Genomic DNA, 109,873 nt, shown 5'->3' on the forward strand with positions numbered 1-109,873 from the left:
GGCGCCCTGGATCGTGGTTTTGAGTTCAGTGCTGATCATGGATAGTCGGGCGCAAAAAACGCTGGATAAATTTTCAGTGGTTCGGATCGGCCGCTATCATACCCCGCTAATTAATCCCGCGCAGAACGGAGTACCACAATGACCGCGTTTAGCCTCGCTTACACCCTGCATGTATTGGCCGCCCTGGTGTGGGTCGGCGGTATGTTTTTCGCCTGGATGATCCTGCGCCCCGCCGCAGTGGCGGCACTTGAGGGCCCTGCCCGGCTCAAACTGTGGGCGAATGTGTTTCAACGTTTTTTCGTGTGGGTGTGGGTGGCGGTGCTGGTTTTGCCGATCAGCGGTGTGGGCCTGCTGCAACTGCGTTTCAGCGGTTTTGAGACGGCGCCGCGTTATGTGCAGGTGATGATGGGTTTGTATCTTGTGATGACGGCGCTGTTTATCCGCATTCAGGCGTTGAAATTCCCGGAACTGCGCAAGGCGGTGGCGGCCGAAGATTGGCCGGCGGGTGCAGCTGCGTTGGGTCAGATTCGCAAGCTGGTGGGAATCAATCTGATCGTGGGGTTATTGGTGGTGGCAATTGCTTCGGCCCGGCCGATGTTCTGAGGCAACCAGTTAGTCCGCTATGGGGCAAGCCCCCTCCCACATTTGGAATGCATTCCAATGTGGGAGGGGGCTTGCTCCCGATAGCGCCAGGCCAGCCGATTTAGAGCCGCTGGATAGTCACAGTGCCCGCTGGCCCAGCAGGCCCCGGCTGCCCTTCCAACCCTGGGCGGCCTTTCTCGCCACCGTCGGCGCGGTACACCAGGCAGCCCTTGGACTCGCCGCCGCGACCCGGTTTACCCGCCGTGCCCGCCAGGCCACCGGGGCCACCGTCCACCCACACCTTGATCTGCTGCGCGGGGAAGTCCTGCGGCAACTCAACCCGCACCTGCGCACCGGCCGCGCCGGGCAAACCATCGCCGCCGTTATCACCATTGGCACCACGACCGGCCGAGCCCCACGTGCAACCCGGATCTTCGCCATTGGCGCCATCCAGACCGGCATAACCTTGGGCACCGGCACCGCCACGGGCGTCTACCGAGAGTTCTTCAGCGGCCAGGGAATTGATGCGCAAGGTCAGGTCACGCCCGGCCTTGGCAGGTTTTTCATGGGTACCGGGAGCGCCGCGTGAGGTGATCTGGCTGCCGTGGTCCAACTGCGCATGGCGCACCTGCAATTGCAGTGCGGTGTTGCCGGGCACAATGGCGATGCGGGCGTCGCGGCCCAAATGCAGCTCATCCACCGTGACCTGGCTGATGGTGGCCGGAATCAGCAAAGTGCCGTAGTCCGCCACGTCCAGGCGCTCCAGCTGCAACACACTGGTGCTGCTGGGCAGGCGCATCAGCGAGTTGGTTTCAACACTGACGCTCTGGGCCAGGGCAACGGGGCTGACCAACAGGGCCAACAGAAAAACCTTACGCATCATGGGGCTCCTGACTTATTTCTGATTTTTTCTTTGGACGCACAGTAACGACTTCCACGGGCGCTTTGCCAGTGAAGGATCAAAAAAGTTAATAAAGCGGGAGGATTGGCAGCAATGCCCCTGTGGATCCCACAGGGGCAAGGGCCGTCAGCGGTTGATCTGGATTTCCGTGCGGCGGTTCAAGGCGCGGCCTTCAGCGGTTTTGTTGTCGGCTACCGGATGGCTCTCGCCCGCGCCGGTCACCGAGACAAAGTTGCTGCGCGGCACGCCGGCGCCGATCAGGTAATCGGTGACCGAATGGGCGCGTTTTTCCGAGAGCCTTTGGTTATAGGCATCTTTGCCGACGCTGTCGGTGTGGCCACTGACCCGCAGTTGGGCGCCAGGGGCTTCCTGTTTCAAGCGCGTGGCGACGGTATCGAGCTTGGTTTTATCCGCCGCCGTCAACTGGGCCGAATCGAACTGGAAGTGCACATCACGAATCACGATGGTTTCCTCCTTGACCACCACGACTTCCTCAACCACCACCGGTGGCGGTGCGGGTGGGCAACCGTCGGCATCCACCTGCACACCTTTCGGCGTGCCCAGGCACTTATCGCGGCTGTCCGGCACGCCATCGCCGTCCTCGTCGCCATCGCCGTGCACCCAGCAATAGGCACCGGCCATGCCGCCGACCAGCAACGCGCCGTAGCCTGCGTAGGCCGAGCTTTCAGTGGCACCGATCGCCGCGCCGGTCACGCCGCCAACCGCGGCGCAGGTGGGCCAATCGGTTTTTTGCAAGCCTGCGCAACCTGTCAATACTCCGGTTAGCAGAACCAAGGGTAGAGCTGTCCGCATGATGCTCATCTGATTTCTCCTGAGGGGATCGGCGGGGGCCGATGGGTGGAGTAAAGACGGCTCTTTTCATCTGCGCCACTACGCCGCGGCCCCGTATTCATTGAGGCTCGTCGCTTTTGTCGGACTTTTCACTGCCACCCGCTCTAGGCCCACACGCTCAGCCGCGCTAGTCTCTACGGTCCTGATGTGAGGATCTCTGATGACCGCCGGTATTTCTGCCCGTACACCCCAGCAAGCCCTGGCCGCCTTGCTCGACTTGCACCAGCCCAAACGCCTGCTGCTGTTGGGCGCCAGCCAGTTCCCGGCGTTGGAGGCTTTTCAAGCGGCGCACCCCGACACCCAAGTAGCCCTCGCCCCACCCGGGCCACTGCCGGCGGAGCTGGCGGCGCAGCGTTTTGACCTGGCACTGGTGGTCGATTGCCTTGAGCACCTGTCAAAACCGCAAGGCCTGACCCTGCTGGGCGGCATCCGTAACCTCAACGCCAGCCGCATTGCGGTGCTGGTGGACCTGGGCGCCTGCGACTGGAAGGACACCGACTTCTTCTCCCTGGCCCTGCAGGCCGGCGAGCGTTTCCAGCGTGACGAGCAGGTTCTGACGCTGTTTACCTACGATCTGCTTGACTATAAACAGGTGCCGGACTGGCTCAACGCCCGCTTTTGGGCCAACCCGGAAAACTTTGGAAAGTATTGGTGGTAACCCGATGAGTACATCCATTTGCCCCTGCGGCAGTGGCAACCTGCTGGATGCCTGCTGCGGCCATTATCACGCCGGGCACCCGGCGCCCTGCGCCACCGCGTTGATGCGCTCGCGCTACAGCGCCTATGTGCTGGGCCTGGTCGACTATCTAGTGGCTACTACTTTGCCCGCGCAACAGGCGGGCCTGGACCGCCATGCCATCGGTGCCTGGAGTGCCCAGAGCACCTGGCTCGGCCTTGAGGTGGAAAGCTCTGAGGTGTTCGGCGGCCAGCCGGAACACGCGTTCGTGACCTTCACCGCGCGCTGGCATGACAGCACCGGTGAACATAGCCACCGCGAGCAGTCCTCTTTCGTACAGAATGACGGGCGCTGGTACTTCATCGACCCGACGGTGGAAGTGAAGGTCGGGCGCAATGATGCCTGCCTGTGCGGCAGTGGGCAGAAATTCAAGAAGTGCTGCTCCAGCTACCTCTAACCACGACAGGACTCACGCCATGCTTCGGATGTACAGCTTGATGCTGGCGTTAACCCTCACCCTCACCGGCTGCGCGTCGTGGTTCGAAGACGATTCGCCCCCTCCTCACGTCTCCTTGGTGAAAGTCGAGGTGGTGCGCGCCAAGCTGCTGGAGCAGAAGTTCAAGCTGTACTTTCGCGTGGACAACCGCGACGACGCCGACCTGACCGTGCGCGGCCTGATCTACAAGGTCACCCTGGGCGACTTCGTGCTCACCGAGGGCGAGTCCAACGAATGGTTGACCGTACCGCCGCGCAGTCATAAGTTTTTCCGGGTGTCGGTGCGCACTAACCTCTGGCCGCAGATCCGTGATGTGGTGCAGATGTTGAAAAAACCCGACCGGCCCGTGCCCTATCGCCTGGAGGGTGAGCTGAAAATCGGATTATTCATCGGTTATGACGTGCAGGTGAACCACAATGGCGAGATAATCCCCGGCGATTTTATTCCGGAGCGACATCGATGACTCAGCAACCCCATGTCCATGGTCCTGACTGCAACCACGATCACGATCACCATGATCACGACCACGGCCATGTCCACGGCCCGAACTGCGGCCACGCCCACCAGGAGCCGGTGCGCAATGCCTTGAAGGACGTTGGTCGCAACGATCCTTGCCCCTGCGGCAGCGAGAAGAAATTCAAGAAGTGCCACGGGGCTTAATGCCCTGACCCTGTAGGAGCGGGCTTCCTGTGGTGAGCGGGCTTGCCCCGCGCTGGGCTGCGCAGCAGCCCCAACACATTCAACGCGGTCTCTCAGACACAACCCAACCTCAGGTTTTAGGGCCGCTTCGCGCCCCAGCGCGGGGCAAGCCCGCTCACTACAGCAAGCCCGCTCGCCGCAAAAACAACCCCACTTCCCCCCCCACTAGCCGAACGTTCAGCCAGCAGTGCGCCGCCTTGCGCGCCGCCCCCAGGTGATGCTGCCGGACCCGGCGCTGTTTGCCGAGGTGTATGGCGTGCAGGTGCGTATCGAGCGGTGCTCGCAGCAGTCGCTGCAGGTGTTGGTGGATGGCGCCGTGTGATTGGCTTCTAAGGGTATGCGCAAATGTTTCATTGAATTTTCGCACACCCAACATTACCTATACCTACAGGCATCCGCTCAAGCATCACCACTTTTGGAGAGCTTCATGATCGACTTGTATTACTGGACCACCCCCAACGGCCACAAAGTATCGTTGTTCCTGGAAGAAGCCGGCCTGCCCTATAAGGTGCACCCGATCAATATTGGCCAGGGCGACCAGTTCAAGCCTGACTTCCTGAAGATCGCTCCCAACAACCGCATTCCCGCCATCGTCGATCAGAACCCGACCGACGGCGGCGCGCCGATTTCGCTGTTTGAATCCGGCGCGATCCTTTTGTACCTCGCGGAAAAAACCGGCCAGTTCATCCCAAAAGACCTGCGCGGTCGCCAGGAAGCGTTGCAATGGCTGTTCTGGCAAATGGGCGGCCTGGGGCCGATGGCGGGCCAGAATCATCACTTCAGCCAGTTCGCGCCGGAGAAAATTCCTTACGCGATCAAGCGCTATGTGGAGGAAACCGCGCGTCTTTACGGCGTGCTGGACCGGCGTCTGGCCGGTCGTGCGTTCGTGGCGGGTGAGGACTACAGCATTGCCGACATGGCGATCTACCCATGGATTGTTTCCCACAAGTGGCAGAGCCAGCGCCTGGAAGATTTCCCACACGTGCAGCGCTGGTTCAACAGCATCAAGGAACGGCCGGCGACGGTTCGGGCATATGAACTGGTGCAGAAAGTGAACCCGCCAAAGGCCTGATCAATTTTTACATTCCACTCGTTCAAATGTGGGAGGAGGCGTGCCCTCTCCCACATTGTTGTGTGTCCGTCTCAAGATCTCACGCAATTGCCAAAACTCCCGCTTGCGTCGTCCCGCCGCGCTCACTAACGTAGCGCCTTTACTGACGCTACCCCCGCAGGAGCTTTGCCATGGCCTCGCCAGCCCTCTCACATTTTCTTCCCCGGTTCGGCGTTGCCGCGGCAGTGGCCAGTGCATTAAGCCTGGCCGGTTGCCAGCTCCAGAGCACCCAGGACACCCTGCCCCCTGTTGCCGGCGTACAGCCGATCAAAGGCCTGGCGCAGAACGTATCGGTACGCCGCAATGCCCAAGGCATGCCGCTGATCGAAAGCAACACCTTCCATGACGCGCTGTTCAGCCTCGGTTACGTGCACGCCAGCGACCGCATCACCCAAATGGTCACCCTGCGCCTGTTGGCCCAGGGTCGCCTGGCGGAAATGTCCGGACCCGACGTACTGGATGTCGACCGCTTCATGCGGGCGGTCAACCTTAAGAAAAGCGCCGGCGAGCTGTATAACGCCTCCAGCCCACGCCTCAAGCGCTTTTTTGAAGTGTATGCGCGTGGCGTCAACGCCTACCTGTTCCGCTACCGCGACAAGCTGCCGCCGGACCTGGCCCAGACCGGCTACAAGCCCGAGTACTGGAAGCCGGAAGATTCGGCGCTGCTGTTCTGCCTGCTGAATTTCAGCGAGTCGGCCAACCTGCAGGAAGAAATTTCATCGCTGGTGCTGGCGCAGAAAGTCGGCGTCGACAAGCTGGCCTGGCTCACGCCAAGCGCGCCGGATGAAGCGATCCCGCTGGCCGAGGCCGAGAAACTCAAGGGCGTCAACCTGGGCCAGGTCACCGGGCTCGCCGGGCTGGACGCGGTTGGCCAGCAACTGAGCAGTCTCAATTCACTGGCGGTCACCACCTCGAGCAACTGGGCGATCGGCCCGCAACGCAGCCGCAGCGGTAAAAGCCTGCTGGCGGGCGACCTCGCCGCCCAGCCGCAAGCGCCGTCGCCCTGGAGCTACGTGCAGATCCGCGCACCCAAGTACCAGGCCGTGGGCGCCTCGATTGCCGGCCTGCCGACGCTGTTGTCCGGCTTCAACGGCAAAGTCGCGTGGAGCATGAGCACCGTCAAGGGCGACACCCAGGACCTGTTCCTGGAAAAAGTCAGACGCCAGGGCAGCGCGTTGTACTACGAGAACAACGGTAAATGGCTACCGGCGGGCGTGCGCAACGAAACCTTCTTCGTCAAAGGCCAACGCTCGATTCGCGAAGTGGTGTACGAAACCCGCCACGGTGCCCTGCTCAACAGCAGCCAAGCGCTGACCACTGGCCTGGGCCTGGCCCTGCAAACCGCCGACTTCAAGGACGACAAGAGCCTGGACGCGTTCTTCGACCTGTCCCGCGCACAAAACGCCGGTAAAGCCTCAGACGCGACCCGCGAGATTCGCGCCATCGCGCTGAACATGGTGTTCGCCGACGCCAGCAACATCGGCTGGCAAGTCACCGGCCGCTTCCCCAACCGCCGCGAAGGCGAAGGCCTGTTGCCGTCACCGGGCTGGGACACACGCTTCGACTGGGACGGTTACGCCGACGCGATGCTGCACCCCTATGACCAGGACCCGCCGCAAGGCTGGATCGGCACTGCCAACCAACGCACCGCGCCGCGCGGTTACGGCATGCAGTTATCCAACTCCTGGGACGCCCCGGAGCGCAGCGAGCGCCTGGCGCAACTGGCCAATGCCGGCAAGCATGACAGCCGTAGCATGATCGCCATGCAGTACGACCAGACCACCACGTTCGCCGCCAAGCTCAAGACTATGTTCCAGGCGCCCGGCATGGCCCAGCCGCTGAAACAGGCGATTGATGCGCTGCCAGCGGCCGAACAGGCCAAGGCCCGTGAAGCGCTGAGCCGCCTGATGGCTTTTGACGGTCGCCTGGTGGCCACTTCCGCCGACGCCGCGCTCTACGAACTGTTCCTGCAGGAAAGCACCAAGCAGATCTTCCTCGACGAACTCGGCCCGGAAAACAGCGCCAGCTGGAAGGCATTTGTCAGCAACGCCAGCCTGTCCTACGCCGCCCAGGCCGACCACTTGCTGGGCCGTGAAGACAGCCCATTCTGGGATGACGTGCGCACCCCACAGAAAGAAGACAAACCGGCCATTCTAGCCCGCAGCCTCGCCGCCGCGATCAGCGTCGGTGACAGCCAGTTGGGTGCCGATCACAAGGCCTGGCAATGGGGCAAACTGCACACCACCACCTGGAAAAACATCAATGGCCAGGTGATTCGCGGCCCACTGGCGTCCGGTGGTGACCACAACACCTTGAACCCGGCGCCCTACAGCTGGGGCCAGGACTTCACCACCACCCAAGTGCCGGCGCTGCGCATGATTGTCGACTTCGGCCAGGCGGAACCGATGATGGGCCAGGGCGGCATCGGCCAGTCCGGCAACCCGGCCAGCCCGAACTATGCCACTGGCATCGACCCGTCGCTCAAGGCGCAATACCTGAGCTTCCCGATGCAACCGCAGAATTTCGAGAAGGTGTATGGGAAGGCCAGGCTGACCCTGACGCCCGGTAAATAACCGGGTCAACGTGTGGGGTGGCTTGTTGTGGTGAGCGGGCTTGCCCCGCGCTGGGGCGCGAAGCGGCCCCAACCCAGTTACCACGTGTTTCCAGTCAGAAACAGGTCGCCTGGTTTTAGGGCTGCTTCGCAGCCCAGCGCGGGGCAAGCCCGCTCACCACACAAGCCCGCTCACCCCAAATAGTTAATCGAACTTCTCCTCCTCCGCCCGCCTCCTACCTGATAAGCCCACCTCCCCCGGTCACCCCATGGACCTCGTCATCGCCCGCCCCGAAGGCCTCTACTGCCCCGCCGGAGATTTCTACATCGACCCCTGGCGCCCGGTGGAACGCTCGGTCATCACCCACGCCCACGGCGACCATGCTCGCACCGGCAACCAGCACTATCTGGCGGCCGCTCCCGGCGAAGGCATCCTGCGTTCACGCCTGGGCCAGGACATCAACCTGCAGACCCTGGCCTATGGCGAAAAACTTCTACACCATGGCGTCACCCTAAGTTTCCACCCGGCCGGGCATGTGCTCGGCTCAGCCCAGGTGCGCCTGGAATACCAGGGTGAAGTCTGGGTCGCGTCCGGCGACTACAAGGTCGAGCCCGACGGTACCTGCGCGCCCTTCGAACCGGTGCGTTGCCACACGTTTATCACCGAATCCACCTTCGGCCTGCCGATCTACCGCTGGCAGCCCCAAGCGCAGATCTTCGCCGGGATCAACGACTGGTGGCAGGCGAACATCGCCGCCGGCAAAGCCAGCGTGTTGTTCTGTTACTCCTTCGGCAAGGCCCAGCGCATCCTGCATGGCATCGACGCCAGCATCGGCCCGATCCTCAGCCACGGCGCGGTCGAGCCGTTGAACCGGGTGTACCGCGAGGCTGGCATCTACATCCCTGAAACGCTTTACGCCGGTGACTTCAAGAAGACCGATCCGCTGTTACGCCAGGCCCTGATCATCGCCCCCCCGTCTGCGGGCGGCAGCAGTTGGATCAAGCGCTTCGGCGACTACAGCGACGCCTTCGCCAGCGGCTGGATGCGCTTGCGCGGCACCCGCCGACGACGCGGGGTCGACCGTGGTTTTGTGCTGTCGGACCACGCCGACTGGCCGGGCCTGTTGTGGGCCATCGAGCAAACCGGCGCGGAACGGGTGATGGTGACCCACGGTTCTGTCGGCGTATTGGTACGCCATCTGCGGGAAAAAGGCCTGGATGCCATGGGTTTCACCACTGAATACGGCGATGACGAAGAGGAGGCCAGCGCATGAAGGCCTTCGCCGAGCTGTACGCCAACCTCGACGCCACCACCTCGAGCAACGCCAAGCTGGCGGCGCTGCAGGCGTACTTTCGCCATGCCGCGCCGGAAGATGCAGCCTGGGCCGTGTACTTTCTGTCCGGCGGACGGCCGCGGCAATTGGTACCCACGCGTCTGTTGAGGGACATGGCCACCGAAGCGTCCGGCATCGAGCCGTGGCTGTTTGAAGAGAGCTACCAGTCGGTGGGCGACCTGGCGGAGACCATTTCCCTGCTGCTGCCGGAATCCCCCTACACCTCAGAAGACGGCCTGGCGGTGTGGCTGGAGGAAAAACTCTTGCCTCTGCGTGGCCTGCCTCCGCTGGACTTGGCAGCGCGGCTCCCTGCGTTATGGGCGCAACTGGATCAGCCGAGCCTGATGGTGTGCATCAAGTTGATCACCGGCAGTTTTCGTGTGGGCGTGTCGAAGTTGCTGGTCACCCGCGCCCTTGCCGCGATGGCCGAACTCGACAGCAAGCGCGTGGCCCAGCGGTTGGTGGGCTACACCGATCTGTCCAATCGCCCTACGCCTGAGGGCTACCTCAAGCTGATCGCCCCTGAATCGTCCGACGAACATGCGCAACGGGGCGGGCAGCCTTATCCGTTTTTTCTCGCTCACGGCTTGGCGCAACCGGTGGAGCAGTTCGACACCTTGCTGGGTTCTCCCGCCGATTGGCAGGTCGAGTGGAAGTGGGATGGCATCCGTGCGCAGTTGGTCAAGCGTGACGGCCGTCTGTGGATCTGGTCACGGGGTGAAGAGCTGGTGACCGAGCGCTTCCCCGAACTCCACAGCCTGGTGAGCGGCTTGCCCGACGGCACGGTGATCGACGGCGAGATCGTGGTGTGGAAAGACGCGGTGCAACCCTTCGCTCAGTTGCAACAGCGCATCGGCCGCAAAACCCTGAGCAAAAAGGTACTGGAGGATGCCCCGGTCGCGGTCCTGGCGTACGACCTGCTGGAACATCAGGGTGACGACTGGCGCAACCACACCCAGGCCGAGCGCCGCGCCCAGCTTGAGCAGGTGATTGCCGGGTGTAACCAGCCTGTATTGCTGGCGTCCCCTCTGCTGACGGCAAACAGTTGGCAGGACCTGGCAGAACAGCGCGAAGCCTCCCGCAGCCTCGGCGTGGAAGGCATGATGCTCAAGGCGCGTGATGGACTGTACGGCGTGGGCCGTACCAAGGACATGGGCGTGTGGTGGAAGTGGAAGGTCGACCCGTTCAGCGTCGACGCGGTGTTGATCTACGCCCAACGTGGCCACGGCCGACGCGCCAGTCTCTACAGCGACTACACCTTCGCGGTGTGGGACGGCCCGTCCGGCAGCGAACGTACGCTGGTGCCCTTTGCCAAGGCCTACTCAGGGCTGACCGACGAAGAGATGCGCAAGGTCGACGCGATTGTGCGCAAGACCACGGTGGAAAAGTTCGGCCCGGTGAGCAGCGTGACGCCGAGCATGGTGTTTGAATTGGGGTTTGAAGGAATTGCCCTGTCCAAGCGGCATAAGAGCGGGATTGCGGTGCGGTTTCCACGGATGTTGCGCTGGCGGCAGGATAAATCCGTGGAAGAAGCTGACAACCTCGCCACCCTGCAAGACCTCCTGACCTGACACCGACCAACATGACCTTAAATGATGCACTGAATTTTCAATGCCCATTTTCGGGCATCACCTACACTCAGAACGCCCTTGTCCCACCTTTTAAAACGATCATTCGGAACTACATTCGGAACTATGGTGCAGAAATTGCTACTTGTGATCCGTCTGACACCGTTCAGTAACAGTCCTAAACGCGCCACAAGCGCTTATCTTGGTTTCCAGGGATTACATAATGAAAAAAGCATTGCTGACCCTTTCTGCACTGGCTCTGTGCATGGCCGCCGGTTCCGCGCTGGCCAAGGAATACAAGGAATTGCGTTTTGGTGTCGATCCGTCTTACGCGCCGTTCGAATCCAAGGCCGCCGACGGCAGCCTGGTAGGCTTCGATATCGACCTGGGCAATGCGATCTGCGCTGAGCTGAAAGTGAAGTGCAAATGGGTCGAAAGCGATTTCGACGGCATGATTCCAGGCCTGAAAGCCAACAAGTTCGACGGCGTGATTTCGTCCATGACCGTGACCCCGGTGCGCGAAAAGGCTATCGACTTCTCCAACGAGCTGTTCTCCGGCCCGACGTCGCTGGTGTTCAAGAAAGGCGCTGGCTACTCGACGCCTGAGTCCCTCAAGGGCAAATCCGTGGGCTACGAGCAAGGCACCATCCAGGAAGCCTACGCCAAGGCCGTACTGGATAAAGCCGGTGTGACCACCAAGGCCTACGCCAACCAGGACCAGGTGTATGCCGACCTGACTTCCGGGCGCCTCGACGCTTCCGTGCAGGACATGCTGCAAGCCGAACTGGGCTTCCTGAAGTCGCCAGCCGGTGCTGGTTATGAAGTCAGCGCAGCCATCGACGACCCACTGCTGCCGTCGAAAACCGCCATCGGTATCAAAAAAGGTAACACTGAACTGAAGGCGCTTTTGGATAAAGGTATCAAAGCGTTACACGATGATGGCACCTACGCCACTATCCAGAAGAAACACTTTGGCGATCTGAACCTGTACAGCGGCAAATAATGCCTGGAGCGCCCTTCCATGGGAGGGGCGCTTTTTTATCGCCATAGGTCCTGATTTATGTTCGAAGAATTGTTGCAAACCCTCGGGTTGAGCGCGCTCAGCTTGAAGGGTTTCGGCCCGCTGTTGCTACAAGGCACCTGGATGACTATCAAGTTGTCGGTGCTGTCCCTGGCCGTCAGCGTGTTGCTGGGCCTGCTCGGCGCCAGCGCCAAACTGTCCAGCCTGCGCTTGCTGCGTATCCCCGCCCAGCTCTACACCACGTTGATCCGCGGCGTGCCCGACCTGGTGCTGATGCTGCTGATTTTCTACAGCCTGCAAACCTGGCTCACCGGCCTGACTGATTTCATGGAATGGGAATACATCGAGATTGACCCATTCAGCGCCGGGGTGATCACCCTGGGCTTTATCTACGGTGCGTACTTCACCGAGACCTTCCGTGGCGCCATCCTTGCCGTGCCGCGCGGCCAACTGGAAGCCGCCACGGCCTACGGCCTCAAGCGCGGGCAACGGTTTCGCTACGTGACCTTCCCGCAGATGATGCGCTTTGCCTTGCCGGGTATCGGCAATAACTGGATGGTGATGCTCAAGGCCACGGCACTGGTGTCGATCATCGGCCTGGCCGACCTGGTCAAGGCCGCCCAGGACGCGGGCAAGAGCACTTACCAACTGTTCTATTTCCTGGTGCTCGCTGCACTCATTTATTTGCTGATCACCAGCGCGTCCAACTTTGTCCTGCGCCGTCTTGAACGTCGCTACTCCGCAGGCTCCCGGGAGGCAGTGCGATGATTGAACTCTTGCAGGAATACTGGCGCCCCTTCCTTTATAGCGACGGCCAGCACATCACCGGCCTGGCCATGACGATGTGGTTGCTCACGGCCGCACTCGTCATCGGTTTCGTGGTGTCGATCCCGCTGTCCATCGCCCGGGTATCGCGCAACCCGCTGGTACGTTGGCCGGTGCAGTTCTACACCTACCTGTTCCGGGGCACGCCGCTCTATATCCAGTTGCTGATCTGCTACACCGGCATCTACAGCATCGCCGCCGTGCGGGCGCAACCGGTGTTGGATGCGTTCTTTCGCGATGCGATGAACTGCACCATCCTGGCGTTCGCCCTCAACACATGCGCCTACACCACCGAGATTTTCGCCGGTTCCATACGCAGCATGGCCCACGGTGAAGTCGAAGCGGCCAAGGCCTACGGCTTGAGCGGCTGGAAGTTGTACGCCTACGTGATCATGCCATCGGCGTTGCGCCGCTCGTTGCCGTACTACAGCAACGAAGTGATTCTGATGCTGCACTCGACCACGGTAGCCTTTACCGCGACGATTCCGGACATCCTGAAAGTGGCACGGGATGCCAACTCGGCTACCTTCATGACCTTTCAATCATTCGGTATCGCTGCGCTGATCTACCTGACCGTGACCTTTGCGCTGGTCGGTCTGTTTCGTCTGGCGGAACGCCGCTGGCTGGCTTTCCTCGGGCCGAGCCATTAAGGAGCATTCATGCGGCATCACGTCCATGAGCTGATTGCGCCGGTGCCAGGCACGGCGCGGCAGATTCACAGTTTTCACTTCGGCCCGGAGCAGGCCGAGGGCAAGATCTACATCCAGTCATCGCTGCATGCCGACGAGCTACCGGGCATGCTGGTGGCGTGGCACCTCAAGGTGCAGCTGGCGAAGCTGGCAGCGGCCGGCCGCCTGCGCAGCGAGATCGTGCTGGTGCCCATCGCCAATCCAGTGGGCCTGGAACAGGTGTTGATGGATATCCCGTTGGGTCGCTATGAGCTGGAGAGCGGGCAGAACTTCAATCGCCTGTTTGTCGACCTCAGTGAAGCCGTCGGCAACCAGATCGAAGACTTGCTCGGGGATGATCCCCGGCACAACATCGAACTGATCCGCGCGGCGCTGTCCACCGCGCTCGCCGCGCAAAGTGCCGACACCCAGTTGCAATCCCAGCGCCTGGTGCTGCAACGCCTGGCCTGCGACGCCGATATGGTGCTGGACCTGCATTGCGACTTCGAAGCCGTGGCGCACCTGTACACCACGCCCGAGGCGTGGCCGCAGGTGGAGCCGCTGGCGCGGTACATCGGTTCGGAAGCGAATTTGCTCGCGACCGATTCCGGTGGGCAGTCCTTCGATGAGTGTTTCACCTTGGTGTGGTGGCAGTTGCAGCAACGCTTCGGCAAGCGCTTCCCGATCCCCATGGGCAGCTTTTCGGTAACCGTCGAACTGCGCGGCCAGGGCGACGTCAACCACGGCTTGGCGGCGCTCGACTGCCAGGCGATCATCGACTACCTGATTCACTTCGGCGCCATTGCGGGCGATGCAGCACCGCTGCCCGACCTGCCCTACCCGGCCACGCCGCTGGCCGGCGTCGAACCGGTGGCAACGCCGGTGGGCGGCCTGCTGGTGTTCAGCGCCCTGCCCGGTGAATACCTGGAAGCCGGGCAACTGATCGCCGAAATCATCGACCCCATTTCCGACCGCGTAACGCCCGTGCACTGCCGACAGGCCGGCCTGCTTTACGCCCGTTCGCTACGCCGCATGGCCACTGCCGGGATGGTCATCGGCCATGTCGCAGGCGCCGAGGCCTACCGCAGCGGCTACCTACTTTCGCCTTGAGGATGCACGCCCCATGTACAAATTGACCGTTGAAGGCCTGCATAAAAGCTATGGCGACAATGAGGTGCTCAAAGGTGTTTCGCTCAAGGCCAAGACCGGCGACGTGATCAGCCTGATCGGCGCCAGCGGCTCGGGCAAAAGCACTTTTTTGCGCTGTATCAACTTCCTGGAAACCCCCAACGACGGCGCGATGACCCTCGACGGGCAGCCGATCCGCATGGTCAGCGACCGCCACGGCATGCGCGTGGCCGATGACGCCGAATTGCAGCGCCTGCGCACGCGGCTGGCAATGGTGTTCCAGCACTTCAACCTGTGGAGCCACATGAGCGTGCTGGAAAACATCACCATGGCCCCGCGCCGGGTATTGGGTTGCAGTAAGAAGGACGCCGAAGACCGCGCCCGTCGCTACTTGGACAAGGTGGGGTTGCCGGCGCGCGTGGCCGATCAATACCCGGCGTTCCTGTCCGGCGGCCAGCAGCAACGGGTGGCCATCGCCCGGGCGTTGGCGATGGAACCGGAGGTGATGCTGTTCGACGAACCCACGTCGGCCCTCGACCCGGAGTTGGTGGGCGAAGTGTTGAAGGTGATCCAGGGACTGGCCGAGGAAGGCCGCACCATGATCATGGTGACCCACGAGATGAGCTTTGCGCGCAAGGTGTCGAGCCAGGTGCTGTTCCTGCACAAGGGCCTGGTGGAAGAGCAAGGCGCGCCGGAAGACGTGCTGGGCAATCCGAAGAGCGAACGCCTGCAGCAGTTCCTGAGTGGCAACTTGAAGTAAACCTTTGCCCGCTCTGGAAGGTCTGTGGAATAGGCCTTCCAGAGTGTCAGCCGCCGTATGGCAAAACCCATCGACTTCGCCAAACAATGGTTTGCCGCCAAAGGCTGGAAGCCGTTCGCCTTTCAAAAAGACGTGTGGGCGGCGGTCAAGGACGGCCGGTCAGGATTGCTGCACGCCAGTACCGGCGCGGGTAAAACCTACGCGCTGTGGTTTGCGGCGCTTAATCGCTTCGCCCTCACTCGCCCGCCTGTGACGGGTAAGCGCAAACCACCCGCAGAACCGCTGACGGTGCTGTGGATCACACCCATGCGAGCCCTTGCGGCCGACACCGCGCGCGCCCTCGAAGCACCGCTTGAGGCTTTACAGATCCCCTGGAGCATCGGCCTGCGTACCGGCGATACCAGCAGCAGCGAGCGCGCCCGTCAGACCCGTCGCCAACCCACCGCACTGGTCACCACCCCGGAAAGCCTGACCTTGATGCTCGCCCGCGCCGACAGCGAAGCGAGCCTTGCGCACCTGCGCATGGTGGTCGTGGATGAATGGCATGAATTGATCGGCAACAAGCGCGGCGTGCAGTTGCAACTGGCGCTGGCGCGGCTGCGGCGTTGGCATCCGGAATTGATGGTGTGGGGCATTTCGGCGACCTTGGGCAACCAACCCCACGCCCTGGAAGTTTTGGTCCCACAAGGGGGTGGGATCAATGTGCAGGGGCAAACGGTCAAGCGGCTGGAAGTCGACACCTTGCTGCCGCCCGTCGCCGAGCGCTTTCCCTGGGCTGGGCATATCGGCTTGAAAATGCTGCCCCAAGTGGTGGCCGAGGTCGACGCCAGCCGCAGCTGCCTGGTGTTTACCAATACACGGGCGCAATCGGAAATCTGGTACCAGGCACTGCTGGACGCCCGCCCCGATTGGGCCGGGGTGATCGCCCTGCACCATGGCTCGCTGTCACGCGAGACCCGCGACTGGGTGGAGCGGGCGCTCAAAGACGGCCAGCTCAAGGCCGTGGTGTGTACGTCCAGCCTGGACCTGGGGGTGGATTTTCTGCCGGTGGAGCGGGTGCTGCAGATTGGCTCGGCCAAGGGTGTGGCGCGCCTGATGCAGCGTGCCGGACGTTCAGGGCATGCACCGGGACGGCCGTCGCGGGTGACGTTGGTGCCGACCCACAGCCTGGAACTGGTGGAAGCCGCCGCCGCCCAGGATGCGATTGCCCAGCGGCGTATCGAAGCACGGGAATCGCCTCACAAACCCTTGGATGTGCTCGTACAACATTTGGTGAGCATGGCCTTGGGCGGTGGCTTTACGCCGGATGCGCTGCTGACGGAAGTACGTGGCGCCTGGGCGTATCGCGAGCTGACGGATGCAGACTGGGCCTGGGCGCTGGGGTTTGTGCGCCATGGCGGTCTGTCGCTGACCGCTTACCCGGATTACCGCCGCGTAGAGCCGGACGAGCACGGCATCTGGCGCGTACCCGATGCGCGGCTGGCACGCCGTCATCGGATGAGCGTGGGCACTATCGTCAGTGACGCGAGTATCCATTTGAAATACTGGAGCAAGGGCGGTGGTGGCAAGAATCTGGGCAGTGTCGAGGAAGGGTTTATCGCCCGGCTCAAACCCGGCGACGGCTTCCTGTTTGCCGGACGTTTGCTGGAACTGGTGCGCGTGGAAAACATGACCGCTTATGTGCGGCGCAGCACCGCGAAAAAGGCCGCCGTACCGCGCTGGAATGGCGGGCGCATGCCCCTTTCCAATGAGCTGGCCCAGGCGGTGGTGGAACGTTTTGATGCGGCGGCGCATGGGCACTACGACGGCCCGGAGATGCAGGCGGTGCAACCCCTGTTGCAGACGCAGTTGCGCTGGTCCGGCTTGCCGACGCGCAAGCACTTGCTGGCCGAAGCCCTGAAATCGCGGGAGGGGTGGCACCTGTTTCTTTATCCGTTCGCCGGGCGCCAGGTGCACTTGGGGCTGGCGAGCCTGCTGGCGTGGCGGGTGAGCCAGCGGCAGCCTGTGACTTTCTCGATTGCGGTCAACGATTATGGGCTGGAGCTACTGAGTGCCACCGAGGTGGAGTGGCCGGAGTTGCTGGACCCGACACTGCTGGGGCCAGAACATCTGCTGCACGATGTGTCGGCCAGCCTGAATGCCGGAGAGCTGGCCCTGCGGCGTTTTCGTGAAATCGCACGGATCGCCGGGCTGGTGTTTGCCGGCTACCCCGGCGCGCCGAAAAGTACGCGACAGGTACAGGCCTCCAGCGGGTTGTTCTTCGAGGTATTCAAGCAATATGACCCACAGAACCTGCTGCTGACGCAGGCCGGGGAAGAAGTCTTGCGTGATGAACTGGATATTCGTCGGCTGGAGGAGACATTGCTGCACATGGCGGCGCTGCAATTGGACGTGCACGTGATCGAACGGCCTACGCCTTTGGCCTTTCCGCTGCTGGTTGAGCGGATGCGCGAAAGCATGAGCTCGGAAAAACTCTCGGAGCGTATTGCGCGAATGGTCAAGGATTTGGAAAAAATCGCGGATAACGGGAAGCGCTGATGGTGTGTTCGGTGAGGCTTGAGGGAGAAGAATTGTGGTTGCTGGCAGACAAGGCGGTGTATTGGCCGGCGCGCCGCTGCCTGTTGATTGCCGATGCGCATTTCGGCAAGGCGTCGGCGTATCGCAGCCTGGGCCAGCCGGTGCCGCAAGGCACCACGAGCGAGAACTTACAGCGTCTGGATCGATTGCTCTCGGCCCTACCGTGCGCGCAGGTGATCTTTCTCGGCGATTTCCTGCACGGCCCAGGGTCTCACGCCAGTGGCACGCTGAGCGCGCTGAGAGCCTGGCGAGCGCTTATCCCTGACCTGCCGATGACGTTGATTCGCGGCAATCACGATAAGCGCGCGGGTGACCCGCCTGTCGACTTGAGGATTGAGGTTGTCCCGGAGCCGCTGCTGATGGGCCCTTTCGCCCTGCAGCATGAACCGCATGCCCATCCCAGCCATCATGTCCTGGCGGGGCATGTGCATCCGGTGTATCGCTTGCGCGGCAAAGGCCGGCAGAGTTTGCGGCTGCCGTGCTTTCAGATCGGTACGCGGGTCAGCTTGCTGCCGGCGTTTGGGGCGTTTACAGGGGGGTATGCGGTGGAACAGCGAGAAGATCACCAACTCTTTGTGATCGGCGATCAGGAAGTATGGCCAGTACGCTGAGGGACTGACCATTTCCCAACCTGCTGCCTGGCATCAAGCAACGGGAGCGGGTGGCGGCTCGTCTGGAAGGGTTGGCACCCCTTGCTCGTCGGGCTGCTCGGGCTGGCCGGGCGCAGGGTCTGGATCCGGTTGTCCAGGGACGCCACCTTCAAATGCAGGGTTTGCCATCAAGGACCAGGCCAGAACGCCAATCTGGTTGGGTTCAAGCCGGGCAAGTTCTGCGCTGATTCGCGGGTCGATCTTCATAAGGTACTCCTCAAGCGTGGCTCGGTGCGTTTTACACGCACCGAGGCAGTACACCTAGATAGAGTCACTTTCCGCAGACTAATTCCCTTTACGCGTAAGACCTTTCGATCAAGCGCGTGGGAGGGTGACGCCGCGCTGGCCCTGGTACTTGCCTGCGCGGTCCTTATAGGACACTTCACAGGCCTCATCGGACTGCAGGAACAGCATCTGCGCCACACCTTCGTTGGCATAGATCTTCGCCGGCAAGGTGGTGGTGTTGGAGAACTCCAGGGTCACATGGCCTTCCCACTCGGGTTCAAGTGGCGTCACGTTGACGATGATGCCGCAACGCGCGTAGGTGCTCTTACCCAGGCAGATGGTCAGCACGTCACGGGGAATACGAAAGAACTCCACGGTGCGCGCCAGGGCGAAGGAGTTGGGCGGAATGATGCACACGTCGCTCTTAACGTCGACGAAGCTCTTCTCGTCGAAGTTCTTCGGATCGACGATCGCCGAGTTGATGTTGGTGAACACCTTGAATTCATCGGCGCAGCGTACGTCGTAGCCGTAGCTGGAAACCCCGTACGAAATCACACGTTCGTCGCCTTCGCCACGAATCTGCCGCTCAACGAACGGTTCGATCATGCCGTGCTCTTGCGCCATGCGGCGAATCCACTTGTCCGATTTGATGCTCATGGCGGGTGTCCTGAATAGCGAGGTGGAAAAATACTGTGGGGCATCTTACCGGGGCCGGCGTTGGGGTTCAAAGGTCACAAGGCTTTTCTTGATGAATGCGCCGGCGGCTATAAGCCGCAGCCAGCGGGGCCGGGGTTAATATTGCCGCGCAGGGCGACCGTGGATACCACCGTCAGTCACGAATTTAGAGAAACCTTCGGAAATACCATTGGCACGTTCCGGAAAAAGGGTTAAGGTGGCGCCACTGTGCTGCTTGTGTCACTGAGAATCTCTACACGATATGTTGAATTTCGATCCAACCATCTCCAAGAATTTTTCCTGCTCTTTGCACTCAGTCTCGGCCAGGGCTTTTCCTGAGTCGCAGTTAACTTTGTCCAAGGAGATACACCATGTCTAATCGCCAAACTGGTACCGTTAAGTGGTTCAACGATGAAAAAGGCTTCGGCTTCATCACTCCACAATCCGGTGACGACCTGTTCGTTCACTTCAAAGCTATCCAATCCGACGGCTTCAAAAGCCTGAAAGAAGGCCAACAGGTTTCTTTCATCGCTACCCGCGGTCAGAAAGGCATGCAAGCTGAAGAAGTTCAAGTTATCTAACTTGTACTGACTTAGTCGAAAAGACCCCGCCCTTAAAAGCGGGGTTTTTTTATGCCTGGGATTTGGTAATACCGGGCACAAAAAATGTGGGAGGGGGCTTGCTCCCGATGGCAATCGTTCAGTCACTGGATGTATCGACTGACCCACCGCCATCGGGAGCAAGCCCCCTCCCACATTCAAGCATTCAAGCTGCGTTGTTTACTGGAACAACGACTCACTCGACAAGCCATTCTTCTCCAGGATCTCACGCAAGCGCTTGAGCCCTTCCACCTGGATTTGTCGCACCCGCTCACGGGTCAGACCGATCTCCAGGCCTACGTCCTCCAGGGTGCTGCTCTCATGGCCACGCAGGCCGAAGCGGCGAATCACCACTTCACGCTGCTTGTCCGTAAGCTCCGACAGCCACTGATCAATGCTTTGGGAAAGATCATCGTCCTGCAACAGCTCGCAAGGATCTGTAGGGCGATCATCCGTCAGGGTGTCCAGCAGGGTTTTATCCGAATCCGGACCCAGCGAGACGTCAACCGAAGACACGCGCTCATTCAAGCCGAGCATGCGTTTCACCTCCGCTACCGGTTTCTCCAGCAGGTTGGCGATTTCTTCGGGCGAGGGTTCGTGATCGAGTTTTTGGGTCAGCTCACGTGCTGCCCGCAGGTAGACGTTAAGCTCTTTGACCACATGGATCGGCAACCGGATCGTACGGGTCTGATTCATGATCGCCCGTTCGATGGTCTGGCGGATCCACCAGGTCGCATAGGTTGAAAAGCGGAAGCCCCGCTCGGGGTCGAACTTCTCCACGGCCCGGATCAGGCCCAGGTTGCCTTCCTCGATCAAGTCCAACAGGGACAGCCCACGATTGACATAGCGTCGGGCGATTTTCACCACCAGGCGCAGGTTGCTTTCAATCATGCGCTTGCGCCCAGCCGGATCACCCTTTTGCGACAAGCGCGCAAAATGGACTTCTTCTTCGGGGGTCAGCAGAGGGGAAAAGCCGATTTCATTGAGGTACAGCTGGGTCGCATCGAGCGCCCGCGTGTAGTCAATGTACTTATGTTGCTTTAACGCGGTGGAGTTCTTGGATTTGGCGCGAACTGAAGGTACAGCAGGTCCCTCATTCGACATCGATTCCGTAGCGATGCCGGTCTCCATAAGGAGAACCTCATCGTCGATGTCAAACTCCGGCGCTTCTTTACTGAGAGCCATTGTTATAGTCCTTTGGTGAGTTCGACCTCAAGCTCAAGCGGCGCCTTTATCCTTGGCAACGCTGGAGCCTGTTCCTTCTACGCGAGGGAACAGGCTGTGCAACACATCAACGACGGGGTAGGAATTGCAGCGGATCTACAGGCTTTCCTTGACGGCGAATCTCAAAGTGCAGTTTCACCCGGTCTGTACCCGTTGACCCCATTTCGGCAATTGTCTGTCCGACTTTGACCTGCTGCCCCTCCCGAACCAACAGCCTACGGTTGTGACCGTAAGCACTGACGTAGGTATCGCTGTGTTTGATGATGACCAGCTCGCCGTAGCCCCGTAAACCACTCCCGGCGTACACCACCGTCCCATCAGACGCAGCTAAAACAGGCTGTCCCAAATCCCCGGCGATATCAATGCCTTTATTCAAACTACCGTTTGAAGAGAATTTTCCAATCAGCACTCCATTTGAAGGCCATCCCCAACCGGTCGGCGCGGGCCCGGCAGGCGGTAAAGGCGCAGGCGCGGGCTTGTTCGCAACCTTCGGCGCGGCGGTGCCGGCAGGCCGGGTAATGATGGTGGTCTTGCTCGAAGACGAGGGCGAAGATCCGGTATTTGTCACAACTGCCGTAGGCGCTGAACCGGTACGTCCATCGAAACGGATCGTCTGACCCGGATGTATCGTGTAGGGCACAGGAATATTGTTACGAGCTGCAAGCGCCTTGTAGTCCCAGCCATAACGGAAGGCGATCGAGAACATCGTATCGCCCTTGCGCACCACATACTGCCCGGTGGTTACCGTCGGCTTTTGCGGTGCGGCGTTATTACGGTCTACCACCCGCGCCCCGCTGCTTGGCGAGCTTGAGCACCCTACCAACACCGAACTGAAGACGAGGCCAAGCACCAGTCGATGAAAGCTTGTTTTACTCATACGCTGCGCAAGACCTGTGAGACTCACCCGCCGCTCCCTTTGTGGTGGCTGAACATGAATGCCTGTATCAGGCTTGAAATATGTCGCAAGTATAACTGGGCATTGAAGTTTTACCGGCACACGACTGAAACGAATCATTCAGCGTGTTTAAACGTCGTGCCAGTCATGTTGACTCAATAGACCCCGCCGTAAGACACATCCCCGCCAGCAGAATTCACCGCCGGCAAAAATTGATCACGCCAGCGGGCCATTGAGCAACGGCACAAAACGCACGGCCCCCAGCACATGCCGGGAAAAACCTTCGTCCTCACGAATAATGAGCATCAATTGTTGCACTTCACCGGAGCCTACCGGGATCACCAGGCGTCCGCCGGGAGCGAGTTGATCGAGCAATGCTTGCGGCACATCGGTGGCCACCGCAGTCACGATGATGCCGTTGTACGGTGCCAGCGCCGGCCAACCTTCCCAGCCATCGCCCCAGCGGAACACCACGTTGCGCAGGTTCAGTTCCACCAGGCGCTCCTTGGCGCGGTCTTGCAACACCTTGATGCGCTCCACCGAGAACACCCGCTCGACCAACTGCGCAAGCACGGCGGTCTGGTAGCCGGAGCCGGTGCCGATTTCGAGCACCTTGTCCAACGGCCCCGCCGCCAGCAGCAGCTCGCTCATGCGTGCCACCATGTACGGCTGGGAAATGGTCTGGTTATGGCCGATGGGCAGCGCCGTGTCTTCATAAGCGCGGTGGGCCAGGGCTTCATCGACAAACAAGTGCCGAGGCGTACGCCGGATCACTTCCAGCACTTGGGCGTTGGACAGACCCTCTTCGTACAAGCGCTGGATCAAGCGTTCACGGGTACGCTGGGACGTCATCCCGATACCCCGGCGCAGCAAGTCGTCTTGTTCACGGCCCATCAGCGCAGCCCCTCCAGCCAGCCATCGAGACCACTGAAGGCATCACTGAAGGTGCGATCAAATTGCAATGGAGTAATCGACACATAACCCTGCATCACCGCATGAAAGTCCGTGCCCTCCCCGCCATCTTCGGCATCACCCGCGGCGGCGATCCAATAGCCTTCCTTGCCACGCGGGTCGACTACCTTCAACGGCGCCGCCGCACGGGCACGATGACCCAGGCGCGTCAGCTGGATGCCGCGAATATGATCGAGGGGCAAATTGGGGATATTGACGTTGAGCACCGTGCGCGGCGGCAAGTCCAGGGTGGCATGGGCCTCCACCAGCTTGCGCGCGAAATACGCCGCAGTGGGCAGGTTATCCAGTTGGCGCGAAGCAAACGAAAAAGCGAATGCGGTACGCCCCAGGAAGCGCCCTTCAAGGGCCGCCGCCACGGTGCCGGAATACAGCACATCATCGCCCAGGTTGGCGCCCAGATTGATACCCGACACCACCAGGTCCGGCTCGTGATCCAGCAGGCTGTTGATGGCGAGGTGGACGCAATCGGTGGGGGTGCCGTTCACGCTGATAAAGCCATTGGCCAGGACCTTCGGGTGCAGCGGACGGTCGAGCGTCAGCGAACTGCTGGCGCCGCTCTTGTCCTGGTCGGGGGCGACCACCACGCACTCGGCATAATCTTCCAGCGCAGCATAGAGCGCGGCAAGACCGGGTGCGGTGGCACCGTCATCGTTTGATATCAGAATACGCATGGGTTGTCCGTCTGCCCCACCGGCACCAGATCAACAAGCTCGCGCACCAAGACAGTGGCGAAGCATCCGGCCGGCAGGACGAATTCCAATTGCAGAATGTCCAGCGAGGGATAATGCCACGTCAAACCGCCAATGGGCAGTCGCAGAATGCGACGTTCCTGGCTCATGCCGGCATTCACCAGCCAATCGCGCAGGTCGGCCTCACCGGCGGCAACGGCCTGTTCCAGCTCAAAGGTTGCACCACTGGCAGGTGAATCGCCTTCGCCCCACTGCGGACCGGTCGGGTGCAGGTCCAAAATCGCCAGGCGCGGGTCGCTGCATTCAGCCTCCCCCGCCGGAAAAAAACTGCGGCTGTCGGTAAACGCCAGCAAGTCGCCGACCTGGGCGCGCTGCCAGGATCCCTCGGCAACCCGCGCCGCCAGCACTTTGTTGAAGAGATAACTGCGCGCAGTCGACAACAAGCGCGAACGCACATTGCGCTGCTCCGGCAACGCCTTGCGCACGGCCCACTCGCGGGCGTCGACGACGTTGCCGCCGTTATGGCCAAAGCGCTGGGTGCCGAAGTAGTTCGGAATGCCATGCTGGGCGATCAGTTGCAACCGCGCGTCGATGGCGGCGGTATCGCCGACCAACTGCGTCAGGCGCAAGGTGAAACCATTCGCCGAATGCGCGCCGCGCTGCAGCTTGCGCTTGTGGCGGCCGGTCTTGAGGATCCTGAGCGTGTCGTTTTCTGCCGCGCTCATGTCCGGATCAGCCTTGCCCGGTAGCTGCACGCTGAACCATTGGCGGGTCAACGCTTGGCGATCCTTGAGCCCGGCATAGCTGACGGTGCGCAACGGCACACCGGCCGCCTTGGCGATCCGACGTGCTGCTTCCTCGGTATTGAGACCGCGCTTCTCGACCCATAACCACAGGTGCTCGCCTTCGCCGGTCAACGGAATATCCAACACTTCGTCGACCTGGAAGTCTTCAGCCGTGGCCTTCAGCACCGCGCTGCCCAACGCCTCGCCATACGCCCGTGGGCCCAGCAGTTCCAAGTCGTTCATGCGCGCAGCAACAAGGCAACGGAGTGCACAGCAATGCCCTCTTCACGACCGGTAAACCCGAGTTTTTCGGTAGTGGTGGCTTTCACGTTGACTTGATCCAGTTCAATTTGCAGGTCAGCGGCAATCAGTGCGCGCATCGATTCGATATGGGGCGCCATCTTCGGCGCCTGGGCCACGATGGTGTTGTCGACGTTACCGACTTTCCAGCCCTTGGCATGGATCAAGCCCACAACGTGGCGCAGCAATACACGGCTGTCCGCGCCTTTGAAGGTCGGGTCTGTGTCCGGAAAGTGCTTGCCGATATCGCCCAACGCCGCCGCGCCGAGCAAGGCATCGCTCAAGGCATGCAACACAACGTCGCCGTCGGAATGAGCCAGCAACCCATGGTGGTGCGCAATGCGCACGCCGCCCAGGGTGATGAAATCGCCTTCAGCGAAACGGTGCACATCGTAGCCGTGGCCAATACGCATAAAAAAACGCCCCGATTTAATTCAGGGCGTGATTCTACCTACTTTTGCCTCACATTAACCGAGCAAAGCACGGCCATGGTGTCGCAAATGATCTTCGATGAAGCTGGCGATAAAGAAGTAGCTGTGGTCGTAGCCGGGTTGCAGGCGCAGTTCCAACGGATGGTTGGCCGCCTTGGCCGCTTGCTGCAAGGCTTCAGGCTTGAGTTGCACGGCGAGGAAATCGTCGCGGTCACCCTGGTCCACCAGCAGCGGCAGCTTTTCGGACGCTTCGCTGATCAGCACGCAGGCGTCCCACTCACGCCATTTCGAACGCTCTTCACCCAGGTAACGGGAGAACGCTTTCTGGCCCCAAGGGCAATCCATCGGGTTGTTGATCGGCGAAAATGCCGACACCGATTGGTAACGCCCTGGGTTGCGCAATGCACACACCAACGCACCGTGGCCGCCCATGGAGTGGCCGCTGATGCCCCGTTTAGCCGAAGCCGGGAAATGCGCTTCAACCAATGCCGGCAATTCCTGCACCACGTAGTCATGCATCCGATAGTGCTTTGCCCAAGGTTGCTGGGTGGCATTCAGATAAAAACCGGCGCCGAGGCCGAAATCCCAGGCGTTATCCGGGTCACCCGGCACACCCGGCCCACGCGGGCTCGTGTCCGGTGCAACAATGATCAACCCCAGTTCGGCGGCCATGCGCTGGGCGCCGGCCTTCTGCATGAAGTTCTCATCGGTGCAGGTGAGACCGGACAACCAGTACAGCACCGGCAGCTTGCCGCCCTGCTCCGCTTGCGGCGGCAGGTAGACGGCAAACGTCATGTCGCAGTCGAGCACATCGGAATGATGCTTGTAGCGTTTATGCCAGCCGCCGAAGCTTTTCTGGCACGACAGGTTTTCCAGACTCATGGCCGACCTCAGAAGTGAATGACGGTACGAATGCTCTTGCCTTCATGCATCAGGTCAAACGCTTTGTTGATGTCCTCCAGGCCCATGGTGTGGGTGATGAAGGTGTCCAGCGGGATCTCGCCGGTCTGGGCCATTTCCACGTAGCTTGGCAGCTCGGTCCGGCCGCGCACGCCGCCGAATGCCGAACCGCGCCAGACGCGACCGGTCACCAGCTGGAATGGACGGGTGGCGATTTCCTGGCCGGCACCGGCCACGCCGATGATCACCGACTCGCCCCAACCTTTGTGGCAGCACTCGAGGGCAGCGCGCATCAGCTGCACGTTACCGATACATTCGAAGGAAAAGTCCACACCACCGTCAGTCAGGTCGACGATCACGTCCTGGATCGGGCGATCGTAGTCTTTCGGGTTGATGCAGTCAGTGGCGCCCAGTTGCTTGGCGATCTCGAACTTGGCCGGGTTGATATCGATGGCAATGATGCGGCCAGCCTTGGCTTTGACCGCGCCAATAATAGCCGACAGACCGATACCGCCGAGGCCGAAAATGGCCACGGTGTCGCCCGGCTTGACCTTGGCAGTGTTGATCACCGCACCGATGCCGGTGGTAACGCCACAGCCCAGCAGGCAGACTTTTTCCAGCGGCGCTTCTTTAGGAATCTTGGCCACGGAAATTTCCGGCAGCACGGTGTATTCGGAGAAGGTCGAGGTGCCCATGTAGTGGAAAATCGGCTGACCTTTGTAGGAAAAGCGTGTAGTGCCGTCCGGCATCAGGCCTTTGCCCTGCGTGGCGCGGATGGCCTGGCAGAGGTTGGTCTTGCCCGACAGACAGAATTTGCACTTGCCGCATTCCGGGGTGTACAGCGGAATTACATGATCGCCCACCGCAACGGAAGTCACACCCTCGCCGATGGCTTCAACCACGGCACCGCCTTCATGGCCGAGGATCGACGGGAAGATGCCTTCCGGGTCGGCACCCGACAGGGTGTAGGCGTCGGTATGGCACACACCGGACGCGACCACCCGCAACAGCACTTCGCCAGCCTTGGGCATGGCGACATCCACTTCTACGATCTCAAGGGGCTTCTTGGCTTCGAAGGCTACGGCAGCGCGGGACTTGATCATCCGGGTTTCTCCAGGGAGTTAAAAACTGAGACGTAGAGTGTAAAACATGGCCATCTGATTAATAATCCAGACAAAAGCAAAACTTTATTGCTGTACAGGGATAATTGCCATGCTGGAAAACCGCTGGGAAGGCATCGACGAGTTTGTCGCCGTGGCTGAATGCAGCCAATTTACGGCGGCGGCCGAGCGCTTAGGCGTGTCGTCGTCCCATATCAGCCGGCAGGTGGCACGCCTGGAAGAGCGGCTGCAAACACGCCTGCTGTATCGCAGTACGCGCAAAGTGACCCTGACCGAAGCTGGCCAGACCTTTCTGCAGCATTGCCAGCGCCTGCAGGATGGTCGCGAAGAAGCTCTGCGCGCGGTCGGCGACCTCACCAGCGAACCCAAAGGCATGTTACGCATGACCTGCGCCGTGGCGTACGGCGAGCGCTTTATCGTGCCGCTGGTGACACGGTTCATGGCGCTCTACCCCCAACTGCGGGTGGATATTGAGCTGAGCAACCGCCCATTGGACTTGGTGCACGAAGGCCTCGACCTCGCGATTCGCCTGGGGCGCCTGCAGGATTCGCGCATGGTTGCCAGCCGGCTGGCGCCGAGACGCATGTACCTGTGCGCGTCGCCGTCCTACCTGGCGCGGTATGGTCGGCCACATAGTTTGTCGGAGTTGAGTCGGCATAACTGCCTGATCGGCAGCTCGGATATCTGGCAACTGGCCCAGGACGGGCGGGAATTTTCCCAGCGTGTGCAGGGAAACTGGCGCTGCAACAGTGGTCAAGCGGTGCTGGATGCAGCGCTACAGGGCGTCGGGTTGTGCCAATTGCCGGACTATTATGTGCTGGAGCATCTGCACAGTGGCGCGCTGGTGTCGTTGCTGGAGGCACATCAACCGCCGAATACGGCGGTGTGGGCGCTGTATCCGCAGCAACGGCATTTGTCGCCGAAGGTCAGGAAGCTGGTGGATTTCTTGAAGGAGGGGCTGGCTGGGCGGCCGGAGTACAGCAGTTGACTGTATTGTTGTTTGGGCGGACCTCATCGGGGGCAAGCCCCCTCCCACCTTTGAATATGTTCACAGGTCAAAATGTGGGAGGGGGGCTTGCCCCCGATGAAGTCGACACGATACAGGCGACTACCTGCGATTCGCCCACCGCAGCCGTAACCATTCCAGATCTTCGGGCCGGGTCACCTTGATGTTGTCCGAGCGCCCTTCGATCAGGCGCGGTGCCTGTCCGGACCATTCCATGGCCGAGGCTTCGTCGGTAATCACCGCATCGGCTACCAGGCTATCGGCCAACGCGCGATGCAAGGCGCCGAGGCGGAACATCTGCGGGGTATAGGCCTGCCAGATCAGGCTGCGATCGACGGTTTCGATCACACGGCCATATTTGTCGACGCGCTTGAGGGTGTCGCGGGCCGGCACGGCCAGCAAGCCGCCGACCGGGTCGTCCGCCAGTTCGGCGAGCAACTTGTCCAGATCATCGCGACTCAGGTTCGGTCGTGCAGCATCGTGCACCAACACCCAGTCGTCATCGCCGGCACCCAGGGCATTGAGTTGCAGCAGTGCATTAAGTACTGAACCAGAGCGCTCAGAACCACCCTCCGCACGCTGGATACGCGGGTCGGCAGCACAGGCCAGGCTGGGCCAGTAGGGATCATCAGCAGCAAGACTGACCACCAGTCCCTTGAGCGATGGATGGTCGAGAAAACAGCCGAGGCTGTGTTCGAGAATAGTGCGCCCGCCCAATTGCAGGTACTGCTTGGGACGGTCCGCGGCCATACGGGCACCGACGCCCGCGGCAGGAATCACGGCCCAGAAGGCCGGCAAACGCTCACTCATTGGGCCAACTGGTAGAGGGTTTCGCCCTCCTTGACCATGCCCAGTTCATGACGAGCCCGCTCTTCAACGGTCTCCGTGCCTTTTTTCAGCTCAAGCACTTCGGCATCGAGGACGCGGTTGCGCTCCAGCAAGATCTCGTTTTCGGCGTGCTGTGCAGCAATTTGCTCGGTCAGGTCTTTCACCTGCGCAAAGCTGCCATTACCCACCCATAGGCGGTATTGCAGGCCAGCCAGCAACAAGAGCAAGACGAGGAACAACCAATTGGGACTGCGCATCGAATATCGGGTATCCAGTGAAAAAAAACAGCCATGCAAAACTTTTGCAGCAACTGATAGCACGAAGCCTGGAAGAACCAGGCTTGTGCTTGATAGCCATCAGATTAGCGTCGAAATACACACTGTCGTGAGTTTTCCGACGCAATCCGCCGACCTTTTACCATTTTTACCATGTAGCGATCAGCCGCGAAACTCGCCGCGACCGTTGTACTTGGCCTTGCCAGCCAGTTGCTCTTCGATACGCAGCAATTGGTTGTACTTGGAAACGCGATCGGAACGGCACAGGGAACCGGTCTTGATCTGGCCCGCCGAAGTGCCCACGGCCAGGTCGGCAATGGTCGAATCTTCGGTTTCGCCGGAGCGGTGCGAGATCACAGCCGTATAGCCCGCCGCCTTGGCCATCTGAATGGCTTCCAGGGTTTCGGTCAGGGTGCCGATCTGGTTGAACTTGATCAGGATCGAGTTGGCGATCTTTTTATCGATGCCTTCTTTCAGGATCTTGGTGTTGGTCACGAACAAGTCGTCGCCCACCAGTTGGATTTTCTCGCCGATCTTGTCGGTGAGGATTTTCCAGCCGTCCCAGTCGGACTCGTCCAGGCCATCTTCGATCGAGATGATCGGGTAGCGCTGGGTCAAGCCCTTCAGGTATTCAGCGAAACCTTCGGAGTTGAACACCTGGCCTTCGCCGGACAGGTTGTATTTACCGTCCTCGTAGAACTCGCTGGCCGCGCAGTCCAGGGCCAGGGTCACGTCGGTGCCCAGCTTGTAGCCTGCGTTGGCCACGGCTTCGGAGATCACTTTCAGTGCGTCTTCGTTGGACGCCAGGTTCGGAGCGAAACCACCTTCGTCACCCACCGCAGTGCTCAGGCCACGGGCCTTCAGAACAGCCTTGAGGTGGTGGAAAATCTCGGTGCCCATGCGCAGGCCTTCGGAGAAGGACTTGGCGCCCACCGGCTGCACCATGAATTCCTGGATGTCGACGTTGTTATCGGCGTGCTCGCCACCGTTGATGATGTTCATCATTGGCACCGGCATCGAGTAGACACCCGGGGTACCGTTCAGGTTGGCGATGTGAGCGTACAGCGGCAGGTCCTGGTCCTGAGCAGCGGCCTTGGCGGCGGCCAGGGACACGGCGAGGATAGCGTTGGCACCCAGGCTACCTTTGTTTTCGGTGCCGTCGAGCTTGATCATCGCGTGGTCCAGGGCTTTCTGGTCCAGCGGGTCCTTGCCCAGCAACAGGTCACGGATCGGGCCATTGATGTTGGCTACAGCCTTGAGAACACCCTTGCCCAGGTAACGGCTCTTGTCGCCATCACGCAGTTCCAGCGCTTCGCGCGAACCGGTGGAAGCACCGGACGGCGCGCAGGCGCTGCCGATGATGCCGTTATCGAGAAGCACGTCGGCTTCGACGGTGGGGTTGCCACGGGAGTCGAGAACTTCACGACCTTTGATGTCGACGATTTTTGCCATTGTTGTAAACACTCCAAAGTTGACGAAAACGACGCAGCTGAAGGAAATCTTTTGACCGACCGCAAGGGTGGAACAACGGGGCAGGCTTGCAGGCGACAAGGCCCAGGCCCGAGGGCCTGAGCTTTTAGCGTGGGATACTTTACCGGAGAAATGGCGCTTACGCGGTCTCTACCGTCGGAAAACTCTTGACCAGTTCGTCCAACTGCTTGAGCTGGGCCAGGAATGGCTCCAGTTTGTCCAGGCGCAGGGCGCATGGGCCGTCGCATTTGGCGTTGTCCGGGTCCGGGTGGGCTTCTAGGAACAAGCCCGCCAGGGACTGGCTGATGCCCGCCTTGGCCAGGTCCAGCACCTGGGCACGGCGCCCACCAGCGGAATCGGCTCGACCACCCGGCATTTGCAGCGCGTGGGTCACGTCGAAGAACACCGGGTACTCGAACTGTTTCATGATGCCGAAACCGAGCATGTCCACCACGAGGTTGTTGTAGCCGAAGCTCGAACCACGCTCGCAGAGAATCAACTGGTCGTTACCCGCTTCCACGCACTTGTTCAGGATGTGTTTCATCTCCTGGGGTGCGAGGAACTGGGCTTTCTTGATGTTGATCACAGCGCCGGTCTTGGCCATCGCGACGACCAGGTCAGTCTGGCGCGACAGGAAGGCCGGCAACTGGATGATGTCGCACACCTCGGCGACCACGGCAGCCTGTTCAGGCTCGTGGACGTCGGTGATGATCGGCACGCCGAAGGCTTGCTTGATGTCCTGGAAGATCCGCATGCCTTCTTCAAGACCCGGGCCGCGATAGGAGGTCACGGACGAACGGTTGGCCTTGTCGAAGCTGGCCTTGAACACGTAAGGGATACCGAGTTTCTCGGTGACCTTTACGTACTCTTCACAGACCTGCATCGCCATGTCACGGCTTTCCAGCACGTTCATGCCACCGAACAGCACCATGGGCTTGTCGTTGGCAATCTCGATGTCGCCTACGCGAATGATCTTCTGGGCCATCAGGGTTACGCCTTCTTCTGATGTTGCGTCAGTGCTGCTTTGACGAAGCCGCTGAACAACGGGTGACCGTCACGCGGCGTCGAGGTGAACTCAGGGTGGAACTGGCACGCGACGAACCATGGATGATCCGGCGCCTCGACCACTTCCACCAGCGCGCCATCACCGGAGCGACCGGAGATTTTCAGGCCAGCCTCTTTGATTTGCGGCAGCAGGTTGTTGTTCACTTCGTAGCGGTGGCGGTGACGCTCGACGATCACGTCCTTGCCGTAGCAATCGTGAACCAGCGAGCCTTGCTCCAGCAGGCAGTCCTGCGCGCCGAGGCGCATGGTGCCGCCCAGGTCGGAAGCTTCGGTACGGGTCTCGACGGCACCGGTGGCATCTTCCCACTCGGTGATCAGGCCGACGACCGGGTGGCCGCTCTTGCTGTCGAATTCAGTGGAGTTGGCGTCTTTCCAGCCCAGCACGTTACGGGCGAACTCGATAACGGCCACTTGCATGCCCAGGCAGATGCCCAGGTACGGCACCTTGTTCTCGCGAGCGTATTGCACGGCCGTGATCTTGCCTTCCACGCCACGCAGGCCGAAACCGCCAGGCACGAGGATCGCATCAACCCCTTCGAGCAGCGCGGTGCCCTGGTTCTCGATGTCTTCTGAGTCGATGTAGCGCAGGTTGACCTTGGTACGGTTGCTGATACCGGCGTGGCTCATCGCTTCAATCAGCGATTTGTACGCGTCCAGCAGTTCCATGTACTTGCCGACCATGGCGATGGTGACTTCGTGCTCAGGGTTGAGCTTGGCGTCGACCACGGCTTCCCACTCGGACAGGTCCGCGCCATTGCATTGCAGGCCGAAACGCTCGACGACAAAATCGTCCAGGCCTTGCGAGTGCAGGATGCCCGGGATCTTGTAGATGGTGTCGGCGTCTTCCAGCGCGATCACCGCACGTTCTTCAACGTTGGTGAATTGCGCGATCTTGCGACGCGAGGAAATGTCGATCGGGTGATCGGAGCGGCACACCAGCACGTCCGGTTGCAGGCCGATGGAACGCAGTTCCTTGACCGAGTGCTGGGTAGGCTTGGTCTTGGTCTCGCCGGCGGTGGCGATGTACGGTACCAGGGTCAAGTGCATCAGCATCGCGCGCTTGGCGCCGACTTCGAAACGCAACTGGCGGATGGCTTCGAGGAACGGTTGGGACTCGATGTCACCCACGGTGCCACCAATCTCGACCATTGCCACGTCGGCATCGCCGGCACCCTTGATGATGCGGCGCTTGATTTCGTCGGTGATGTGCGGGATCACCTGGATGGTTGCACCCAGGTAGTCACCACGACGCTCTTTGCGCAGCACGTGCTCGTAGACACGGCCGGTGGTGAAGTTGTTGTTCTGGGTCATGGTCGTGCGGATGAACCGCTCGTAGTGGCCCAGGTCCAGGTCGGTTTCGGCGCCGTCGTGGGTGACGAACACTTCACCGTGCTGGAACGGGCTCATGGTGCCCGGGTCAACGTTGATGTACGGGTCCAGCTTGAGCATGGTGACCTTAAGTCCCCGCGCCTCCAGGATGGCCGCCAATGAAGCGGAGGCAATGCCTTTCCCCAATGAAGAAACAACACCGCCCGTGACGAATATGTAGCGCGTCATGAAAAACCCTAGAAGTCTGCGTTAAAGCGGTCCGAGCCGCCGGGGAAAGCGAAGGAAGGCCGAAGCCCCCGATCACCTGCATTAATCACAGTGCACCTTTCAAAAAAACCGCCGCGTGGTGACAGACCAGCAATGAAACACCGGTACGTTGATCGCTACACATTTTTTGGAATCGCCCAGCAAAGACTGCTTGGTAATCGGCAACTGCTGCGATTCAGTCGAATCCACAGAAGTTGTATCAAGAAGGGAGCGTAGTCTACCGGAAAGGCTCTATCAGCTCAAACCTTGATCGCAGGTCTGTGGCATCCAATGTAATTGCCAGTCATGGCTCGGTGCTGGCCAAAGTCCCGCAAGGCTGGGCACACCCAGCAATTGCTCGCCCTGATACAGCAGCGGCAATCTGCCACGGACGAAGCCCGGCAAGCCACTTTCGTTAAGCAGGCGCTTCAAGTCACGTCGACCGCGACCTGGCACTTCGATGATTTCGCCGCCTTGGCGGTAACGAACCTGCAGCGGACCATCAGGCGCCTCACCACTGAGTATCAACTGACCATTGCCGGCTAACTCTAGTGGTTTTTGCGGATCGGGCCAGCTCACCGTTGCGTCGGAAAATTCCGACCCTGTCGAGGGCAGCCACCAGATGCGCTGACCACAACGGTGCAGCTCGCCATCGGCCAGGCGCCACAGGGGCTGTGCATCGTCCTTGGCATCACGTAGGGAATGCCAGCCGGCCCAGTGGTCGCTGTCAGGCAGACGGGTCAGCGGCGTCAGCCAATGGCGCAGGGCATTGCGCTGGCGAGCGTCGGAAAGCTCGCGTAAGGGGGCGAGGGTCAATGACCGCAATCTCAGCCAGGGAAACGCTGACGGCTGGTCGGCGGCCTGCAGGTCCATGACTGCCAACTCGTCAAGCAGGCCCTGGGCTTCGCTCAAGTGCTCAGCGGTGCGGGCCAGGCTTGAGACAGCTTGAGGCCAGCGCTCCGTCAGCGTCGGCAACACCCGGTGACGCAGGTAATTACGGGAAAACCGCGAATCAGCGTTGGAAGGGTCTTCGATCCATTCGAGCTGATGCTCCTCGGCATAGGCTTCCAGCTCTGCCCGCGAGACCTCCAACAAGGGCCGCACCAGATAGCCGGCCGCCAATGGGCGCTGCGCCGGCATCGCCGACAGCCCGCGCACCCCAGCCCCACGCAGCAGGCGGAATAACAGGGTTTCCGCTTGATCGTCGCGATGCTGGCCCGTCAGCAACACCTGCCCTGCCCCGGTCACCTCGATAAAAGCCTGGTAACGCGCGTCACGGGCGGCACGCTCAAGGCTGGCGCCGGGTTGCACCTGCACGCGCATCACGCGCAGAGGCACACCCAAGTTGTCGCATATCGACTGGCAGTGAGCAGGCCACGCGTCGGCGGCGGTTTGCAGGCCATGGTGGACATGGACAGCGCTGAGGGGCGGCAGGATGTCGGTGTTGGCAAGATTGGCCAGGAGGTGCAGCAGGACGGTGGAATCAAGGCCACCGGAGAATGCGATGCGCCAGGCCGGGGCGCTGCGCCAGGGGGCCAGGGCTTGCAGGAGCTTGGCGGGCAGGGTTGGCTTCATCAAACATTACCGCCGCAAATCTGGAATACGTTGACCAAGCATACACAAAGCAAATGTGGGAGGGGGCTTGCTCCCGATAGCGGTGGGTCAGTCACTGGATACATTGACTGACGCTCAGCAATCGGGGGCAAGCCCCCTCCCACATTTTGGTAGTGCGTTGGTCTTAGAGACCGTAGCTCATCAGGCGCTCATAACGACGGGCCAGCAAGGCTTCGTTATCCAGCTTCTTGAGCATCGCCAGTTGCGAAGCCAGCTCACCACGGATAGTTGCGGCGGCGGCGGCCGGGTCGCGGTGTGCGCCACCCAATGGCTCGGCGATGACTTTATCGACGATGCCCAGGCCCTTGAGGCGATCGGCGGTGATCCCCATGGCTTCGGCAGCGTCCGGCGCCTTTTCGGCGGTTTTCCACAGGATCGAAGCGCAACCTTCCGGCGAAATCACCGCGTAGGTCGAATATTGCAGCATGTTCAGTTGGTCGCAAACACCAATGGCCAGGGCGCCGCCGGAACCACCTTCGCCGATTACGGTGGCGATGATCGGGGTTTTCAGGCGTGACATGACGCGCAGATTCCAGGCGATAGCCTCGCTCTGGTTGCGCTCTTCGGCGTCGATACCTGGGTAGGCACCCGGGGTGTCGATGAAGGTCAGGATCGGCATCTTGAAGCGCTCGGCCATTTCCATCAGGCGGCACGCCTTGCGGTAGCCTTCCGGGCGCGGCATGCCGAAATTACGGCGGACTTTCTCACGCACTTCACGGCCTTTCTGGTGACCAATCACCATCACCGGCTGGTCGTCCAGGCGAGCGATACCGCCCACGATGGCGGCGTCGTCGGAGAAGTGGCGATCGCCATGCAGCTCGTCGAACTCGGTGAAGATGTGCTGAATGTAGTCCAGGGTGTACGGACGGCGCGGGTGGCGGGCCAGGCGCGCGATCTGCCAGCTGGTCAACTTGCCGAAGATGTCTTCGGTGAGCGTGCTGCTCTTGTCTTGCAGGCGAGCGATCTCATCGCCGATGTTCAGCGAATTGTCATTGCCGACCAGGCGCAGTTCTTCGATCTTGGCTTGCAGGTCAGCGATCGGCTGTTCGAAATCAAGAAAATTCGGGTTCATAAGCGTCCGTCTTGGGTCGACGGCCAGGGCGTGCCTGGCCAGCCGGTTGTCTATTCGCGCCCTACCTTAAGGGAGAGGCGCGTTTAGGTCGAGATTAAATGTTTAGTCGAGATCAGACACATCTGACCGTCAACGGTATTGGAGGAAGACGTTGTCTCGCCCGAACTGGTCACGCAAAGCTTGAATCAAGCCGTCAGCGGGATCAATTCGCCAGCTCTCGCCGAACTGCAACATGGCCTTGGCGTCATTGCCGGTGTACTCCATGGTCACCGGGCACGCGCCACGGTGGCGTTTGAGCAGGTCGCCCAACCAGCGTAGCTGATCGCCCTTGAGCGCTTCGGTTTTCACCTTCAAACGCAGGCTTTCGGCCAAATTGGTGCGCGCATCTTCCATGCTCATCACCCGTTTGATGCGCAGGCGCAGGCCGCCGGAGAAGTCATCGTTGCTGACCTCCCCTTCCACCACCACCATCGCGTCGGTCTGCAGCAGCGACTGCGCGGAGTGGAACGCGTCGGCAAACAGCGACGCTTCGATACGGCCCGAACGGTCGTCGAGGGTGATAAAGCCCATCTTGTCGCCCTTTTTATTCTTCATCACCCGCAGGGCGATGATCATGCCGGCAACGGTCTGAGTGTCCCGCGCCGGCTTCAGGTCGATGATGCGTTGACGGGCGAACCGGCGGATTTCCCCTTCGTATTCGTCAATCGGGTGACCGGTGAGGTACAGGCCCAAGGTGTCTTTCTCGCCCTTGAGGCGCTCCTTGAGGGTCAGGTCCTTGGCCTTGCGATGGTTGCCGTATACGTCCGCATCTTCTTCGACGAACAAACCGCCAAACAGGTCAGCGTGGCCGCTGTCGTGGGTTCGGGCGGTTTGCTCGGCGGCCTTGATCGCTTCTTCCATGGCGGCGAGCAGCACTGCGCGGTTACGGTCGATATTCGCCTGGTAAGCCTTGGGCTCATCATGGAAATACGGACCGAGACGGTCGAGTGCGCCGCTGCGGATCAGGCCATCGAGTGTCCGCTTGTTGATGCGCTTGAGGTCAACCCGTGCGCAGAAGTCGAACAGGTCCTTGAACGGCCCGTCCTGACGCGCTTCGGTGATGGCTTCCACCGGGCCTTCGCCCACGCCTTTGATCGCACCCAGACCGTAAATGATGCGGCCTTCGTCGTTCACGGTGAACTTGAACTCCGAGGCGTTCACGTCCGGCGCGTCGAGGCGCAGCTTCATGGTGCGCACTTCCTCGATCAAGGTCACGACCTTGTCGGTGTTGTGCATATCCGCCGAGAGTACCGCGGCCATGAACGGCGCCGGGTAGTGGGCTTTCAGCCAGGCGGTCTGGTACGACACCAGGCCGTAGGCGGCGGAGTGGGATTTGTTAAAACCATAACCGGCGAATTTTTCTACCAGGTCGAAGATGTTACCCGCAAGATCGGCGTCGATATTGTTGGTCGCGCAACCTTCGATGAAACCGCCACGTTGCTTGGCCATTTCCTCGGGTTTTTTCTTACCCATGGCGCGACGCAGCATGTCCGCACCGCCCAGGGTATAACCGGCCATCACCTGGGCGATCTGCATCACCTGTTCCTGATACAGGATGATGCCGTAGGTCGGCGCCAGTACCGGCTTGAGACCTTCGTACTGGTAGTCCGAGTGCGGGTAGGCCAGTTCGGCGCGACCGTGCTTACGGTTGATGAAGTCATCCACCATGCCCGATTGCAGCGGGCCCGGACGGAACAGGGCCACCAGTGCGATCAAGTCTTCCAGGCAGTCGGGCTTGAGCTTTTTGATCAGCTCTTTCATACCCCGTGATTCAAGCTGGAACACAGCCGTGGTTTCGGCTTTTTGCAGCAGGCTGTAGGTTGGCTTGTCGTCCAGCGGGATAAACGCGATATCCAGCGGCTCTTCATTGACCTTGGCGCGGTCACGGTTGATGGTCTTGAGCGCCCAGTCGATGATCGTCAGGGTCCGCAGGCCGAGGAAGTCGAACTTCACCAGGCCGGCCGCCTCCACGTCGTCTTTGTCGAACTGGGTAACCAGGCCACCACCCTCTTCGTCGCAATAGATCGGCGAAAAGTCCGTGAGCTTGGTCGGCGCAATAACCACGCCACCGGCGTGTTTACCGACGTTACGCACCACACCTTCGAGCTTGCGCGCCATGTCCCAGATTTCGGCGGCTTCTTCGTCGACCTTGATAAAGTCGCGCAGGATTTCTTCCTGCTCGTAGGCTTTCTCCAGGGTCATGCCGACTTCGAACGGGATCATCTTCGACAGGCGATCCGCCAGGCCGTAGGACTTGCCCTGCACCCGCGCTACGTCGCGGATTACAGCCTTGGCCGCCATGGAACCGAAGGTGATGATCTGGCTGACCGCGTTGCGGCCATATTTCTCGGCCACGTATTCGATCACGCGGTCACGGCCGTCCATGCAGAAGTCGACGTCGAAGTCGGGCATGGAGACCCGTTCCGGGTTCAGGAACCGTTCGAACAGCAGGTCATATTCCAGCGGGTCAAGGTCGGTGATCTTCTGCACATAGGCGACCAACGAGCCGGCACCTGACCCCCGGCCCGGACCAACCGGTACGCCGTTGCTTTTGGCCCACTGGATAAAGTCCATTACGATCAGGAAGTAACCGGGGAATCCCATCTGGATGATGATATCCAGCTCGAAATTCAGCCGGTCGACATAAACCTGGCGCTTGGCGTCGTAGTCCTCGGTGGTGTCCTTGGGCAGCAGGACAGACAAACGCTCTTCCAGGCCATCGAACGAGACCTTGCGGAAGTACTCATCGATGGTCATGCCATCGGGAATCGGGAAGTTGGGCAGGAAGTGCTTGCCCAACTTGACCTCGATGTTGCAGCGCTTGGCGATCTCGACCGAGTTTTCCAGGGCCTCGGGCAGGTCGCTGAACAGCTCGGCCATCTCGTCGGCGCTTTTGAGGTATTGCTCCTCGCTGTAGTTCTTCGAGCGACGCGGGTCATCCAGGGCCCGGCCTTCGCCGATGCACACGCGGGTTTCGTGGGCTTCGAAGTCTTCCTTCTTGATGAAGCGCACATCGTTGGTCGCCACCAGCGGCGCGCCCAGCTTGTCGGCCAGGGCTACCGCGGCGTGCAGGTGTTCTTCGTCGTTGGGGCGATTGGTGCGCTGGATTTCCAGGTAGAAACGGTCCGGGAAGACCTGCATCCATTCACGCGCCAACACTTCGGCTTCCTGCGGGTTGCCGCCCAGTAGCGCGATACCGATCTCGCCCTCTTTGGCGGCCGACAGCATGATCAGGCCTTCGCTGGCCTCGGCGACCCATTCACGCTCGATGATGATCGAGCCATTGCGCTGGCCGTCGATGAAACCACGGGAAATCAGTTCGGTGAGGTTGCGATAGCCCACGCCGTTCATCGCCAACAGGCTGATGCGGCTCAGCGGGTTATCCGGGTCTTTGTTGGACAGCCACAGGTCGGCGCCACAGATCGGCTTGATGCCGGCGCCCATGGCGTTCTTGTAGAACTTGACCAGGGAACACATGTTGTTCTGATCGGTAACCGCGACCGCAGGCATGTTCATGCCCACCAGGGTTTTGACCAGCGGTTTGATCCGTACCAGGCCGTCGACCAGGGAGTATTCAGTGTGCAGGCGTAGGTGAACGAATGAAGCCGGCATAGTGATCCTGTCTAGAAACTTAGAAACAACAAGGCCCGGGATTGTACCGGGCCTTGAGCAAAACATCAGCCTACGCGACTACACCTCGCTGAGGCTCTCGCGCAGCTCGTAGGCCTGGCGCACAGGGGCAAACGAGCGGCGGTGGATCGGCGTCGGGCCAAGGCGAGCCAGGGCTTCCAGATGAACGGGCGTCGGGTAGCCTTTATGACCGCCAATGCCGTAGCCGGGGTAGATCAATTCGAACGCGGCCATTTCCCGGTCACGGCTGACTTTGGCCAGGATCGAGGCAGCGGCGATGGCGGGCACCTTGCTATCACCCTTGACCACCGCTTCGGAAGGCATGGCCAGCTTGGGGCAGCGGTTGCCGTCGATCATCGCCATTTTCGGGGTGATGTGCAGCCCCTCGACCGCACGCTGCATGGCCAGCATGGTGGCGTGCAGAATGTTCAGTTCGTCGATTTCTTCGACTTCGGCCCGGGCGATATGCCAGCTCAGTGCTTTCTCACAGATCTCGTCGTAGAGCTTTTCGCGGCGTGCTTCAGTGAGCTTCTTTGAGTCGTTGAGGCCGAGGATCGGACGGTTCGGATCAAGGATCACCGCCGCCGTGACCACGGCACCACACAAAGGCCCGCGCCCTACTTCGTCAACACCGGCCACCAGCTCGTGGGCTTGGGCAACCAGGCTGAAATCCAGGCCCATTTGCGTCTTCATAAGGCTTCCTGTTTCTGGCCGATCAAGCTCAACACGGCGTCGGCCGCCTGGTTCGACGCATCACGACGCAGGGTGCGGTGGATGTCGTCGAAACCACGGGTCTGCTCTTCGCCACCGTCGATCAAGGGTAGTAGGGTTTGCGCAAGGGCCTCCGGCGTTGCATCGTCCTGCAACAACTCCGGCACCAACAGGCGTTGGGCCAGCAGGTTGGGCAAGGAGATGTAGGGACTTTTGACCATGCGCTTGAGAATCCAGAAAGTCAGCGGCGCCAGGCGGTAGGCCACGACCATCGGGCGCTTGTACAGCAAGGCCTCGAGGGTGGCCGTGCCCGAAGCGATCAGTACCGCATCGCAGGCCGCCAGGGCCAGGTGCGACTGGCCATCGAGCAAGGTCAACGGCAGGTTGCGACCTTCCAGCAGTGTTTCGATCTGCACACGACGTTGCGGGCTGGCGCAGGGCAGCACGAAACGTACGCCTGGCTTCAGCGCCTGCAGACGCTCGGCGGCGTCGAAAAACACCGAAGCCAGGCGGCCGACTTCACCGCCACGGCTGCCTGGCATCAACGCTACCAACGGGCCGTCTGGCAAGCCCAGCTCGGCACGTGCTGCCGTGCGGTCAGCCTGCAAGGGAATGGTGTCGGCCAGGGTATGCCCGACAAACCGTACCGGCACGCCCTTTTCTTCATAGAACCGGGCTTCGAACGGCAGCAGGGTCAGCATCAGGTCGCAGCCCTCACGGATCTTGAGCACGCGCTTCTGCCGCCACGCCCAAACGGAGGGGCTGACGTAGTGCACGGTCTTGATGCCGGCCTGACGCAACTTGAGTTCGAGAGTGAGGGTGAAGTCCGGCGCGTCGATCCCGATGAACACATCAGGCTTTTCTTCGATCAGGGTCTGGATCAGCAGCTTGCGACGCGCCAACAGTTCGCGCAGGCGCCCCAGCACCTCAACCAACCCCATGACCGACAAGCGCTCCATGGGGAAGTAGGACGTAAGCCCTTCAGCCTGCATCAGCGGGCCGCCGACACCGATAAATTGCACCGCCGGATGCTGGGCCTTGAGGGCCCGCATAAGACCTGCGCCCAGAATGTCGCCGGAAGCTTCCCCGGCCACCAGCGCGATACGCAGATTAGCCATGATTAGCGGGTGATGCCGCGAGTCGACGCCTGGATCGAGTCACGGAACACCGCGACTTCCGGGAACAACGCTGCCGGCTCGAGCAGTTGGGTCAATGCCTGGTCAACCGTGAGCCCTTGGCGGTAAACCACCTTGTAGGCGCGGCGCAGGGCGTGGATGGCTTCTTCGCTGAAACCGCGACGGCGCATGCCTTCGAAGTTCATGCTGCGGGCTTCGGCCGGGTTGCCGAATACCGTGACGAACGCCGGAACATCCTTACCGATAGCGGTGCCCATGCCGGAAAAGCTGTGGGCGCCGATATGGCAATACTGATGCACCAGGGTGAATCCGGACAGGATCGCCCAATCGTCAACGTGCACATGGCCCGCCAACGCGGTGTTGTTGACCAGGATGCAGTGGTTGCCGATGACGCTGTCGTGGCCGATATGGGCATAGGCCATGACCAGGTTGTGATCACCCAGCGTGGTTTCGGCCCGATCCTGCACGGTACCACGGTGAATGGTCACGCCTTCACGGATGATGTTGTGATCACCGATTACCAGGCGCGTCTCTTCACCCTTGTACTTCATGTCCGGGGTGTCTTCGCCTACCGAGGAGAACTGGTAGATGCGATTGTGTTTGCCAATGCGGGTCGGACCTTTGAGGATCACGTGCGGCCCGATGACAGTCCCCTCGCCGATTTCCACACCTGCGCCGATGATCGACCAAGGGCCGACCTCAACGTCGGCGGCCAGTACGGCCGACGGATCGATGATTGCGCGAGGGTCAATCAAACTCATAGTTTGCGTTCCGCACAGATGATCTCAGCGGAGCACACCGGCTTGCCGTCCACCGAGGCCTGGCATTCGAACTTCCAGATCTGGCGCTTGCAGCTGATGAACTTGGCTTCCAGGATCAGCTGGTCACCCGGGGTAACCGGGTTGCGGAAACGCAACTTGTCGGAGCCCACGAAATAGTAAAGCGTGCCGTCGGCAGGCTTGAGGTCAAGCATTTTGAAACCAAGGATACCGGCAGCCTGGGCCATCGCTTCGATGATCAACACGCCCGGCATGATGGGGTGTGCAGGAAAGTGACCATTGAAGAACGGTTCGTTGATGCTGACATTCTTGTAGGCACGAATGCGCTTTTCCTCGACATTGAGGTCCACTACGCGGTCCACCAGCAGGAACGGGTAACGGTGAGGCAGGTATTCGCGAATCTCGTTGATGTCCATCATTTCGGGGGGAAGCCTGTAATAAAGATTGGGGGCGGGCGAACTAAACGCACGCCCCGCTAGCAAATCAAGGAGGCAGTCTAGCGGCTGTGCACACTTGATATGGAAATGGTATCAGCCTTCTGATGAAGCATTACCGCCAGGGGTCACGTCCCCAACACGCTTTTCCAGCTGTTTGAGACGCCGAGCCATGTCGTCGAGCTGCCTCAACCGCGCTGCACTCTTGCGCCATTCAGCCGCAGGCTGCATGGCGGTACCGGAAGAATAGGCACCTGGCTCGGTAATCGAGTGGGTCACCATGGTCATCCCGGTGATGAAGACGTTGTCGCAAATATCAATATGCCCCACCAGCCCTACGCCACCGGCGAGCATGCAATGCTTACCGATTTTGGTGCTGCCGGAGATGCCCACGCACGCGGCCATGGCGGTGTGATCGCCAATCTGCACGTTGTGGGCGATCTGGATCTGGTTGTCGAGCTTCACGCCGTTACCGATCACGGTATCGGCCAGGGCCCCGCGATCGACAGCAGTGTTCACGCCAATTTCCACGTCGTCGCCGATCAATACGCCGCCGACCTGGGCAATTTTGTTCCAGATGCCCTTGGCGTTGGCAAAGCCAAAGCCTTCACCGCCGATCACGGCACCCGACTGGATGACCACCCGCTCACCGATACGCACATCGTGGTACAGGGTCACGCGCGGCGCCAGCCAACCGTCGGCGCCGATCTCGCAGCGCGCACCGATAAAGCAATGGGCCCCAACGGTGACACCCGCCGCAATGCGCGCGCCGCTCTCGACCACCGCAAAGGCACCGATGCTGGCCGCTGGGTCAACCTGGGCATCATCGGCGATCACCGCAGACGGATGAACACCGGCCGCTGCCTTGGGCTTAGGATCGAACAGGTGCGACACCCGGGCATACGCCAGGTACGGGTCAGCCACCACCAGCGCATCCCCGGCAAACCCTTCGGCGTCAGCCGCTTTCAGCAACACGGCGGCGGCTTGGCTGTCGACCAGGTATTTACGGTATTGGGGGTTTGCGAGGAAGCTCAACTGAGCTGGGCCAGCCTCCTGCAAGGTGGCTAGCCCAGTGATTTCTTTCTCCGGAGAGCCACGCAAGGTGGCCCCCAGGAACTCGGCCAACTCGCCGAGCTTGATAGTCGCGGTCATGGCTTACTTCAGCTGGTTCATGCGCTCGATCACCTGGCGGGTGATGTCGTATTGAGGCTTGACGTCGATTACCGCGCCACGCTCGAACACCAGGTCAAAGGCACCTTTCTTGATGACTTCTTCCACAGCGCTGTCGAGTTTCGGCTTCAACTGTTTCAGCATTTCACGGTCAGCAACCGCTTTGGCTTCGTTCAGCTCTTTGGACTGGAACTGGTAGTCACGGGCCTTTTGCTTGAATTCAAGCTCCAGACGCTCGCGCTCGCCTTGTTGCATCTTGTCGCCACCGGCTACCAGGCGGTCCTGGATGCCCTTGGCGCTGCTTTCCAGAGTCTTGAGCTTGGTCAGTTGCGGACCGAATTTTTTCTCGGCATCCACGGCGTACTTCTTGGCCGCGTCCGATTCCAGCAGGGCCATCTGATAGTTCAGGACGGCGATTTTCATTTCGGCGAAGGCCGGGGTCGCTACCAGCACGGTTGCCAGCAGAACCAATTGAGTCAACTTACGCACGATGCACTCCTACAGAATCCGTTGTCGTTATCTTGGGTCAGACGCTTAGAACGTCTGGCCGAGGGAGAATTGGAAAATCTGGGTTTCAGCGTTGTCCGGTTTCTTGATCGGCATGGCCAGAGCAAAGCTCAATGGGCCAAGTGCAGTCACCCAAGTCACACCCACACCCACGGAGCTTGCCAGGTTGCTGAGGCTCACGTCGTTGCACTGAGTGTTGGACTTCACGCCACTCGGGTTTTTGATCTGCTCGCACTTGGAATCGAACACGTTACCCACGTCCCAGAAGACCGACGTACGCAGTGAACGCTGATCTTTCACGAACGGCAGTGGGAACAGGATTTCCGCGCCACCCTGGATCAAGACGTTACCACCGAACGGCAGCGGGTCGTTGTCGGAGTCGGCCACAGTGCCTTGGTTACCGGTCACACCCACACCACGGCTTGGCGTACCACGCGGACCCAAGGTGCTGTCCTTGAAGCCACGTACCGAGTTGAAACCACCAGCATAGTAGTTTTCATAGAACGGCAAGCCATTGGTAGAACCATAACCATCGCCATAGCCCAGCTCAGTGTGCAGGCGCATGGTGTAGTTGTCGCTCAATGGCTGGAACAGCTGGCCACGGTAGTCGAGTTTGAAGAACGACAGGTCGCTGCCCGGCGTGGTGGTTTCCAGGGTCAGGCTCTGGGAGTGGCCACGGGTCGCCAGTACGCCTTTGTTCAGGGTCGACTCGGACCAGCCGGCAGACGCCTTGAAGTTCAGGAACTTGTCGCCTTCGCGACGGGTAAAGTCGAAGATCTCGTCCACGGTGTAGACACCGGTCTTGATCTCATCCTGCTGCGCGGTCAGGCCGAAGGTCAGACGCGAGGTCTCACTGATCGGGTAACCCACGTTGACACCGGCACCGAGGCTGTCGATTGCGTAGCTTGCTACGTCAACGTCGAGGTCTTTGTAGTCGGTGGTGCGGTAGAAGGCGTTGTAGCCCAGGCTAACACCGTCGGCAGTCCAGTAAGGGTCGGTATAACTGAAGTTATATCGGCTCTGGTATTCGCTTCGGGTCAGGCCGATGGACACTCGGTTACCGGTACCGAGGAAGTTGTTCTGGGTGATCGAACCACCAAGGATCAAACCGGCACTCTGTGCGAAGCCGACGCTCGCGGTGATGGAGCCCGACGCTTGTTCTTCAACGGCGTAGTTCACGTCAACCTGGTCATCCACGCCCGGTACGGCCGGGGTTTCGACGTTGACTTCCTTGAAGAAGCCCAGGCGCTCAAGACGGGTCTTGGACTGGTCGATCAGGTAAGTCGACGCCCAGCCACCTTCCATCTGGCGCATTTCACGACGCAGCACTTCGTCCGCAGACTTGGTGTTGCCACGGAAGTTGATACGGTTCACGTAGGCACGCTTGCCTGGATCGACGACGAAGGTGATGTCCACAGTGTGGTCATCATCATGCGGGGTCGGCACACCGTTGACGTTGGCGAAGGTATAGCCTTCGTTACCCAGGCGACGGGTGATCAGTTCGGACGTGGTGGTCATCAGCTTGCGCGAGAACACTTGGTCTTTCTGCACCAGCAGCAGCGCCTTGACCTGGTCTTCAGGCACTTTCAGGTCGCCGCTCAGCTTCACGTCACGAACCTTGTACTTCTCGCCTTCGTTCACGTTGACAGTGATGTAGACGTGTTTCTTGTCCGGGGTGATGGACACCTGGGTCGAAGCGATATCCATGTTGATATAGCCACGGTCCAGGTAGTAGGAACGCAGGCGTTCCAGGTCACCGGAAAGTTTTTCACGGGCGTACTTGTCATCGTTCTTGAAGAACGACAGCCAGTTGGTGGTCTTGAGTTCGAACAGGTCGATCAGGTCTTCATCAGCAAACTTGGTATTGCCCACCACGTTGATGTGCTGAATCGCGGCCACGGTGCCTTCGTTGATGTTGACCTTGAGGCCAACACGGTTGCGCGGCTGCGGCACCACTTCCGTTTCCACGGTCGCGGAGTAGCGGCCCTGGGCAACGTACTGGCGTTGCAGTTCGTTACGCACACCTTCAAGGGTGGCACGCTGGAAGATCTCGCCCTCGGCCAGGCCGGATTGCTTGAGGCCCTTCATCAGATCTTCAGTCGAGATCGCCTTGTTGCCTTCGATCTCGATACTGGCGACGGAGGGTCGCTCGACGACGGTGATGACCAGGACGTTGCCTTCGCGACCCAGTTGGATGTCTTGAAAGAAACCGGTTTTGAACAACGCACGAGTGGATTCCACCAGGCGACGGTCATCAGCCTGTTCCCCAACGTTCAACGGCAAGGCACCAAAGACGCTACCCGCGGAAACCCGCTGGAGGCCGTTGACGCGAATATCGGAGATGGTGAAGGACTCGGCGTGAACTTCGGCGATCATCAATACGGTGAGAACCGCAGTTAGCAGCAGACGTTTCATGAAGTCCTTTCTTATTCCAACTGGCAATAAACAAACTGCCGCAAAATGCGGCAGATTCGCAATTCAGCGAAGCGTTACAGTCGACCCAGATCGTTGACCAAGGCTAATAACATCACCCCGACCACCAAACTGATACCGATCTGTATCCCCCAACCCTGCACCCGATCCGACAAGGGGCGACCACGCGCCCACTCGACCAGATAAAACAACAGATGCCCCCCATCCAATACCGGAATGGGCAGCAAATTCAGAACACCCAGGCTGATACTCAGATAAGCCAGGAAATTCAGGAAATCCGCGACACCCGACTGGGCAGAAGCGCCCGCCACTTTAGCAATGGTTATCGGCCCACTCAAGTTTTTTACCGAGAGCTCGCCGAACAACATTTTCTTGAGCGATTCGAGGGTCAGTACACTCATGGTCCAAGTGCGTTTTGCGCCCTCGCCAATGGCAGCCAACGGCCCGAAGCTGACTTCGCGCACCATCGATGGCGGCCAATCGACACCTTTGACCCCGGCACCCAGGTAACCCCCGGCCGCCTTGGCTTCCCCGCGAACCGACAGCGTCACAGGGACGTCGATTTGAGCACCATCGCGCTCAACTTTCAGCACAATTTTGGTTTCAGGACGTACACGCACCAAGTCAACCACTTGCTGCCAGTCACCCAGTGACTGGCCATCGAGCGCCAACAAGCGGTCGCCCGTTTTCAGGCCTGCAGCCTGGGCCGGGCCTTTCGGGTCCAGCTCCGCGAGCACCGGCGGCAAGGCCGGACGCCAGGGCCGTATGCCCAGAGACTTGATCGGATCAGGCTCATCAGCACCCTTTAGCCAGTGGTCAAGAGCCAGCTCGCGCGGGGTTTCGGTGGTGGAATCCTGCTCGCGCACCACCACGTTGACGGTGCCGCTTTCACCCAGGCGACGCACCAACTGCAAATTGACCGCGCCCCACCCCGTGGTGGGTTCGCCATCAATGGAAACAATTTCTTGCCCAGCAACCAACCCAGCCTTGGCGGCGATACTGTCCGACTCGACCGCGCCGATGACCGGACGCACCTGCTGGCTGCCCAGCATGGCCAAGACCCAGAAGAACACCATCGCCAACAGGAAGTTGGCGATCGGACCGGCGGCAACAATGGCGATACGCTGACGAACGGTCTTGCGATTGAAAGATTGGTCCAGTTGGTCTGCCGGCACTTCACCTTCGCGCTCATCGAGCATCTTGACGTAGCCACCCAACGGGATAGCCGCGATCACGAACTCGGTGCCACGGCGGTCGTGCCAGCGCAACAGCGGCATGCCGAAACCGACGGAAAAGCGCAATACCTTGACGCCGCAACGACGCGCCACCCAGAAGTGGCCGAATTCGTGGAAGGTAACCAGCACACCCAGAGCAACCAGGGTGCCGACAATCATGTAAAGCGCACTCATCTAAGTTCTCCGCATTCCTATCCAGTGCCTCAAGGCTCAAACCTGCCCACAGGCTAACGCACGTTGCGGTTCAACCATTGTTCCGCCAGGGCCCGGGCCTTGGTATCGGCCTCGAATACTGCCCCCAGATCGCTCACCGTCACAACAGGCTCAAGCGCCAGGACGTCCTCGATGATACTCGCGATCTGCGGAAAGCGGATGCGCCGTTCGAGAAACGCCGCCACCGCCACCTCATTGGCCGCATTCAGCATCGCCGGCGCGCTATTGCCCGCTTCGGCAGCTTGCCGGGCAAGGCGCAGGCACGGAAAGCGCTGCTCGTCGGGCGCTTCGAAGTCCAGACGAGCCACGGCAAACAGGTCCAAAGGCGCCACGCCGGAATCGATCCGCTCGGGCCAGGCCAGGGCATTGGCGATCGGGGTGCGCATATCGGGGTTGCCCAACTGCGCCAGGACCGAACCGTCCACGTAGTCGACCAGGGAATGAATCACACTTTGCGGGTGAATCACCACCTCGACCTGGTCAGGCCGCGCATCGAACAGCCAGCACGCCTCGATCAGTTCCAACCCCTTGTTCATCATGCTCGCCGAATCCACAGAGATTTTGCGCCCCATGGACCAGTTCGGATGAGCGCACGCCTGGTCGGGCGACACCTGTTCCAGCTCCGCGAGCGGGGTTTTCCGGAACGGCCCTCCGGAGGCGGTCAGCAGGATCCGACGCACACCCACCTGACTCAGGCCACGGGCATAGTCGCCGGGCATGCACTGGAAGATCGCATTGTGTTCGCTATCGAGTGGCAGCAGTACCGCGCCACTTTTGCGCACCGCCTGCATGAAGAGCGCGCCGGACATGACCAGCGCTTCTTTATTGGCCAACAGGATCTTCTTGCCAGCGTCGACGGCCGCCAGGGTTGGACGCAACCCCGCAGCACCGACAATGGCGGCGACCACCGTGTCAACTTCGGCGTCGGCCGAGACTTGGCACAGCCCCTCCTCCCCGACCAACACCTGAGTCGCAAGCCCGGCAGCCCGCAGGTCATCCTGCAGCGTCCGCGCCGCAGCGGCTTCAGGCACTACCGCAAATCGCGGCGCATGGCGTACGCACAAGGCCAGCAGCTCGCTCATGCGGGTAAACCCGGTGAGGGCGAAAACCTGGTAGCGATCAGGATGGCGCGCAATCACATCCAGGGTGCTCAACCCTACCGAGCCGGTTGCACCCAGCACGGTCACTTGTTGCAGGCGGCTCACGACGCCGTCATCCACAACAGCACGGCAAAGATCGGAATGGCAGCGGTCAGGCTGTCGATGCGGTCCAGCACACCGCCGTGACCCGGCAGCAGGTTGCTGCTGTCCTTGATCCCGGCCTGGCGCTTGAACATGCTTTCGGTGAGGTCACCTACCACCGAGATAAACACGACAATGGCTGTAGCCACCAGCGCCAGGAAGATGTCCTTCACCGCCCAGCCACGCACAACACCGACGACCAGTGCGATCACCAGCGTCAACGCCAAACCACCGTATACACCCTCCCAGCTCTTGCCCGGACTGACCGCCGGTGCCAGCTTGCGCTTGCCAAAGGCCCGACCGGAGAAGTAGGCACCGATATCCGCCCCCCAGACCAGCACCATGACCGCCAGGATCAGCCAGTTACCCATCGGGTAACGCTTGATCTCAATCAGCCCCTGCCACGCCGGCAGCAGGATCAATAAACCAATCACCAACTTGCAGGCCACGCTCGACCATTGACTGCTGGTACGCGGGTAAGTCAACACCAGGAATGTAGCCAGCGCCCACCACAGTACTGCCGCACCCAACACCCAAGGTGCAATGTCGGGCAGGATGTACAAGAGAAACGCCAAGGCGGCCACCACGGCGGCATAGGCCACCCGCGGCAACTGTGCATTGAAACCTGCCAGGCGCGCCCACTCCCAGGCACCCAGGGTGACGACCAGGCCGATAAACAGCGCAAAGCCGGAACCCTCGAGCAGGAAAAACCCACACAAGGCGATCGGCAACAGGATCAGTGCTGTGATGATTCGTTGTTTAAGCATTTAAACCCGGGCTCCAGCTTCGATCTGCTCACTCGTTTTACCGAAGCGACGCTGACGGGAAGCGAAATCGGCCAGCGCAGTACGCATGGCATCGTGTTTGAAGTCCGGCCAGAACAGGTCGGAGAAGTACAGCTCGGTGTAGGCCAGCTGCCACAACAGGAAATTACTGATGCGGTGCTCACCACCGGTACGGATGCACAAGTCAGGCAACGGCAGATCACCGGTTACCAGGCAGGTTTGCAAGAGTTCGGGCGTGATGTCGTCGGGTCGCAGATGGCCGGCCTGCACTTCGCGGGCCAGCCGCTGCGCGGCCTGGGCGATATCCCACTGGCCACCGTAGTTGGCTGCGATCTGCAGCACAAAACGGTTGGCGCCGGCAGTAATGGCCTCGGCTTCGCGCATGGCAGCCTGCAGTTCCGGATGGAAGCGCGAGCGATCACCAATGATGCGCAGGCAGATGTTGTTGTCATTGAGGCGCTTGGCCTCACGACGCAACGCCCGGAAGAACAAGTCCATCAAGGCGCTGACTTCTTCGGCGGGCCGCTGCCAGTTTTCACTGGAGAACGCGAACAAGGTCAACACTTCGACCTTGGCTTCGGCGCACACCTCGATCACCGCCCGTACCGCATCGACACCCGCTTTATGCCCGGCGACACCCGGCATAAAGCGTTTTTTCGCCCAGCGATTATTCCCATCCATGATGATCGCGACATGGCGCGGCACCACAGAGGGTACAGTCTGCTTGGTCTTTTCCATGAAGGCGTCCTGACCCCTTATACGGCCATCAGGTCCTTTTCTTTTTCTTCCGTGGCCTTAGTGATCTGGGCCTCGGCATCCTTGGTCAGCTTATCGATATCAGCAGTGGCACGACGCTCTTCGTCTTCGCTGATTTCCTTGTCCTTGACCAGTTTCTTCAGGTCACCCAGGGCATCGCGACGGATGTTACGCACGGCGACGCGCGCATCTTCGGCAGCGCTGCGCGCCTGCTTGGTGAAGCCCTTACGGGTTTCTTCAGTCAGGGCCGGCATGGAGATCAGCAGCAACTCACCCAGGTTGGTTGGGTTGAGGTTCAGGCCAGCGCTCTGGATGGCCTTGTCGACGGCACCGAGCATGTTGCGCTCGAAGGCCACGACTTGCAGGGTGCGCGAATCTTTAACGGTAATGTTGGCAACGCTGCTGATAGGGGTATCAGAACCGTAGTAAGGCACCATTACGCTGCCCAGGATACTCGGGTGCGCCTTGCCGGTACGGATCTGGCCGAATGCATGGCTCAGCGATTCCAGGGATTTCTGCATACGCGCCTGGGCGTCTTTCTTGATTTCGTTGATCATTGTTGGCCTTCCTCGATCAGAGTCCCTTCTGCGCCGCCGTGTACGATGTTCAGCAGGGCGCCGGGCTTGTTCATGTTAAATACGCGCAGCGGCATCTTGTGGTCGCGGCACAGGCAAATAGCCGTCAGGTCCATCACGCCCAGCTTGCGATCCAGGACTTCATCGTAGGTCAGATGATCGAACTTCTCGGCATGCGGGTCTTTGAATGGGTCTGCGGTGTAAACGCCGTCTACCTTGGTCGCCTTGAGCACCACGTCAGCATCAATCTCGATGGCGCGCAGGCACGCTGCCGAGTCGGTGGTGAAGAACGGGTTACCCGTGCCGGCGGCGAAGATCACCACTTCCTTGGCGTTCAGGTGGCGCATGGCTTTGCGGCGGTCATAGTGATCGGTCACGCCGACCATGGAAATAGCCGACATCACGATAGCCGAGATATTAGCGCGCTCCAGGGCGTCGCGCATGGCCAGGGCGTTCATCACAGTGGCCAGCATGCCCATGTGATCGCCGGTGACCCGGTCCATGCCGGCCGCACTCAGTGCCGCGCCGCGAAACAGGTTACCGCCGCCGATCACCAGGCCGACCTGTACGCCGATACCGACCAGTTGGCCGACTTCCAGCGCCATGCGGTCGAGTACTTTGGGATCGATCCCGAACTCTTCCGAGCCCATCAGGGCCTCGCCGCTAAGCTTGAGTAGAATGCGTTTATAGCGAGCCTGATAACCACTGCCCTGCTGAGCCATTGCGAATCTCTCCTGCGGCGTATTTTTAAAAATTCTTGGCGAGCCGTTTTACGGCTTGCGTTCACTCTAGCTGGACGCTGTCACAGCGCCATCGGAACACGGCTTTGTAAGCCAGTTCCGAGGGGAAGCCAAATAAAATCGACCTTCCCATTTGAAAAGAGGCTGCGCGCGTGAGCGGGCAGCCTCTTTCGGGCGACAGTTGAAGACTGTCTTATTGCTTGGCGGCAGCCAGCTGGGCAGCAACTTCTTCAGCGAAGTTGTCGACCGGCTTCTCGATGCCTTCGCCTACTTTGAAGTAAGTGAAGGAAACGATTTCAGCACCGGCTTTCTTGGCCAGTTCGCCGACCTTGATTTCAGGGTTCTTGACGAACGCCTGCTCAACCAGGCTTGCTTCAGCCAGGAACTTGCTGATACGGCCCTTGATCATGTTTTCAACGATGTTCTCTGGCTTGCCAGCGATTTTGTCAGCGTTGAGGCTCAGGAACACCGCTTTTTCACGTTCGATTGCGTCAGCAGACACTTCCGATGGCAGCAGGAACTCAGGGTTGCTGGCCGCTACGTGCATAGCGATGTCTTTGGCCAGCTCAACGTTGCCGCCTTTCAGAACAACCGCTACACCGATTTTGTTGCCGTGCAGGTAACCGCCGACAACATCACCTTCAACGCGAACCAGGCGACGGATGTTGACGTTTTCGCCAACCTTGCCGACCAGTACCAGGCGATCTGCTTCTTGAGCTTCGATCAGCGGAGCGGCGTCAGTCAGCTTGTCAGCGAATGCTTTTTCAACGCTGGCAGCAACGAATGCCTTGAAGTCGTCCTGCAGAGCCAGGAAGTCGGTCTGCGAGTTCACTTCCAGCAGAACAGCGGACTTACCGTCTTCTTTCAGAGCGATTGCGCCTTCAGCAGCTACGTTGCCTGCTTTCTTGGCAGCCTTGATGGCGCCGGAGGCACGCATGTCGTCGATGGCTTTTTCGATGTCGCCGCCGGCCTTGGTCAAGGCCTTTTTGCAATCCATCATGCCTTCGCCGGTACGCTCACGCAGTTCTTTAACCAACGCTGCAGTAATCTCTGCCATTTCAAAATCCTCTTGGATAGGTTTTCAACCATTCCACCCGATCAAACGGGCGATCAATTCTTCCCGAATAACCCTTGTAGGCTGCTGCACGTTACAGTCGCTAGGTTGCGCTGCCACAAGTGGGAGCCGACAAATGGTTTTCGAGGTGGCAAAAAGGGGGCCAAGCCCCCTTTTTGCTTACTGAGTCAACGCCAGGGCGTCAATTACTCAGCGGCAGCTACCGGAGCTTCTTCAACGAACTGCTCGGTACCACCAGCAACGTGGTTGCGACCACGGATTACAGCGTCAGCCATCGAACCCATGTACAGCTGGATAGCGCGGATTGCGTCATCGTTGCCTGGGATGATGTAGTCAACGCCTTCCGGGCTGCTGTTGGTATCGACTACGCCGATAACCGGGATGCCCAGCTTGTTGGCTTCGGTGATCGCGATGCGCTCGTGATCAACGTCGATAACGAACAGTGCGTCAGGCAGACCGCCCATGTCCTTGATACCACCCAGGGAACGATCGAGCTTTTCCAGGTCACGGGAGCGCATCAGCGCTTCTTTCTTGGTCAGCTTGGCGAAAGTACCGTCTTCGGCTTGCACTTCAAGGTCACGCAGACGCTTGATGGAAGCACGGATGGTTTTGAAGTTGGTCAGCATGCCGCCCAACCAGCGGTGATCCACGTACGGCGAACCGCAACGTGCTGCTTCTTCAGCAACGATCTTGCCAGCGGAACGCTTGGTGCCGACGAACAGGATCTTGTTTTTGCCCTGGGCCAGGCGCTCTACGAAAGTCAGTGCTTCGTTGAACATCGGCAGGGTTTTTTCAAGGTTGATAATGTGGATCTTGTTACGCGCGCCGAAAATGTATTTACCCATTTTCGGGTTCCAGTAACGGGTCTGGTGACCGAAGTGCACACCGGCCTTCAGCATATCGCGCATGTTGACTTGGGACATGATAGTTCCTTAATAAGTCGGGTTTGGCCTCCACGTATCCCAATGACCAACCAGCGGCATCAAGGCCTCCGGCACCCAGGTCATCGTGTCGACACGTGTGTGGATTTAAGCTTTGCGGGGTATCCCCGGAAAGCGGCGCATTTTATACCACAGCAAGGGCGAAAACGGAACCCGCAATCACATTTGCCGTGAGCCTCTTTCATGCAACCCTTTGAATAGAGCCAACACCCCCCCACCTTATAGAGAGAAGCGATCATCAGAGGCTCATGATTTGACGCCATGGTCTGTTAGAATCGCGTTTTTTGAGGCTTGTGCGAATTCTGTAACCTTTTGTCGCACGCCCGTAAACCGTATTGATTTCAGCGCGTCGCGCTAGAGAGAGCCTGTATGACCGTTAGCTTGAAAACCGCCGAAGACATCGCTGGCATGCGCATCGCCGGCAAACTGGCTGCCGACGTGCTGGAAATGATCGCCGAGCACGTCAAGCCTGGCGTTACCACCGAAACCCTGAACCAGATCTGCCATGACTATATCGTCAATGTGCAGGGCGCCATTCCTGCGCCGCTGAACTACAAAGGCTTCCCCAAGTCGATCTGCACCTCGGTCAATCACGTGGTCTGCCACGGGATTCCGGGTGACAAGCCGTTGAAGGACGGCGACACCCTGAACATCGACGTCACCGTCATCAAGGACCGCTATTTCGGCGACACCAGCCGCATGTTCCACGTCGGCACCGTACCGGTCTGGGCCGAGCGCCTGTCGCAGGTCACCCAGGAGTGCATGTACAAGGCCATCGAAATCGTCAAGCCCGGCTGCCGCCTGGGCGACATCGGCGAAGTGATCCAGAAGCACGCGGAAAAGAACGGTTTCTCGGTGGTGCGCGAATTCTGCGGCCACGGCATCGGCACCGTCTTCCACGAAGAGCCACAGATCCTGCACTACGGCCGTGCCGGCACCGGCATGGAACTCAAGGCAGGCATGACCTTCACCATCGAACCGATGATCAACCAGGGCAAGGCCGACACCAAGGTACTGGGCGACGGCTGGACCGCCATCACCAAGGACCGCAAGCTCTCGGCCCAGTGGGAACACACCCTGCTGGTCACCGAAACCGGCTACGAGATCTTCACCCTGCGTGCGGACGACACGATCCCGCGCGTTTCCGCGTAAGGATCACCCAGGTTTTCCCCAACCGTGTTGTGACTGACTGATAGATAGAAAGGAAAGCCGATCGATGCCCCAGGTGGATCCCGAACTCTTCGACCGCGGCCAGTTCCAGGCCGAACTGGCCCTGAAGGCGAGCCCTATCGCTGCGTTCAAGAAAGCTATCCGCCAGGCCCGCGAGGTGCTCGATGGGCGCTTTCGCAGTGGCCGGGATATCCGCCGGCTGATCGAGGACCGCGCCTGGTTCGTCGATAACATCCTGCAAAAAGCCTGGGAACAGTTCAGTTGGAGCGAAGACGCCGACATCGCCCTGGTGGCGGTCGGCGGCTACGGCCGTGGTGAGTTGCACCCCTACTCCGACATCGACCTGCTGATCCTGCTGGACAGCGCCGATCATGAGATCTTTCGCGATTCCATCGAGCGTTTTCTGACGTTGCTGTGGGACATCGGCCTGGAAGTCGGCCAGAGCGTGCGCTCGGTGGATGAATGCGCCGAAGAAGCCCGTGCCGACCTCACGGTGATCACCAACCTGATGGAAAGCCGTACCATCGCCGGCCCCGAGCGCCTGCGCCAGCGCATGCTTGAAGTGACCAGCACTGCACACATGTGGCGGAGCAAGGACTTCTTCCTGGCCAAGCGTGCCGAGCAAAAGGCCCGGCACCACAAATACAACGACACCGAATACAACCTGGAACCCAACGTCAAGGGCTCGCCGGGCGGGCTGCGGGATATCCAGACGATTCTGTGGGTAGCGCGTCGCCAGTACGGCACCCTGAACCTTCGCGCCCTGGCTGGCGAAGGCTTCCTGGTGGAGAGCGAAAACGCCCTGCTGGCCTCGTCCCAAGAGTTCCTCTGGAAAGTGCGCTACGCCCTGCACATGCTCGCCGGGCGCTCCGAAGACCGCCTGCTGTTCGACCACCAGCGCTCCATCGCCACCCTGCTGGGCTTTGAGGGCGAAGACGCGAAGACCAGCATCGAAAGCTTCATGCAGCAGTACTACCGGGTGGTCATGAGCATTGCCCAGCTCAGCGACCTGATCATCCAGCACTTCGAAGAAGTGATCCTGGCCCCCGAAGACGAGGCGCCGCCGCAACCGATCAATTCGCGCTTCCAGTTGCACGACGGTTACATCGAGGCGCGCAACGACAATGTATTCCGCCGCACGCCGTTCGCCATGCTGGAGATCTTCGTGCTGATGGCCCAGCAGCCGGAAATCAAAGGCGTGCGCGCCGACACCATCCGCCTGCTGCGGGAAAACCGTCACCTGATCGACGACGATTTCCGCAACGATATCCGTAACACCAGCCTGTTCATCGAGCTGTTCAAGTGCAAGATCGGCATCCACCGCAACCTGCGGCGCATGAACCGTTACGGCATCCTCGGGCGCTACTTGCCGGAGTTCGGTTTTATCGTCGGGCAGATGCAGCACGACCTGTTCCACATCTATACCGTGGACGCCCACACCCTGAACCTGATCAAACACCTGCGTAAGCTGCAGTACACCCAGGTGTCAGAGAAATTCCCGCTGGCCAGCAAACTCATGGCCAAGCTGCCCAAGCCCGAGCTGATCTACCTCGCCGGCCTCTACCACGATATCGGCAAAGGCCGGCATGGCGACCACTCAGAGATCGGCGCGGTCGACGCTGAAGCGTTCTGCCAACGTCACCAACTGCCGCTGTGGGACAGCCGCCTGATCGTCTGGCTGGTGCAAAACCACCTGGTGATGTCGACTACCGCCCAGCGCAAGGACTTGTCCGACCCGCAGGTGATCCATGACTTCGCCGGAATAGTCGAGGATGAAACACGCCTGGACTACCTGTACGTACTGACCGTTTCCGACATCAACGCTACCAACCCGACGTTATGGAACTCGTGGCGCGCCAGCCTGCTGCGCCAGCTCTACACCGAGACCAAGCGTGCCCTGCGCCGCGGCCTGGAAAACCCGGTGGACCGCGAAGAGCAGATCCGCCGCACTCAGAGCGCCGCCCTGGATATCCTCGTTCGCGGCGGCAACGACCCGGATGATGTCGAGCAACTGTGGTCGCAACTGGGTGACGACTACTTCCTGCGCCACACCGCCGGCGACGTGGCCTGGCACAGTGACGCGATCCTGCAACAGCCCGCCGATGGCGGCCCGCTGGTGCTGATCAAGGAAACCACCCAGCGCGAATTCGAAGGCGGCACGCAGATCTTCATCTATGCCCCCGACCAGCACGACTTCTTCGCCGTGACCGTGGCGGCCATGGACCAACTCAACCTGAACATCCATGACGCTCGGGTCATCACCTCCAGCAGCCAGTTCACCCTCGACACCTACATCGTGCTCGACACCGAAGGCGAATCCATCGGCGATAACCCGGTGCGGGTGAAGAAGATCCGCGAAGGCCTGACCGAGGCCCTGCGCAACCCGGACGACTACCCGACCATCATCCAGCGCCGGGTCCCGCGCCAGCTCAAGCACTTTGCGTTTGCGCCCCAAGTGACCATTTCCAATGACGCTCAGCGCCCGGTAACCGTGCTGGAGCTCAGCGCACCGGACCGCCCTGGCCTGCTGGCGCGGATCGGCGGGATTTTCCTGGAGTTCGATTTGTCACTACAGAATGCCAAGATTGCGACCTTGGGCGAGCGGGTGGAAGACGTGTTCTTCATTACCGATGCCGATAACCAGCCGCTGTCCGACCCGGAACTGTGTCGCCGCCTGCAGGACGCTATCGTCCAGCAATTGAGCGTGACCCAGGAACCTGGCGTGGAACTGACACGCCTGACTATCTAAAAAACAGGGCCCGTGTGGGAGGGGGCTTGCCCCCGATAGCGGTGGATCAGATAAAAATGCGTTGGCTGTCACACTGCAATCGGGGGCGAGCCCCCTCCCACATTTAAATGACTTCGCCCAGCAGACCGCATGTTTTCAACCGAATTGAACGAGACTTCCATGAACAACGCCCTGAACCAGCTGCAGCCTTATCCGTTCGAGAAACTGCGCGCCCTGCTCGGCAGCGTCACGCCGAACCCGGACAAACGCCCTATCGCGCTGTCCATCGGTGAGCCCAAGCATAAGTCCCCGACGTTTGTCGCCGAAGCGCTGAGCAACAACCTCGATCAAATGGCGGTGTACCCCACCACCCTGGGCATCCCGGCCCTGCGCGAGGCCATCGGCGCCTGGTGCGAACGCCGCTTTGACGTGCCCAAGGGCTGGCTCGACCCGGCGCGCAATATCCTGCCGGTCAACGGCACCCGCGAGGCGCTGTTCGCCTTCACCCAGACCGTGGTCAATCGCGGTGACGACGCGCTGGTGGTCAGCCCGAACCCGTTCTACCAGATCTACGAAGGCGCCGCGTTCCTGGCCGGGGCCAAACCGCATTACCTGCCTTGCCTGGATGCCAATGGCTTTAACCCGGATTTCGACGCCGTGACGCCGGACATCTGGAAACGCTGCCAGATCCTGTTCCTGTGCTCCCCCGGCAACCCGACCGGCGCGTTGATCCCGGTCGACACCCTGAAAAAACTCATCGCCCTGGCCGACGAATACGACTTCGTTATTGCCGCCGACGAGTGCTACAGCGAGCTGTACTTCGACGAGCAAACCCCGCCACCGGGCCTGCTCAGCGCCTGCGTCGAGCTGGGCCGCCAGCATTTCAAGCGTTGCGTGGTGTTCCACAGCCTGTCCAAGCGCTCCAACCTGCCAGGCCTGCGCTCCGGGTTCGTGGCCGGCGACGCCGACATCCTCAAGGGGTTCCTGCTGTACCGCACCTACCACGGCTGCGCGATGCCGGTGCAAACCCAGCTGGCCAGCATCGCGGCCTGGCAAGATGAAGCCCACGTGCAGGCCAACCGTGACCTGTACCGGGAAAAATTCGACGCCGTACTGGCGATCCTCAAGCCGGTGCTGGACGTACAAAGCCCGGATGGCGGGTTCTACCTGTGGCCAAAGGTAAAGGGCGACGATGCGGCCTTCTGCCGCGACTTGTTCGTCGAAGAACACGTGACCGTGGTGCCGGGCTCGTACCTGTCGCGGGAGGTGGACGGTGTCAATCCAGGCGCGGGGCGCGTGCGCCTGGCCTTGGTTGCGCCGCTGGGGGAATGCGTGGAAGCAGCTGAGCGGATTCGGGATTTCATTCAGCGGCGCTGATAAGCGCCTGACGGGTCATTTCAGATGTCCCAGATTCGCCTCACTCATATCCAACTCCGCCAATACCTCCCTCAAGACGTCATCACCAATCTGGTGATGACGGCTCAAGCTATACAACTCCAACCGCTGCGCCCGCAGCGCCTTGAGACGCAGCTTCCGCTCAAGCAGATCCATTTGCCGCGCCAGCGCCTGGGCTTCCGCCGAGTCGTTGAACACGTCCAGTTGATGGCGATACTCCGACATCAACCGTGCCTTCAACTCGGCGGCGAGTGCGGCTTGGGCAGCGTCCTGGGTTTCCGTTTCAACGGGCTCCTCGGCCTCCAGGGCATGAATCGCGGCAACGGCTGTTTTCTTCCAGGCTTCGCGGACTTCGTTATGACGCTTCTCATCCGGGCTTTTCTCAATGCCGCGCAACAACAGCGGCAACGCGATGCAAGCGGCGATCAACGACAGGAGGATCACCCCGGCGGCGATGAAGATCAGCAGGTCACGCTCGGGGAAATCCTGGCCCGGCGCCAACAGCAAGGGCACCGACATCACACCGGCCAAAGTGACCGCACCGCGCACACCCCCCACCGTCAACAGCCAGCAGGAGCGGGCTGTGGGCACCAGGGTCAGCTCGCTTTTCCCACGTAACCGCCGCAATAAACCCGACAGCCGCCAGATGCTCTGCACCCAGATAAACCGCAGCACCACCAGCACCAGGAAGATCGCGATCACATCCAGGCAGCGATAAAACAGCGTGGGCCACAGCGTCGGCTCATGACTGACCACGGCCTTGATGATGTCCGGCAGCTGCAGGCCCAGCAGCAGGAAAATCAGGCCGTTGAAGGCAAACTCCAACAACGACCACACGCTGCGATTGAGCAAGCGCGTACTGGTCTGGCGTGGCAGCAGGTCGAGCCAGCTTTGCATCATGCCCGCCGCCACCGCCGACAGGATGCCCGATGCGCCCAGGCGTTCGGCCAGCACATAGGCCGCAAACGGCAGCAGCAACATGAAGACCACGTGGGTGGCCGGATCATCCCAGCCCCGCGCAATCATCCAGGCGCGCAGACGGCCGACCAGCCAGCTGAGCGCCACACCGACAGCCAGGCCGCCGACCGCCACCAGGACAAAGGTCAGGCTCGCATCGGCCAGGGAAAACACCCCGGTCAGCGCCGCCGCCAGGGCGAACTTGAAGGTCACCAGGCCCGAGGCATCGTTCATCAGCGCCTCGCCTTGGAGCATATGCATCAGCGGCGTCGGCAAGCGGTTCTGGGCAATGGCCGACACCGCCACGGCGTCCGTCGGCGACAACACGGCCGCCAGGGCGAAGGCCACCGGCAACGGGATCGTAGGCAACAGCCAGTGAATGAAGTAGCCGGCACCGACCACCGTAAACAGCACCAGCCCCACCGCCAGCGTCAGGATCGGCCCACGCAGGCGCCATAACTCGCGCTTGGGCATGCGCCAGCCATCAGAAAACAGCAGAGGCGGCAGGAACAGAAACAGGAACAGCTCCGGGTCCAACGCCACATGCAACCCCAGCGTCGGCCAGGCCAGCAGGGCACCGGCGGCAATTTGCACCAGCGGTAACGGCAGAGGGATGATACGCCCGACCAGACGCGAAACGCTGACCAGCATCAGCAGGATAAGAACGGTGTAGGCGGTTTGCATAAAACAGGTTTCCCGGACAATCGACTTGCAACGACACACATCAGGCAACAAGTGGCCGTTGAAGTGCCATATTACCCGGCTATGTTAGCGGCTATGCCGCGCAGTGGCTTTTGCACAAAAGTCGCACAGCGCTGACGAGCGGCACCCAAACCCGCTGGTCGTGGCATAATCCGTGATCTTTCGTTTTAAGCAGCCCAAAGGGGGGCAATTCCTTGACCGCTTCAAGCAAAACGTTGCACCTTTTCGGCATCAAAGCCTGGGATGCCGCATAGAAAACGATCAAGGCCTTTAAAATCAAGGCCTTGATCCATAAAGCGCCATCAAAAAACACCCACTTTTGCGACTCTTCTAAACCCAATAAACATTGGTCCAAACGGTTGCGTTTTGGGGAAGATTTTCCCAGGGCCAATACCGCCACGGCGTTCTGCCGACGAACACCACTCCCAAATCCGCAATACCTCGATTACTGTATGTGCATACAGCATTTGAGTTTACCCACCATGAACATCGACGAAGACACCTCCACGTGGCTTGGCTGCCCCACGCCTCTTGAAATGTACCAACACCAGTGCGCCATGCTCGAGGACGAGCTGATCCAGACCCAGGCGATGCTGCGTAAGGCGCGGGCGAACGTCGCCGGCCTGGTGCAGATGAACGATTTGCTGGTCACCCGCAAGGCTATGGCCGAAACGGAACTCAGGCTGGCTATGGCAAACCTGAGTAGCGCGAACATCCACAACTCAGAAATGAGTAAAGAGATCATGGGCCTAAAGATGATCGCAAGTCAGAACGAGCATTTCCGGGTGGAAAACCAGCGGCTGCAGCTCGAGCTGAGGGTGCTCAAGGGGCCACAGCCCTGACGTACGCCTGGCAGGCCCGTAGTGCGATCAATCCTTGGTCGCCGGCATCGGTGATGGCGATAATTCGTTGAGCATGCGCTGGGTCAAGTTGGGCTCTACGGGCTGCATGAACCACGCCTGCGGCGCCGGGGGCGGTAGGCAAGTCGCAGCGACTGGCTGTGTCCGTGGCGTCGAGGAGAACTGACAGCCGCAGATCAGAAGTAGCAAGGCGATCGCGCAGGCGAGCCTGGTTGCGCTGGGCATCGGATAGCTCCTTGGTGTGTTGTTGATCCTGCGCGGCGAGCTGCTGCTCGGTGGCCAGGCGTTTATCCTGCTCTTTGCGGGCCTGGGCGGCGGCGGCATTGCTGATCGCGGCCAGGTCACCTTTGTGCAGGCCGGCCTGCATGGCGAGCTGCTCACCCATGCGCCAGTCCTGAATCTGCCAGGCCCCGCCAAAGCCGATGGCCAGAGCCAGCAGGAGTGCCAGCCCCAAGCCGATCAGCTTCTGTACGGGCGTCACGCCAGCACCTTCAGCGCCTTTTCGTACAGCGCCTGGCGATCAGCCTGACCATTCGGAACCTTGCCTCGCTGACCCGTGTTGATGACGCTCCCGATATCTTGAAACGCCCCATCATCGGCCAGGTCGTTTAGGCCGCGAGCATTCCAGAAGTGTGCAGCGGACATCGCCGCCCATTCCGGCTGCTCCAAGAGATCTGGCTCGGCGCGCAGATCAAGCTGCAAAGAAACGCCGGCGGCAATGTAGTTCGACTTGCCTGTAACCTGAATGAGGCCCCGCCCGCGATACTTCCATCCATCACCGGTGGCCGGCGACCCGTTGCCCATGCGCGAGGCGTATACGTTGTTCGCGATCTGTTCAGGCTTGCCAGCAAGGCTCAGCGCCAGGTCGTTTGGCTTGTTCCTTGCCCGGCCTTTTACGTTGACTTTCAGGTATCCACCATCCGCGGATGGCTCTGCATATCGGCCGGGCCAGGTATTGGCCAGGGCATCGGCGCTGTAGTTCAGGTTCTCGGACATGCGCGACAGTTGGCCTGACTCGTGCCCCACCTGGGCGATGAATGCCGCCTGGCGCCTGACTGTAGTGATGTCAAAGCGAAGCATGGCGCGGTTTAACGCAGGCAAAAAAATACCGACTCGAGGGCCGGCGTTCGGGAGGATCTGCAGCAACTGCTGCTGAGTAATAGGCATGGTGTCTCCTCAGGCGAAAAAATCCGCACATGGCGGCTAACTGTCCACACATTGTGCAAGGCTAAACAGCAAATTTAGGAAATTGGTTTTGCAAATACGATCGGAATATAAAAGCTAACAGAGTTGTTTACTCCGATGATGTAAGGCTCAAGCCTGTTATTTCCGTAATTCCAAACAACATAAAGCTTCGCAGCCCTAGTTGAGTTGCCACCAACATCCATTCCGATGTTATTAATCATCACAAAATCACCAGTATCCAAAGGCGAGTATGCCGTCCAGTTAGATCTAGTGGTTCCTTGACCAGTGTTACTAGAGCCGAGATAAGTCCAAGCTCTAATAGTTCTAGTGAATTGTGCACATGGTGTTCCACTATCAAACAGAAGACCTCCGGAACCGTTCCATAGCCTCAGTCCGTAAGTTGCCACTTCCCTCGATTTGAACGCGGCACAAAAATAGCTGCCTGCGCCCGATGACAGAAAGGAGAATCCTGTCCAATTCCCAGGGCCACCATTGATAGTGGTGTATTGCAGAGTGGTGGTGCCATCTGGACGAACAAAGACGAGGGGTGGCTCTTGGGTGGTGATAGCCGGAGAAAAAGTTGCGCCTCCCGAGTACCTCCCTGACTGCAAAACAACAAGCCGAGAGAACTCAGAATCGAGAGTTACTACATCGTTGACGTTCTTGAACTCTAACCCGAATGACATCTATCTGTCCTTCATAACGAGAAGTCTCTGAGGCCCCAATCCGTTGATGGCATTGAACGGCGCATCTCTATTTCCAAACCAAACCGTTACTCCACCATTATAAACTTCCGGCTCATACTGAATTGCATAGTTATTCTGAGCATTCGGATCTTGTGGATATGCGCCAATCGGAATGCAAACTGCGGAGTGCGTGGCGGGAGACACCCCCGGAATTGCAATGCTGATATATCTATTCCCCCCAGTTATAAACGCCACAACTACCGAGTAAATAATCCGCACCGTGAATGAGTTCTCATCGAGCTGCAACTTCCCTGTTGGCCCCCATATCCTCATGGCGAAACTCATGCCGTCAAATCTCCAAGCTGGACACGTTTCACATTGTTTTCGTCGTAGACCTTGATCGCACGATTCGTCATCGTCAGACGACCGCCGCCGGGTGCTGGCCCGTTAAACTCAAGATTCCCAGCTTTATCTAGACGCCAACCTTGAACTCCTGAAACGAAGTCGTCGGACTGTAAGGCCTGGCCGATCTTCAACATGGTTATGCTGCCGTCACGGATGAAGGCCGTATCGATGTACGCTGCGTTGTCCTGCACCACAAATGGATAAAAAACGTTCGTAGTATTTGGATCGACGATCGCGAACCGGCTTGCAGCAATTAACACCTGGCTGGTGATGATCCCCTCGTCGTTTTCGACGCCCACGCCAATACCTGCCAAGTACGGCTTTCCGTCTACGGTGAGCTGAGTTTTGATGCTGTACATCGCGGCCAGCTCAGTTTTCAACGCCTCGATTTCGATTTGGGCGCCGCCGCCGGTCTCGATCTTTTCCAGCAGGTGCTGACTCAGCTGCGTCTCCGAAATCTGGTCGGTCAGGTAATCAAGAATGGGGCCGGCATCCGAGGACGATTGGCCGTTAACCGGGCCGTAGAAAGCGCCCATGTTGCCGATACGATCCACCAAGCGCGCCCAGAAGAAGAAACGCTTGCCGGCGGCCAGGCCCATGATCGTCAGGTCTGTCTGCGGGTTCGCGTAATCGCCGAACTTGACTGCGCTGGCAATATCGGTGGTTTCGCTGTACCAGATTTCCGTGCGCTGCAAGTCAGCGGTGCTGAGGTCCTGAGGGATCGACCACTGCAGCTTTATGCCAAACACGATTGACTGGGCCGTGAACGAGGATACCGTCGGCGGTGGCGTGGTCTTCCCGTTCAGAATGGTCTCTGCCGAGGTGGCGAATACAGAGCCGATGTCGAGCGAGTTGATCGCGCGCACCTTGGCCACGTAACGCCCCGCGTAGATTCCGCTCACGTCAATCGACGTGGTGCCGGTGCGGCCCGCGAATATCCAATCCCCATCGTTCTTTCGCCAGTAAACCTCATAGGCGATTGCTGCTTCGGGCTTCTCCCAGGCAATCGTCATAACGCTGACGGCGCTGCCCTGGTCGACGAAGTGGTCATTGCTGACGGTAACGTTGCCCGGCGGCGGCTGTACGCTCGGTGGGATCACAGTCACTGGAGGCTGTTCAATCCTACTTCCGTTGTCGATCGCGCTGTATTTGCTGGAGTTATGGCGGACCGCGGTGATGCTGAACTTGATCTCGGTATCGGAGGAGTCCTCAACCACCGACATGACGCGGAACTGCTGCACCGCCAGCGTCGTCGAGTCGATTGCCCACATCGAATGCGTGGGCGGTAGATCTGCCAGCGGCTCGGCCAGTACCACTTGCTGCACATCCGACGGGAAGCCGGTCGTGTCCATCGTGATATTGCCATTGTCCCAGGTGATGCCTGTGCTATCCCAGGTCAGCGGGTAACCAACGGACTTGACCGCCCGGGAGACGGCCTTGCCGTTCGGCATAATCAGCGTGATTGTGTCGCCCGGGTACGCCGTCACATCCGCATCAAGGACGAGCGTATCCAGCGTCGACGAACGAAGGCGGCCTCCAATACGCCGGCCGGCCCGGTCATTGTCTGCAATCCGAATAATCTGCCCTGGCCGCGCCAGTGTGCCATCGAGGCCAACCGAGAACCCCACGCTCTCCGTCTCCAAGCGGTTAGTGAGCAGAGCCCACTTGCCGATGCGCTGGGCCTGGGCCTGGGATGTGCAGCCCGTAGCCGTAATTTCGGTCTGCTGAATACCGTATCGGCTGATCCCTACCTGATCATCAACATATTCGACCTTCTGCCGGTAGAAGTCTGTTGGGTCGTTCCAGCTCACCAGGGCGACGGTGTAGCGAGTCTTTTTCGAGGATCCGAAGTAGCTGAACTTGCCATCGATGACGTTGGCATTGGAATAGGTGTAGACCGGGTCCTCTGGCATATCGCAAATAGCTGTAACCGAACCGCCAGCCCAGTACGCCATCCCTCGGAATGCCGTGGATAGATCCTGCAGCACACGTAACGCGTCGGCGCGCACCGACAGGTACAGGTTGCAGGTGAAGCGTGGATGAGTGCCACCCTTGCCGTCCGGCACCAACTGATCGCAGTACTGGCCGATCCGGTAGAGCTCCCACTTGTCGACTTGGCCAGCGTTCAGCAGGTGCCCCAGTCCATAGCGAAAATGGAGCAGCAGGTCGTAGAAGATCCAGGCAGGGTTATCGGTCCATGCATTTTTGAAGCTGCCGTCCCAGACGCCAGAATAGATACGTGTTGCGGGGTCGTAATTGCTCGGGACCCGGATAATCCGCCCGTAGAGATCGAATGAGCGTGTCGGGATCGACTGGAACTGCGAAGCGTCAAACTGGAGGCCAATCGTCGCCGAACCCGGGTACCGCAGCTTCGCGTCAATCACCTCGGTGATTGCGTCGATGGTGGTCGTATCGGCGATTGCAGAACTGGTCGCGTTTGGCGTGGCCCTTACAACACGAACTTGCCACCCACTATTCGCTGGTGGCAGATCTACCCTGTGGGAGCGCTCGTATTTCGTGGAGGTTTTACCGGTGAACGACGAGACGACCATTGGTACATATGGGCCTCCGTCCGTGGATAGCTCGATCCGGTACTGGACCGTGTATCCGTTGGTGTCACCGTTCGATGTGTTTGTCTGCGCGAGACGGGGTACAGAAATACGGACACGCTCGGCCGAGAGCTGAAGGTTGGTAACGGCCCTCACCCATGGCTGGTCGTAACGAAGCTCTACGCCCACCCCCACCTCACTTTCCACCGCCGGGAAGCCAGGGATATGCGTCTGATCCTGGCTGCCGGTACGAACATCGAGCGTAACTCCACTGAAGTTCAGTGACCCGTCCGCATTGGCCAGCGGCGTTTCGCCAAGAAATACGGACCGCATGCCGTCCGCCAATCCAACAATCTCGCCCTCGCTAACCAGGTCGAGAATTCGTGCGTACGCAACGCTTTGCAGGTTGTCGGGAGCCTCAACTGACGGGCGCGGCTTGTCCTCGCCACCCTTGCTGCCGGCGATAGCTAAATTAGTCATGGCTTTCCTTCAGGCGAAAAAAAGCCCGCTCAATGGCGGGCCTAGTGGCGAGGTGGTGGTTTACATTTGGTCTTCGGAGTAAATGCCGGCGCTGATCACGGCGCTGCCAACGATCATTCGGCCATAAAGCAGCGGCACGGGATTACCCTGAACACTGGTGTTGACTGGACCATTAAAACTGTAACTGGGCCTATTGTTGGGGCTATCCTGAGTGCCGAGGCCTTTAGCTTGAGGGCTCAAAAGCTGAAGAGCACCGCCGGCGAATAGCGCGAATCCATAAGGTGCGAGACCAGGAAACCAGATACTGGCGACCAAAAGTACGGCGCCGAGAACCGTCTGCAGCAGGCCCGCACGCTTAGAGCCGGCGATTACCGGAACGATGCGAATCACATCCCGTCCGGTCGGCTTATTCATCTCCGTCTCTCCGATATTTTCTCGACCGTTAAAAACGGCGAATCTCAGACCTTTTTCGGCGCTTCCAAGCATGAACTTCTCGAAGCCAGGAAACTGCTTGAAATAGCCCATCACGTCTCGGAATCCACCACTTGTAGTCATGCGGTGTTCGCGCCCAAAAAGACGGGCCAGAGAGCCCGAGAGGAGAACCGTCTGCATTTTTTCTTCTGAGGTCGAACTACTCATTATTTCTCCGAGCAATAAAAAACCGCCCGAAGGCGGCTTTAGGTTCGATTAATCAAAGACACGATCTAACCGATGACTCGATAGCCTCGCGCCCCATCATCATGGACCATGCCATGCGCTGATAGAGAACGACAGTGCTCCCTGAGGAGGACTTATTGATCTCGAGAAGCTCATCAGCCATGTTGTTGCTCGCCACCAGCAGCCTATAACCGGTTTCCGTCTCAACCATCGAAGAGTCCGTCCTGGCCGCCTGCCACTTCGGGAATACGCAAAGAGCGTACGCCTTTGGGCTTTTGCTCGTACTTACCGTGATCGATGGCTTGTTTTTGGCAAGCTCGCTGGGACCAACACAGCCTGCAAGTATCAGCAAACTAAGGGCCGCGACAAAAATACGCATATCGTCAACTCCATGTGATTTGGCCAGACGATAACATTTTGATCAGGGCTTGGCGTCCCGATGCCGCCAGTATCCGACCGTCACCTCGGACCAGTATCCGCCGTACACGTCGCGCTTGCTGTCGCGGTTGTAGAGGTGGTGCAGAATCGACCCCGGCGCCGGGTAATGTTGAGGCTCGGTCTTCAGCACTCCGTCGGCCAGGTAGATCGCCGCGTGGTTGGGAACCGGTGAGCGGATCTGCATCAGAACCAGATCGCCGTGCTGCAGCGCCGACACCTTTTCGAACCCGGCGGCCGGCAAGTTGTCCAGGTACAGGTTGCCACCCTTGTCCCACCAGCCATCCTCGCGCTCGTAATTTCCAAGATCAATACCCATCTCCCGACGGTAGAAGTCGAGGATGATGCTCAAGCAGTCGCTGATGCCGTGGGCAAAGGCCCGACCAATCAGCGGGGCCTCGTAACCGACCGGCGCGAAACTCACCAGCTCGCCGGAGCGCACCACGTCGTCATCTCCCTTTCGCACTTCCAAGATATGCCACGGCAGCCCCGATGCCTCGCAAGAGATGCGATCGGCTTCGCTGGGCGCTGCTGGATAGTCAGGGTGGCTGTGCACCACTGCCAGGATCGCGCCAAGGTCCTCGGCGCCGGCGTAGTCCTCCGGCGCCAGGCGGAAATGCTCGCTGGGCGTCGAGGCTGTGTTGCGGCACGGCACATAGATTTCCTTGCGACCTTCACGCACAAGCAGGCCGCAGCATTCCCGCGGATACTCTGCGAGGGCGTGAGCCTCTATCGCTGCTTTGCTTGCTTTGTTCATGGGTTAAGCCCTGATCAGGCCGGCGGCCGGGAAGGATCCGTACGAGAGCGGGTTGTTTGCGCCGAAGCGAAGCTTGCAGCTGGTGAGCCGCCCGCCGCACTTATCCTTGGCAGCGTCGGTCACAATGATATCGTTCTCGTCCGCCACCGGCGGCCCGTTGTACCCGCAGTAGGGGCCACGGTACCCGCCGCAGGACAGCCACCAACAAACGTTGGCCACGATCTGGCGTCTGGGCAGCTGAACACCCTGGAAATCCAAGGCAGAAGCCAACTCGAACTGCACGATCTCGCTGTCCTCCGATGACTTGCGCTCGACGTACCAGATGTCCGGCGGCAACTCCTCCTCAGGATCTGCCTCGGGCTGCCCATCCAGGTATTTACCCAGAGTGCGGTGGCGAATGAGCTTCGCCCCCACCAGATCCTCGAAATACAGCACCAGGGCGGTGATAAAGCCGCCAACGTTGCCGACCGAAAGCGTGGGGGTTGGCTGCGCGCCCTGACCGGTCATCTCGAAGCCACCGGCTTTGATCGGCCACGGCGAGTACTCCAGGCCCTGCCAGAAGATCGAAGATTCCTGCGGGTACCCGTGGAACCGGTAAAGCTCAGCTCCCAGCGACGTGGCGTCGAGCTCAAATAGCTCCACCCAGGCGCCGGGCTCCAGGGTCTGGATATCGGCTGTGATCGGCATGAAGGTTTCCTCAGGCAATAAAAAACCCGCTCATGGCGGGTATTGGCGTTCGGTAGAGGATCAGCTTGGCGCTACTGGGCGTTTGCTGCTATCGGGGAAATCGGGATTGGCGTCAGTCCACTTACGCAAGGCCAGCCAATATTTTTGCCATTGCTGAGCGGTACCTGGGATATCTTCGTCCCCGTATTCAATGGCGGTAACGTTCTGCTGGGCCTTCGGCATTTCAAGATCGCGCCAGTAGTTTTCAGCGGCCACCGCTTTCATTGAGCTCGGTCCCCATCCAGGGAAGAGCCAAAGCTGATCCGCGTATTCTGGTGGCGGGTCAACTTCGATTCCGCCCTCTGGGGGCTCTCCATCAGTGCCGTAGAGATAAAGCCCAGTTGAATCAACATAATGCTTCATGCTCATGCTGCCACCCTTACAAATATTTGGGAGTTAGACGGCGATATGGTTTCAGCCGACCCTGCACTAACCAGCAGGCCAAGCGCCGAAGCCATGCGCACCCTGACTACCGTCGCCGTTTCCGCTACCACCATGGCGCCCCAATAGTTCGTGTTGATCCACACGCAAAGGCTGAATATCGTCCCTACCGGATAGTTTCCCGTAGCAGCAGTTAGCACTGCATAGATCTGAACCATCTTGGGTTGACCCAAATTATGAGTAAACTCGATCAAGCCTGATGCAGCCCATGCTGTATTGGGGCTTTGGTAGAACTTAGTAAAAGGTGCCGAGGAGATACTTTGTTTTGCGTCAAGAGCACTTTTAAGGTCGGCCTGATCCGCAAGCGTTCCCGTGATACCACCCCATGACGCGGATGCATTGACTGCCAACCAAGTTCCAAGGCTCGAAAGGAACCTCGTAGCACCTGCCGTCGGTGCAGGAACAAGCCCTTTTGTGCCCGCCGAACTTGACGACGCGCCGATCATATCCGGCACACCAGACGCCGATCCCGTACCGCCCTGATCAACTGCCAAAGGCGTAGTCAGCCCGGTAAGCGACGTGATGTCGCTATTCGCTCCTTTGTTAGCCTTGTTCGACGCCAAGTCACTGACTTGCCTTTGCAATTTCCCGAAGGCAGCAAGGACCGTGTCCGTTGCAGCGACTACTGCTGGATTCGTGGTTACCAGACCAGTGAGTACGCTGCCGAGCGTGCGGGCAACGGTCCAATATTTATTGACCGCCCCCTCAGGAACCGAGTCAGTAGTACCTGGCGAAGCCGTGAGCAGAACGTACTGTGTACCGCTCCAGCGGTACTGATTGTTGTTGTCTATGGTGATGTAGATCTTGCCGGTCTCACCAGTGGCTGGAAGCGCGGCGAAGCTGTTGAACTCAAGAACGTCGTCCACATAACTCGGCAATTGGCTGGCTGGAACCGTACCATTACCGTCGAGACCGGCGACACCATTCGGCTGGCCTTTCTGTGCTCCAGAAATAGCAGCATCCGCCGTAGCCTGCGCGCCATCTGCCGCGGACTGCGCCGCCGTAGTTCGTTGATCGAGCTCCGAGAAATTAGCGTTAATGACCTGGGCGCCTGAACGCAAATTTTGTCCAGTTCCGTCGTTCGGCGCCGAGCCAATGTTGATAGGAACAATGCTCATGGGTGGAATGCCTGTTCGAAAGTTGCTGTCAGCGAAAAGATCTCAGCTCCGAGCGGTGAGGCCTGGTAGCTATCGCAGCGAAAGAGTGCCTGGGTTCCCAAGGGCGGCGTCCAATAGAAAGGATCGGCCCCGGCACGAGCGTCTAAGAACTCTTTGATCTGCATGATCTTCGACCGAGCACCGACGAACGTTAACGGCCAGGACTCCGAACGATTGTTTATGCCGTCCCTTGCGCGCTGCTCGTAACCATCACCAAACTTTGCCGACTTGTTTCGAAAGCTTATCGTGCCGACCGGCTCTACTTTCGGGCACCACGTGAAAACCTCAATGGCCATATTTCATCACTCGGCAAAAAAAGAACCCCGCCGGAGCGGGGCCTGATCAGCGACCGTTGATGGCCGCCCAAATTTGACCGCCAGGCTTCAGATCTCGGGCGATCTGCTCTTGGGCTCCCTGTTTTGCCGCCTTTGCATAGGCTTGTGCTACAGCCTGGCCCTGGGCGTCATCCGGAGATCCGCTGCCGGTGTCCTGAACTACGATCGTCTGCTGAATGGATATCGCCCCACCTGACGTCGGCGGCGCAGATGAGCCGCCAGCGAGCCCTACGTATCCTCCATCTGCATAGCCGCGCTTATTGAGGCGTTCCAGGTATTCGCGCATGCCAGGCTGCTGGACCACCTCCTTGCGGAGAACGAATTCATCACCGTGCACCACACCTTTCGGCTCATGCTTGCCTCCCGGTCCTGTCCAGCCTCCATCGGAGAACGCCGGCCACTTTACCGATCCAGCGCTGGCATCAAACTGGCTGCCGAAACTGGCAGCGCCTTGAGCTGCCCCGCCAGCAGTTGCTGCGCCGGTTGCGCCACCAGCGCCACCAAAATATGCACCGATGGCAGAACTGGCCGCCCCAAAAAGTGCGCTTAGAGCCGAAGATGCAGCCTGTCTTGCGGCAATCTTCGCCATATCAGCCAAAATTGACTTGGCTAGATCCGAGAAGGAAAGCTTGCCTGTCAGTGCGAACTGCGCGATCGCATCCTCCATGGAGCTAAACGCATTGCTGAACAGGTTGTGGCTTTGCTCGGCCGCGTTGCGCGCGCTCTCCAGATAGTCCTCGTAGGCCGACTGAGCGCCCAAGGTCCAGTCACCCTGAGCCTTATCCAGATCCTGGTAATACTTGGTCTGCATCGCCATGCGCTGATCCAGCGCCGAACGCAGGGCCGTCGTTTCCTTCGCGTACAGATCGTCGCTGATCTCGCCCTTGTTGTGCTGGGCTTCCAGCCGATCCAGTTGGGACTGGTAAGACTGCTGAATGCTCAGTTGCTCCTGCAGGCGCTGCTTTTGCTGCTGCCCCATGCTGGCGCCGGCAAGCGTATTGTCGATACCGACCTGAGCGCTCGACAACTGGCTTTTCAGGTTCTCCTCGAAGGCCTGAAGCTTCTGGGCCTCCTCGTAACTCCTTTTCCGGGTGGCGACCTCCTGCTCGAGGGCGACGTTTCGTTTTAGCTGGGCCGTGATCAGAGCCTCGTTTGCGAGCAGCGACTTCTGATCGGCCGTCTGGATATCCTTGGTTTTGATATCCGCGATCTGCTGCTCGAACTTCGCCAGTTCCTGGGCCTGGGCGCCGAGCACCGCGTACTTGCCGGTTTGCTGATCAATCGAACTAGACTGAACCTGAAGCGCCGCGTTTTGTTGACGCAGCGAGTCGAGCATTTTCATGCCCGCATCTTCACGGTATTTCGGTGTTTTTGCGGCCTTTGGATCTTTGTACTTATCGTTGATATTGGCGATGTCTTTGGCTTGCTGATCGGGAGAAATCAGCAGCGACTTATCACCAGAGGCTTTAGCCTGGGTGATTCGACGCTCGACCAATAGCCGATACTCGCCTAACTCTCGGGCGCGCTTGTCGGCGTTGGTCTCCGTTTCCTTCCTCAGCTTATCCAGGGCAACCTGATCTGAAAGGGCCTGCTGTTGTTGCTGCTGCTGGAATCCTTTCGAAGCGGCTCGGCGTTCTTCCTCCGTCTTAAGGACAAGTTTCTGGGTCTTCTCGGCTTCTAACGCATCAGTGCGAAAACTATCGTCAGGCGTCAGATTTCCAAAACCGTCTGACTTGTTAAGCTTTCGCGCCTTGGCGATGGCGCCGAGCTGTTTGTCCAGCGCCTCGATCTGCTGATCGAGCGTGTCCTCCCGGCCGATGTTTAGCGCGGCGTCCCATGCGCCTTTGGCGGCGCTTTTGACAGCGTTCCAGCTTGACTCGAGGGAGCCCAGGTTCTTTTTGACGGAGTCAGAAGTGCGATTAAGCCCCTGCTCGTAGGTTTCATTCGCGAGCGCCGCTGCTTCCTGAGTCTTGCCCTGCTCCTGCAGCGCCTTGATCTGCTCGTAAGTAGTGGCCGTCAGGAAGTTCATCGACTCGTTTAGCTTAAGAATCTCCGCGGCCGGGTCCCTGGCGATTTTCTCGAAGTTCTTGACGGTCTCCTCAGCTGCCTGCCCAGTTGCCGATTCAAACTTGATAGCAGCCGCAGCGATGCCCTCGAACGCCTGCACCGGAATGCGCGTAGAGCCCGCAAGCTGCGCAAGCACACCCGAGGCTTTGCCGACCGTGCCATTGGACAGAGCGATTTGCTGAGCCAGTGTTGAAAGCTGTCCTGATGTGGTGCCGGCGGTGTTGCCGGTCATAGCCAGGGACGTGTTGTAAGCGGTAGCCTCGTCACTGCCCTGCTTGTAGGCCAAGGCCAGCACAGCGGCAGCAGCGGCGGCAACCGTGAATGGGTTTACCAGGCCGAGGACGTAGCCCCCCAGCGCCTTTGCAGCCGGAACGACGCCGCCGAACATTTCCTTGAGTTGGCCGCCCTGCTGCAAGAACACAGTCATGGGGTTCTGGCCAGCCTGGAGCGACACAGCGATGTCCGTGAACTGTGCAGGCACGCCACGCAAGTTCGCGGCGTACTGCTTAGCAGTTTGGCCGTTCTTGAGCATCACCTTGTCGGTTTGCTCAATAGAGGCGCGCTGCTCGTCGATCTTCTTCTTGTAAAGGTCGAACTCGGCGGTTGGTAGCCGCCCCGCCTTGCGGTGGGCCTGGAGCTGCTCCTCCATCTTGTCGAGACGGCTGTATGCCGCCACAACTGGATCAATTCGGCCTACGAGCTTATCCAGCTCCTTGGCCTGGTAGGCGGCCTCCTTGGCTGTGGACTTGAGCTTGCGCTCGGCACGGTCCATTCCCTTTTCGAAGCCGCCGGTGTTGGCGACCAGATCGACCGTCAGTTGGCCAAGTGAATCAACAGCCATAAATCACCTCTTGACCGACTGCAGCAACCTGAACAGGTCGTGCGCGGAAGTCTCGGATTCCTCAACAACCACGCCGCGAGCGGGTAGGAAATCGTCGAAAGTTGCCTTACCGCCGTGCACGTTGTTCAAAATGGTGGCGAGCAAGGCGAAACCCCGCTCTATCTTCAAGCCGAGGTTCAGCGTCCCGTTTTGCTCGATGTACGCCATCCACGAAAGTGCCTCGGTATAGCTGAGGCTTGCCTTCGCTTCGGCCACGGTTCGCCCGCCGATGCCGTTGAGTACCAGCTCGTGCCAGAACTCATCGGCGGGCCCTATTTTTTTTCTGCGGCGCCCGCGCCAACACCGTTTGCCTCGTTGAGCGCGTCCAGAAGCGCCAGCGTCAGCTGCGCGCACAGAGGGCCGTTGCCGGAGTCATTGGTGCCGAGCACATCAGCAACAGAGAAGACCGGCGAGCCATCTTTCTTGAGGATGTTTTTTGCGATTCGCTCGGCGAACACGTCACCGCCGGACTCTTTCGAGTCCCAGCGCTGGGTTAACTCGATGAACGACTCCTGGCGCACGTAGATCGTGGCGGCCTGGGTTTTCCCCCCGGAGAACCAGGTAATGTCTTTTTTTACTGCCGTGCCCGCGAACGCGCCGGCGGCGGCCAGGGCTTTGATGGTGAGATCCATGCTTTTTCCTTACGGCGCGATGACTTTAGGGACGAATACCGGATCACCCGATACCTGGATGCCGACGGTCGACTTCACAACGTCATTCAGCGCGAAGCTGAACGGGAAGCTGTTCATGTAGCCTTCGAAGGTGATCCAGGTGCGGGTGTTCGGAAGGTCGAAATCTACTTCGGAGCCAACAACAGCAGTTGCGGCCGCGCCTGTACCGCCGCCACCGCCAGTGAAAGCGATGGAAGGCGCCGAGGTGTAACCAGAGCCAGCGTTAGTGATGGTGAAGCCGGTCACCGAGCCGCCGGATACGATAGCGGTGGCAGTCGCCCCGGTACCGCCGCCGCCGGTCAACGCGACAGATGGTGCCGAGGTGTAACCGTTGCCACCGCTGGTGAGCGTGATGGCCGAAAGCGAGCCTTCCTGAGTGACCGTTGGCGGGATTCCTTCCAGATCGCCCTGAGCGTTCACGATTCGGCCGTCAGACCAGCCAATAGCCCACAGCAGTTTGGTGCCGGCCGTTTTGAGTTGATGCAGGCGTACGTGCGCGGGCTCTTGCGGATCGATGTTCAGACCGAACGACGCCGAGCCAGGCTCTGCGAGACCGGCCTCGTATTCGCGCGCGCTGGAGTTCATGCAGGTCGTTTCAATCTGCGCGATGCTGGTATCGATCCCGTCCAGGGAGGTGAAGCAGCCCACCACCAAAATCGCTTTGGTGAGGGGGTCGATGGCATAGAGGTCTGTGCCTTGCGTCTTAATGGTCAATTTGTACTCCCCGATTTTCCTGGAAAATCACTTTTGAGCGGGCATAAAAAAACCCGCCGGAGCGGGTCGTTCTTTTCTGGTTTACGGCTACAAACTCACCAGCCAGGCAACATCGAAGCCTTTGCGGTAGCTGTGGGTGTCCTTGTCCTTGTCGTCGATCCCGAAGCCGGTGACATACGCGTGCTGGGCAATCACCCGGCGCAGCGCCATCACTACTTCCTCAGCAGAAGAAGCGGTTTCTGCGTACACGTCGACCTGAAGGCCGTAGCGGTCCGTGCTTGGTACGCAGCTGAGGAAGTTGATCGGCGATCCGCTGATGACCTGCCAGACGGCATAGGGCCGCTCTACCCCCTCCGGGGCTTCGCCATGCGGGTAAAGGCGCGTCGGGCCGGTGCCGAGCAGCGCAGTGACGGCCTGGCTCGCGGAGCACACCTGAAAAATTGGCGCGGTCATTCATTCACCCCCAGTTTGATCAGCTGATACTTGGCCGAACTGAGGAACTCCTGGAACAGCTGCTCCCGGTTATTGGCCAGGGCCGGCCGAAGGAATGGTTTTGCCCGGTTCTTTTCGGTACCGAGCTCCACCCACCACCAGTAGAACGTGTTGCCGCCCTTCTGGCCTTTTTTGCGCATTCGCACACCGACCGATATCACTACCGCGCCGAGCTCTTCGCCAAGGGCTTTACGCTCCACCATTGCCAGGTTGGCCGGGATGAAGTTGGCGGTTTCTGGGTCATCGATGCGGGCGGCGCGGTCCTTAGCGTCGAGCAGCACGATATCCATGGCGTCCTTTGCCGCCGGCGTGACCACCTTGCGGCGCATCTCCTCCGTGAGACCCTTGAACCTGGCTGAAAGCGCATCGGCGCCGGTGAGGTTGTACGATACCCAATCAGCCATCGTTCACCCCCGAAGACACCAGCAGCGTGAGATATTCCTTGCGCGAGTTCGGATCCATCAGGGGCGGACCAACGATTGCGCAAACGGCACCGCTAGCCAACACAACCCTCATTGCATCCGTGATTCCATCACGGTAGCGAATAACTACCCGGCTTTTTGCCTCAGATTGAATCGCCTGCGCCGCGATGAAATCACGGGCGCTCAAGTCCTCGACCGAAGCCCATACCTTGGCGAAATCAACCCACTGATCCGTCAGCTGTTCGCCGGTTACCGGGTGCTGTGATGTCACCTTGTGCTGGATACGAACGCGATGCCTCAGTTTTCCGGCCTGCATCAGAAGCGCTTCCTGTACCAGAGCAGCCTGTCGACTGCGAGAGGGACGGCCGACGGCGCACCACCCATGACCACGGCCTCGCGATTTGAGTACCAGTGCCCGACGAGCAGAAAAATAGCCTGCTCAACATCTCTGGTGAGTCCCATTTCAGCCGGATCTATCGGTTCGCCATCCACCAGCTTTCGGTCGCAGTGTTGCTCGACATGCGCTTTGGCCGCTTCGAGGTAGCCGCCGATCAAGGCGTCTTCTTCATCGCCGTCGACCCGCAGATGCATCTTCAAAGTGGCCAATTCGATCATTTATTTGCTCTCTTTCGGCGCGGCTGGCTTCGAATCCTTGGGCTTGGTGGACTTGGACTTTCCGTCGGCGCCGATTTCCTCGACCAGACCTTTGCCGATCAGCGTGTGGGCGTATTCGTCGTCAACATCATCGAACACCTGCCCGCGCTTTACCTTGGTCGACTCTGCCTTGAGCAGATCGGCGTTGCCCGTGAAGCCCCACAAAGCTTTGATTTTCATACTCCCTCCAAAAACAAAAACGCCGACATCACGCCGGCGTTTTGATGGTTACGCAGGATTCAGGCTTACTTTGGGAAGTTGCCCTTGACCAAAGCTTCCTTGCGGCGCACGCCGAGGCCCAGACGCTCTTCAGCCAGCAACGCCATCATGTTCTTGATGAACATATCGTTGATAAGGCCCATCTTGAACAGGTAGGTCATGCGGTCGAAGAGGATTGCAGCACGGGCGAAGTTGGCGATCAGGAACTCGCCGCCGTCGTCCGCATCACCCTCGTCCATGCTGTCCGAGGTGATTACCGGACGGCCCCAGAGGATCGGGGTAACCAAACCCTGCAGATTGGCGAACAGATAGCGGTTTTCACCGTCTTTCTGCAGCTCGATGTTCATCCAGTCGAGCTCACTCATCACGACGCCATCGGCCGACAATTTGGACTGCTTGCGCACCTGATAGATGCCACGACGCACGATGTCGATCGAGGTGTCGCCAGCCTTGTTCAAGGCGGCGTCGTAGACAGTGGCCTGGGTCATGAGGCCGTTCAGGTTTTCGCCAGTACCATCACCTTTGAGGATCTGGTTTTCCTCTTCCAGTTTCAGGTCGTAGCGCAGCAACTCCTGGATATACCCCTGCATCTGGGGCACGTCGGCCAACGCTTCTTCGGTTACCGGCATCCATACTGCAATCTTTTTGACGCGGTCAGTTACCGGCTCGAAAGTCACGTCACTGGTTGGCTTGGTGCCACCTTCTGCTACCGGACCAGCACCGCGAGTATGCAGCTTCTCGCGGAAGTAGGTGTAGCTCTGCCCGGTGACCGGGATGGCGGTGAGCAGGTCGCGAATGCGCAGCTCCTGGCGAATGCCTGGCTGGATAATCGAGTCGTAAATCGGCGCAACGATGCCAGCGCTGGTGACCTTCACTTCCTTCATGGCGGCCAGATCGGACTTGGTGACCTCGATCTCGGCACGGTTCGCCGAGTTCGAAGACAGCGACTTATAGCTGTCATCGCTCTTGATCATATCGATGAACGATTTACCCTCGCCCGGGCCGCCGCGCAACTTGACGCCCTTCTGCTCCAGGTCCTGGACCTGGTCGATAACCTTTTGCAAATCGCCCTTTTGGTCCTCGATCTGCTTCTTCAGGTCGCCGGTGACCTTGTTGCCTTTCTGGACTTCGTCCATGGCGGCATCGTATTTCTTTTGCAGGCCCTCAAAGCCGCTTTTCAGCTGCTGATCAAGGGATTCTTTCAGTTCTTTTACTTCGCTCATTGCGATACTCCGAAATGGTGGGTGAACAGGTTGGAAATGTCTTTCAGCTCATCCACGATCGCCGTGGCCTCGCTGCCGCCATCACGGCGTAGCGCGGTATAGCCGAGCGAAGCGACTGCTGCCGCTTCCTTCTGCGAGAGCCCAACGCGTTCGCGCAGGGCCTTCTCGAAAAGCCTGATGTCCGACTTGACGCTGAGGACTTGAGCCTCAGGGTTCATTCCGAACGGCACAAAGGAGGCCTCCCACAGCTCGGCCTCCTTGATGAGGCGAACACGCCGCCCTGCGCGGTCCTCGAAATCTGCCTTGATGGTATTGAAGCCGATCGACATGCTGTCTAGGATTTCCGCTTTCATCAGCTCGTAGGCATCGCGGGCGTAGCTGACGTTGAGGTTTACCTTCCCTTTGAGTAGAAGGCCGTGATCGTCCTGGGTGTAGTCGGCAGCGCCTACCAGTCGCGTAAGGTCGTGATAGAGAGCAAGTTTTAGCTTGCCGCCACGGGTTGCCTTCACGCGCGTGAAGGCGCCTGGCAAGATCACGTCATCGCCAAGATCCACGTTGTTGAATACCGCGGCGTAGCCCTCGAAGTTGCCGGCTTCGTCAACGGACTTGAGCTCAAACGGAACTTCAAGATTCGCCATTTTTATCCATCTCCCACCGGGTGACCCGGTTGTATTCGTCGCCTTCCAGGGGAGGCAGGTTTTCTTTCACTCGGACTTCATTGATGGTCATCCATCCAGACCCGCCAGAACCGCCAAGCGCACTGCCGTAGTAGGTGGACCGACCTGCGCTGTCTGCGCGCAGAAGACCTTCGACAGCAAACTCGACGAAGCGCGATTTGGTCCGGTAGATCTTGTCGTTGAGTTCGTCCTCCACCACGTCGATGTAGGGCTTGAGTCCGAAGGTGATGAACCCGGTGAGCTGCTGCTCAAGGTTCGAGCCCATGATCGAGGTCTTACCGGCGCGGTTGGCAAGCCATAGAGGCACGCCATAAATGCCGGCTAACGCCTCTTCCTGGAATTGCTGGGACTCAATGAACTGGGCATCTTTCTGTGTGATGCCGGCGGCCTCAATCTTCGGGCCGCCCTGCAGGATAGCCATTTTCCCAATGTCGTCGGCGTCCGCCTTGCGCACGTCCGGGAACTTCTCCATAACCTGGGCTTGCTGGGCCTTCGTCAAGAATTGGTCGTAGATCACGTACCCGCCGGTGAACCCGCCCTTGCGCATGAACCGCGCCGACCACTGCTGGCCAGCCTTGGCAAGGCCCATGGTTTCGGCTTGGTGCTCAATAGGCGAAAGACCAACTACGCCGTCCAGGCTGAACAGCTTGAAGTGGAGCATGTGCTCAGGAGAAACCGGGTAAGGTTCTCCCTCGCTGGGTGTCACCCAGTAGATGAGGTCGGCCTCGGTGTCGATCTTGACGGTCCGCCAATCCAGCGGAACAAGCCCTATCGGGTCGCCGTGCCTGTTCCGTTCGATCAGGGCGAAGGCGTTGCCGCGCAGCGCCATGTTCACGACAACGAACTTGAGAAAGTTCAGCATAGTCATGTAGGGGTTTGGTTTTTGGAGCAACTTCAACGCCCCATCATTTTTTACGACCTGCTTTCGCCCTGCGCTGCCATCTTCGTAAAGCTTCAGCGGAAGGCCGCTAAGCGATTCGGAAAGGATTTTCACGCAAGACCAGACCATGCTGATTGAGAGCGCAGTTTTGGCGGTTACCTTGATACCCGCCTTGGTAGTTTTTCCACCAACCTCAAGATCGACCTCGACGTAGTTGCCCGTCGCCGGATCGGTGTAACCGAAAAATCCCCAGGTGCTTGGCCTGAACAAATTAAATGCCATGGTCAGCCTACTAGTCCGAAAAAGCCGTTATTGAGGTAGTCGTCCATGCCTCCGAGCGCCTCTGGGTTCAGAGAAAGCAACGAAACTGCGTTGAACGTGGCCATGAGTGGGTCAATTTTCGCGGTGCCGGACGCCTGCTTGGTGATGAGGAATGCGTTTGCCGAGGGCACACCCTTGGCATTACCGCAGGCCCAGGCCATCAGCGGCTGTCCGCAGTGCAAAAACGCGCCTTCAGCAAGCTTGCGCTCCGTGGTTTTGATTGCACCGGTGAGCTTCCAACCCTGGGATATGCCGATAATTTTGTCTTCCTCAACGCCCGCGTCAGCCAGCGCATCGAGCACGGCGCCGATACCAGCGGGGTCAAGGCCAACTTTGTCCAGCAACCCGGCTTGGTTGATGCGAGCCACCGTAGCGGCGAGGTGCTCGACGTCATCACCGATCTTTTTAACCAGGGTCAGATCACCAACAGCCGCTAGATCCATGAGACGCGGTGCCTCGGTCTTCCGGCGTGTAAGAACAGATGGGTGAGCGTACGCGTGAGCCCAGTGCAGCCAAGTGCGCGAATCACGAACTCGTCCCATGACTGCGAGCCCCAGCAGGTCATCGAGGCCACCACCGTCGACACCGACGACGATCACCTCACAGCGCTCAATGAGTGAGTCAAGCGTCAAGCCCGATTCGGCCTGCGGCTCCCAGAAGTCAGCACCCACCCAACTGTCCGACATCAGCGCGAGACCGATCTCGATGTTCAGGAATTTGGCAAGGAAGCCGCGCACCTCTGCTTCGCCATCCATCTCGGCCTGCATAAACAGGCGCTCGAGGGTGGGCCTATCCACCGAGTACCCCATATTCGGGTTCACCAGGTGGAAGTTTTCAGGCCGCCGTGCCTCTCCGCTCTCGATCATATCGGGCGGGAACTCGTAGATCACCGGCAGGAAGCGCGGGTCTTCGATCCGACCCTCGCGCACGCCGCGGGCATAGCTCAGTTTCGATCTGAAGATGCCGGCCGGTGGCTCGTTTGACTGAGTCGTCAGCCAGATAATGAAACCCTCAGGCCTCGACAGCAGGCCGCCGGTGGCCTCTCGGATCATATCCGGCGCCTTCACGTTCTTACCGAACAGCCAAGCCTCATCGATCAGCACGCCCACGGCCTTTTTGCCGCCCACCACATCACTGTCAGCCGCGACCACCTTAAGCGTGGCGCCGGTCTCACGGTGCGTGATGAGCTTCAAGTGCGGCTGCACATGCAGCAGTGCGCTCAACTCCTCATCGTGCTTGACCATTGCCGCGCACGGTTTGAAGGCGTTGTCGGCAATTTCCTTGGTGGGTGCCAAGATGATGAATTCAGCTTCGAGGCGCCAGTTGCGAATCAACGCCGTAAGCATGATCGCGGCCGCGATCGTGGACTTGGAGTTCTTCTTCGGAATGCAGAGGAAATACTCGCTGATCAGGCGGTGGCCGGTCTCGCTGTTGTAACTCCCAAAAATCGCGCCGGCAAAGTCGATTACCCATGGCGCGCAGGCCGACTCAATAGTTGGGCAACCTGGCGCGTCGACGATCTTGAGCGAGCGAAAAACCTCCAGACCCTCTTCAGCCTCAGCTGGAAAGAGCGGTGGTGGAATGATGGATTCGCCGACAGAGAGGCGCCGCCACCAGTCCGGGCAGGCAGTTGTCCATTGCATGGCCTACCTCTTGACTACAGTGAGCGGCGGCTTGCCCGCAGCGTATTTACCTTTCCCCGCCTCTTTCGCGGCGTCGGCCTTGATTTCTTTCTTGCCAGCCTCGCCCTTTTTGCCGTGCACATAGGGCACAGCGGTCTGAGCTGCGTTTCGGCGATCAAAGATTTTGGCCCGGGGCTCATTCATCAGAGCTAAGAGCCAGGCGAGGGGGTCTTCAGTGGTTGGCAGGCAGTCGAGGTATTCGCCGCCGGCATCTTCCTGTTCGGGTGCCTGTTCGTCAGCGCCCGGTTTCTGCTTTCGCTGCTTTTCGGGTTTAACACTCAGCTCGGATCGGCGCGCAAGAATTGCACTGCAAATCTTCGGGTCATTTGCCCAGCGGGAGCCGGCGGCGGATGCCGTGGAGGCCTTACAGCCTGCGGCTTCTGCCGCCTCTTTGTTTGACGCACCACGGGCCTTAGCGTCAACAAACTGTCGTTGTTTGTCTGTTAACACCATTAACAAAATACCTTAGGGTCGGGAAAAAAAGTGCGAATGGGATCGGGAGCGGTCTGGAAGCGATACACCCCCTATATTTAGACCCCCCCCACCATAGAAAACCTCAATCGCACCACTTTGGTGCATATTTAATGGGAATCCTTCTCATTTGTTCAATCCTACCAGGACCCGCAACCACCAGCTTCCTCGGCCTGCTTGACCGAGTCGTGGCAGGGCTTGCACAGGGTCTGCCAGTTGGCCCGATCCCAGAACATCGCCATGTCGCCGCGGTGTGCCTCGATGTGGTCGACCACTGATCCTGCTGTGACCCGTCCAAGGCGCTCGCAGTAGACGCATAGCGGGTGCGCGTGAAGCCAGCCCTCGCGTGCCTTCTGCCACTTGTAGCCATAGCCACGCTGTGCGGCCGTTTCCTTGGTGGCTCGCCATGAGTTGGTGTTGACTGCGGCGAGCCGATCAGGCTGTGTCTTGACCCTGTTTGCCAGCGTCTTCAGCCTTCCCATCAGGTGCCGCTCCTTCATGCTGTTTCGGTGAAAGCACTGAGGCTGCACGCTCTGCCGCTATCCTCAGCCACTTGATCGCCCTGGCGCGCCGGGCGGCACATCCCGAGCATGCCATCACTCGCACTCAAGCGAAGACGAAAGAAGCCACCGACAGCACGATGATCACAACCGCGATCCAGCCGAACATGGTGACAGTCTTGGAGGAATTAGTATTCGAAGCCATGGCGATGCCCTCGGCGCATTCCGCGCCACAATTTGTGGGTGATGTAAACGTGGAGCGGTTACTGCGCCTTACGATCTACCGCTTTATTGACCTTCTCGGCCGCCTTGCTGGCGGTATCGGCAGCCTGGACCACCGAGTTTGATGCCTCTTGAACCTTGACCGCTGCGTCCTGGGTCTTCTCGGCCAGCGTGGTAAGCCGCAAGTCACGCTTCCCCAAGGCCGCGTCGTACGCAGCGCGTACCTCGGCGAGCTGCTTGGTCTGCTCGCTGCTGGCTGACCACACACCGGCCTGGTAACCAAGGATCGATCCGCCGGCTACCAGCAACAGGGCGATGACCCAGACCTCGGCTCGCCTCCACCAGTGGCGGGCGATGAAGTTGATTGCGCATCTGTCCATCAGTTGAGCCCTCCAAGCTTGGTTCGCAGGCGGGCGATCTCTTCGCTCTGCGAGGTTACCGTCGCCGTGAGCTGTGCCACCTGGCTGGTGAGGGCTTCAATCTTCCCTTCCATGCGCCCTACTGCTGCAGCGAGCTCGTTGCGCTCTTTGGCGAACTGGTCGGCGCGGGCCTCGGCGGCGTTTGCCCTGGCACGCTCGGTGTCGAGCAGCTCATTCAGCCGGCGGACCGTGCCGATGTCGGCGTTATCCATGGCCCGATCAGTCGCATCTTTCGAGAGGAACTTCCTCAGCCACAACAGACCGCCCAGCAGCACAGTGCCGGTGCCACCGAGCCACGCGAACGTGCCTGGGCCGAGGTCGTTTGGATCCATCCGTTACTCCAGAAACGAAAAAGCCCCGCACAGTGGCGGGGCTCAGAATTTTGGGTCGTCTCTCATAACGCGCAAGATCGACATGATGGGGCTAATTTATGATCATTCCGCCACTACGTCAAGCGACGTCTATGAAGATCTGTTCCCGGTCGAATATCTCAGTGGCGTGGATCACGGCCGCCTCTTCCAGGGACTCCAATCGCTTGGCGATGCCGGTCTTCCAGCGGCGACGAGTTGACTCTGGCTTGCCTTCCACGTCCCAGCTGTTCATGTCGTAGAACTCGGCGGGCAGCACGATCATGTCGGTTGATCGCTTGCCGACCTGAATGCCCTTCAGCTTCGGTATGGCCCAGGCGGTCAGCGCCTTATAGATGAACAGATGAGGCGCCGGAGACACCATTCGAGCTACCAGGCGGCCGATGGCATTAACCTTGTTGCCCTTGTGCGTCGAGTACTTGGCCACCAGCACATCCCACTGAGCCGGCTCAAGCTGCCGGTGCAGCAACGCATAGAGGCAGCAGTCGTAATCGAACTTGTCCCGGACCGAGAGCGTGCTGCCGGTGCCACCCTGGCGAAGGTCGGCGTCGATCAGCTTCTGCCAGGACTGCTTGGTGCTGTTGTCGATGTTGTCCGCTGCCAGCACCCGCACCAGGGTGCCCATCACGTCCTTATACATAGCCATGGCTCAATCCCCTGTGAAGTTGGTGGCACCTGGGCCACGGCGGTTGTTCTCGTTGTATTGCGCTTCAGCGCCGGAGGGCTTGAAGCAATTGAATTGCGCGATCTGGTGCTCGGCGGCCTGCAGGCGAATGCTCAGCTGCGTAACCAGCACCTCCAGGGGCAGCGCCTCGCCAGTGTCGGCGGCGACCCAGCCCGAGGCGTTGCACTGCACGCAGGCGAGTTCATGGAAGACACCCTTGATCACCGCGCGACCACGGCATGCCGGGCACTTGGCAAGGTCGAGCTGCGCGGCGCGGAATGCAGGGCCGTGGGACCTCTTCATGCGGCCTCCAATGACTTATAAGCCAGCACGACGTGAACAACCCGGTACTGATTCACGTCGCCGTAGGCAGTCCAGTAGTCGGGAACAAAGACGGCGCGCACCACAAACGGGTCAGCACCGATCATCACGACCTCATCGAGCGCCAGTTCTTTTTCGCGCTGCTCGGTGAACTCATAACCACCAGGGGCGGTGAACTTGACGATCACGAATGCCATTTTTAAACCTCGCCTTTTATGGTTTCTGGATTTGGCTAGAGGCCGCGCCGTTCAAGGCCTCGGCGTCATTGTGCGAATTTCCGTTTCTAGTCATGGTCGAGCGGTGAATCAGGTTGAAACCCTTCCCGTCTAACCAGTCGTGCCACTTCACCAATGCCTCGCGTTTGAGCAGTTCGGCCGAGGTGTGGATGTAGGTCTGCACGTTGCGGGTCAGCGTGTGGTTCACCAGCATCTCGCCAATGAGGAAGTCGACGCCCAGGTCAGTCCAACCAGTGCGGGCAACCTTGCGCAGGTCGTGACTGGTCCACTCGCCCTTGCCCAGCCTGGTGAACACGGCGCAGGCCTGGCTATCGCTGATCGGTCCACGACCGCGCGCCGGGAACACGTAGGTGCCCTTGTAGCCCTTGGCCGACTGCCAGTCCCGGTACCGCTCCAGCAACGCGCAGGCCTGGTGGGTGAGTGGGAGGTGATGCTCGCACCGGGTCTTGGTGTTCTCGGTTGGAATGAACCACTCGCCCTGCTCACCCAAGGTGAAGTGGGACCACTGCGCTTGCCTGGTCTCGCCGGCGCGGGTCCCGTGGCACAGCATCATCAGGGCGAGCATGCAGTCCTGTGGGTGCTGGTCGAAGCCGGCAGCTAGTTCGCCAATCACTTCCTCGAGCTGTACGGCGCGCAGACGAGAAGGCTTCGGCTGGATGCGGGCCTTGGTGAAGTCAGTGAACTGGAACCCTGCGATGGGGTTGGCAGTGATCAGGCGCAGCTTCTCGGCCTGGCGGAACGCGACCACCAGCACTCCCCACATCAGACGGACGTAGGACAGGGACATTTCAGCCTGCATCGGCCACATCACCAGCTTGTCGAGGTTGGAACGGTCAACGGCCTCCACGGCGATATCGGCAAGCCGCGGCTTCAGGTGGCAGGAAATGATCGAGGTGTTGGTAGAGCGGCGCTTGGACGACAGACTGCGGTCAACGGCCTGACGGGCGGTGAACCAGTCCAGCAACTCTCCAACGGTCTGCAACGTGCCGGCCGCGGCTGACGCTTTGGGATCGGCGGCCAGGCGCTCGCGGATCTTCGGCAACGCGCCGATCAGACCCTTCACCGGTAGCTGAGGAAACCCGGCGATCTTGTCCCACTTGCCGCCCGACACCAGGTACCAGGTGCCACGCTCACGGTTCTTGTGGAATCGGAAGTAGACGCCCGGGTATCGCGCGTCCCGCATGTCACGGATGTGGGTACTCGCCGATTGGCGACGGATCTCGGCATCAGAAAACGTGGTCAGCAAGCTCTGGCTCATGGGGTGTTCGGCTCCGAGTCGATCGGGTAATCCCGGATGTTCACGCGCACGGCGCCACCTGGCACAGGGTCGCCAATGGTGATCGTGGTGATGAAGTTCTTGTCGTCGATGCCCAGGCCGTCGGCGATGCCATCCCGGCCAGCCTTGAAGCGAGCCAGCAGGTTGTCATCGTCGTAAGAGCGGCGATTCGGCGGGCAGAAGGTCACCCAGAAGTATTTCTTTCCAGTGAGGCGCGGTGCAACGAGCGCCAGCGCGATCAAGCCACAAGTGCGGCGGTAGGCTTTCGCGTACTTGTGTTTTTGCCGCCAGTGCACGCGCGCGTTAGGGCTGAGCTCTTTCGGCGGCCACGGTAGCGTCATGTCGATCATGCAGACCCCTTTACGGTGAGGATTCCGGCCCGGATCAGGCCTTCGTGGGTTTCGGCAATGGCGCGCGGCATGTCCTGCCAGTCGATGTCGCCAACGGCGCGGCCGTCGATAACGTCGTGGCAGGAGCTGCAGGCGTAGACGGCTACGGTGTCGAAGCCCTTCATGCCCATGCCTTTCTGCCCGCACGGCAGATGCGCGAGAACGGTGGTTTCTGGGTTGTGATTGCAGATGCCTTGCATCCTGACGGTGCATTCTTGGCCGTTCGCCGAGGCGCGGAGTTTCTTCGAACTCACTCGCATGCCGGTTTCCCCGTGACGACGTCGACGACTTCGTAAGTCCCAGGCCACATCCACGAGCCATAACGCTTGGCCATGGCCTGGTCGGCGAATAAAGCCAACGCGTGATCAGGCGGGGAGCTCAAATCGACCTTGAACGAGCAGCAGAAAACTGCCCAGCGGTAGGTATCGATCTCAGGAAGAGCCAGACGGCGATCAGGCATGACAGGCGGCTCCCGATCGCATCGCCCGGGAGGGCTTCGGGCTGTATGGTCTCAAAGTGATCGTGCTCATCAGAACCCGTCCTTGCCGCGTTGCGACTCCCAATCAAACGGGACAACGATGAGCCCGCCCTCGCGCAAGCGGTCAACGCACCGGTCCCCCATTGCGCGACCAAGCTCGTCGGCTTTGAGGTTCGAGATGATCACCGTGGGGGCCTCTCGCTCGTAACGGCCATTGATGATTGCAAAAAGTGTGGTCAGCTCGAAGTCGCTGGGCTGCTCTTTGCTCACGCCGATTTCATCCAGCACCAACAAATCGGGGCTGATCAGGCTTGCCAGGATGCTGCCTTCAGTCCTGTCGCTGCTCTTGTCATAGGTGGAGCGGATCGCTTGAAGAACGGCCCCAAACGTCCGGTAAACGGCGGTCCGAGAGGACTTGTGCAGAAGCTCGTTGGCCATGGCCACACCAAGGTGCGTCTTGCCTGTGCCCGGCTTGCCGATTAGCACCATGCAACGCCCGGCGTCCCGAATCTGGTCGAACGTCGCGACGTAGTGACGGCAGAATTTCAGTGCGCGGCGCTGCCCCTCATGCTCTTCATGGTAGTTATCCAAGGTGCGACTCAGGAAGCGTTTCGGTATCAGGGCGTCTCCCAGCTTGCGGGCCAGTGATAGGCGCAGCTGGTAAGACTCCTCCGCTTTTGCGCTCGCCTCTCGTTCTGCTGCGATGACGCGCAGGCATTCAGGGCATCCGCCCTTGAGCTCACGCCCCAGGATCACGGTAACCTTCTGGTCGAATTTACCGTGTTTCTCGCAGTCGGCGGGCTGAGTACGGATCGGCATTACGCCGTCAGAAATCGATACGACTTTCTCAGAGCGCATAGGAACCGTCCTCCCGCTGTACCAGACCGGCGGTGTAGTCGCGCTCAGCGAAACCGGTGTGCCGGGATGGCGCCTCCTTCTTCACGAATGGGCGGACGTTGCTGTCTCGGTTCTTGTCGTCCTTCACCCATCGCACCAGCAACGAAACCCACTTAGCCTGAGGCTGAAGCAGGCCGGTGATTTGGTGGTGGGCAGTGAACGGGGCGACCGCCTCCTTGGTGAACAGGTCCGTGGTGACTCCGAAGTGAACGCAGTAGGCTTTGAGCAAATCAGCGTCTGGCATCCAATCCAGCGTCATCTCGACCGGGGACTTCGGGTCAACAGCAGGCCCAGGCTCTTCCGGCGGCAAGTCTTCTCCGGCACTGCCCATGTCGCTGCCGGCAGCCGGATTTTCTTCGCCGGCGTTGAGGGAGTGGTGTTGATCTTGATTCGGTGAATCAGGAATCAGGGATCCACAATCAGGAATCAGGGCGTTATCTAACGGTGGATTAACAGGATCTAACGGTTCTTTAACGTTAAAAGACTGAACAGAAACGGGAACCTTCCGTTGTGAGCCTGCAATGACAACGTTACCTTTCCGTTCGTAAACAGTGAGATAACCGTGAATGTCAGGGAGTGCGCTGTCCTTTTCGGTCCCATGAGGGCTTTGGTGCTTTTGGAAGTTGGTAATTTCTATTACAGAGAATCCCGCGACGTGGTAGCGGGAAATGAAGCCAGCAGCAGCCAGACGCGCCAAACCGGCTTCGACGTCGTAGTCGTCGCACGGGAACAGTTCGATCTTGATTCGCTTCACGCGATCCTCGAGCCGCCCCTCTCGATCTGCTAGGCACCACAGGCCAATGAAGGCCAGGCGGTCAAATGCTGGGAGCTCGACCAGCAGCTCATTGCTGAATAGCCCGGGCTTGATGTTGCGTGCGCGGGCCATTAGAGAGCCCTCCCGCTGAACTGGTGAGTCTCTGTAGACTTGAATATTGGTCGTGACACTTTTTCACAATCGATTAAAAGTGTCGCGACACTAGGGGTGTTGCCAGGGGTAGCTGTCATGTTCATAATGGCCCCACAGTGTTTTACAAGTTGTTGAAAGAGCCGGGTTGCAGCCCGGCTTTTTTGTGCCCGCGATTCAAGCGGCCTTCACAGAGCTTTCAAGCTGAGCAAGGCTTTCCCGCACATGGGATATCTCAGTGAAAATCTCGAACTTCTCGGTGGCGGAGACATGGTTGTCGTCCAAGGCTTCATGAATGGCGATCGTCAAGTCCGCAACTTCTTTGCCCACGTGAATGAGCGAGGCGGTCAAGGCTTTAGGCGCTGGCGCCACTTTTGCGACAAGCTCAAAACCGAACTGGTCAGCAAGGGTTTTCAGCGGGCGCATATCGCCGGTGTGAAGCAGGATCCCGAACAGGTGCTCAATGGTCAGGTGATGGGCCGCGTTGTCCGGGTTCGAGCGCTGCAGCAGGCTCACGTGTGCCAGGCACATCTTCCCAGCCAGTTCTTCTGCCCCACTTTCCTTGATGGTGGTGTGGCAAGCCCTCAAGAAATCTTCCATTCGTAAAACCTCAAATTTGTTTCCGTGGCGCCCTTGTCATGCTCGGGCGATCATTTGCTTGTCGATCAAGCCGCCGAGTCACTCATCGTCTGAGCCGGGTCGTCTTCGCGCCGAGCAACGAGCTGGCCAGCGGACTCTTTTTCGAGAACGCATTGCATTGGGTAGGAGAAGCCTCCCGCCGAACGGCACTGCGATACCCGGCTACCGGTCACGCGAAGGGCGTCGCCGATAGCGCGGCCAGTGCCGAAATATTTCAGGGCTTCGTCGTAGGTCATGGTTCGTCTCCAGGGTCTGCGTCGAGTTTAGAGTTCTTAACAACACAAGGCAAGTTATCTAAACAGGGAACTGTTTAGAATCCTAAATATGGAATTCAAAGATCGAGTGGCTAAGCGAATGAGGGAGCTGAACCTCACCGCTACTGACATCAGCAAATTGACTGGCGTATCAAAGGCTACGGTCAGCTTTTGGGTTGGCGGGACCAATGGCGCCAAGGGCAAGAATCTTCTCGCCCTGGCGAAGGCATTGGAGTGCTCACCGGACTGGCTTTCGGAAGGGACAGGCAGTCCCGGCGACTCTGCAGCACTGGATGGCCCTAAAGCAGGATCGTCGAGCGCTGACCTTGTGGCTCACATGCTCTCCTCTAAAGCTGGGCGGAATCTATCCAGCAAGGCGCGCGAGATGGTCCTCGCCGCTGCGGCAGAGGCGGATGGTGATGTCGCGGGAGACCAGTCATATCTACCCGCCAACATGGCAGCCCTTCGCCCGCTTAAAGAAGAAATTCTAATACCTCAATACGACGTCCGCGGAGCGATGGGGCATGGACAGGTTCCGGCCGACTACAACGAGGCAGTCCGCAACCTGGTAGTGCGCGAAGAAATGCTGCGCGAAAAGGGAGTCACATACACGTCGACTTCTGCTCTGGCAATGATCACCGGCTGGGGCCAGAGCATGGAGGGCACCATCAACGACAAGGATTTGGTCATCGTGGACCGGGGTGTTACCGAATTCATCGGTGAGGGAATCTATGTGGTTACCTGGCATCAGGAGCTTTACATCAAGCGCATGATGCGTCTGGACGAAGAGCATTACCGACTCATCTCGGACAATCAACACTACGAAAACCAGACCGCGCGCATTGATGATGTGACGATTCACGCAAAGGTACTGCTGATCTGGAACGCAAGGAAGGCATGAAGCTGAAAGTCGACCCGTTCGACTTGAGATTTTTAGCCTCCCGAGACATACACTCAATTTGAACTGGAATCAAAAATGTCTCTAGACCTAACAATCGAAAATGAGCTAGATGCGATTCATTCAGTTACCTTTGATGAGCTCGTAGATTACCTTACGACCATTGAAGCCACTGGAAAATGCGAAGCATGTGGGAATTTTGGATGGTCTATAAATCTCAAGTCGGGTGGAAAGCCTGGCATCTCTGAAATTCGCTCTTTAGATACGCCAGATATGATTCTTGCCTTTGTATTGATGTGTAAAAAATGTGGGAATCTGCGAACGTCTTCAGCAAAATTTGTTGCCAAAAAAATCATCGAATCGAGAGCGAGTAAATCGTGAGCCCGTTCAGCAAAAGCGACGATGACGAGCTTTTCTCGAAATGGGCCGAAGCGCAGTTCTCTAGCACGGCTAATGACAGATTAACGACGCGCGTACATACTGAATCCATGAGTGAAATAAGCCGCGAAGAATTCAATGCCAAACTAGAAACCATCGAAACAAAGATGGATTCTCGCGCTGAATCTGTTTCTTCAAAAATCGACGCTTTCCTAGCAGTGCAGGCTGAAAGAGACAAGCGCTTCAACGAGAGCTTGAATTCGTCTATCACTCTGTCTGATGAGTGGAGCCAGAAATTTCGTATGCTTGCAGAACAGTCCGTTCAGGCTGCTGCATCAGCCGAAGCCTCAGCAAAAGAAGCTGCGACGTTGAAAACCCATTTTTGGGCGAGCGTCATTGCGCAGCTATTGGCAGTCGGGGCGATTGTCGTGGGTGCTTATTTCGCAAATCAGGCTAATGTTCTGTCGGCGGTCTCAACTACAGTCTCTGTATTTCAGGCTGGCAAAGATCACTCAAAGCCTATGCTCGAACCCTCATCCGTAAAATCTGAATAAACAACGGCCCGCCAATGAGCGGGCTTTTTGTACGCGTCAGAAAGGCGCTGGCTCTTCTTCCACAACGGAAAGCTCATCGTGTTCCTGGACCGACGGGTCTTGATCAGTTGATGCTTCCCACTTTAACGTGACGGTTGCGTCGTCGTTGAAGGTCATTTCAATGCCGTCTGTTTCTGACAATAGGCTCATAACCTCCTGCCACTCTCGGTCGCCGTCAGTATCAAGCCGGTGAATCGTGACCCACCGCTGTTGCTGCGCTACGGGGTGGTTGATCATTGAGGAAACTCGTAGGCCGAGGCTTTCAAGGCCGCTCATCACAACCCGATCAGGGCTTTCCTGCTTTTTCTTCTTGGCCATTTCACACTCCCTTTAACTGTATATCTATACAGCAATAAACAGATCATACCCCACCATTTTCATATGCGTAAATAGCTCGGATCGCACTCTCAGCGAGGACGTAGCTCGGACCAGCTGTTAAGTTATCTAAAATAAATATTGACTCCTTCTGTTTAGTTTTCTAAATTGAGCGCATCGCAGTGACACACCTCCGCTGCGGAGAACCACCGCTCTTTAACAGCCAGCGCAACAAACAACAGACCGCATTGCCTCTACCGGCGACCGGCGAGCAGACAGGCCCGAAAGCCTGCCAACGACAGGGAAAACCTTGTACGGCTGCTCGATGGTGAAACGCCAGAACTGAGTGAGTGACCCGGCAAGCAATGCGCACCGCCCCTACCGGCGGCAATAGGACGGACAGCATCACTGCTGCACCTTGGCGACAGGGTGCAGCGGGATGACAACCGAGGATCAAACATGAACGTAGAACCAGCTCAAGAAGCACTTTCCATAGGCATTGAAGGCGATCACCTGGTGATCCGAATCGGTGTCGACTGCCTCTGCAATATCACGGAAATGGCCGACACGTGGCCGGCTCGGGACGAAGAAGGTACCGCTTGCAAAATCCTCGACCGGAAACAGTTTTTGAAGGAACTGGTCAGCGAGCTTGAGCGGGACGACGAGCAAGGAGCCACATCGATTCACCTCGCCTTCGACCAGGCCGCACTTGGCGTACTGGAGAGTGGAAGCGAAGCGGTAGAGCTTCCATACGACTGAACAACCAGCGCCACGACAGCCTGTCGTTAACTGCCCGAGGCCCTGGTACTCCCCAGCACCAGGCCGCATCGGGGTGTGAACTGAGTACCGCCAGCCAGCGCGAGAGCAAAGGCAGACAAACGTCATGCAGTTCACACCCCGATGCGGACGAAAACGCGGCCTATAACCGCCCACCTGCATGCAGCAACCCTAGAGAACGGTGGCCACTGCCAACCCAGTGAGCGAACAACGGAGGATTGGCAGCCATGTAAACGCACAGATACCAGCGCAGCCCATATGGCCCCGCTGGCTTGTTACGTAAAGAGGGAAAAGCCCGGTCCCTACCGGGCTTTTTTACGGCTCGCCTTTATTCGTCAGCATTCTCCCCTGGGCCCACCGGCACCCACCAGGCGGTCAGGCTGCTGACGAATAAACGCAACCACAACCAAGGAGTCGGCATGAACCCAGCCATCCAACAAAGCCAAGCCGTTCTGCAGGCCCTGCGGGAACGTGTTTCGCTTTCCACTTCGGAGATGTACATGAAGATCGGTCGCGAAGAACCAGTAAAGGTGCCCCGCTTCAACGTGGTACCGCTCGGCAAGAACCTGTTCGATGTTGTGGAGCGCTCAACAGGCGTTTCCCGCGGCGCGCGCACCGGCCACGATGGCGCCTGCCAGTACGCAGATCAGCTCGAGCGAAACGCAGACTTCTTCAGCGCTGCCAAGGCAACGTCACGGCGATTCGGTCTCCGCATGCTGCGCTGGACGCTTGGCTTTGCCGGGATGATGGTGCTGTTCGCCTACTACGGTGCGCAGCCATGATCGGCGTGCCAATGCCCAACCCGCGCGACTCGATCATCGACAACCTGAACCAGCAGCTGGACGCTTACTTCGGCGCCGGCAAGTCAGTTCAGGTCATCCCGAACGGCGTCGGAGTCGACGGCCCCTATAACGGGACCACGGCTCACCACGAACGCCTCCGCAAAGAACGCGACAAGCTGGCTCCGGCCGTGCGCGCCGAAGCCGCCAAAGGCGTCGTAGCCAGCGTGGCCGCAAAGAACCTGGGCATGCATATCAAGCGCGTGACGCTGATCGCCCAGGAGAACGGCTTCAAGTTCGCCGACACCCCATGAAGCGCATCAGCAACCAGGTGCGACAGCGCCGGCGGCAGGCATGGCTTGATTTGCCAGCACATGAAATCGAAGAGGTAGGCCATGGCCGAGGAAGAGCAGCAGCCGACGGCGGAAGCCCTGAAGCAGCGCCGCAAGCGCGAGAAGGCGAACGAGAAGAACGCTGCATTGGGCGTCGAGAAGTTTACTGTTGAGGTGGCAGGCGTTTTCAAGGCAGACCTCAAGCGCCTGATGAAGCAGCATGGCTTCAACAACCAGCAGGAAGTGTTCCAGAACCTGCTGCGAAACGTGATCGCCGCCGACTTCGAAACGGCGGCGCAGATGCTCAAGTGTGTCACGACACCTTTTGTAGTTAATGAAAAGGTGTCGCAGATGATCAGGGCAGCGGGATTGAAGTCGCTCGCTGAAGACCCTCCAGATCCTGACGACGAAATCGAAACACCCGCATAACCCACCCTAATCGCTGCATCCGGTAACCGGAGGGCGGCGCCTGCATTGGAGAACACTATGGAATACCTCGCTCGAATCAACCCCAAGTACTTCGCGGCCATGTACCAGTGCGCGGCGAAGAACGATGTTCGTTACTACTTGAACGCTGTGAATATTGAGCGCCATCCGGACGGAGGGGTGGTTATCGCCGCTACCAACGGCGACTTCCTCGGTGTGATCCACGACCCTGAAGGCTGGATGCATGAGGATCACAACTCGCTGCTGGTGGGGATTCCCTCTAAGCGCTTGATTTCAGCCTGCACCACGCGGCGCGGGCCGGATACTTTCGAGCCGAACAAGCTTTGGATCGCTGAGAAGTTTTCCGTCGTGACCGGTTGCGTTGAAGCGACTGACCCGCCAGAGCCATTCGGTATTGGCGCTCATCTCACCGAGAAAACCGAGCTCGTGGACGGTAAATTCCCTGACTGGCGGAAAGTGCTGCCAACCGAGCGGGAAAAGCTCGAAACCCAGTTCCCCTGGATCAACGGCGAGTACATCGAAGCGTTCAACAAGATCGCGACAATCCTCACCGGCCGCAAGGCTTTCGCAGGCGGCGGTCTTCATTTGGAAGCCCGAGACGACTGCCGATCGGTAGTTGTCCGCTTAGCGAATTACGAGCTTAAAGACCGGTTCGTAGGAGTGATCATGCCGATGAAGGGTGATCCTCTCGAAACAATCGTTCCGGCCTTTGCGATGCCGAAGCCTGGCAGCGATGTAGATCAAGCCGCCTGACCCGGCGCCCCTCCCGGTAACACGCAAGACCCCATATCAACGAATCACGCCAGCCGGCGAGGATCCCGCTATGTCCGCACAACAGAAGAAGCACCCCTTCGATTTCAAAACCCAATACGGACTCGGCTTCAACCCTCAGGACGATGAGATCGTTGTCGACTTCTTCTGCGGTGGTGGTGGTGCCGGTACCGGCCTGGAGATTGGCCTGGGCCGCGCGGTGAACGTCGCGAAGAACCACAGTCCCCAAGCGATCAGCATGCACACCATGAACCACCCAGGCGCCCAGCACTTCACCACCGACGTATTCGAGGGTGATCCGGACACCGAGTGTGGCGGCAGGGCCGTTGGCTGGTTTCACATGTCGCCGGACTGCACGCACCACAGCCAGGCAGCCGGCGGGCAACCTCGCAAACGCGAGATCCGGAACCTTTCATGGATCGGGCTCAAGTGGGCAGGTATGAAGCGGCCACGGGTGATCAGCCTGGAGAATGTGAAGCAGATCTTGCAGTGGGGTCGGCTTATCGCCAAGCGCGACAGAGCCACCGGTCGCGTGGTCAAGCTGGACGGCAACATTGCCGCACCTGGTGAGGTTGTACCGGTGGGCCAGCAGTTCCTAATCCCTGACCCGAAACAGCGTGGCCGGACCTGGCGCCGATTCGTGGGGCTGCTGGAAGGCATGGGCTACGTCGTTGAATGGAAGGTGATCAAGGCCTGCGACTTCGGCGCGCCGACCAGCCGGGAACGCCTGTTCATGATCGCCCGGTGCGATGGGCAGCCGATCGTGTGGCCGGAGCCAACCCACGCCAAAAACCCCGCCAAGGGCCAGCAGAAGTGGAAGACCGCCGCTGACTGCATCGACTTCACCGACTTGGGCAAAAGCATTTTTGTCCGGAAAAAGGACCTGGCCCCGGCCACCCTGCGCCGCGTTGCCAAGGGCATGAAGAAGTTCGTCATCGACAGCGCGTCGCCGTTCATTGTGCCAATTGCCAATTGGTCCGGCGAGGCAGTGCAGTCAGCCGACGAGCCACTGCGCACCGTCACCTCCTACCCGAAGGGCGGCGCCTTCTCGGTGGTCAGCCCCGTGATGGTTACCGCTGCCCACGGCGAAGGTAAGCCGGGAGGCGTCCAGCGCTGGGGAGACGGTTGCAAATCCTCTGCTGACCCGCTGGGCACGGTCACAGCAAGCGGCGGACACTCCTTGGCCATGGCCACCTTGATTCAAAGCGGTTACGGCGAGCGCCCAGGCCAAGAGCCGCGCGTGCCGGGTCTGGACCAACCACTCGGCACAGTAATAGCCGGCGGCGTTAAGCTCGCACTGACCAGTTCGGTTCTGGTGGGTGCTGGTGGGCCGGTGTATGCCGGTCACCCAGTTACAGCAGATCAGCCAGTCGGTACGCTCATGACACGCAGTCACCGCGCGGTGGCCACCGCCTTCATGGCCCAGATGAATGGCGGGTTCAACACCACCGACGCCAAGAGCATCGAAGACCCGATGACCACGGTGACCAACACCGGCAGCCAGCAACAGCTGGTGGCGGCGAACCTGGTGCACTTGCGCGGCAACTGCGATGCCCGGGACGTCAATGACCCGCTGCACACCGTCAGCGCCGGTGGCCAGCACCACGGGTTGGTCAGCGCATTCATGGAGCGAGCATTCGGCGGGAGCATTGGCCAGGGCCTGGAGGAGCCGGCGCCGACCATTACTGCCGGTGGCGGGGGAAAGAGCTCGCTGGTGTCGCTCACCCTTTCGCCTGAACACGAAGCCGGTGCCCTCCGCGTAGCCGCTTTCCTGATCAGCTACTACGGTACCGAGAACATCAGCGCTTGCGACTCGCCGGCGCCGACGATCACCACCAAGGACCGCCTGGCCATGGTCACAGTGATGGTGAAGGGCACGCCCTATGTGATCGTCGACATCTGCCTGCGGATGCTGAAGCCGACCGAGCTGTACAAAGCCCAAGGCTTCCCGGCCGACTACATCATCAGCCACGGCGCCGACGGCAAGCCGTTCACCAAGACACAACAGGTGCACATGTGCGGCAACAGCGTCAGCCCACCGCCGATGGCAGCACTGGCCAGGGCCAACGACCCATGGCGAGTGGCTGAGCGCCAGGCCTTTGCGGCTTAAACGCCCTCGGCAATCAACCGGGCCCCGACCTCACGCCCGGCAACCTGCGCCAGGCCACGGTCAACATAGGTTCGGTCACCGGCAACAACCGGCACCACCACCTCACCACCGCGCTTCACCTCGACGTTGATACGCCAGGTCTCCCGGCCTTCCTCGTCCTTGTCGCACTCCATGTAGTTCCAAACCTGAAAGCCTTCGATGTCATCGTAAATATCGTGCTTTGTCATGGTCCAGCCCATTTAGAGGAAGGGGCCATCGTAGCACCACACCCCGGGCATGGCCCGGCAAGGACTCCCCGTGATCAACTTATTCTGGCGCATTGTCGCCAAGCTGCTTGCGCGCCCGGCGGTTGCCGCCTGGCTCATCGCCCGCGCCCGGCGCACCCCATACCAGCACATCATGTCCGCCGACGGCACCGAGATGTACATGGGCCGCTGGTGGCTATTCAACCCATACTCCCGCGAAACGCACAAGCCAGCGCTGTGGTGGTGCCCGTGGTCGTTCCGCGTGCACCACATCATGCGGCACGACGAAGACCGGGATCTGCACGACCACCCGTGGAACGCCCGCACGATCATTCTGCGCGGCTGGTACACCGAGCAACGGCTTGACCCTGCGACCCACTTCGAAATGCTGACACCTGGCCTTCCCCTGCTCTGGCGGGAAGAGCAGGACGACCTCTGCAAGCTGTCAATGAAGATTCGGAGGCCGGGCGACACCGCGCGCCTAAATCACGGCGAGTACCACCGTATCGACGAGGTCTCACCCGGCGGCGTTTACACCCTCTTCATCACCAGCAAGTGGCGTGGTGACTGGGGCTTTCTGGTCAACGGCGTGAAGGTGCCTTGGCGCACCTACACCGGCACCGACAACTAATGGGAGATTGCACAATGCGTAACACACAAACACGTGAAGGGTTTGAGTTCTGGGACAAGCTGAATGCGCTCCCGCGCTATGCCTTCCTCCTTTCGCCATCAGGAAAGTCGGTGCAGAAGTTTGAAGACCAGGCCATGGGGAACTGGATCGACGTGCACGAGGTTCAGAAGATCGTCGAGCAGGCGGAGGATCGCATTAGCGAGCGCCAGGACGAGCTGGGTGATGTGAGCCGCCAACTGGAGAATTTCCGTTCTCGAAGCCACGGCATCAAGAATCTATCGGCTATCGAGGCGCGTGATGACCAGCTCGCCACGGCCGAGCTGAAGATCAACGAACTCCAACAGCGCCTGACCGCTGCCGATCAGGAGATAGATGAATTGCGGGCTGAACTCAAGGCTGTACGCCTGGGACCCTGCAAGATGATCGTAGGGGATGAGCTGCCATGACCAATCGACCAACAGTGCGGACCACTACCGGCGCAACGGTCAGCCTCACTATCGAAATCTCGAACATCGGAAGCTGGGGGCCGGATTGCAAGATCGATCAGGTATATCGGCAGGCCCGGGAAGAGGCAATCGGCCGAATCAATCGTGCGTTCAAAAATGACCAGCGAGGTGTCCGAATCCTTGGCCCGGTTGTCGTTAAGGCCATCACAACAGACGTGGAGGTTCGGGGATGACAGCCAAACAAAAGAATGGCAGTGGCGAGACTGAGCAGATGGCGTGCATGCCGGTTGAGCGCTGCTACGACGTCCGGGCGAAAATGATCATTGCCTTCAATGAGGCAAAGAAGGCTGGCGGCGATCTGGATGACGCGCTCGACGCCGCATACAAGTCGGCCTTGCGATATTCACCTAACCCAATGAACGCCGAGCATCCCGCGCCGGTAGCGACGGCGCCCATTCAGGAAGATCGCGAAACCCTAATCGGGTACGGTCGAAGTAGCGGCCTCGAAGAAGCTTCGACGCTTTGCGCCCGCCTGGCGTACGCCGCCTACTACCCGCCGGGCACACGATTCAAGGCATTTACACCGAAGGCCCAGAAAGCCCTGGGCGATCTGCTGATCAAGGCCGCTAACGAGATTGCATCGCTGCCCGGCGGGCCTTACGAGCGCTTCAAGGCGCGCCAGGCCAAGAAGGCTGAGTCAGCTCCAGCCGCGTAAGAGTACATCCGTACTCCACCCGCAAAACCTGTAACCCCTCCCCCTTCAAAGTCAGCCGCTATAGCGGCAAGGACGAAGTCATGCCTGAAGAAACTGTTTTGATCCGGCCGCTACCAGTTGAGCGTGACGATGCTGGCTACTGGACCCACCCAGCCTGGCCATCCACTGATGACGATTTGATCCCATACGCCTGGTTTGACTCGCGCGGCCTGGAAGTTCGAGAGCTGGCCTTCGAGTACGACGCGTCAGAAGAGGTGCAAGCGTCTTGGCTTGCTGAGGGTATTGCCGACTGTGCGGCCTGGTATCCGACCACGCCTGATGGTGAAGGCTGGTTCATCTTCTCGATCCACGATACCGACGACGGCCCTATGTGCGTGTGGGTGCGCAAGCGGGTGACGCCATGATCGCCACCCTCTGGTTCGCCTACGTGTTCATCTTCCGAGGACCCAGGCCATGACGCAGACAATGCAGGATCAGTTCGAGCAGGCATTCAGCGAAGACAATGGCAAGTTGCCCGTGGCGTTCATCAAGCTTCAGCGCCTGGGCGACAGCTACAGCGTGCCGCGAGTTGCCCGAGCTTGGTACTGGTTCAAGCGCTCGCGCCAAGCCCTGGTGGTGGACTTGCCCGCCGTCGAAGCCTGGGACAACGACGGACGCCTCGACCGCGAGAAGGACGACACGGCCGACTGTGCCATGGGCCTGGTACCTGTCATTGATGTGCGCAATGCGCTGACGGCCGCCGGCATCACTGTTGATGAAGGGCCAAGGCCATGAGCGGAATGATAGGCGCCCGCGAGGCACCGCCGAAACACAAGAGCGTCGAGTGGTACACGCCTGCGTGGATCTTCGAAAGGCTCGGGCTGCTGTTCGACCTTGACCCATCCAGCCCGCACGACTATGTGACGGCGGTACCGGCAAAGACGAAGTACACAATCTTCGATGACGGCCTGTCGAAGGAATGGTCGGGGCGGGTATGGATGAATCCACCTTATGGCCCTGACACAGGCTTCTGGATGCGACGGCTGATTGCTCACGGCGACGGTATTGCGCTGGTGTTCAGCCGGACGGATGCCGAGTGGTTCCAGGAGGCAATGGCCAATGCATCGGCGACCCTGCTGATCAGAGGGCGAATCGCCTTTGTGCCAGGCCACGAGAACAGCCACAAGAAAGGCCGATCAGGCGCCGGCAGCGCAATGTTTGCATTCGGTGATGAATGCGCGATCGCGCTACAGAGCCTGGCGGATCTCGGTGTTCTGGTTCCACGAATCGCCGCCTGATCCACTTCCGATCGATCGAAGCAACCCCAATCCCCCTACATGCCTGCCGGTGAGCGGCGGGCGAGGTATTCGTATGCCTGCAAACTGTGAATACAGCATGGAAAAAAGTGATGCCTCGAACCTGGCGGGCATGGCGCAGCTGGATCTGGCAGGGCGGCGCTCTGCGCTGGAGGCTTACCTGAAGATCCATGGCCAGCGCCGTTTGGTTGAGTTCACGGCGCAGCTGATCGGCATGGCCAACTCGGTCGCGGAGAACTGCGCGGAGATGAGCGACCAGGTGCTGATCGAGGAATGCGGCGTCCACCCCGACAAGTTCACCAGCGTGAACCTGCCAACACTCATCGGCGCGTGCCAGGGCGTGATAATCGCCAGCAAGTGCGACCCGGCAGGCGCCTGTCACGGGTGCGCATATCGGCTGGGCTCGATTGCTAATCAGTCGCCCATCACCACTTGCGATGCGGAGTTCATGGCCCACGACCAAAAAGGATTCATGTGCCACGCCCACCTGGACGCAGAAGGCGAACCCACCAAGGTGTGCGTCGGGCACGCAAAAGCAGCAAAAACCTAACCCACCTTCAGCCGCCCAGCGCGGCGCGGAGCATCATCATGGCAAAAGTCACCCTGGATGAATGGGCGGCGGCCGAGTTCAAGACGCCGCCCAGCCCCAACACCCTGCGCAAATGGGCCCGAGAGGGCCGAATCGCGCCAGTACCGGTCAAGCACGGGCGCAACTACTATGTAGAGTCCGACGCCCACTACCAAGAACCTGATCAGCAGCCCGTACGGATCGTCGGCGGGAGCCTGATCAGCAGAATAGAGAGAGCACGCAATGGCGCCCAGGCCGCGTAACACCGGGTCGAAGGATCTTCCGCCCAATCTCTACCGCAAGACCGACGCCCGCAACGGCGTCACTTATTACACCTACCGCGACCCAGTCAGTGGTCGCGTGTTCGGCCTGGGCAAGGATAAGGAGGCGGCGATCCGTGAGGCCGTCGCCGCCAACCACGCAGACGCTATCAAGCCAACGCTCGCAGAGCGCATCAGCACCCCGGCGCCAGCGCCTGGCAAATTGTTCTCGGAATGGCTGGACGAATACCGCGAGCTGTTCGCCGAGCGCAAGCTGTCAGCCAGCAGCAACAAAAACGTGGGCATGCGGTTAAACCGCCTGACGGCAGTATTCGGTTCGAAGGGGATTAAGGACATCACGACGATGGATGTGGCCGATTACCTGACGGGTATGGCCAAAGAGGGAAAGGCGCAGATGGCCAGGGCAATGCGTTCGCTGTTGCGAGACGTGTTCGCCGAGGCGCAGGCGCGGGGGTGGGCAGACGCCAACCCGGTCGAGGTGACCAAGGCGGCGCGGGTGAACATCAAGCGCGAACGGCTGACGCTGGAACTGTGGAAGGCGATTTACGAGGAAGCCACGAAACCCTGGCTTCGCAGGGCAATGGAACTGGCGGTGCTCACCGGCCAGCGGCGTGACGATATTGCATCGATGCTGTTCAAGGACGTACACGACGGTTTCCTGCATGTCATTCAGTCCAAGACCGGTGCCAGGCTGCGGATCAGCACCGCGCTTCGCCTCGAGTCGGTCGGGCTGGATCTGTCCACTGTAATTAAACAATGCCGCGACCGCGTTCTGTCACAACACCTGGTGCACCATGCACAAGCTTCGGGCCGGGCAAAAGCTGGCCAGGCGCTGGTGCTGGACACTCTGAGCTCTGCCTTTGCCGAGGCACGCGACAAAGCCGGCGTGAAGCTGGGGATAACTTTTGGCCGCCAGCCACCCTCCTTTCACGAGCAGCGATCCCTCGCCGCACGACTTCACGAACTCGAAGGGCGTGATGCGCAGAAGCTGCTGGGTCACCGTTCGGCCACTATGACCGACCTGTACCGAGACAGCCGAGGCGCTGAGTGGATCGACGTGGCATAATCGGTGGCTGAATTTTTGGGCGATATTGGGGAAGTTTTGGGGAGGATTTTATGCCCAAGGAAATCAAGCACTTACAGCTATACGGTATCAAAGCCTGCGACACCATGAAAAAGGCGCGTACCTGGCTCGATGAGCAAGGCGTCAACTATGAGTTTCACGACTACAAAACGGCCGGTATCGACCGCGAACACTTGACCCAATGGTGCAACGAGCACGGTTGGCAGGTGGTTTTGAACCGTGCGGGCACCACCTTTCGCAAACTCGAAGACGAACGCAAAGCCGATCTCGATCAGTCGAAAGCCATTGAATTGATGCTCGCACAACCCTCGATGATCAAGCGCCCAGTGCTCGATCTCGGTGACAGAACCCTGATTGGCTTCAAGCCAGATAGTTATTCGGCGGCCCTCAAGTAGGCCAGCCCTTTCCATTTTGTAGAGGTAACAGCATGTCCAATTCCCTGTTCAGCCTGGGCTTCGGCGTCGGCACTCAGAACCGCCAAGGTGCTTGGCTGGAAGTGTTTTACGCACAACCGTTGCTCAACCCATCGGCTGAAATTGTCGCCGCCATCGCACCGATCCTCGGTTACAGCGAAGGCAACCAGGCGATTACCTTCACCGTCACCCAGGCCCTGCAACTGGCAGACGCGCTCAAAGGTGTTGATGCCACCCAAGCCGCGTTGCTGAGCCGCCTGGCTGAAAGCCACACCCCGCTGGTCGCCACCGTGCTGGCCGAAGACGCGGCACTGACCTCCACCCCCGAGGCCTACCTCAAGCTGCACCTGCTGTCCCACCGCCTGGTCAAGCCGCACGGCCTGAGCCTGGCCGGTGTGTTCCCGCAGTTGCCGAACGTGGCCTGGACCAGCCAGGGCGCGATCGACATCGCGGAATTGGCCGAGCGCCAGCTGGAAGCCCGCCTGCGCGGCGAGCTGCTGGAAGTGTTCTCGGTGGACAAGTTCCCGAAAATGACCGACTACGTCGTGCCAAGCGGCGTACGTATCGCTGACGCCGCGCGTATCCGCCTGGGCGCCTACGTGGGCGAAGGCACCACCGTGATGCACGAAGGCTTCGTCAACTTCAACGCCGGCACCGAAGGTCCGGGCATGATCGAAGGCCGTGTATCGGCGGGCGTGTTCGTCGGCAAGGGCTCGGACCTGGGCGGCGGTTGCTCTACCATGGGCACCCTGTCGGGCGGCGGCAACATCGTGATCAAGGTGGGCGAAGGCTGCCTGATCGGCGCCAACGCCGGTATCGGTATCCCGTTGGGCGACCGCAACACCGTGGAGTCGGGCTTGTACGTCACTGCCGGCACGAAGGTTGCGCTGCTGGACGAACAAAACCAACTGGTCAAAGTGGTCAAGGCACGTGAGCTGGCCGGCCAGCCGGACCTGCTGTTCCGCCGCAACTCGGAGACCGGTGCGGTGGAGTGCAAAACCCACAAATCGGCCATCGAACTGAACGAAGCGCTGCACGCTCACAACTAAGCAGCCACTCGATGCCACTAGCGGGCCCCGACCCTGGGGCTCGCTTATACGAGTCTTGAACACCATGCTAGTGCCCTCCCCCTGGCGCGCCGATTTCCCGGCCATCGCCACGCTGCAACGGCAAGACCAGACTTACCTGGACAACGCCGCCACCACGCAAAAACCCCAGGCCCTGTTGGATGCCATCAGCCATTACTACGCCAATGGCGCAGCCAATGTGCACCGTGCCCAGCATTTGCCAGGCGCCCATGCGACGCAAGCCTTCGAAGACAGTCGCAGCAAGGTCGCGCAGTGGTTGAATGCAGGCGACAGCGGGCAGATCGTCTTCACCCACGGCGCGACCTCAGCGCTGAACCTCTTGGCCTATGGCCTAGAGCACTTATTCAATGCGGGCGATGAGATTGTCATCAGCGCCCTGGAACACCACGCCAACCTGCTGCCCTGGCAGCAACTGGCCAAACGTCGCGCCGCCACGCTGGTGGTATTGCCGCTGAACGATGACGGCGTGATCGACCTGCCGGCCGCCGCCGAGCTGATCGGCCCACGCACACGCCTGCTGGCGGTGAGCCAGTTGTCCAACGTGCTCGGCGCCTGGCAGCCGCTGGAGGCCCTGCTGGCGCTCGCCCAGCCACACGGCACCCTGACGGTGGTCGATGGCGCCCAGGGCATCGTCCATGGCCGTCACGACGTGCAGGCTTTGGGCTGCGATTTCTATGTGTTTTCCAGCCATAAGCTGTATGGCCCGGATGGCGTCGGCGTGCTGTTCGGGCGCAACGAAGCCTTGCATCACCTGCGCCACTGGCAGTTTGGCGGCGAGATGGTGCAACAGGCGGACTACCACAGCGCCAGCTTCCGCCCGGCACCGTTGGGTTTCGAGGCGGGCACCCCGCCGATTGCCAGTGTGATCGGCCTGGGCGCCAGCCTGGATTACCTGGGTTCGCTGGACCAGCCCGCGATCGTCGCCCATGAGGCGGCGCTGCATGACTACCTGTTGCGTGGCCTCAAAGCGCGCAATGGCGTGCGCGTGCTGGGGTCGCCGCAGGTCGCGCTGGTCAGTTTTGTCGTCGATGGCGTGCACAACGCGGACCTCGCGCACCTGCTCACCGAGCAAGGCATTGCCGTGCGCGCCGGCCATCACTGCGCAATGCCGCTGCTCAAGGCGATGCATCTATCGGGGGCGATTCGCGTGTCCCTGGCGCTGTATAACGATTCCGATGACCTGGAGCGCTTCTTTGAAGCGCTGGACCAGGCGCTGGACATGCTGCGATGAGCCTGCCGGTAGAGGCCGTTGCCGCACTTGAGGCTTTTCAAGCCGTGGGCAGTTGGGAGCAGCGCGCGCGGATGCTGATGCAATGGGGCGAGCGGCTGCCAGCATTGGCGGATGAAGATAAGACCGAGGCCAACCTGGTGCAGGGCTGTGAAAGCCTGGTGTGGTTGGTGGGGCGTTTGCAGGATGGCCACTGGCAGTTCGCCGCCAGCAGCGATGCACGGATGATTCGTGGGTTAGTCGCATTGCTGCTGGCGCGGGTCAATGGGCTTTCTGCTGCCGAGCTACTGGCCGTGGACCTGCCCGACTGGTTCAATCAACTGGGGCTTTCCCGTCAACTCTCACCCTCGCGCAGCAATGGCCTCAACGCGGTCCTGCAACGCATGCGCGAACTCAGCCATACACAAAGCTAAATGTGGGAGGGGGCTTGCCCCCGATTGCAGGGTGTCAGTCACTGAACAAGTTGGCTGATCCACCGCTATCGGGGGCAAGCCCCCTCCCACATTTGAATTGTGTAGGGTTCCGAGATTTAAGAGGGCTTGACCCGCTCCGACGGCCGCCGCACCCCTGCCACAATTTTATCCACTGCCTTGGTCGCCGCCACCATGCCGAAGGTGGCCGTCACCATCATCACCGCGCCAAACCCACCGGCGCAGTCCAGCTTCACCCCGTCCCCGACGAAACTCTTCTGCAAACAAATGCTGCCATCCGGCTTGGGATAGCGCAGTTGTTCGGTGGAAAACACGCACGGCACGCTGTAATGGCGGGTCACGGTGCGGGAGAAACCATAGTCGCGGCGCAAGGTGGAGCGCACTTTCGACGCCAGCGGGTCGTTGAAGGTACGGTTCAGGTCGCAGACCTGGATCAGCGTCGGGTCGATCTGCCCGCCCGCGCCGCCGGTGGTGATGATCTGGATCTTGCGGCGCTTGCACCAGGCGATCAGTGCCGCCTTGGCGTTGACCGCGTCGATGCAGTCGATCACGCAGTCGATGTTGGGGGTGATGTACTCGGCCATGGTGTCGCGGGTCACGAAGTCCGCCACCGCATGCACCGTGCAATCCGGGTTGATCGCGCGCAGGCGCTCAGCCATCACTTCGACCTTGGGTTTACCGACAGTGCTGTCCAGCGCGTGCAACTGGCGGTTGCTGTTGCTGACGCAGACGTCATCCAGGTCAAACAGCGAAATCTCGCCCACCCCGCAACGGGCCATGGCTTCCGCCGCCCACGAGCCCACGCCGCCGACGCCGACAATCGCCACATGGGCCGCTTTCAAGCGTTCCAAGCCTTCAATGCCATACAAGCGGGCGACGCCTGCAAACCGCGGATCTTCTGTACTCATGACCATTACCCCAAAAACCGGCGCGCATTATGGGCTACGCAGCGGCAAGTTTTAAGCTACAAGTTACAAGTAAAGAACTTAGATGTACTTTCGCTGCCCAATGTCCGGTTTTTCTCGGCTTGCTGTACGGTCAGGGAAGGGCCGGTGTAGGATGCGCGCCGTTCGGCGTAGGCCGACACCTCTTTTCGTTCCACACCCTTTGGAACCCGAAATAGCCATGGCATCGCGTAAATTTGGACTCAACCTAGTGATAGTGCTGGCAATTGCCGCGCTATTCAGCGGTTTCTGGGCGCTGATCAACCGCCCGGTCACCGCCCCCAACTGGCCTGAACAGATCTCCGGTTTTTCCTACTCGCCGTTCCAGCAAGGCCAGTACCCACAGAAAGACCAGTACCCGACCGACGACCAGATGCGTCGCGACCTCGAGATCATGAGCAAGCTGACGGACAACATCCGTACCTACTCGGTCGACGGCACGCTGGGGGATATCCCCAAGCTGGCCGAGGAGTTCGGCCTGCGTGTGACGCTAGGGATCTGGATCAGCCCGGATCTTGAGCGCAACGAGCGAGAAATCCAGCGCGCCATCGAAATCGCCAACAGCTCGCGCAGTGTGGTGCGGGTAGTGGTCGGTAACGAAGCCCTGTTCCGTGAGGAAATCACCCCTGAAGCGCTGATTGTGCTGCTCGACAGGGTCCGCGCCGCCGTGAAAGTGCCGGTGACGACGTCCGAGCAATGGCACATCTGGGAAAAGAACCCGCAACTGGCCAAGCACGTCGACCTGATCGCCGCGCACATCCTGCCGTTCTGGGAATACATTCCGATGGACAAGGCCGGCCAGTACGTACTCGACCGCGCCAGGGACCTGAAGAAACTGTTCCCGAAAAAGCCGTTGCTGCTGTCGGAAGTGGGCTGGCCGAGTAACGGCCGCATGCGCGGTGGCAATGAAACGTCGCCTGCCGACCAGGCGATTTATCTGCGCACACTGGTGAACAAGCTCAATCGCCAGGGTTTCAACTACTTCGTGATCGAGGCGTTCGATCAGCCGTGGAAAGTCAGTGACGAAGGCTCGGCCGGCGCTTACTGGGGTGTATACAACGCTGCGCGCCAGCAGAAATTCAACTTTGACGGGCCGGTGGTGGCGATTCCGCAATGGCGCGTGCTGGCCATCGGTTCGGTGGTGCTCGCGCTGCTGTCCCTGACCCTGCTGATGATCGATGGCTCATCCCTGCGCCAGCGTGGCCGCACCTTCCTGACCTTTATCGCGTTTCTCTGCGGTTCGGTGCTGGTGTGGATCGGCTACGACTACAGCCAGCAATACAGCACCTGGTTCAGTGTCACCGTGGGGATCCTCCTGGCCCTTGGCGCCCTCGGCGTGTTTATCGTGTTGCTGACCGAAGCCCACGAACTGGCGGAAGCGGTATGGACCCACAAGCGCCGGCGTGAATTCCTACCCGTGGAGGGCGATTCGGACTACCGCCCGAAAGTGTCGATCCATGTGCCGTGCTACAACGAGCCGCCGGAGATGGTCAAACAGACCCTCGACGCCTTGGCCGCCCTCGATTACCCGGATTACGAAGTCCTGATCATCGACAACAACACCAAGGACCCGGCCGTGTGGGAGCCGGTACGCGACTACTGCGAAACCCTCGGCCCGCGCTTCAAGTTCTTCCACGTCGCGCCGCTGGCGGGTTTCAAGGGTGGTGCACTGAACTACCTGATCCCACACACCGCCAAGGACGCCGAAGTGATCGCGGTGATCGACTCGGATTACTGCGTGTCGCCGAACTGGCTCAAACACATGGTGCCGCACTTCGCCGACCCGAAAATCGCCGTGGTGCAGTCGCCGCAGGATTACCGCGACCAGAACGAAAGCACCTTCAAGAAGCTCTGCTATGCGGAATACAAAGGCTTCTTCCATATCGGCATGGTGACGCGCAACGACCGTGACGCGATCATCCAGCACGGCACCATGACCATGACCCGTCGCTCGGTGCTCGAAGAACTGGGTTGGGCCGACTGGTGCATCTGCGAAGATGCCGAACTGGGCCTACGCGT

Annotated in this window: 126 protein-coding genes and 1 pseudogene (2 of these 127 running past the window's edge); 46 read left to right on the top strand and 81 right to left on the bottom strand. The window is 59.7% G+C overall.

The features are described 5' to 3' along the window. Positions 1-39, bottom strand: the 5' end (the start) of a protein-coding gene (dinG, locus tag BM403_RS17815) for an ATP-dependent DNA helicase DinG (RefSeq protein WP_012722636.1). Its footprint begins 2,106 nt before the window's first position; 39 of the gene's 2,145 nt are visible here — the first part of the coding sequence; its start codon is at positions 37-39; its stop codon lies off the left edge, out of view. A gap of 99 nt (positions 40-138) precedes the next feature. On the opposite strand from dinG, the gene BM403_RS17820 reads away from it, so the two are divergent. After that, entirely contained in the window at positions 139-603 is a 465-nt protein-coding gene (locus BM403_RS17820; protein ID WP_046036647.1) for a CopD family protein, read from the top strand. Positions 604-703: 100 nt separating this feature from the next. On the opposite strand, the gene BM403_RS17825 is transcribed toward BM403_RS17820, so the two are convergent. Continuing rightward, positions 704-1,462: a collagen-like triple helix repeat-containing protein gene (locus tag BM403_RS17825; protein ID WP_043204922.1), complete on the bottom strand. Its 759-nt coding sequence runs from the start codon at positions 1,460-1,462 to the stop codon at positions 704-706. Positions 1,463-1,609: 147 nt separating this feature from the next. Then, positions 1,610-2,305 carry a PA1041 family peptidoglycan-binding anchor lipoprotein gene (locus BM403_RS17830; protein ID WP_093544023.1) on the bottom strand — a complete coding sequence of 232 codons (696 nt, stop codon included), beginning with the start codon at positions 2,303-2,305 and terminating at the stop codon, positions 1,610-1,612. 190 nt (positions 2,306-2,495) lie between these two features. On the opposite strand from BM403_RS17830, the gene BM403_RS17835 reads away from it, so the two are divergent. The 16 genes and pseudogenes from BM403_RS17835 (at position 2,496) to pdeM (ending at position 18,360) form a co-directional block, all read left to right on the top strand. Continuing rightward, positions 2,496-2,993, top strand: coding sequence for a DUF6231 family protein (locus BM403_RS17835; RefSeq protein WP_012722632.1), 498 nt, complete (start codon positions 2,496-2,498; stop codon positions 2,991-2,993). A 4-nt stretch (positions 2,994-2,997) separates the two neighbouring features. After that, positions 2,998-3,468 carry a YchJ family protein gene (locus tag BM403_RS17840; protein ID WP_012722631.1) on the top strand — a complete coding sequence of 157 codons (471 nt, stop codon included), beginning with the start codon at positions 2,998-3,000 and terminating at the stop codon, positions 3,466-3,468. 19 nt (positions 3,469-3,487) lie between these two features. Further along, on the top strand, positions 3,488-3,970 hold the full coding sequence (locus BM403_RS17845; protein WP_093544025.1) for an LEA/WHy family protein: 483 nt from the start codon (positions 3,488-3,490) through the stop codon (positions 3,968-3,970). After that, positions 3,967-4,167: an SEC-C metal-binding domain-containing protein gene (locus BM403_RS17850; RefSeq protein ID WP_003189235.1), complete on the top strand. Its 201-nt coding sequence runs from the start codon at positions 3,967-3,969 to the stop codon at positions 4,165-4,167. Before BM403_RS17845 ends, BM403_RS17850 begins: the two co-directional genes overlap by 4 nt. A 265-nt stretch (positions 4,168-4,432) precedes the next feature. Continuing rightward, positions 4,433-4,528 (top strand): annotated as a pseudogene (locus tag BM403_RS31595) (ABC transporter ATP-binding protein); the annotation flags it as partial. Positions 4,529-4,633: 105 nt separating this feature from the next. Then, the gene (locus BM403_RS17855; protein ID WP_012722629.1) at positions 4,634-5,278 is read left to right on the top strand and encodes a glutathione S-transferase N-terminal domain-containing protein; all 645 of its coding nucleotides are present in this window, start codon (positions 4,634-4,636) and stop codon (positions 5,276-5,278) included. A gap of 170 nt (positions 5,279-5,448) precedes the next feature. Then, on the top strand, positions 5,449-7,890 hold the full coding sequence (locus BM403_RS17860; RefSeq protein WP_012722628.1) for a penicillin acylase family protein: 2,442 nt from the start codon (positions 5,449-5,451) through the stop codon (positions 7,888-7,890). A 247-nt stretch (positions 7,891-8,137) separates the two neighbouring features. After that, the gene (locus tag BM403_RS17865) at positions 8,138-9,142 is read left to right on the top strand and encodes a ligase-associated DNA damage response exonuclease (RefSeq protein ID WP_012722627.1); all 1,005 of its coding nucleotides are present in this window, start codon (positions 8,138-8,140) and stop codon (positions 9,140-9,142) included. Continuing rightward, positions 9,139-10,773 (top strand): ATP-dependent DNA ligase, encoded by a 1,635-nt coding sequence (locus BM403_RS17870; RefSeq protein ID WP_093544027.1) that lies wholly within the window; start codon positions 9,139-9,141, stop codon positions 10,771-10,773. The genes BM403_RS17865 and BM403_RS17870 overlap by 4 nt, the downstream gene beginning before the upstream one ends. A gap of 220 nt (positions 10,774-10,993) precedes the next feature. Beyond that, positions 10,994-11,773, top strand: a complete 780-nt coding sequence (locus BM403_RS17875) for a transporter substrate-binding domain-containing protein (RefSeq protein WP_012722625.1) — start codon at positions 10,994-10,996, stop codon at positions 11,771-11,773. A 57-nt stretch (positions 11,774-11,830) separates the two neighbouring features. Continuing rightward, on the top strand, positions 11,831-12,559 hold the full coding sequence (locus tag BM403_RS17880; protein WP_012722624.1) for an ABC transporter permease: 729 nt from the start codon (positions 11,831-11,833) through the stop codon (positions 12,557-12,559). Then, the gene (locus tag BM403_RS17885; protein WP_046036646.1) at positions 12,556-13,266 is read left to right on the top strand and encodes an ABC transporter permease; all 711 of its coding nucleotides are present in this window, start codon (positions 12,556-12,558) and stop codon (positions 13,264-13,266) included. Before BM403_RS17880 ends, BM403_RS17885 begins: the two co-directional genes overlap by 4 nt. Before the next feature lie 9 nt (positions 13,267-13,275). After that, on the top strand, positions 13,276-14,394 hold the full coding sequence (locus tag BM403_RS17890) for a succinylglutamate desuccinylase/aspartoacylase family protein (RefSeq protein ID WP_012722622.1): 1,119 nt from the start codon (positions 13,276-13,278) through the stop codon (positions 14,392-14,394). Between the two features lie 13 nt (positions 14,395-14,407). Then, complete coding sequence (locus BM403_RS17895; protein WP_012722621.1) at positions 14,408-15,172, top strand: ABC transporter ATP-binding protein; 765 nt, start codon at positions 14,408-14,410, stop codon at positions 15,170-15,172. Between the two features lie 57 nt (positions 15,173-15,229). Continuing rightward, positions 15,230-17,710, top strand: coding sequence for a ligase-associated DNA damage response DEXH box helicase (locus BM403_RS17900; protein ID WP_012722620.1), 2,481 nt, complete (start codon positions 15,230-15,232; stop codon positions 17,708-17,710). Continuing rightward, positions 17,710-18,360, top strand: a complete 651-nt coding sequence (gene pdeM / locus BM403_RS17905) for a ligase-associated DNA damage response endonuclease PdeM (RefSeq protein ID WP_012722619.1) — start codon at positions 17,710-17,712, stop codon at positions 18,358-18,360. Before BM403_RS17900 ends, pdeM begins: the two co-directional genes overlap by 1 nt. A gap of 33 nt (positions 18,361-18,393) precedes the next feature. Here the strand turns inward: pdeM and BM403_RS17910 are convergent, their stop codons facing one another. Both BM403_RS17910 and dcd read right to left on the bottom strand, forming a co-directional pair. Beyond that, entirely contained in the window at positions 18,394-18,606 is a 213-nt protein-coding gene (locus tag BM403_RS17910; protein WP_043204916.1) for a hypothetical protein, read from the bottom strand. Between the two features lie 108 nt (positions 18,607-18,714). Then, the gene (gene dcd / locus BM403_RS17915) at positions 18,715-19,281 is read right to left on the bottom strand and encodes a dCTP deaminase (protein ID WP_003189215.1); all 567 of its coding nucleotides are present in this window, start codon (positions 19,279-19,281) and stop codon (positions 18,715-18,717) included. A gap of 389 nt (positions 19,282-19,670) precedes the next feature. Here dcd and BM403_RS17920 point away from each other — a divergent pair, with 389 nt between their 5' ends. Further along, on the top strand, positions 19,671-19,880 hold the full coding sequence (locus BM403_RS17920; RefSeq protein WP_002554837.1) for a cold-shock protein: 210 nt from the start codon (positions 19,671-19,673) through the stop codon (positions 19,878-19,880). 198 nt (positions 19,881-20,078) lie between these two features. On the opposite strand, the gene rpoS is transcribed toward BM403_RS17920, so the two are convergent. The 8 genes from rpoS to BM403_RS17960 all read right to left on the bottom strand — a co-directional run bounded on the left by rpoS (position 20,079) and on the right by BM403_RS17960 (position 27,197). Beyond that, positions 20,079-21,083, bottom strand: a complete 1,005-nt coding sequence (rpoS, locus tag BM403_RS17925; RefSeq protein ID WP_012722618.1) for an RNA polymerase sigma factor RpoS — start codon at positions 21,081-21,083, stop codon at positions 20,079-20,081. Positions 21,084-21,189: 106 nt separating this feature from the next. Continuing rightward, positions 21,190-22,026 carry a peptidoglycan DD-metalloendopeptidase family protein gene (locus tag BM403_RS17930; RefSeq protein WP_093544029.1) on the bottom strand — a complete coding sequence of 279 codons (837 nt, stop codon included), beginning with the start codon at positions 22,024-22,026 and terminating at the stop codon, positions 21,190-21,192. A gap of 207 nt (positions 22,027-22,233) precedes the next feature. After that, on the bottom strand, positions 22,234-22,869 hold the full coding sequence (locus tag BM403_RS17935; RefSeq protein WP_010563544.1) for a protein-L-isoaspartate(D-aspartate) O-methyltransferase: 636 nt from the start codon (positions 22,867-22,869) through the stop codon (positions 22,234-22,236). A 41-nt stretch (positions 22,870-22,910) separates the two neighbouring features. Then, complete coding sequence (surE, locus tag BM403_RS17940; RefSeq protein WP_012722616.1) at positions 22,911-23,660, bottom strand: 5'/3'-nucleotidase SurE; 750 nt, start codon at positions 23,658-23,660, stop codon at positions 22,911-22,913. Beyond that, positions 23,648-24,706 (bottom strand): tRNA pseudouridine(13) synthase TruD, encoded by a 1,059-nt coding sequence (gene truD, locus BM403_RS17945; protein ID WP_093544031.1) that lies wholly within the window; start codon positions 24,704-24,706, stop codon positions 23,648-23,650. The genes surE and truD overlap by 13 nt, the downstream gene beginning before the upstream one ends. After that, positions 24,703-25,176 carry a 2-C-methyl-D-erythritol 2,4-cyclodiphosphate synthase gene (gene ispF, locus BM403_RS17950; RefSeq protein WP_012722614.1) on the bottom strand — a complete coding sequence of 158 codons (474 nt, stop codon included), beginning with the start codon at positions 25,174-25,176 and terminating at the stop codon, positions 24,703-24,705. Before ispF ends, truD begins: the two co-directional genes overlap by 4 nt. Before the next feature lie 54 nt (positions 25,177-25,230). After that, the gene (gene fghA / locus BM403_RS17955; protein WP_012722613.1) at positions 25,231-26,076 is read right to left on the bottom strand and encodes an S-formylglutathione hydrolase; all 846 of its coding nucleotides are present in this window, start codon (positions 26,074-26,076) and stop codon (positions 25,231-25,233) included. 8 nt (positions 26,077-26,084) lie between these two features. Beyond that, positions 26,085-27,197 carry an S-(hydroxymethyl)glutathione dehydrogenase/class III alcohol dehydrogenase gene (locus tag BM403_RS17960; RefSeq protein WP_012722612.1) on the bottom strand — a complete coding sequence of 371 codons (1,113 nt, stop codon included), beginning with the start codon at positions 27,195-27,197 and terminating at the stop codon, positions 26,085-26,087. Between the two features lie 109 nt (positions 27,198-27,306). On the opposite strand from BM403_RS17960, the gene BM403_RS17965 reads away from it, so the two are divergent. Beyond that, complete coding sequence (locus BM403_RS17965) at positions 27,307-28,203, top strand: LysR substrate-binding domain-containing protein (RefSeq protein WP_012722611.1); 897 nt, start codon at positions 27,307-27,309, stop codon at positions 28,201-28,203. Between the two features lie 120 nt (positions 28,204-28,323). On the opposite strand, the gene ispD is transcribed toward BM403_RS17965, so the two are convergent. The 23 genes from ispD to rpsB all read right to left on the bottom strand — a co-directional run bounded on the left by ispD (position 28,324) and on the right by rpsB (position 54,502). After that, positions 28,324-29,031, bottom strand: coding sequence for a 2-C-methyl-D-erythritol 4-phosphate cytidylyltransferase (ispD, locus tag BM403_RS17970; protein ID WP_012722610.1), 708 nt, complete (start codon positions 29,029-29,031; stop codon positions 28,324-28,326). Continuing rightward, a complete protein-coding gene (ftsB, locus tag BM403_RS17975; RefSeq protein WP_003231201.1) occupies positions 29,028-29,306 on the bottom strand; it encodes a cell division protein FtsB in 279 nt (92 codons plus the stop codon). The genes ispD and ftsB overlap by 4 nt, the downstream gene beginning before the upstream one ends. A gap of 180 nt (positions 29,307-29,486) precedes the next feature. Further along, on the bottom strand, positions 29,487-30,776 hold the full coding sequence (gene eno, locus BM403_RS17980; RefSeq protein ID WP_003189193.1) for a phosphopyruvate hydratase: 1,290 nt from the start codon (positions 30,774-30,776) through the stop codon (positions 29,487-29,489). Between the two features lie 157 nt (positions 30,777-30,933). Beyond that, the gene (kdsA, locus tag BM403_RS17985) at positions 30,934-31,779 is read right to left on the bottom strand and encodes a 3-deoxy-8-phosphooctulonate synthase (protein WP_010212442.1); all 846 of its coding nucleotides are present in this window, start codon (positions 31,777-31,779) and stop codon (positions 30,934-30,936) included. A 5-nt stretch (positions 31,780-31,784) separates the two neighbouring features. Continuing rightward, positions 31,785-33,416: a CTP synthase gene (locus BM403_RS17990; protein ID WP_012722609.1), complete on the bottom strand. Its 1,632-nt coding sequence runs from the start codon at positions 33,414-33,416 to the stop codon at positions 31,785-31,787. Between the two features lie 273 nt (positions 33,417-33,689). Then, positions 33,690-35,009 carry a tRNA lysidine(34) synthetase TilS gene (gene tilS, locus BM403_RS17995; protein WP_046036639.1) on the bottom strand — a complete coding sequence of 440 codons (1,320 nt, stop codon included), beginning with the start codon at positions 35,007-35,009 and terminating at the stop codon, positions 33,690-33,692. Positions 35,010-35,172: 163 nt separating this feature from the next. Next, positions 35,173-36,120, bottom strand: coding sequence for an acetyl-CoA carboxylase carboxyltransferase subunit alpha (locus BM403_RS18000; protein ID WP_012722607.1), 948 nt, complete (start codon positions 36,118-36,120; stop codon positions 35,173-35,175). A gap of 129 nt (positions 36,121-36,249) precedes the next feature. Next, on the bottom strand, positions 36,250-39,771 hold the full coding sequence (gene dnaE / locus BM403_RS18005; RefSeq protein ID WP_046036638.1) for a DNA polymerase III subunit alpha: 3,522 nt from the start codon (positions 39,769-39,771) through the stop codon (positions 36,250-36,252). A gap of 78 nt (positions 39,772-39,849) precedes the next feature. Next, a complete protein-coding gene (rnhB, locus tag BM403_RS18010; RefSeq protein ID WP_046036637.1) occupies positions 39,850-40,482 on the bottom strand; it encodes a ribonuclease HII in 633 nt (210 codons plus the stop codon). Then, positions 40,479-41,618, bottom strand: a complete 1,140-nt coding sequence (gene lpxB, locus BM403_RS18015; protein ID WP_012722604.1) for a lipid-A-disaccharide synthase — start codon at positions 41,616-41,618, stop codon at positions 40,479-40,481. The genes rnhB and lpxB overlap by 4 nt, the downstream gene beginning before the upstream one ends. A 2-nt stretch (positions 41,619-41,620) precedes the next feature. Continuing rightward, positions 41,621-42,397 (bottom strand): acyl-ACP--UDP-N-acetylglucosamine O-acyltransferase, encoded by a 777-nt coding sequence (gene lpxA / locus BM403_RS18020; protein ID WP_012722603.1) that lies wholly within the window; start codon positions 42,395-42,397, stop codon positions 41,621-41,623. After that, on the bottom strand, positions 42,394-42,834 hold the full coding sequence (fabZ, locus tag BM403_RS18025; protein ID WP_003172281.1) for a 3-hydroxyacyl-ACP dehydratase FabZ: 441 nt from the start codon (positions 42,832-42,834) through the stop codon (positions 42,394-42,396). Before fabZ ends, lpxA begins: the two co-directional genes overlap by 4 nt. 111 nt (positions 42,835-42,945) lie before the next feature. Further along, entirely contained in the window at positions 42,946-44,001 is a 1,056-nt protein-coding gene (gene lpxD, locus BM403_RS18030; protein ID WP_012722602.1) for a UDP-3-O-(3-hydroxymyristoyl)glucosamine N-acyltransferase, read from the bottom strand. Positions 44,002-44,004: 3 nt separating this feature from the next. Then, on the bottom strand, positions 44,005-44,508 hold the full coding sequence (locus tag BM403_RS18035) for an OmpH/Skp family outer membrane protein (protein ID WP_003219314.1): 504 nt from the start codon (positions 44,506-44,508) through the stop codon (positions 44,005-44,007). A gap of 45 nt (positions 44,509-44,553) precedes the next feature. Further along, positions 44,554-46,941, bottom strand: a complete 2,388-nt coding sequence (bamA, locus tag BM403_RS18040) for an outer membrane protein assembly factor BamA (RefSeq protein ID WP_012722601.1) — start codon at positions 46,939-46,941, stop codon at positions 44,554-44,556. Positions 46,942-47,015: 74 nt separating this feature from the next. Next, complete coding sequence (gene rseP, locus BM403_RS18045; RefSeq protein WP_012722600.1) at positions 47,016-48,368, bottom strand: sigma E protease regulator RseP; 1,353 nt, start codon at positions 48,366-48,368, stop codon at positions 47,016-47,018. 53 nt (positions 48,369-48,421) lie between these two features. Further along, positions 48,422-49,612, bottom strand: coding sequence for a 1-deoxy-D-xylulose-5-phosphate reductoisomerase (gene ispC, locus BM403_RS18050; protein ID WP_046036636.1), 1,191 nt, complete (start codon positions 49,610-49,612; stop codon positions 48,422-48,424). After that, the gene (locus BM403_RS18055; RefSeq protein ID WP_012722598.1) at positions 49,609-50,415 is read right to left on the bottom strand and encodes a phosphatidate cytidylyltransferase; all 807 of its coding nucleotides are present in this window, start codon (positions 50,413-50,415) and stop codon (positions 49,609-49,611) included. The genes ispC and BM403_RS18055 overlap by 4 nt, the downstream gene beginning before the upstream one ends. Then, a complete protein-coding gene (gene uppS, locus BM403_RS18060) occupies positions 50,416-51,171 on the bottom strand; it encodes a polyprenyl diphosphate synthase (protein ID WP_012722597.1) in 756 nt (251 codons plus the stop codon). A gap of 17 nt (positions 51,172-51,188) precedes the next feature. After that, positions 51,189-51,746: a ribosome recycling factor gene (gene frr / locus BM403_RS18065; RefSeq protein WP_012722596.1), complete on the bottom strand. Its 558-nt coding sequence runs from the start codon at positions 51,744-51,746 to the stop codon at positions 51,189-51,191. Next, entirely contained in the window at positions 51,743-52,486 is a 744-nt protein-coding gene (gene pyrH, locus BM403_RS18070; protein WP_003172271.1) for a UMP kinase, read from the bottom strand. The genes frr and pyrH overlap by 4 nt, the downstream gene beginning before the upstream one ends. Before the next feature lie 211 nt (positions 52,487-52,697). Next, positions 52,698-53,561: a translation elongation factor Ts gene (tsf, locus tag BM403_RS18075; protein WP_012722595.1), complete on the bottom strand. Its 864-nt coding sequence runs from the start codon at positions 53,559-53,561 to the stop codon at positions 52,698-52,700. A gap of 203 nt (positions 53,562-53,764) precedes the next feature. After that, a complete protein-coding gene (gene rpsB, locus BM403_RS18080) occupies positions 53,765-54,502 on the bottom strand; it encodes a 30S ribosomal protein S2 (protein ID WP_003189158.1) in 738 nt (245 codons plus the stop codon). Between the two features lie 387 nt (positions 54,503-54,889). Between rpsB and map the strand changes: the two genes are divergently transcribed. The 3 genes from map (at position 54,890) to dapC (ending at position 59,795) form a co-directional block, all read left to right on the top strand. Next, positions 54,890-55,672, top strand: coding sequence for a type I methionyl aminopeptidase (map, locus tag BM403_RS18085; protein ID WP_012722594.1), 783 nt, complete (start codon positions 54,890-54,892; stop codon positions 55,670-55,672). A gap of 64 nt (positions 55,673-55,736) precedes the next feature. Continuing rightward, complete coding sequence (locus tag BM403_RS18090; RefSeq protein ID WP_093544033.1) at positions 55,737-58,439, top strand: [protein-PII] uridylyltransferase; 2,703 nt, start codon at positions 55,737-55,739, stop codon at positions 58,437-58,439. A 159-nt stretch (positions 58,440-58,598) separates the two neighbouring features. Beyond that, a complete protein-coding gene (dapC, locus tag BM403_RS18095; RefSeq protein ID WP_093544035.1) occupies positions 58,599-59,795 on the top strand; it encodes a succinyldiaminopimelate transaminase in 1,197 nt (398 codons plus the stop codon). Positions 59,796-59,810: 15 nt separating this feature from the next. Here dapC and BM403_RS18100 read toward each other — a convergent pair whose 3' ends face one another. Beyond that, complete coding sequence (locus tag BM403_RS18100; protein WP_043204902.1) at positions 59,811-61,454, bottom strand: Na+/H+ antiporter; 1,644 nt, start codon at positions 61,452-61,454, stop codon at positions 59,811-59,813. Positions 61,455-61,545: 91 nt separating this feature from the next. Next, on the bottom strand, positions 61,546-61,872 hold the full coding sequence (locus tag BM403_RS18105) for a hypothetical protein (RefSeq protein ID WP_139237989.1): 327 nt from the start codon (positions 61,870-61,872) through the stop codon (positions 61,546-61,548). Positions 61,873-61,954: 82 nt separating this feature from the next. Between BM403_RS18105 and BM403_RS18110 the strand changes: the two genes are divergently transcribed. Then, the gene (locus tag BM403_RS18110; protein WP_093544039.1) at positions 61,955-62,314 is read left to right on the top strand and encodes a hypothetical protein; all 360 of its coding nucleotides are present in this window, start codon (positions 61,955-61,957) and stop codon (positions 62,312-62,314) included. Here BM403_RS18110 and BM403_RS18115 read toward each other — a convergent pair. From BM403_RS18115 to BM403_RS18310, 40 genes are all read right to left on the bottom strand, one after another. Then, positions 62,295-62,813 carry a lysis system i-spanin subunit Rz gene (locus BM403_RS18115; protein ID WP_093544041.1) on the bottom strand — a complete coding sequence of 173 codons (519 nt, stop codon included), beginning with the start codon at positions 62,811-62,813 and terminating at the stop codon, positions 62,295-62,297. The two genes, BM403_RS18110 and BM403_RS18115, sit on opposite strands and share 20 nt — an antisense overlap. After that, positions 62,810-63,499, bottom strand: a complete 690-nt coding sequence (locus BM403_RS18120; protein WP_093544043.1) for a glycoside hydrolase family 19 protein — start codon at positions 63,497-63,499, stop codon at positions 62,810-62,812. The genes BM403_RS18115 and BM403_RS18120 overlap by 4 nt, the downstream gene beginning before the upstream one ends. 74 nt (positions 63,500-63,573) lie before the next feature. Further along, positions 63,574-64,203: a hypothetical protein gene (locus tag BM403_RS18125; RefSeq protein WP_093544045.1), complete on the bottom strand. Its 630-nt coding sequence runs from the start codon at positions 64,201-64,203 to the stop codon at positions 63,574-63,576. Beyond that, positions 64,204-64,548, bottom strand: coding sequence for a hypothetical protein (locus BM403_RS18130; protein ID WP_093544047.1), 345 nt, complete (start codon positions 64,546-64,548; stop codon positions 64,204-64,206). Next, a complete protein-coding gene (locus tag BM403_RS18135) occupies positions 64,545-67,637 on the bottom strand; it encodes a TipJ family phage tail tip protein (protein ID WP_093544049.1) in 3,093 nt (1,030 codons plus the stop codon). Before BM403_RS18135 ends, BM403_RS18130 begins: the two co-directional genes overlap by 4 nt. Before the next feature lie 60 nt (positions 67,638-67,697). After that, positions 67,698-68,276, bottom strand: a complete 579-nt coding sequence (locus BM403_RS18140; protein ID WP_093544051.1) for a tail assembly protein — start codon at positions 68,274-68,276, stop codon at positions 67,698-67,700. Between the two features lie 52 nt (positions 68,277-68,328). Next, positions 68,329-68,673: a hypothetical protein gene (locus BM403_RS18145; protein ID WP_093544053.1), complete on the bottom strand. Its 345-nt coding sequence runs from the start codon at positions 68,671-68,673 to the stop codon at positions 68,329-68,331. Between the two features lie 42 nt (positions 68,674-68,715). Next, complete coding sequence (locus BM403_RS18150) at positions 68,716-69,486, bottom strand: C40 family peptidase (protein ID WP_093544055.1); 771 nt, start codon at positions 69,484-69,486, stop codon at positions 68,716-68,718. Between the two features lie 3 nt (positions 69,487-69,489). Then, on the bottom strand, positions 69,490-70,173 hold the full coding sequence (locus tag BM403_RS18155; RefSeq protein ID WP_093544057.1) for a phage minor tail protein L: 684 nt from the start codon (positions 70,171-70,173) through the stop codon (positions 69,490-69,492). A 60-nt stretch (positions 70,174-70,233) separates the two neighbouring features. Continuing rightward, the gene (locus tag BM403_RS18160) at positions 70,234-70,581 is read right to left on the bottom strand and encodes a hypothetical protein (RefSeq protein WP_218189865.1); all 348 of its coding nucleotides are present in this window, start codon (positions 70,579-70,581) and stop codon (positions 70,234-70,236) included. Then, a complete protein-coding gene (locus BM403_RS18165) occupies positions 70,578-71,771 on the bottom strand; it encodes a hypothetical protein (RefSeq protein ID WP_093544061.1) in 1,194 nt (397 codons plus the stop codon). The genes BM403_RS18160 and BM403_RS18165 overlap by 4 nt, the downstream gene beginning before the upstream one ends. Further along, positions 71,768-72,106 carry a phage tail protein gene (locus BM403_RS18170; protein WP_093544063.1) on the bottom strand — a complete coding sequence of 113 codons (339 nt, stop codon included), beginning with the start codon at positions 72,104-72,106 and terminating at the stop codon, positions 71,768-71,770. Before BM403_RS18170 ends, BM403_RS18165 begins: the two co-directional genes overlap by 4 nt. 46 nt (positions 72,107-72,152) lie before the next feature. Next, positions 72,153-75,053 carry a phage tail tape measure protein gene (locus tag BM403_RS18175; RefSeq protein WP_093544065.1) on the bottom strand — a complete coding sequence of 967 codons (2,901 nt, stop codon included), beginning with the start codon at positions 75,051-75,053 and terminating at the stop codon, positions 72,153-72,155. Positions 75,054-75,056: 3 nt separating this feature from the next. After that, complete coding sequence (locus BM403_RS18180; RefSeq protein WP_256577183.1) at positions 75,057-75,308, bottom strand: phage tail assembly protein T; 252 nt, start codon at positions 75,306-75,308, stop codon at positions 75,057-75,059. Positions 75,309-75,364: 56 nt separating this feature from the next. Then, positions 75,365-75,724, bottom strand: coding sequence for a phage tail assembly chaperone family protein, TAC (locus tag BM403_RS18185; protein ID WP_093544067.1), 360 nt, complete (start codon positions 75,722-75,724; stop codon positions 75,365-75,367). Positions 75,725-75,733: 9 nt separating this feature from the next. After that, positions 75,734-76,477, bottom strand: a complete 744-nt coding sequence (locus BM403_RS18190) for a phage tail tube protein (RefSeq protein WP_093544069.1) — start codon at positions 76,475-76,477, stop codon at positions 75,734-75,736. A gap of 87 nt (positions 76,478-76,564) precedes the next feature. Then, positions 76,565-76,930 (bottom strand): DUF3168 domain-containing protein, encoded by a 366-nt coding sequence (locus BM403_RS18195; protein WP_093544071.1) that lies wholly within the window; start codon positions 76,928-76,930, stop codon positions 76,565-76,567. Next, complete coding sequence (locus BM403_RS18200) at positions 76,927-77,373, bottom strand: HK97-gp10 family putative phage morphogenesis protein (protein WP_093544073.1); 447 nt, start codon at positions 77,371-77,373, stop codon at positions 76,927-76,929. The genes BM403_RS18195 and BM403_RS18200 overlap by 4 nt, the downstream gene beginning before the upstream one ends. Then, positions 77,366-77,707, bottom strand: coding sequence for a phage head closure protein (locus BM403_RS18205; RefSeq protein ID WP_093544075.1), 342 nt, complete (start codon positions 77,705-77,707; stop codon positions 77,366-77,368). Before BM403_RS18205 ends, BM403_RS18200 begins: the two co-directional genes overlap by 8 nt. Further along, positions 77,707-78,006 carry a head-tail connector protein gene (locus BM403_RS18210; RefSeq protein ID WP_093544077.1) on the bottom strand — a complete coding sequence of 100 codons (300 nt, stop codon included), beginning with the start codon at positions 78,004-78,006 and terminating at the stop codon, positions 77,707-77,709. Before BM403_RS18210 ends, BM403_RS18205 begins: the two co-directional genes overlap by 1 nt. Further along, positions 78,007-78,225 carry a DUF7302 family protein gene (locus BM403_RS18215; RefSeq protein WP_058425395.1) on the bottom strand — a complete coding sequence of 73 codons (219 nt, stop codon included), beginning with the start codon at positions 78,223-78,225 and terminating at the stop codon, positions 78,007-78,009. 65 nt (positions 78,226-78,290) lie between these two features. After that, positions 78,291-79,487, bottom strand: coding sequence for a phage major capsid protein (locus BM403_RS18220; protein ID WP_093544079.1), 1,197 nt, complete (start codon positions 79,485-79,487; stop codon positions 78,291-78,293). Further along, positions 79,484-80,125, bottom strand: coding sequence for an HK97 family phage prohead protease (locus tag BM403_RS18225; protein ID WP_093544081.1), 642 nt, complete (start codon positions 80,123-80,125; stop codon positions 79,484-79,486). The genes BM403_RS18220 and BM403_RS18225 overlap by 4 nt, the downstream gene beginning before the upstream one ends. Continuing rightward, a complete protein-coding gene (locus BM403_RS18230; protein ID WP_093544083.1) occupies positions 80,112-81,326 on the bottom strand; it encodes a phage portal protein in 1,215 nt (404 codons plus the stop codon). The genes BM403_RS18225 and BM403_RS18230 overlap by 14 nt, the downstream gene beginning before the upstream one ends. A 2-nt stretch (positions 81,327-81,328) precedes the next feature. Beyond that, positions 81,329-83,008 (bottom strand): terminase large subunit, encoded by a 1,680-nt coding sequence (locus tag BM403_RS18235; protein WP_093544085.1) that lies wholly within the window; start codon positions 83,006-83,008, stop codon positions 81,329-81,331. Positions 83,009-83,011: 3 nt separating this feature from the next. Continuing rightward, complete coding sequence (locus BM403_RS18240; RefSeq protein ID WP_093544087.1) at positions 83,012-83,500, bottom strand: terminase small subunit; 489 nt, start codon at positions 83,498-83,500, stop codon at positions 83,012-83,014. Between the two features lie 158 nt (positions 83,501-83,658). Then, entirely contained in the window at positions 83,659-84,000 is a 342-nt protein-coding gene (locus BM403_RS18245; protein WP_093544089.1) for an HNH endonuclease, read from the bottom strand. Positions 84,001-84,281: 281 nt separating this feature from the next. Further along, the gene (locus BM403_RS18250; RefSeq protein WP_093544091.1) at positions 84,282-84,620 is read right to left on the bottom strand and encodes a hypothetical protein; all 339 of its coding nucleotides are present in this window, start codon (positions 84,618-84,620) and stop codon (positions 84,282-84,284) included. Continuing rightward, positions 84,620-84,991: a DUF3450 domain-containing protein gene (locus tag BM403_RS18255; RefSeq protein WP_093544093.1), complete on the bottom strand. Its 372-nt coding sequence runs from the start codon at positions 84,989-84,991 to the stop codon at positions 84,620-84,622. The genes BM403_RS18250 and BM403_RS18255 overlap by 1 nt, the downstream gene beginning before the upstream one ends. A gap of 118 nt (positions 84,992-85,109) precedes the next feature. Further along, complete coding sequence (locus BM403_RS18260) at positions 85,110-85,673, bottom strand: hypothetical protein (RefSeq protein WP_093544095.1); 564 nt, start codon at positions 85,671-85,673, stop codon at positions 85,110-85,112. A 3-nt stretch (positions 85,674-85,676) separates the two neighbouring features. Then, complete coding sequence (locus tag BM403_RS18265) at positions 85,677-85,994, bottom strand: hypothetical protein (RefSeq protein WP_093544097.1); 318 nt, start codon at positions 85,992-85,994, stop codon at positions 85,677-85,679. Further along, positions 85,991-86,209, bottom strand: coding sequence for a hypothetical protein (locus BM403_RS18270; protein ID WP_093544099.1), 219 nt, complete (start codon positions 86,207-86,209; stop codon positions 85,991-85,993). Before BM403_RS18270 ends, BM403_RS18265 begins: the two co-directional genes overlap by 4 nt. Positions 86,210-86,225: 16 nt before the next feature. Beyond that, on the bottom strand, positions 86,226-87,506 hold the full coding sequence (locus BM403_RS18275) for a tyrosine-type recombinase/integrase (protein WP_093544101.1): 1,281 nt from the start codon (positions 87,504-87,506) through the stop codon (positions 86,226-86,228). Further along, entirely contained in the window at positions 87,503-87,874 is a 372-nt protein-coding gene (locus BM403_RS18280; RefSeq protein WP_093544103.1) for a RusA family crossover junction endodeoxyribonuclease, read from the bottom strand. The genes BM403_RS18275 and BM403_RS18280 overlap by 4 nt, the downstream gene beginning before the upstream one ends. After that, entirely contained in the window at positions 87,871-88,173 is a 303-nt protein-coding gene (locus BM403_RS18285; protein WP_093544105.1) for a nuclease domain-containing protein, read from the bottom strand. The genes BM403_RS18280 and BM403_RS18285 overlap by 4 nt, the downstream gene beginning before the upstream one ends. Beyond that, on the bottom strand, positions 88,164-88,373 hold the full coding sequence (locus BM403_RS18290; protein WP_093544107.1) for a hypothetical protein: 210 nt from the start codon (positions 88,371-88,373) through the stop codon (positions 88,164-88,166). The genes BM403_RS18285 and BM403_RS18290 overlap by 10 nt, the downstream gene beginning before the upstream one ends. A gap of 69 nt (positions 88,374-88,442) precedes the next feature. After that, the gene (locus tag BM403_RS18295) at positions 88,443-89,249 is read right to left on the bottom strand and encodes an ATP-binding protein (RefSeq protein WP_093544109.1); all 807 of its coding nucleotides are present in this window, start codon (positions 89,247-89,249) and stop codon (positions 88,443-88,445) included. Beyond that, positions 89,239-90,174 carry a DnaT-like ssDNA-binding domain-containing protein gene (locus BM403_RS18300; RefSeq protein WP_093544111.1) on the bottom strand — a complete coding sequence of 312 codons (936 nt, stop codon included), beginning with the start codon at positions 90,172-90,174 and terminating at the stop codon, positions 89,239-89,241. Before BM403_RS18300 ends, BM403_RS18295 begins: the two co-directional genes overlap by 11 nt. A 195-nt stretch (positions 90,175-90,369) precedes the next feature. Next, on the bottom strand, positions 90,370-90,792 hold the full coding sequence (locus BM403_RS18305) for a phage regulatory CII family protein (RefSeq protein WP_093544113.1): 423 nt from the start codon (positions 90,790-90,792) through the stop codon (positions 90,370-90,372). 65 nt (positions 90,793-90,857) lie between these two features. Then, a complete protein-coding gene (locus tag BM403_RS18310; protein ID WP_093544115.1) occupies positions 90,858-91,067 on the bottom strand; it encodes a hypothetical protein in 210 nt (69 codons plus the stop codon). 88 nt (positions 91,068-91,155) lie between these two features. On the opposite strand from BM403_RS18310, the gene BM403_RS18315 reads away from it, so the two are divergent. The 3 genes from BM403_RS18315 to BM403_RS18320 all read left to right on the top strand — a co-directional run bounded on the left by BM403_RS18315 (position 91,156) and on the right by BM403_RS18320 (position 92,915). Continuing rightward, positions 91,156-91,986 (top strand): S24 family peptidase, encoded by an 831-nt coding sequence (locus BM403_RS18315; RefSeq protein ID WP_093544117.1) that lies wholly within the window; start codon positions 91,156-91,158, stop codon positions 91,984-91,986. Between the two features lie 75 nt (positions 91,987-92,061). Next, complete coding sequence (locus tag BM403_RS31600) at positions 92,062-92,364, top strand: hypothetical protein (RefSeq protein ID WP_139237990.1); 303 nt, start codon at positions 92,062-92,064, stop codon at positions 92,362-92,364. Further along, on the top strand, positions 92,361-92,915 hold the full coding sequence (locus BM403_RS18320; RefSeq protein WP_256577184.1) for a hypothetical protein: 555 nt from the start codon (positions 92,361-92,363) through the stop codon (positions 92,913-92,915). Before BM403_RS31600 ends, BM403_RS18320 begins: the two co-directional genes overlap by 4 nt. 36 nt (positions 92,916-92,951) lie before the next feature. Here BM403_RS18320 and BM403_RS18325 read toward each other — a convergent pair whose 3' ends face one another. After that, complete coding sequence (locus tag BM403_RS18325; protein WP_093544119.1) at positions 92,952-93,272, bottom strand: DUF1654 domain-containing protein; 321 nt, start codon at positions 93,270-93,272, stop codon at positions 92,952-92,954. Between the two features lie 456 nt (positions 93,273-93,728). On the opposite strand from BM403_RS18325, the gene BM403_RS18330 reads away from it, so the two are divergent. The 6 genes from BM403_RS18330 to BM403_RS18355 all read left to right on the top strand — a co-directional run bounded on the left by BM403_RS18330 (position 93,729) and on the right by BM403_RS18355 (position 98,485). Continuing rightward, positions 93,729-94,028: a hypothetical protein gene (locus BM403_RS18330; RefSeq protein WP_093544121.1), complete on the top strand. Its 300-nt coding sequence runs from the start codon at positions 93,729-93,731 to the stop codon at positions 94,026-94,028. A 437-nt stretch (positions 94,029-94,465) separates the two neighbouring features. Then, positions 94,466-94,828, top strand: a complete 363-nt coding sequence (locus BM403_RS18335) for a hypothetical protein (RefSeq protein WP_093544123.1) — start codon at positions 94,466-94,468, stop codon at positions 94,826-94,828. Then, on the top strand, positions 94,825-95,139 hold the full coding sequence (locus tag BM403_RS18340) for a hypothetical protein (protein WP_093544125.1): 315 nt from the start codon (positions 94,825-94,827) through the stop codon (positions 95,137-95,139). Before BM403_RS18335 ends, BM403_RS18340 begins: the two co-directional genes overlap by 4 nt. A gap of 81 nt (positions 95,140-95,220) precedes the next feature. Further along, positions 95,221-95,586, top strand: a complete 366-nt coding sequence (locus BM403_RS18345; protein ID WP_093544127.1) for a hypothetical protein — start codon at positions 95,221-95,223, stop codon at positions 95,584-95,586. A 57-nt stretch (positions 95,587-95,643) separates the two neighbouring features. Beyond that, a complete protein-coding gene (locus tag BM403_RS18350; protein WP_093544129.1) occupies positions 95,644-96,357 on the top strand; it encodes a hypothetical protein in 714 nt (237 codons plus the stop codon). 70 nt (positions 96,358-96,427) lie between these two features. After that, a complete protein-coding gene (locus BM403_RS18355) occupies positions 96,428-98,485 on the top strand; it encodes a DNA cytosine methyltransferase (protein ID WP_093544131.1) in 2,058 nt (685 codons plus the stop codon). Here the strand turns inward: BM403_RS18355 and BM403_RS18360 are convergent. Beyond that, entirely contained in the window at positions 98,482-98,712 is a 231-nt protein-coding gene (locus BM403_RS18360; RefSeq protein WP_093544177.1) for a hypothetical protein, read from the bottom strand. The genes BM403_RS18355 and BM403_RS18360 overlap by 4 nt on opposite strands. Positions 98,713-98,782: 70 nt before the next feature. Between BM403_RS18360 and BM403_RS18365 the strand changes: the two genes are divergently transcribed. From BM403_RS18365 to BM403_RS18430, 13 genes are all read left to right on the top strand, one after another. Next, positions 98,783-99,361, top strand: a complete 579-nt coding sequence (locus BM403_RS18365; RefSeq protein ID WP_093544133.1) for a hypothetical protein — start codon at positions 98,783-98,785, stop codon at positions 99,359-99,361. A 14-nt stretch (positions 99,362-99,375) separates the two neighbouring features. After that, entirely contained in the window at positions 99,376-99,807 is a 432-nt protein-coding gene (locus BM403_RS18370) for a hypothetical protein (protein WP_093544135.1), read from the top strand. A 229-nt stretch (positions 99,808-100,036) separates the two neighbouring features. Next, positions 100,037-100,522, top strand: coding sequence for a hypothetical protein (locus tag BM403_RS18380; protein ID WP_093544139.1), 486 nt, complete (start codon positions 100,037-100,039; stop codon positions 100,520-100,522). 80 nt (positions 100,523-100,602) lie between these two features. After that, positions 100,603-100,926 (top strand): hypothetical protein, encoded by a 324-nt coding sequence (locus BM403_RS18385; protein ID WP_093544141.1) that lies wholly within the window; start codon positions 100,603-100,605, stop codon positions 100,924-100,926. Between the two features lie 49 nt (positions 100,927-100,975). Then, the gene (locus BM403_RS18390; RefSeq protein WP_139237991.1) at positions 100,976-101,296 is read left to right on the top strand and encodes a phiTE_015 family protein; all 321 of its coding nucleotides are present in this window, start codon (positions 100,976-100,978) and stop codon (positions 101,294-101,296) included. After that, positions 101,293-101,799 (top strand): DNA N-6-adenine-methyltransferase, encoded by a 507-nt coding sequence (locus BM403_RS18395; RefSeq protein ID WP_093544145.1) that lies wholly within the window; start codon positions 101,293-101,295, stop codon positions 101,797-101,799. Before BM403_RS18390 ends, BM403_RS18395 begins: the two co-directional genes overlap by 4 nt. 97 nt (positions 101,800-101,896) lie before the next feature. Continuing rightward, on the top strand, positions 101,897-102,367 hold the full coding sequence (locus BM403_RS18400; RefSeq protein WP_256577185.1) for a hypothetical protein: 471 nt from the start codon (positions 101,897-101,899) through the stop codon (positions 102,365-102,367). A gap of 38 nt (positions 102,368-102,405) precedes the next feature. Continuing rightward, positions 102,406-102,648, top strand: coding sequence for an excisionase (locus tag BM403_RS18405; protein ID WP_028619149.1), 243 nt, complete (start codon positions 102,406-102,408; stop codon positions 102,646-102,648). Next, positions 102,629-103,732: a phage integrase Arm DNA-binding domain-containing protein gene (locus tag BM403_RS18410; protein ID WP_093544149.1), complete on the top strand. Its 1,104-nt coding sequence runs from the start codon at positions 102,629-102,631 to the stop codon at positions 103,730-103,732. The genes BM403_RS18405 and BM403_RS18410 overlap by 20 nt, the downstream gene beginning before the upstream one ends. A gap of 50 nt (positions 103,733-103,782) precedes the next feature. Next, positions 103,783-104,145, top strand: a complete 363-nt coding sequence (locus BM403_RS18415) for an ArsC family reductase (protein WP_093544151.1) — start codon at positions 103,783-103,785, stop codon at positions 104,143-104,145. A 32-nt stretch (positions 104,146-104,177) separates the two neighbouring features. Then, positions 104,178-105,212 (top strand): 2,3,4,5-tetrahydropyridine-2,6-dicarboxylate N-succinyltransferase, encoded by a 1,035-nt coding sequence (dapD, locus tag BM403_RS18420; protein ID WP_012722589.1) that lies wholly within the window; start codon positions 104,178-104,180, stop codon positions 105,210-105,212. Positions 105,213-105,276: 64 nt separating this feature from the next. Then, positions 105,277-106,482 carry an aminotransferase class V-fold PLP-dependent enzyme gene (locus tag BM403_RS18425; RefSeq protein ID WP_043204901.1) on the top strand — a complete coding sequence of 402 codons (1,206 nt, stop codon included), beginning with the start codon at positions 105,277-105,279 and terminating at the stop codon, positions 106,480-106,482. After that, positions 106,479-106,892: a SufE family protein gene (locus BM403_RS18430; protein ID WP_012722587.1), complete on the top strand. Its 414-nt coding sequence runs from the start codon at positions 106,479-106,481 to the stop codon at positions 106,890-106,892. The genes BM403_RS18425 and BM403_RS18430 overlap by 4 nt, the downstream gene beginning before the upstream one ends. Positions 106,893-107,008: 116 nt before the next feature. Here the strand turns inward: BM403_RS18430 and tcdA are convergent, their stop codons facing one another. Next, complete coding sequence (gene tcdA, locus BM403_RS18435) at positions 107,009-107,818, bottom strand: tRNA cyclic N6-threonylcarbamoyladenosine(37) synthase TcdA (RefSeq protein ID WP_371914027.1); 810 nt, start codon at positions 107,816-107,818, stop codon at positions 107,009-107,011. A gap of 217 nt (positions 107,819-108,035) precedes the next feature. Between tcdA and BM403_RS18440 the strand changes: the two genes are divergently transcribed. Continuing rightward, positions 108,036-109,873 carry the 5' portion of a glycosyltransferase gene (locus BM403_RS18440; RefSeq protein WP_012722585.1) on the top strand. Its footprint extends 754 nt past the window's final position, so the window shows 1,838 of its 2,592 coding nt (coding positions 1-1,838); the start codon lies at positions 108,036-108,038; its stop codon lies off the right edge, out of view.

This window comes from Pseudomonas sp. OV546, assembly GCF_900116845.1.
GTDB lineage: Bacteria > Pseudomonadota > Gammaproteobacteria > Pseudomonadales > Pseudomonadaceae > Aquipseudomonas > Aquipseudomonas petroselini.

Bases quoted from the DNA above. Each gene is read 5' to 3' on its own strand.
- BM403_RS18145 (WP_093544053.1), bottom strand. From the start codon at position 68,673: ATGCGTATTTTTGTCGCGGCCCTTAGTTTGCTGATACTTGCAGGCTGT.
- BM403_RS17860 (WP_012722628.1), top strand. From the start codon at position 5,449: ATGGCCTCGCCAGCCCTCTCACATTTTCTTCCCCGGTTCGGCGTTGCC.
- BM403_RS18245 (WP_093544089.1), bottom strand. From the start codon at position 84,000: ATGGGAAGGCTGAAGACGCTGGCAAACAGGGTCAAGACACAGCCTGAT.
- frr (WP_012722596.1), bottom strand. From the start codon at position 51,746: ATGATCAACGAAATCAAGAAAGACGCCCAGGCGCGTATGCAGAAATCC.
- BM403_RS18110 (WP_093544039.1), top strand. From the start codon at position 61,955: ATGAACATCGACGAAGACACCTCCACGTGGCTTGGCTGCCCCACGCCT.
- BM403_RS18265 (WP_093544097.1), bottom strand. From the start codon at position 85,994: ATGAAGAGGTCCCACGGCCCTGCATTCCGCGCCGCGCAGCTCGACCTT.
- BM403_RS18205 (WP_093544075.1), bottom strand. From the start codon at position 77,707: ATGCAGGCCGGAAAACTGAGGCATCGCGTTCGTATCCAGCACAAGGTG.
- uppS (WP_012722597.1), bottom strand. From the start codon at position 51,171: ATGGAAAAGACCAAGCAGACTGTACCCTCTGTGGTGCCGCGCCATGTC.
- BM403_RS18300 (WP_093544111.1), bottom strand. From the start codon at position 90,174: ATGGCCCGCGCACGCAACATCAAGCCCGGGCTATTCAGCAATGAGCTG.
- BM403_RS18370 (WP_093544135.1), top strand. From the start codon at position 99,376: ATGCGTAACACACAAACACGTGAAGGGTTTGAGTTCTGGGACAAGCTG.
- ispF (WP_012722614.1), bottom strand. From the start codon at position 25,176: ATGCGTATTGGCCACGGCTACGATGTGCACCGTTTCGCTGAAGGCGAT.
- BM403_RS18285 (WP_093544105.1), bottom strand. From the start codon at position 88,173: ATGCGAGTGAGTTCGAAGAAACTCCGCGCCTCGGCGAACGGCCAAGAA.
- BM403_RS18130 (WP_093544047.1), bottom strand. From the start codon at position 64,548: ATGAGTTTCGCCATGAGGATATGGGGGCCAACAGGGAAGTTGCAGCTC.
- BM403_RS18335 (WP_093544123.1), top strand. From the start codon at position 94,466: ATGAACCCAGCCATCCAACAAAGCCAAGCCGTTCTGCAGGCCCTGCGG.
- BM403_RS18230 (WP_093544083.1), bottom strand. From the start codon at position 81,326: ATGGCATTTAATTTGTTCAGGCCAAGCACCTGGGGATTTTTCGGTTAC.
- ftsB (WP_003231201.1), bottom strand. From the start codon at position 29,306: ATGCGCAGTCCCAATTGGTTGTTCCTCGTCTTGCTCTTGTTGCTGGCT.
- BM403_RS18195 (WP_093544071.1), bottom strand. From the start codon at position 76,930: ATGACCGCGCCAATTTTTCAGGTGTGCTCCGCGAGCCAGGCCGTCACT.
- BM403_RS18400 (WP_256577185.1), top strand. From the start codon at position 101,897: ATGGAAAAAAGTGATGCCTCGAACCTGGCGGGCATGGCGCAGCTGGAT.
- dnaE (WP_046036638.1), bottom strand. From the start codon at position 39,771: ATGCCGGCTTCATTCGTTCACCTACGCCTGCACACTGAATACTCCCTG.
- rpoS (WP_012722618.1), bottom strand. From the start codon at position 21,083: ATGGCTCTCAGTAAAGAAGCGCCGGAGTTTGACATCGACGATGAGGTT.
- BM403_RS18385 (WP_093544141.1), top strand. From the start codon at position 100,603: ATGCCTGAAGAAACTGTTTTGATCCGGCCGCTACCAGTTGAGCGTGAC.
- BM403_RS18355 (WP_093544131.1), top strand. From the start codon at position 96,428: ATGTCCGCACAACAGAAGAAGCACCCCTTCGATTTCAAAACCCAATAC.
- BM403_RS18170 (WP_093544063.1), bottom strand. From the start codon at position 72,106: ATGGCCATTGAGGTTTTCACGTGGTGCCCGAAAGTAGAGCCGGTCGGC.
- fabZ (WP_003172281.1), bottom strand. From the start codon at position 42,834: ATGATGGACATCAACGAGATTCGCGAATACCTGCCTCACCGTTACCCG.
- BM403_RS18215 (WP_058425395.1), bottom strand. From the start codon at position 78,225: ATGAAAATCAAAGCTTTGTGGGGCTTCACGGGCAACGCCGATCTGCTC.
- lpxA (WP_012722603.1), bottom strand. From the start codon at position 42,397: ATGAGTTTGATTGACCCTCGCGCAATCATCGATCCGTCGGCCGTACTG.
- BM403_RS18280 (WP_093544103.1), bottom strand. From the start codon at position 87,874: ATGATCGACATGACGCTACCGTGGCCGCCGAAAGAGCTCAGCCCTAAC.
- fghA (WP_012722613.1), bottom strand. From the start codon at position 26,076: ATGAGTCTGGAAAACCTGTCGTGCCAGAAAAGCTTCGGCGGCTGGCAT.
- BM403_RS17935 (WP_010563544.1), bottom strand. From the start codon at position 22,869: ATGACGTCCCAGCGTACCCGTGAACGCTTGATCCAGCGCTTGTACGAA.
- BM403_RS18165 (WP_093544061.1), bottom strand. From the start codon at position 71,771: ATGAGCATTGTTCCTATCAACATTGGCTCGGCGCCGAACGACGGAACT.
- BM403_RS18350 (WP_093544129.1), top strand. From the start codon at position 95,644: ATGGAATACCTCGCTCGAATCAACCCCAAGTACTTCGCGGCCATGTAC.
- dcd (WP_003189215.1), bottom strand. From the start codon at position 19,281: ATGAGCATCAAATCGGACAAGTGGATTCGCCGCATGGCGCAAGAGCAC.
- BM403_RS18250 (WP_093544091.1), bottom strand. From the start codon at position 84,620: ATGGACAGATGCGCAATCAACTTCATCGCCCGCCACTGGTGGAGGCGA.
- BM403_RS17850 (WP_003189235.1), top strand. From the start codon at position 3,967: ATGACTCAGCAACCCCATGTCCATGGTCCTGACTGCAACCACGATCAC.
- surE (WP_012722616.1), bottom strand. From the start codon at position 23,660: ATGCGTATTCTGATATCAAACGATGACGGTGCCACCGCACCCGGTCTT.
- tcdA (WP_371914027.1), bottom strand. From the start codon at position 107,818: ATGAGTACAGAAGATCCGCGGTTTGCAGGCGTCGCCCGCTTGTATGGC.
- BM403_RS18160 (WP_218189865.1), bottom strand. From the start codon at position 70,581: ATGAGCATGAAGCATTATGTTGATTCAACTGGGCTTTATCTCTACGGC.
- BM403_RS17900 (WP_012722620.1), top strand. From the start codon at position 15,230: ATGGCAAAACCCATCGACTTCGCCAAACAATGGTTTGCCGCCAAAGGC.
- BM403_RS18270 (WP_093544099.1), bottom strand. From the start codon at position 86,209: ATGGCATTCGTGATCGTCAAGTTCACCGCCCCTGGTGGTTATGAGTTC.
- BM403_RS18290 (WP_093544107.1), bottom strand. From the start codon at position 88,373: ATGCCTGATCGCCGTCTGGCTCTTCCTGAGATCGATACCTACCGCTGG.
- BM403_RS17845 (WP_093544025.1), top strand. From the start codon at position 3,488: ATGCTTCGGATGTACAGCTTGATGCTGGCGTTAACCCTCACCCTCACC.
- BM403_RS18310 (WP_093544115.1), bottom strand. From the start codon at position 91,067: ATGACCTACGACGAAGCCCTGAAATATTTCGGCACTGGCCGCGCTATC.
- BM403_RS18000 (WP_012722607.1), bottom strand. From the start codon at position 36,120: ATGAACCCGAATTTTCTTGATTTCGAACAGCCGATCGCTGACCTGCAA.
- lpxB (WP_012722604.1), bottom strand. From the start codon at position 41,618: ATGGCTAATCTGCGTATCGCGCTGGTGGCCGGGGAAGCTTCCGGCGAC.
- BM403_RS17920 (WP_002554837.1), top strand. From the start codon at position 19,671: ATGTCTAATCGCCAAACTGGTACCGTTAAGTGGTTCAACGATGAAAAA.
- BM403_RS18235 (WP_093544085.1), bottom strand. From the start codon at position 83,008: ATGCAATGGACAACTGCCTGCCCGGACTGGTGGCGGCGCCTCTCTGTC.
- BM403_RS18120 (WP_093544043.1), bottom strand. From the start codon at position 63,499: ATGCCTATTACTCAGCAGCAGTTGCTGCAGATCCTCCCGAACGCCGGC.
- rseP (WP_012722600.1), bottom strand. From the start codon at position 48,368: ATGAGTGCGCTTTACATGATTGTCGGCACCCTGGTTGCTCTGGGTGTG.
- map (WP_012722594.1), top strand. From the start codon at position 54,890: ATGACCGTTAGCTTGAAAACCGCCGAAGACATCGCTGGCATGCGCATC.
- BM403_RS17830 (WP_093544023.1), bottom strand. From the start codon at position 2,305: ATGAGCATCATGCGGACAGCTCTACCCTTGGTTCTGCTAACCGGAGTA.
- BM403_RS17895 (WP_012722621.1), top strand. From the start codon at position 14,408: ATGTACAAATTGACCGTTGAAGGCCTGCATAAAAGCTATGGCGACAAT.
- BM403_RS18275 (WP_093544101.1), bottom strand. From the start codon at position 87,506: ATGAGCCAGAGCTTGCTGACCACGTTTTCTGATGCCGAGATCCGTCGC.
- BM403_RS18210 (WP_093544077.1), bottom strand. From the start codon at position 78,006: ATGATCGAATTGGCCACTTTGAAGATGCATCTGCGGGTCGACGGCGAT.
- BM403_RS18305 (WP_093544113.1), bottom strand. From the start codon at position 90,792: ATGGAAGATTTCTTGAGGGCTTGCCACACCACCATCAAGGAAAGTGGG.
- BM403_RS18395 (WP_093544145.1), top strand. From the start codon at position 101,293: ATGAGCGGAATGATAGGCGCCCGCGAGGCACCGCCGAAACACAAGAGC.
- BM403_RS18125 (WP_093544045.1), bottom strand. From the start codon at position 64,203: ATGTCATTCGGGTTAGAGTTCAAGAACGTCAACGATGTAGTAACTCTC.
- BM403_RS18175 (WP_093544065.1), bottom strand. From the start codon at position 75,053: ATGGCTGTTGATTCACTTGGCCAACTGACGGTCGATCTGGTCGCCAAC.
- bamA (WP_012722601.1), bottom strand. From the start codon at position 46,941: ATGAAACGTCTGCTGCTAACTGCGGTTCTCACCGTATTGATGATCGCC.
- BM403_RS18380 (WP_093544139.1), top strand. From the start codon at position 100,037: ATGACAGCCAAACAAAAGAATGGCAGTGGCGAGACTGAGCAGATGGCG.
- BM403_RS17960 (WP_012722612.1), bottom strand. From the start codon at position 27,197: ATGATCAAGTCCCGCGCTGCCGTAGCCTTCGAAGCCAAGAAGCCCCTT.
- tilS (WP_046036639.1), bottom strand. From the start codon at position 35,009: ATGAAGCCAACCCTGCCCGCCAAGCTCCTGCAAGCCCTGGCCCCCTGG.
- BM403_RS18150 (WP_093544055.1), bottom strand. From the start codon at position 69,486: ATGAACAAAGCAAGCAAAGCAGCGATAGAGGCTCACGCCCTCGCAGAG.
- BM403_RS17820 (WP_046036647.1), top strand. From the start codon at position 139: ATGACCGCGTTTAGCCTCGCTTACACCCTGCATGTATTGGCCGCCCTG.
- BM403_RS18225 (WP_093544081.1), bottom strand. From the start codon at position 80,125: ATGGCGAATCTTGAAGTTCCGTTTGAGCTCAAGTCCGTTGACGAAGCC.
- BM403_RS17890 (WP_012722622.1), top strand. From the start codon at position 13,276: ATGCGGCATCACGTCCATGAGCTGATTGCGCCGGTGCCAGGCACGGCG.
- pyrH (WP_003172271.1), bottom strand. From the start codon at position 52,486: ATGGCTCAGCAGGGCAGTGGTTATCAGGCTCGCTATAAACGCATTCTA.
- dapD (WP_012722589.1), top strand. From the start codon at position 104,178: ATGTCCAATTCCCTGTTCAGCCTGGGCTTCGGCGTCGGCACTCAGAAC.
- BM403_RS18220 (WP_093544079.1), bottom strand. From the start codon at position 79,487: ATGAGCGAAGTAAAAGAACTGAAAGAATCCCTTGATCAGCAGCTGAAA.
- kdsA (WP_010212442.1), bottom strand. From the start codon at position 31,779: ATGGCCCAGAAGATCATTCGCGTAGGCGACATCGAGATTGCCAACGAC.
- BM403_RS18360 (WP_093544177.1), bottom strand. From the start codon at position 98,712: ATGACAAAGCACGATATTTACGATGACATCGAAGGCTTTCAGGTTTGG.
- BM403_RS18260 (WP_093544095.1), bottom strand. From the start codon at position 85,673: ATGGCTATGTATAAGGACGTGATGGGCACCCTGGTGCGGGTGCTGGCA.
- rpsB (WP_003189158.1), bottom strand. From the start codon at position 54,502: ATGTCCCAAGTCAACATGCGCGATATGCTGAAGGCCGGTGTGCACTTC.
- tsf (WP_012722595.1), bottom strand. From the start codon at position 53,561: ATGGCAGAGATTACTGCAGCGTTGGTTAAAGAACTGCGTGAGCGTACC.
- BM403_RS18135 (WP_093544049.1), bottom strand. From the start codon at position 67,637: ATGACTAATTTAGCTATCGCCGGCAGCAAGGGTGGCGAGGACAAGCCG.
- BM403_RS18295 (WP_093544109.1), bottom strand. From the start codon at position 89,249: ATGCGCTCTGAGAAAGTCGTATCGATTTCTGACGGCGTAATGCCGATC.
- lpxD (WP_012722602.1), bottom strand. From the start codon at position 44,001: ATGACCGCGACTATCAAGCTCGGCGAGTTGGCCGAGTTCCTGGGGGCC.
- truD (WP_093544031.1), bottom strand. From the start codon at position 24,706: ATGAACGACTTGGAACTGCTGGGCCCACGGGCGTATGGCGAGGCGTTG.
- BM403_RS18340 (WP_093544125.1), top strand. From the start codon at position 94,825: ATGATCGGCGTGCCAATGCCCAACCCGCGCGACTCGATCATCGACAAC.
- BM403_RS18100 (WP_043204902.1), bottom strand. From the start codon at position 61,454: ATGCAAACCGCCTACACCGTTCTTATCCTGCTGATGCTGGTCAGCGTT.
- BM403_RS18410 (WP_093544149.1), top strand. From the start codon at position 102,629: ATGGCGCCCAGGCCGCGTAACACCGGGTCGAAGGATCTTCCGCCCAAT.
- BM403_RS18430 (WP_012722587.1), top strand. From the start codon at position 106,479: ATGAGCCTGCCGGTAGAGGCCGTTGCCGCACTTGAGGCTTTTCAAGCC.
- BM403_RS17910 (WP_043204916.1), bottom strand. From the start codon at position 18,606: ATGAAGATCGACCCGCGAATCAGCGCAGAACTTGCCCGGCTTGAACCC.
- BM403_RS18425 (WP_043204901.1), top strand. From the start codon at position 105,277: ATGCTAGTGCCCTCCCCCTGGCGCGCCGATTTCCCGGCCATCGCCACG.
- BM403_RS18185 (WP_093544067.1), bottom strand. From the start codon at position 75,724: ATGGATCTCACCATCAAAGCCCTGGCCGCCGCCGGCGCGTTCGCGGGC.
- BM403_RS17825 (WP_043204922.1), bottom strand. From the start codon at position 1,462: ATGCGTAAGGTTTTTCTGTTGGCCCTGTTGGTCAGCCCCGTTGCCCTG.
- BM403_RS17880 (WP_012722624.1), top strand. From the start codon at position 11,831: ATGTTCGAAGAATTGTTGCAAACCCTCGGGTTGAGCGCGCTCAGCTTG.
- BM403_RS18155 (WP_093544057.1), bottom strand. From the start codon at position 70,173: ATGCCGATCACAGCCGATATCCAGACCCTGGAGCCCGGCGCCTGGGTG.
- BM403_RS31600 (WP_139237990.1), top strand. From the start codon at position 92,062: ATGTCTCTAGACCTAACAATCGAAAATGAGCTAGATGCGATTCATTCA.
- BM403_RS18240 (WP_093544087.1), bottom strand. From the start codon at position 83,500: ATGGTGTTAACAGACAAACAACGACAGTTTGTTGACGCTAAGGCCCGT.
- BM403_RS18415 (WP_093544151.1), top strand. From the start codon at position 103,783: ATGCCCAAGGAAATCAAGCACTTACAGCTATACGGTATCAAAGCCTGC.
- BM403_RS17840 (WP_012722631.1), top strand. From the start codon at position 2,998: ATGAGTACATCCATTTGCCCCTGCGGCAGTGGCAACCTGCTGGATGCC.
- BM403_RS18255 (WP_093544093.1), bottom strand. From the start codon at position 84,991: ATGGATCCAAACGACCTCGGCCCAGGCACGTTCGCGTGGCTCGGTGGC.
- BM403_RS18405 (WP_028619149.1), top strand. From the start codon at position 102,406: ATGGCAAAAGTCACCCTGGATGAATGGGCGGCGGCCGAGTTCAAGACG.
- dapC (WP_093544035.1), top strand. From the start codon at position 58,599: ATGAACAACGCCCTGAACCAGCTGCAGCCTTATCCGTTCGAGAAACTG.
- pdeM (WP_012722619.1), top strand. From the start codon at position 17,710: ATGGTGTGTTCGGTGAGGCTTGAGGGAGAAGAATTGTGGTTGCTGGCA.
- BM403_RS18390 (WP_139237991.1), top strand. From the start codon at position 100,976: ATGACGCAGACAATGCAGGATCAGTTCGAGCAGGCATTCAGCGAAGAC.
- BM403_RS17870 (WP_093544027.1), top strand. From the start codon at position 9,139: ATGAAGGCCTTCGCCGAGCTGTACGCCAACCTCGACGCCACCACCTCG.
- BM403_RS17855 (WP_012722629.1), top strand. From the start codon at position 4,634: ATGATCGACTTGTATTACTGGACCACCCCCAACGGCCACAAAGTATCG.
- BM403_RS17990 (WP_012722609.1), bottom strand. From the start codon at position 33,416: ATGACGCGCTACATATTCGTCACGGGCGGTGTTGTTTCTTCATTGGGG.
- BM403_RS18055 (WP_012722598.1), bottom strand. From the start codon at position 50,415: ATGCTTAAACAACGAATCATCACAGCACTGATCCTGTTGCCGATCGCC.
- BM403_RS17965 (WP_012722611.1), top strand. From the start codon at position 27,307: ATGCTGGAAAACCGCTGGGAAGGCATCGACGAGTTTGTCGCCGTGGCT.
- rnhB (WP_046036637.1), bottom strand. From the start codon at position 40,482: ATGAAGACGCAAATGGGCCTGGATTTCAGCCTGGTTGCCCAAGCCCAC.
- eno (WP_003189193.1), bottom strand. From the start codon at position 30,776: ATGGCAAAAATCGTCGACATCAAAGGTCGTGAAGTTCTCGACTCCCGT.
- BM403_RS18345 (WP_093544127.1), top strand. From the start codon at position 95,221: ATGGCCGAGGAAGAGCAGCAGCCGACGGCGGAAGCCCTGAAGCAGCGC.
- BM403_RS17835 (WP_012722632.1), top strand. From the start codon at position 2,496: ATGACCGCCGGTATTTCTGCCCGTACACCCCAGCAAGCCCTGGCCGCC.
- BM403_RS18315 (WP_093544117.1), top strand. From the start codon at position 91,156: ATGGAATTCAAAGATCGAGTGGCTAAGCGAATGAGGGAGCTGAACCTC.
- BM403_RS17875 (WP_012722625.1), top strand. From the start codon at position 10,994: ATGAAAAAAGCATTGCTGACCCTTTCTGCACTGGCTCTGTGCATGGCC.
- BM403_RS17865 (WP_012722627.1), top strand. From the start codon at position 8,138: ATGGACCTCGTCATCGCCCGCCCCGAAGGCCTCTACTGCCCCGCCGGA.
- BM403_RS18090 (WP_093544033.1), top strand. From the start codon at position 55,737: ATGCCCCAGGTGGATCCCGAACTCTTCGACCGCGGCCAGTTCCAGGCC.
- BM403_RS18330 (WP_093544121.1), top strand. From the start codon at position 93,729: ATGAACGTAGAACCAGCTCAAGAAGCACTTTCCATAGGCATTGAAGGC.
- BM403_RS17885 (WP_046036646.1), top strand. From the start codon at position 12,556: ATGATTGAACTCTTGCAGGAATACTGGCGCCCCTTCCTTTATAGCGAC.
- BM403_RS18325 (WP_093544119.1), bottom strand. From the start codon at position 93,272: ATGGCCAAGAAGAAAAAGCAGGAAAGCCCTGATCGGGTTGTGATGAGC.
- ispD (WP_012722610.1), bottom strand. From the start codon at position 29,031: ATGAGTGAGCGTTTGCCGGCCTTCTGGGCCGTGATTCCTGCCGCGGGC.
- BM403_RS18200 (WP_093544073.1), bottom strand. From the start codon at position 77,373: ATGGCTGATTGGGTATCGTACAACCTCACCGGCGCCGATGCGCTTTCA.
- BM403_RS18140 (WP_093544051.1), bottom strand. From the start codon at position 68,276: ATGAGTAGTTCGACCTCAGAAGAAAAAATGCAGACGGTTCTCCTCTCG.